The following is a 111413-nucleotide window of genomic DNA, read 5'->3' on the forward strand; positions in this document are numbered from 1 at the left end:
CGGGCCAACGACGTCGTATTGACGCGCGGCGGTGTCGCGCGGCTTGACCGCCGTGACGTCCATCCACGCCTGATACAGCGCCGGGCGAATCAGGTCGTTCATCGCCGCGTCGACGATGGCGAAATCTTTATGCTCGGTGTGCTTGAGGTACTCGACCTGAGTCAGCAGCACGCCGGCGTTGGCGACAATGAAACGGCCCGGCTCGAACACCAGTCCCAGATCACGACCGTCCAGACGTTCGCGCACGGCTTTGATGTAGTCGGCAGCCAATGGCGGCTCTTCGTCGCGATAACGCACGCCCAGGCCACCACCGAGATCGATGTGGCGCAGGTGAATGCCGCAATCGCCAAGACGATCGACCAGATCCAGCAAACGGTCGAGCGCATCAAGGAACGGTGGCAGCGTGGTCAGTTGCGAACCGATGTGGCAGTCGACACCAATCACTTCCAGGTTCGGCAGGTGCGCGGCGCGTACATACACGTCTTCAGCGTCGGCGATGGCGATGCCGAACTTGTTCTCTTTGAGACCGGTGGAAATGTACGGGTGGGTGCCAGCATCGACGTCCGGGTTCACACGCAGCGAAACCGGTGCGCGAACACCCAGTTCAGCGGCGACAACTTGCAGGCGTTCCAGCTCGTCGGTGGATTCGACGTTGAAGCAGTGCACGCCAACTTCCAGCGCACGGCGCATGTCGTCACGGGTCTTGCCGACGCCGGAGAAGACGATCTTGTCGGCGCTGCCGCCAGCGGCCAGTACGCGTTCCAGCTCGCCACGGGAGACGATGTCGAAACCGGCGCCGAGACGGGCCAGGACATTCAGGACGCCGAGGTTGGAGTTGGCTTTGACGGCGTAGCAAACCAGGTGCGGCATGCCGGCCAACGCATCGGCGTAGGCCAGATACTGGGCTTCGATGTGCGCGCGCGAGTAGACATAAGTGGGCGTGCCAAAGCGGTCGGCGATGGCGGACAGCGCCACACCTTCCGCGAACAGCTCCCCGCCACGGTAGTTAAAAGCGTCCATGGCGATCCCTTAGTAAACGTCGTGCTTGTGTGCTTTGGAAGCAGGCTGCTTTTGCGAAGACTGGGCTTGCTCGGCCGGGTCCTGATCGTCATCCGGCAGGTACAGCGGGCCTTTTTGACCACAGGCCGAAACGAGGCAGGCAACCGCGACGAGCGCAGCAAGGGAAGAGATCAGGCGCTTCATGGCGAAATCCTTGAAAATACGTTAATTGCGCCGGAGTATACCGACCACCCGGCAGCTTGCCTATGCGACGGGCCTCCCGTCCGGCGGGGCTCCCGAGAAGCGCATCATTCCCTGTGGGAGCAAGCCTGCTCGCGAAGGGGTCGGCAAGTTCAGCGGGCTCTTTGGCTGACACAGCGCTTTCGCGAGCAGGCTCGCTCCCACAGGTGCTGTGTGAAGGGGCAGTAAGGCACTTGGTCGTTATCCTTTGCAATCGGCCGGAAGCGTCCGTATCTTGCGGCGCTTGAGCCTGATCAGACATTTTTTGAGGTTGCCACAATGAGTTTGTCCGAAGCCCGTTTCCACGATCTGGTCGATGACACCCAGGAAAAACTGGAAGACATCTTTGACGAGAGCGACCTGGATATCGATCTGGAAAGTTCGGCCGGTGTGCTGACCGTCAAGTTCGAAAACGGCTCGCAGCTGATCTTCAGCCGTCAGGAGCCGCTGCGTCAGCTGTGGCTGGCGGCCGTCTCGGGTGGTTTCCACTTCGATTACGACGAAGAAAGCGAGCGCTGGATGTGTGACAAGAGCGAAGAGCAGCTGGGCGAGATGCTTGAACGCATCGTCAAGCAGCAGGCTGGCGCCGAATTCGATTTCGAAGGCCTGTGATTCGTGACTGATACCGCTCCCGTCCGTCCGCCCAAGCCGCTCTACAGCAATATCAGCCCGGCGGTGCCTTCGCCGTGCAGCGGCGTGTGCCGGCTGGATGAGCAAAAAGTCTGCCTCGGCTGTTTCCGGCATGTTGAAGACATTCGTGAGTGGCGCTCGGCGGATGATGAGCGGCGGCGAGTGATCGTCACCCAGGCTGCCCATCGCAGGACTGCGTCCCTGTAGGAGCTGCCGAAGGCTGCGATCTTTTGATCTTGATCTTCAAAAGCACAGATTGCAGCCTGCGGCAGCTCCTACAGGGGACGTGTGTCGCTGGGCATGACTTGTATATTTTTTGAGCTGTGATAGTGTCCGGAAACGCCTCAACCCATCGAGGCCTGGTGAAAACCCCGCCTTTTTTGGCGGGGTTTTTTGCTTTTTTTGCGCAGAAGAAAGGAGTCTGCCCGGATCATGACCGCACCTTCCATCACTCTTACCCGTCTGGACGTTCAACGTCTGGAGCGCCTGATCGACAGCCTGGATGACACGCTGCCGGGCGTGATTGCGTTGCAAACCGAACTGGATCGCGCCGATACGCTGGTCAGCCACGATGAAGTGCCTGCCGATGTCGTGACGATGAATTCCCGCGTGCACTGCCGCGAAGAAGGCAGTGGCAAGGATTACCATCTGACGCTGGTCTATCCCAAGGATGCCAATGCCGATGAAGGCAAGATTTCGATTCTCGCACCTGTCGGCAGCGCGCTGCTGGGCCTGAAGGTCGGACAGCACATCGACTGGCCGGCACCGGGCGGCAAGACCCTGAAACTGACCCTGCTTGAAGTCGAATCGCAACCGGCCAACGGTGGCGCGTTCCCCGAGTAAATTCACTCAGACCTGTTCGAGTGCCTCGTTCAGGGCGCGCTCCAGGTCGGCCTTGTAGCGTAGATACAGATTGCTTGAGCTTTGCCCGTCACCGAGCAGCCCGGACAGGTCCAGGTCGGTGATGTAGCAACGATAGCGTTCGGTCTCACGACGCTGCTCGACGATCTCCCGGGCGACCACGCTGAACAGCTGGTCGCCATGTTCCAGCTCGCTGAACTCCCGTTGATTGCAATACAGCGTGACCTGCACTTGCCCTGGTGCGGCTTTGCCGATGATCGCCTGCACGTCGTAGAACGGTTTGTTGGCTGGCGTCTGCGGCATTGGCCGCGCTTCGACGCGCCGCGCCCGTCCCGGGCCCGAAGGCAATAGCTGGTAATACAAAATGTCGAGGCTGGTCGAGGGAGCGGCCTCCATCGGCAGCAGCGCCTCACGCCGATACTGGATCGATTGCAGGAAACGTTGCAGCGGCGCCAGCAGGCTTTGCTCGTCGTGATACGGCAAGTGCTGCTGCCACAGCGCATTGAACTCGTCCAGAACGCAGACTTCGGCGTGCTGCTCGGTGATCCTGTAGAACACCTGAATGCATTCCGGCTGGCCCATTGGCAGGATCAGCGCAAGGTCGTGATCTTCCAGTGCCATCGGATCAAGGTGCAGCGGGCTGTAGCGCGCCTGCTCCTCACCGAGGTAGTCGAGCAGCGCCGGCAGGGTGGCGAGCGCGATATGGTTGACTTGTCCGGGCACCAGTTCCAGCACGTGATAGTGCTGTTGCACCTGAATCAGGTAGCGGTGATTCAATTCGCTGAGTAGCAAATTCTGCGCGGTGTCGACGATTTCTTCCACGCGTCGGGCGATGAACTGGGCACGGTTATGGCAGAAGCAGCGCACCTTCAGCGATGGCTGCAACGGCCCGCGAGGCAAGTTGTTGAGATAATCGCGCAAGCAGTCGAGCAGGGCGTGAGGTCCGTCGAAACGGTTGACCAGCACTTCGTTCCAGCTGTTGAGCGTGACCTGATCGAGGGTCAGCACGAGGTTCTCGCGCACGCCGGCATAGCTCAGCGAATCGGTGCGCTCGGTGGTCATTAGGATGTTGAGGTCACGGTGATGCTTGAGCGGATCGACGCCGACGTTCACCAGCATCAGTACTTCGCTCGGTACGGCGGCGCGCAGCAGCGGCTCTTCGGCAACAGTGGGCAAGGGCAGGGCGATGCACTGTTGCAGGCTGCCAAGCAGGTTGAACAGTTCGAACTCGCTCAGGTCGCTGTTGCCGGGGTGCAAGGCCAGACGGGTGCTGCTGTCGATCACGCCGTTGCGGTGGCACCAGGTCAACAGTTCCAGCAGTTCGCGGCTGCGTTTGATCGGGGCGAAATGTTCCCACTCAAGCGCCGTGAGGCTGCCGTTGTACAGGCCCCACTGGCTTTGTCCCGCCTCCTTCTTGTTGCGCGATTGCACCAGGGTCAGGGTGTCTTCGGCCAGATCCGGAGCGATGCCGGGATTGATGAACTCGACCTTGTCGGCCTTGCGCTCGAATGCCGCGTACAACCTGCGGCCCAGCACGTTGAGATCGCGCTTGTTGATCAGGCTGACGGTCTGCTCGGTGCGGGCGAACTGGGTCAGGAAGCGATAGCTGTAATTGAGCTCGTTGACCAGCGCGCGGCGCTCTGCGCTGACCTGCCGGACTTTCCACTGGCTGCGGCTATCGAGTAGGGCAAGTTGCCGCTGATCCCAGTGCCATTCGTTGGCCAGTCGTTCCAGCAGTGAACGTTGCCAGCTCTGCGTGCGGCTATTGCCCGTGAGCTTGCGATTGACCTTGAGGTACAGCGCACGTCGCACCAGCTCCAGACGTTCCGGTTCGTTGCGGGCGATGAGGTATTCCTCGATGCGCCGATACACGACCATGTAAGGGTCCAGTTCATCCAGATCGAGCTGATTGGCGAATACGGCTTTTTTGAAGCGAAGGCTCAGGCACTGCACCTGCGGGTGTTCGCTGGCATACACCTCGGTCAGCAGCAGTTTGAGCACCGATTTGTAAGGTGACTCAATGCCCTTGAACAACTGCCACAGCCCCGCACCGATGAACTCTCCCGGTGGAATCGTCGCCAAATGCCCAAGGTCGAGGGTTTCGTCGGCGCGGATGAAGCGCTTGGACAGCAGCGTGTGGGTGTAAAGGTCGTAGGCCGTTTCTTCGTATACCGGCACCAGCCACCAGATCGGCGTGCGTCCGCCCAGCCAGATCGCGGTGCGATAAAACTCGTCGAGCAGCAGGTAGTGCTGGGTGCTGCCACAGTTTTCGGAGCTGAGCTGTGTGTCGCGCTCACCTTTGACGAAACGCACCGGGTCGATCAGAAAGAAATGCGCCTCGGCGCCCTGACTCGCGGCCCAGGATTCGAGGAGCTGGCATTTCTTGCCCAGTTCAGCGAGCTCGTTTTCGTTCAGATCCGGCGCGTGACACACCCACACGTCCATGTCGCTTTGATCGGCCTGGGCCAGGGTGCCGAGACTGCCCATCAGAAACAGGCCATGAATCGGTCGTGGCGGATTGCTGCCGTGGCGCGGCTTGTAAGAGAAGGAGCGCGTCAGGCGCTGGGCTTCGGCGAGGGTATTGGCGTCTGGCTCGTAATTCGACAGGCCGGCCGGCGTACTGCCCGAGACGTAACCCGGCAGCAGCGGATGATTGACGTGAAAGAACAGCGGCAGCAGCGTCAGCACAGCTTGCTGGCGCGTCGACAACCCCTCAAGAGCGCGGCCGAGGCGGCCTTCATTGAGTTTTAGAAAGCGCGCGCGCAGTTGGCTAAGCACCTTGCGGTCGATTCCTTCGTCCAGGTCGGGGCGGATTTCATGGGTGCGCGTCATGTCAGCTCAAACCGGCTCGCAGGCTCGGACGTAGAGGATCTCGGAATGACGGGCAGTTTAGCCTTTGCGCGGCGGGAGTTTTAAGCTGATTTTGTTTTTTGACGTCAGATTTCAATCGCGAGGCGATAGTTGACGTCCGGACGGGCCCGCGGAAATCCCGTGACAGGGGTTCCCGTGGGCGAAGTCAGGAAGAATCAGGCTGTTTCCGGCTCTTTCAGGATCGTCAGTACGGTTTGTACATTCTGCGCGGCATCGCGACCCAGGCTGGTCAGATATCCGCCATCGGGCTGATCGGTCAGTTCTTTATCAAAGAGGCGTTGGGCAGCAGCGATGTGCTTCGGGGCAGCGGTCTGATGAATTTTCAGACCTTCCTGGGAACTGTCCAGGGGAAAGAGTGCAAGGACTTCCAGTTCGGCAACCAACTCAGGGGTAAGCGACATAAGGACTCCAGACTTTCTAGGAATTGGAACGCAGCGCCCCTAAGGTGAACCCGCTTGTGCGGCATGTCCAGTGCTCAGATCAGGGATTTCCTCTTGAGGCGAATTCCAGTGTAGTCGGGGCCGGGGAGATGGCCGGAGGGATGGGTGACAAATTGTGTGGGAGCGAGCCGGCATTGCGAATGCGGCGTGTCAGGCGCGGCATGATGCGAATGCTACGGCCTCGTCGCGAGCAGGCTTGCTCCCACAGGGAAAGCGCGATTACTGCTTTTCTGGTGGCAACTCAGGCAGCGCACGCAGTGCGGCTTCGTACCATGCGGTATCGAATGGGCGATCTTCATCCAGCATCGCGTCAATCTCATAGGCCAGCACATGCGCCATCAGATTGAGGATTTCTTCGCGTTCAACACCGACCAGGGTCAGCTTGTTGAGCGTAGCCTTGGCCGCAGGCGGGTTGTCGCTTTCGATCTGGTTCTCGATCGCTTCGATCAGCGTGCTCTCGGTGAACTCTTCTTCGTCGTTGTCGATGTCTGTCGGCTCGCTCATGGCAGGCTCCTCAAGGAAAGGCGCCAGTTTACCCGCATTCAGCGGCGTGATGCTGCTGGCGGGAATTGTCCGGGCGATCTATAAACAGGCACTGCCCACCCCGCACGGCCTGGAGGCTATGTGATGCTCAAGCTCTACGGATTCTCTGTCAGCAACTACTACAACATGATCAAACTGGCGCTGCTGGAAAAAGGCCTGCCGTTTGAAGAGGTCACGTTCTATCCCGCGCAGACCGCTGAATCATTGGCTATCAGCCCGCGCGGCAAAGTGCCGGTGCTGGGCGTTGATGGCGGTTACATCAACGAAACAGCGATCATCCTTGAATACCTCGAGCTGACCCAGAAAGGCACGCCGCTGCTGCCCAGCGATCCGTTCGAGCGGGCGCAGGTGCTGGCAATCGCCAAGGAAATCGAGCTGTACATCGAGCTGCCGGGACGTGCCTGTTATGGCGAAGCGTTTTTTGGCATGACTTTGCCGGACGCCATCAAGGAAAAGACCCAATCAGAATTGCTGCTGGGCTTTGCGGCGCTCGGCCGGCACGGCAAGTTCGCCCCGTATGTGGCGGGCGACAGTCTGAGCATCGCGGATTTGTATTTCCTCTACAGCGTGCCGCTGGCCTGTGCGGTGGGGCAGAAGCTGTTCGGGATCGATTTGCTGGCAGAAATGCCGCAGGCGAAGGCGCTGCTGGAGCGGCTTGAGCAGAATCCGCATGTGCAGAAGATTGCGGCGGATAAAGATGCGGCGATGCCGGCGTTTTTGGCGATGATCGCTGCCAAGAAGTAGGTTTTGTGCTGTTCTGAAGTCAGCATTCGCGAGCAGGCTCGTTCCCACAGGGATTTGTGTTGGCCACAGACTTTGTGTTCAGCACAGATCCAATGTGGGAGCGAGCCTGCTCGCGAAGCTTTTGACCTTTAGCGGCTGGCGATCAGGGCCTGGCCGCGGGCAACGGCTGCCTTGACCTGCGCTGGCGCAGTGCCGCCGATATGGTCACGGGCATTTACCGAGCCTTCCAGGGTCAGCACAGCAAATACGTCCTGTTCGATCTGATCGCTGAACTGACGCAGTTCTTCCAGGCTCATCTCAGCCAGGTCCTTGCCAGTGTCGACGCCGTACTTCACAGCGTGGCCGACGATTTCGTGGCAATCACGGAACGGCAGGCCACGGCGCACCAGGTAGTCAGCCAGGTCGGTTGCGGTGGAGAAGCCGCGAAGAGCCGCTTCACGCATGATCGCGTGCTTGGGTTTTATCGCCGGAATCATGTCGGCAAACGCGCGCAGCGAATCGCGCAGGGTGTCGGCGGCGTCGAACAGCGGTTCCTTGTCTTCCTGGTTGTCCTTGTTGTAGGCCAGTGGCTGGCCTTTCATCAGGGTCAGCAGGCCCATCAGAGCACCGAACACGCGGCCGGTCTTGCCACGTACCAGCTCCGGCACATCCGGGTTTTTCTTTTGCGGCATGATCGAGCTGCCAGTGCAGAAGCGATCCGGCAGATCGATGAACTGGAACTGCGCGCTGGTCCACAGCACCAGCTCTTCGGAGAAACGCGACAAATGCATCATCGCTATGCTCGCGGCCGAGCAGAATTCGATGGCGAAATCGCGATCGGAAACGTTGTCCAGCGAGTTGCCGCCAACGGCATCGAAACCCAGCAGTTGCGCGGTGTATTCGCGATCAATCGGGTAGGTGGTGCCGGCCAGCGCGGCACTGCCCAATGGCATGCGGTTGGTGCGCTTGCGGCAATCGACCAAACGCTCGTAGTCACGGCTGAGCATTTCGAACCAGGCCAGCATGTGGTGCCCGAAAGTTACGGGTTGCGCGGTCTGCAAGTGAGTGAAGCCGGGCATGATGCTGCCGGACTCGCGCTCGGCTTGTTCCAGCAGGCCTTTTTGCAGTCGGGTGATTTCGGCCAGGATCAGGTCGATCTCGTCGCGCAGCCACAGGCGAATGTCGGTGGCAACCTGGTCGTTGCGGCTACGGCCGGTGTGGAGTTTCTTGCCGGTGACGCCGATGCGGTCGGTCAGACGCGCTTCGATGTTCATGTGCACGTCTTCGAGGTCGATGCGCCAGTCGAACTGGCCGGCCTCGATTTCGCCCTGAATGGTGTTCAGGCCATCGATGATGGTGTCGCGCTCGGCATCGGTCAGCACGCCGACTTTGGCCAGCATGGTGGCGTGGGCGATCGAGCCCATGATGTCGTGGCGATACAGGCGCTGGTCGAAAGTGACGGAGGCGGTGAAGCGGGCGACGAAGGCGTCGACGGGTTCACTGAAGCGGCCGCCCCAGGACTGATTGGTCTTGTCAGTGCTCATGAATTCGCTCGTATCGGCTTGAAGAAAAAAGGCGTGAAACGCTGGCGCGGATAATAACAGGGTTGCCAATCCTGTCGTTGACACCGGTCGATACGTTTTTTTCGCAAAGTGTCATGCATAGTCGGTGTGCTGCGCGGGGAATTTGCACAACGATATTTTTCGATTGAGCAATATCGGCCCGGCGAGCGTCTACAGTAGGACATAAGGGTCGGCGCGACTGCGGATCGCGCAAAGGTCTGGCCGCCGACTATAAGAAGTGGAGGTGGGTGTCTTGTCCTTCGACAAACCCCGCGAGAAACGCAGGAAACAGCGGGCTTTGAGCAGTACGACCCGGACACTGGCAAATATTGCTGGCCGACGTACGGCACTTTTTGGCGCTCGGGCTAGTCTTAGCGTGGATCGCGGTGACGGACGTCACTTCACCTGTCTACGCTATCCTTGTGCGAGACTCACGCAGGAATCCAGCGCAATATGAATGTCCTGATCGTTGATGACGAACCACTGGCTCGCGAGCGCCTCAGCCGTATGGTGAGCGAGCTCGAGGGTTATACAGTCCTGGAGCCCAGCGCCACGAATGGCGAAGAGGCGTTGGCACTGATCGACAGCCACAAGCCGGATATCGTGCTTCTCGATATCCGCATGCCGGGCCTCGATGGCCTGCAGGTTGCTGCCCGTCTGTGCGAGCGAGAAACACCGCCCGCCGTGGTGTTTTTCACCAGTCCCGATGAATTTGCCGTGGAAGCCCTGCAGGCCAGCGCCGTGGGCTATGTGGTGAAACCCGTGCGAACCGAACACCTGCATGACGCCCTGAAACGGGCTGAACGACCCAATCGGGCGCAACTCTCGGCCCTGACGCGTCCCGCTGCCGAAAGTGGCACCGGCCCGCGCAGTCACATCAGCGCCCGTACCCGTAAAGGCATCGAACTGATCCCGCTGGATCAGGTGGTCTATTTCATTGCCGACCACAAATACGTGACCTTGCGCCACGAAGGCGGCGAAGTGCTGCTGGACGAGCCGCTCAAAGCCCTAGAGGACGAATTTGGCGAGCGCTTCGTGCGCATCCACCGCAACGCGCTGGTCGCCCGCGACCGCATCGAGCGTCTGCAACGCACGCCGCTGGGGCATTTTCAGCTATTTCTCAAAGGCCTCAATGGCGACGCGCTGATTGTCAGTCGCCGGCATGTGGCGGGTGTGCGCAAGATGATGCAGGGTCTTTAACCCGGACTTTTCGGGGGCTCATTTCTCGTTAGCGGGCATTGCAGGCCAGGGAGGCCGCGCCGTTTCTGATTCAAGTCAAAGTGGATTTGGCTGAGCTGTTATTATCCGCCGTATCTATTCAGTACGGATTGATCCATGTCCTCTCGCGAAATCCGCATCGCTACCCGTAAAAGTGCGCTGGCCCTCTGGCAGGCCGAATACGTCAAAGCCCGTCTGGAAGCGGCCCATCCCGGTTTGCGGGTGACACTGGTGCCCATGGTCAGTCGCGGCGACAAGCTGCTCGATTCACCGCTGTCGAAAATCGGCGGCAAGGGCCTGTTCGTCAAGGAACTGGAAACCGCACTGCTGGAAAACGAAGCCGACATCGCCGTCCACTCGATGAAAGATGTACCGATGGACTTCCCCGAAGGCCTCGGTCTGTTCTGCATCTGTGAGCGCGAAGACCCGCGTGATGCCTTCGTTTCCAATACCTATCCAAGCCTTGAGGCGCTGCCTGCCGGCAGCATCGTCGGCACGTCGAGCCTGCGCCGTCAGGCACAACTGCTGACCCGCCGTCCTGACCTTGAAATTCGTTTCCTGCGCGGCAACGTCAACACTCGTCTGGCCAAGCTGGATGCGGGTGAGTACGACGCGATCATCCTCGCGGCCGCCGGTTTGATACGCCTCGGTTTCGAGGATCGCATCACCTCGGCAATCAGTGTCGATGACAGCCTGCCCGCCGGTGGCCAGGGCGCGGTCGGTATCGAGTGCCGTAGCGCCGACAGCGAAATCCACGCCTTGCTGGAACCGCTGCATCACGCTGATACCACTTCGCGGGTTACCGCCGAACGTGCCCTCAACAAACATTTGAATGGCGGCTGCCAGGTGCCGATCGCCTGCTACGCCGTGCTTGAAGGCGAGCAGTTGTGGTTGCGTGGCCTGGTGGGCGAGCCGAGTGGCGGCCGCTTGATCAGCGCCGAAGCGCGGGCCCCTCGCGCTGATGCCGAAGCATTGGGTGTGAGAGTCGCTGAAGATCTGCTCGCCCAAGGTGCCGAAGAGATTCTTAAAGCAGTTTACGGCGAGGCAGGTCACGAGTGACTGGCTGGCGCCTGCTGCTGACGCGCCCTGCGGATGATTGTGCGGCGCTTGCAGAGACGTTGGCCGGGCAGGGGATTTTCGGTAGTTGTCTGCCGCTTTTGGAAATTGCCCCGCTGCCGGTCTCTGAGAACATACGTCTGGCGATGGCGCGATTGCCCGATTGCAGCGCAGTAATTGTGGTGAGCAAGCCAGCGGCGCGGATTGCGCTGGAACTGCTCGATGCCCAAGGGGCGCAGTCGTTGGCGATGCCGTGGTTCAGTGTCGGTGCGGCAACGGCGCAGATTCTTCAGGAGCGCGGCCTCGACGTACATTGTCCGGCCGACGGCGATGACAGCGAAGCGTTGCTGCAATTGCCGCGTCTGAGTGAAGCCGTCGCCCAGCCGAATTCGCAGGTGTTGATCCTGCGCGGCGAGGGCGGCCGTGAACTGCTTGCCGAGCGCCTGCGTGAGCTTGGTGCTAGTGTCGAGTATCTGGAATTGTATCGACGCGAGCTGCCGGCCTATGCAGCGCAAGTACTGCCGCAGCGGATCGCAGCGGAACGCTTGAACGGGCTGGTGGTCAGCAGTGGACAGGGTTTCGAGCACCTGCGCCAAATGGCCGGCGATACCTGGCCGTCGATTGCGCGGTTGCCGTTGTTTGTTCCAAGCCCAAGAGTCGCCGAGCTGGCACGTGCCGCCGGGGCTCAAACAGTTGTGGATTGCCGCGGCGCGAGTGCCGCGGCTTTGCTGACGGCGTTGCGGGAGCATCCCGTACCCGTTTTCTAATGCAAAGGATGGATACGTGAGCGAAACAGCCTTGCCAAAAGATGACGTCCAACCTGTGATTGATGCACAAGTTGAAACTCCACCGCCGGCCCCAGAGCCGCGCCGAGGCAATGGCCTGGCCATCGTCGCCCTGTTGCTCGGTGCAGCCGGGGTCGCGATTGGTGGCTGGGGAGTCTGGCAGGTGCGACACCTGCAAACCAACACTCAGCAACAATCGGGTCAGGTGCAGGCGTTGAATGATCAGGCGCAGACCCTGAAGCTCAACGAGCAGCGTCTGACCGAACGTCTCGCGCAGTTGCCGGGGGCCGAAGAGCTCGCCGAACGCCAGCGTCTGGTGGCGCAGCTTCAGGGTGATCAGCAGCGCCTCAATCAACGTCTGGAAACCGTCCTCGGCGCCAGCCGCAAGGACTGGCGTCTGGCCGAGGCCGAGCACTTGCTGCGTCTGGCCAGCTTGCGCCTTTCCGCGTTGCAGGACATCAGCAGCGCCCAGGCACTGGTGCAGGGTGCTGACGAAATCCTCCGCGAACAGAATGATCCCGGCTCCTTTGCCGCCCGCGAGCAAGTGGCCAAAACCCTGGTTGCGCTGCGCAGCACCGAGCAGCCGGATCGCACGGGTTTGTTCCTGCGGTTGGGGGCCCTGCGTGATCAGGTCATCGACCTCACCGAATTGGCGCCGGAATACAAGGATCGTGGCGAGTCGCTGCTCGGCTTGACCGCCGAGGGTGACGGCGCCAGTCGCTGGGCGCAGTGGTGGGATCAGATTTCGCACTACATCCGTATCGATTTCAATGCAGACAAGAATGTGAAGCCACTGTTGGCCGGACAAAGTCTGAGCCAGGTGCGTCTGGCCCTGAGCCTTGCGCTGGAGCAGGCGCAATGGGCAGCCCTCAATGGTCAGGCGGCGGTTTACACCCAGACACTGGCCGAGGCGCGCGACGTGCTCAAGGGCAACTTCAACCCGGACAATCCACAAAGCAAAGTGATGCTGGAACAGGTCGGTGAGCTGAGCAAGGAACCGGTCGCGGTCAAGACACCGGATCTGACCGGCACCCTGAGTGCAGTGCAAGGCTACCTCGAGCGGCGTAACGTCAACGCCGAAGAATCGGTGAAACCGTTTGCCAAACCTGCCGCCGACACCGCGCAGGAGGCCACGCCATGAAGCGCCTCTATGTGATCGTGTTTCTGGTGATCGCAGCGGCTGCGGCGCTGGGCCTGGCGATTGCCGAGCATTCCGGTTACGTGTTGGTCGCTTACAAATCGTTCCGTTACGAGTCGAGCCTGTGGGCGACTTTGGCGCTGATCGCAGTCTTGTGGCTGCTGGTCTGGGGCATCAAGGCTCTGATCGAATTGGTGATGGCGTCCAGCGGCGTGGTCAATCCATGGTCGCGGCGCAACCGCAGCCGTCGGGTGCAAGTAGCGATCGAGCACGGCCAGCTGGATCTGGCCGAAGGTCGTTGGGCCAGTGCCCAGCGTCATTTGTATCGGGCCGCTGAAGCCGAGCGCCAACCGCTGCTGTACTACCTCGGCGCTGCCCGTGCGGCGAACGAGCAGGGCCATTACGAGGAATCCGATCGTCTGCTTGAGCGTGCGCTGGAGCGCCAGCCTCAGGCAGAGCTGGCAATTGCCTTGAGCCACGCACAGTTGCAGACCGACCGTGGCGACACCGACGGCGCATTGGTGACATTGCAGGCGATGCACGAGCGTCATCCTCATAACGTGCAGACGCTGCGTCAGTTGCAGCGCTTGTACCAGCAGCGCGGCGAATGGTCGGCGGTGATTCGCCTGCTGCCGGAGCTGCGCAAGGATAAAGTCCTGCCGCCCGCCGAACTGGCTGAGCTTGAGCGTCGCGCCTGGGGTGAAAACCTGTCGCTGGCCGCGCAGCGCGAAGAGGACGGCTCGGTTGGTTTGCAGTCGCTGACTCGTGCATGGCAACAGCTGACCTCGGCGCAACGCCAGGAGCCGCCACTGGTGCTGGCTTATGCCGAACAGCTGCGTCAGCTGGGCGCTCAGGTCGAGGCGGAAGAAGTGCTGCGCACGGCCCTCAAGCGCAAGTACGACAGTCATCTGGCGCGTCTTTATGGTCTGGTGCGCGGGAGTGATCCGGCGCGTCAGTTGCAAACTGCCGAAGGTTGGCTCAAGGATCACCCGAACGATCCGAGCCTGCTGCTGACCCTGGGCCGTCTGTGCCTGCAATCGAGTCTGTGGGGCAAGGCCCGGGATTATCTGGAAAGCAGCCTGCGTGTGCAGCGCAATCCGGAAGCCTGTGCGGAACTGGCGCGTTTGCTCGCACAGCTTGGCGATACCGAGCGAAGCAATCAGCTGTTCCAGGAAGGCCTCGGTCTGCTGGATGAACGCCTGCTGGCCGCGCCACTGCCGGCCCTGGCTCGCGTCTGAAGTGGCGAGGGAGGTAACTCCCTCGCACACCTTTGCAGAGCGAAAATTTACCTTCAGTCAGCCTTTAGGGCAAAGTCCTACAACGGGCTACGTCGAATCCTCTCGAAGCTGTCGGGTTTTCCCTACACCTCTGGTGAACTGTCGGCAGGGCCTTGCCTTGAAAGGCTGACACGCTTTCCTCTACCGTAACCATCTGTCTCTACTGTTACGGAAAAGCCATGTCGTTGGCCTGCTCACGCTCCTTGTTCTTCATGGCTTTCACTGCGAGTGCCTTTGCTCTGGGAGCTTCCTATTATCTCGAATACGCGGTGGGTCTGACGCCGTGCAGCTTGTGCCTGGTGCAGCGGCTGTTCCTCACGTTGCTGTGTGTTTGCTGTGGTCTGGCGGCGGTGCATGGCCCCAAGCGTGTCGGCCTGTGGCTTTACTGGTTGTCTGCGCTGGGCGCGAGTCTGGGTGGCACCACGGCGGCCTGGCGGCAGGTATTGATCCAAAGTGATCCGGTGCTGCAATCGATCCAGTGTGCGCCGAGTTCCGAGGCGCTGTTCAGCGCCATGTCGTGGATTTGCGCCTTGCAAAAACTGTTTAAAGGCGGCAATGACTGCGCGGAAATCTCCTGGACGTTGTTTGACCTGACGATCCCGGAGTGGAGCCTGTTGTTCTTTGTCGCGGTGTCAATTCTTGCTGTATATCAATTATTGCGATTGGTCTGGAGTGCTCTGCAACGGCCGCTCAGCGACGAAGCGTCGCACCGGGAGCTGCTGCGGGATTAAACACTTGTATGAACATTATCTCCTGCGTACCTTGAAGCCATAGGCGTGCGGGCATAATCTGGCCCGCACGTGTCATTGGATTTATGTTGCTCGATGACACTCTGCCCGACTGTCCCCCATGCTAAAACCTAAAGCGGGACACGGGTGTAGAGCAGCATGACCCACAAGGGAAGAGAGATCGCCATGCTCGAAAGTTGTCAGAATGCTCAGGAACGTTGGGGTGGAGTTCATCTGCTGATCGACCGCTGGCTCCAGGAGCGCAAGGAGCTGATCGATGCCTACGATAATCTCGGCGCGGAGCCTCAGACGCTGTCGGAGAGCCGCAAGCCCTTGCAGGAATTCTGCGGCGTGCTGGTTGATTACGTATCGGCGGGGCACTTCGAAATTTATGAACAGCTGACGGGCGAAGCCAAGGCGTTCAACGACAAGCGCGGTCTGGAACTCGCCGAGACGATCTACCCGCGCATCGATGTCATCACCGAAAAGCTACTCGCGTTCAACGACCTTTGCGATGAAGGCAAGTGCGTTGTCGAGAAATTCAAAGAGCTCGGCGGCCTGCTTCACGAGCGCTTCGAACTGGAAGACTGCCTGATTGAAGTGCTGCATACGGCGCACAAGGAAGAAGATTCAGTTCAGGCCTGATCGGTTTTGCTCAATAAAAAACGGTGCGCCTCAAGCGCACCGTTTTTTTATGCCTGATCAACTCGTGGCGCCGCGCAATTCGACTTCAAATACCAGCGGTGTGAAGGGCGCGATCAAGTCCCCGGCGCCATCGGCGCCGTAAGCCTGATCCGATGGAATCACCAGTCGCCATTTCGCCCCCACCGGCATGTTTTGCAGGGCGGTGCGCCAACCGGCAATCACACTGTCGAGGTTGAACCATTGCGGCTGACTGTTCTGATCGAACACGGTGCCGTCCGGCAAGCGACCGATATACAGCACCTGCACTTTTCCATCGGGTCCGGCCTTGGTGCCCGTGCCAGGTGCAAGCTCGGTAAGCAGGATGCCGTCAGCCAGTTCCTTTACTCCCGGTTTGGCTTTTTCCGCAGTGAGGAACCGTTGTTCGTTTTCCATCGCGGCATCGCTCGAAGGCTGCGCGTTGTGTTCGGCATTTTGCGATTCGTGATCGGCCAGAATCTGTTCGATCCGCGCTTCGCTCAGGGCCAGCGGCTTGCCTTGATAAGCCTGCTGCAAGCCATCAATCAGTGCCTGAATCTGCAGTTGCGGGACTTCCTGACGCAACCGTTCACCGAGGCTTGCACCCAGGCTGTAGGCAAGATCATGAGCGTCGTTCGTGGTGGTTTTTTCGTCGGCGTGGGCGCTGGAAAAAACCATGCAGAGGGATAAAAAAAGGTAGCGCGACATGGGCACTCTCCGTCCTGAGATGCGGTGGATTATGCCAGCGCGAACGTCTGCAACGGTGAACTGCTTTTGACTGCGGGCAGAACATTTTCAACTCGGTGCAACCCAAGGCTATTGATACTGTCAAGATGACCTAGCGGCGGTAGCAGCAGAGGTCTAGTATGAGCCGCACTCACGTCAGCCAGGAGGTAAACCATGTCGGCCACCAAGAAGCCTGTAAATACTCCGTTGCACTTACTCCAACAACTCTCGGGCAGCTTGCTCGAGCATTTGGAAAACGCTTGCTCGCAAGCCTTGGCTGATGCTGAAAAACTGCTCGCCAAACTCGAAAAGCAACGCGGCAAGGCGCAAGAAAAACTGCACAAATCCCGCACCAAATTGCAGGACGCAGCTGCCGCCGGCAAAGCCAAGGCGCAGACCAAAGCCAAAGGCGCAGTCAAAGAACTGGAAGAGCTGCTTGATGCCTTGAAGGATCGCCAGTCCGATACCCGCAGCTACATTCTGCAACTCAAGCGCGATGCCCAGGAAAGCCTGAAACTGGCCCAGGGTGTGGGCCGTGTGCAAGAAGCCGTGGGCAAGGTGTTGACTTCCCGTGCGGCCAAGCCTGCATCGGCACCGGCGAAGAAAGCCGCAGCCAAACCCGCTGTTGCCAAAGCTCCGGCTAAAACGACTGCCGCAAAACCGGCTGCAAAAGCCCCGGTAAAAGCCCCGGTAAAAGCTGCGGCAAAAACCGCTGCAAAACCTGCGGCGAAAAAACCAGCTTCGACGACCGCAGCGAAACCGGCCGCGCGCAGAACTGCTGCTGCCAAACCAGCCGCGACCAAAGCTGCTCCAGCGAAAACCGCAGCGGCAAAACCGGCTGCCCGGACTGCCGTAAAGCCTGCCGCTAGAACTGCCGCAGCAAAACCTGCAGCCAAGTCTGCCGCCAAACCTGTTGCTGCTAAACCAGCAGCAACACCAGCGGCTAAAGTTGCCGCGAAACCGGCAGCCAAGCCAGCTGCTAAACCAGCAGTGAAAGCCGCCGCCAAACCGGCAGCCAAGCCAGCCGCGAAACCAGCTACCGCCACTAAGCCGGCAACTGCCGCTGCTAAAACTGCTGCCAAGCCGGCCGCAAAACCTGCCGCAAAAAAACCAGTGGCCGCCAAGCCAGCCGCCAAACCGGCGATTGCTCCAGCTGCCAAGCCAGCCACACCAGCTACGCCAACTGCACCTGCCGCCGCCACTGCCTCGACCACTTCGACTGCGCCATCGCCAGCCGCTGCGTCGAGCACCAGCAGCAACCCGACCAGCGCTTCCTAAGTGCTGATTGCCGCGACGCGCAGCACTTGCAGCGCGTCGCGGTTCAGGTTGGCCGCCGAGCCAGCCAGCGCCTCCAGCCAGCCGATTGACCCAGCTCCGCTGCGCCCCCACACCTGAGCAATGCCCTCCAGCCGCGACAGCAACGTACGCTCGGCTTCCAGCTCCAGCGCTTTGACTTGTTCGCGCATGCCTTTCAACACTCCATCATCCAAAGCCCGCGCTTTCCATTGCATGCGCAGGGTTCGCAGCGGCTGCACAACCTCGATATCCCAAGGCCCGGTCAGCGCCTGAAGCTGTCCCGCACGCTGTTCATCACAGCTCGCGCCGCGTTGCTCCAGCCAAATACCGCACAGCAACAGGCACACATTGACCCCCTCCGTTTGCAGTTGCAGACAAGCGTCTTCCACGCCCGGACGGGCGTAGGTGGCAAGGGAAAAGCTCCACAGGTCAGAGGACATCGTGCTACTCGCGCTAGTTGTGAGCGAAGCTGGTAGACTCCGCCGCCATTATGATCCGACTTCAGAACCTGACTTTACAGCGTGGCCCGCAACGTCTGCTAGAAGACGCCGAGCTGACCCTGCACGCCGGCCACAAAGCTGGCCTCATCGGTGCCAACGGCGCCGGCAAATCCAGCCTGTTTGCCTTGCTGCGTGGCGAATTGCACCCGGACTCGGGCGATTGCCTGCTGCCGGCCGACTGGCGGATCGCGCACATGCGTCAGGAGGTCGACACGCTCGAGCGCCTGGCAGTCGACTATGTGCTCGATGGCGACCTGCGTCTACGCGAGGTGCAACGTGACCTCGCCGTGGCCGAAGAGGCGCACGACGGCGTTGCCCTGGCGCGTCTGCATGTCGAACTCGACAGCGCCGACGGCTACACCGCCGACGCCCGCGCCCGCAAGTTGCTGGCCGGTCTGGGCTTCACCAACGAACAGATGGATCGACAGGTCGGAGATTTCTCCGGTGGCTGGCGGATGCGTCTGAATCTGGCGCAGGCATTGATGTGCCCGTCGGATCTGTTGCTGCTCGACGAACCGACCAACCACCTGGACCTCGACGCCATCATCTGGCTCGAGGACTGGCTGAAAAGTTACGCCGGCACCTTGCTGCTGATTTCCCACGACCGCGATTTCCTCGACGAAGTCGTCGATCATGTGGCCCATGTGGATCAGCGCAAGATCACCCTGTATCGCGGCGGCTACACCGCGTTCGAACGTGCCCGTGCCGAACGTCTGGCCCAGCAGCAACAGGCCTACGAGAAGCAGCAGGCGCAGCGTGCGCACATGGAAAGCTACATCGCCCGCTTCAAGGCGCAAGCGACCAAGGCCCGTCAGGCACAAAGCCGTATCAAGGCACTGGAACGCATGGAAGAGCTGTCGGCGGCCCACGTTGATTCGCCGTTCGACTTCGTGTTCCGCGAGTCGACCAAGATCTCCAGCACGCTGATCGATCTGTCCGATGCGAACCTGGGCTACGGCGACCGAGCCGTGCTTGAGAAGGTCAAGTTGCAACTGACCCCCGGCGCGCGGATCGGTTTGCTCGGCCCTAACGGCGCGGGTAAATCGACACTGATCAAGAACCTCGCCGGCGAGCTCGAACCGCTGTCCGGGCGCCTGACCCGTGGCGAGAACACCGTGGTCGGTTACTTCGCCCAGCATCAACTCGACTCGCTGGACGCCAAGGCCAGCCCGTTGCTGCACTTGCAGCGTCTGGCGCCCACTGAGCGTGAGCAGGCGTTGCGCGACTTCCTCGGCGGTTTCGACTTCCGTGGTGCGCGGCTCGATGAGCCTGTACTGAATTTCTCCGGTGGCGAGAAGGCGCGTCTGGCCCTGGCGCTGATCGCCTGGGAGCGGCCGAACCTGTTGCTGCTCGATGAACCGACCAACCACCTCGACCTGGAAATGCGCCTGGCGCTGACCATGGCGCTGCAGGAATTCAGCGGCGCGGTGCTGGTGGTGTCTCACGATCGGCACTTGCTCAAGAGCACCACCGACAACTTCTACCTGGTGGCCGATGGCAAGGTTGAAGAGTTCGATGGCGATCTCGAAGACTATGCCCGTTGGCTGGTGGAATACCGTCAGCGCAATGCGCCAGTCAGTAACACCCCGGTGAACCCGGACAAGACTGACAAGAAAGCCCAGCGTCAGGCTGCGGCTGCGTTGCGTCAGCAACTGGCGCCGCACAAGCGCGAGGCCGACAAGCTCGAAGCCGAATTGGGCAAGCTCCACGAGAAACTGGCCAAGGTTGACGCCAGCCTCGGCGACAGCGACATCTACGAGCCGGCGCGCAAGAACGAATTGCGTGATCTGCTGGCCGAGCAAGCGAAATTGAAAGTGCGCGAAGGCGAGCTGGAAGAGGCGTGGATGGAAGCGCTGGAGACGCTGGAAAGCATGCAGGCGGAGCTGGAGGCGCTGTCCTGATGGACGCGTTCAAGCTGCCGCTGCCGGCGATGTGGGTCGAGCCGATCTGGCTCGGCGTGCAGATTCTGCTCATCCTGCTGGCCGGTTACCTGGCCCAGCGCTTCGTGGCCAAATGTCTGACCCGTCTGGGCGAACGCTATCCGTTTCCGCCGCAACTGCTGATGCCACTGCGTGGCGTGTTGCGCTGGCTGATCATGGGCAGTGCAGTGATCTTTGTTCTGCAACGCCTCGGCGTGTCGGCCACCGTGCTGTGGACGGCGTTGTCGGGTTTCGTTGCAGTGGCGGCGGTGGCGTTTTTCGCCATGTGGAGCGTGCTGTCGAACCTGCTCTGCGCGATTCTGATTTTCACCGTTGGCCCGTTTCGGTTGGGCGATGTGGTCGAACTGGTCGACACCACCGACAAGCCTGGGGTCAAAGGCCGGGTGGTGGCGATCAATCTGCTGTACACCACGTTAATCGAGGCTGAGGAGTTGGGCACCGGTAGCGCGATGGTGCAGGTGCCAAACAGCTTGTTCTTCCAGCGTTCGGTGCGACGTTGGCGGGGGACTGATGTGTTTCCTTCGAGCGGATTCGAGAAGTAGCGTTTAAAGCAGGATCCTTTGTTTTGGGTTTTCTGTAGTCTCCTTTTCCTACAAAAAATCGATAGTCAGCGGCGCCAAGTCGCATTAGCTTAGACGTCTGTCACGAGTCAAAGTCGAGGTGTGCGATGGAGCTTGAAACATGGCTGGCATTCTTTGCCGCCTGCTGGTTGATCAGTATTACGCCCGGTGCGGGTGCTATCGCATCAATGTCCAGTGGTCTGCAATACGGTTTCTGGCGTGGTTACTGGAACGCGCTGGGGTTGCAATTGGGGCTGGCCCTGCAAATCGCGATTGTCGGCGCCGGTGTCGGCGCGATCCTCGCGGCTTCCGCTACCGCCTTCTATGCAATCAAATGGTTCGGCGTCGCCTATCTCGTCTACCTGGGGATCAAGCAATGGCGCGCGCTGCCCAGCGACATGAGTGATGACGCGGCCATTCGCCCGATTGGCAAGCCGTTGGTTCTGGTCTTCCGTGGTTTCCTGGTCAACATGAGCAACCCCAAAGCACTGGTGTTCATGCTGGCGGTGCTTCCGCAGTTCATCAATCCCCACGCGCCGCTGCTCATCCAGTATCTGGTGATCGGCGCGACGATGGTGTTTGTCGACCTGATTGTCATGGCCGGCTACACCGGTCTGGCGTCCAAGGTCTTGCGGCTGTTGCGCACGCCCAAGCAGCAAAAGCGCATGAACCGCACGTTTGCCGGCTTGTTCATTGGCGCCGCAGCGTTCATGGCGACGTTGCGCAAAGCGGCGGTCTAAACCGCAAGACACAAAAAAGGCGACCCCAAGAGGTCGCCTTTTTTATTGCTCTGCCTGGCACTGACTTGCGGCGAGGGGTAAATCCTCTCGCCACAGGTCATCCCATGGATCAGCGCAAAATCACCGGCGCCGTATCGCGCGGCAGATTGTTGCGCTGCTGCGCCTCGCGCGGCTGCTCGTAACCACCGCCACCGAGCTGTTGGCTCAGTTGCCCGGCCACGTCTTCACCCAGCGCCTTCGACACCTCGCGCACCACCCGTGGGCGATTCAGCGAGATCTTGATGTCGCGGCCGTTCACCAGTTTGGTGTCCTGCGCTTCACCCATCGCCGTGAAGGCCGAAGTGATTTCGAAGGTCTTGGTGTTGATCAGGCTGAAATCCGCCACCAACGTCAAGCCCAGTACTGCCGAATAGCTGTCGGTGTGCGCCAGCTCGTTCATGTCCTCTGTGAAGTCGATATCGGACACAGTGCCGAACAGCACATAGTCGGCACCCTTGAAGTTGCCGGCCTTGATCCGCTTGATCACGTCGTAAATGTCACCCTTGGACGACGCGGTGTACGGCGTGCCCTGCACCAGCTGGAACATGCCGGTACGCAGGATTTCACCCTTGATGTCGCCGGTGAACTTGCGCAGCTCGGTTTGCTCGATGTAGCTGGTGGTGGCTTCGATCTCGTTATAGCTCGAAGAACCACTGGAACTGTAGTAACCCTCACGATAATTGCTCTGCGCCGAAACGATGTGGATGTATTGCTCCACACGCTCCTGATACGCCAGATCCGTCACCGCGACTTTCGGGGCCGCTTGCGCGCCAAACGCGCAAGCCAGGGCCATCATGCCAATCCATGTGCGCATCGATTAACGCTCCGTGGTTTTGCGGATCTCTTTTTCGTCCATCCACTCGGCCAGACCGCTTTCAACGTCGATCAATTGCAGGCTGAATTTGTAGAAGACGTCTTTGTAATCGCTGCTGCGCTTGACGATGGAGCTGATCGAGCCTTCGATGCGGTACTTGGCAGCCACCATGTTGCCGGTCTTGGCCACGGTGCTCTTCTTGTACAGACCGCTCTGGTTTTGCAGCTTGAGCTGGTCAACCTGGCTCTGCATCGCGTTGTTGTCGCTGGCGAAGCGGGCAACGCCGGTCTTCATCAGCTGGGTCTTGATGCTGGTGGTGATTTCGCGGGTATCGATGTACTCGCTGGTCTTGTTCTTCACGTCGTAGACCTGAACCACCGGACGACCCTGCAGAATGCCGGACTGGGCCAGCGAGCGGGTCATCGACTCGGCGATCATCTGCAGGTCGGTCGAACCGAATTCGTTGGTGACGGTTTCAACAGCCTTGGTGTCGCCGTAGCTGATGTTCTTGCTGCCCAGGGTCGGCGAGGTGTTGGCGCAACCGGAGGCCAGCAGGGCGATAACGGCGATGCAGGAAAAGCGTACAAACATGTCAGTGCTCTCTAAAACAGGAATAGGGTGGCGGGCTTAAGGCGTCTTGATTTCCAGACGGAAGTCCACGGCTTTAGGCGTTGGGGCGATCGCCTGAATGAAGCTGGTCTGGGCGCCGTACATCATTTGGCTTTTCCAGACTTCTTCTTCAGCAACCGGGAAACCTTCCGCGCCGAGCCAGGCGAAGCGGTAGTAGAAAATCTTGTTGCTGTTGAGGGTGTTGCTCAACTGCACGTTGACGGTCATGAAGCCGTTTTCGCGGGCGACGCGCATGGCGCCGACCACGATGTGTTTCTGCGGGCCCATGGCCACGACTTTGCTCGCGGCGCTGCCCGGCTCTGGAGGTGGCGGGGTGGCGCAGCCGCTGGCCAGCAAGGCGAGGGCGGCGACGGCGATGAGTTTGAAGCGCATGCAAAGACTCCGTTCTTAAGGTTGTTTGAGGCTGGCGACGTTGGTCGCACTGGCGCTCGGGATCACGTGGGCGGCGAGACCGCCAGCGAACACCTGATTGCCTACGGCGCGCAGACTGATCACCTGATAACGCTGATCGACGGTGACCTTGACCACCGACCCGCCCAGGGCGCTCGGCAGAGTGACTTGGTGCTCACCTTTCTTCAAGCGCAGACGCACCACTTGGGTGTTGTCCGGCAGGGTGCGCCACGTACGGGTATCGGCACCTTCGAGCACGGCTGAAGAAATACCTACTGCCAGACCGGCCAGTGGGTTGGTTTCGTTGATCTGCTTCTGCGCGACACCTTTGGTGATTGCGCGCACGGTGGTGCGCAGGATGATGCCGGGCATGTCATCACGTAGGGCACGACGGGACATGGCGGTGGTGCTGTTGAGTGCAGTCAGGTTGACTTGCTGGCCATCGACACCGATCTGCGCGAACGGCGCGGTAGAGGTATCTGCTTTGATGATCGGGAACGACAGCGGTGTGATCACCACGTTGTTGGAGATCGGCAATGGCAGTGGCACGCGGATCGAATCGCGTGCCGGCGCCAGACCGCTTTGCACCACGATCAGGATGTCGCTGTCATCGCTCTTGCTCGGCTTGTCGAGATTGACCAGTGCCTGTTCCAGCAGCGGCGTGTTCGGGCGCAGTTCGACAGCCTTGCGGTAGCCCGGCGCAGCCAGGTCTTTTTCACCCAGCGCTTCGTAAACGAAACCGGCCAGATAATGGCTGAACGCACTCTGGTAGCTGTTTTTCAGACTGACCACTTCCGGTGCGTCGAGGCTGGCGACCGGGTAGCCTTGCAGATCCTTGTACTGAGTCTTGATCCCTTCTTTCTCGGCCTCTTCCTCGCTTTTGAGGTATTCCTTGTCGCGCAGGTCGGCGATCACCGCTTCACGTTCGTGGGTCTTCTTGATCGCAGTGCGAGCGCCGTCGAAGTCGTTGACCGCCAGCAGGTTCAGGGCCATCTGTGTGGTCAGCATGACTTTTTCATAGTCGTAGCCTTCGTAGCGGCGGACCTTGTCGTTGACCACGAAGCTGCCGAACTGGGCGAGGTATTTGCCGGTATCGAGCTTGACCGAATCTTCCCACTGGCCGACGACCTTATCAGCGCTGGTCCAGGCATTCTGGCTGCCGGACAGATCGCCCTTGGCGCGCAGCAACTCACCTTTCTCGAAGTAATAGAGCAGGTCTTTGTCGGGGCTGGTGTTGTTCTTTTCCAGCAGGGTCAGCGCGGCGTCGACATTGCCGGAAGCCAGTTGCTGGTTAGTCTGTGCCAGTTCGGAATCGTAGTTGCGAAACGCCGAACAGCCGGACAGCAGAGTGACGGCGCTGAGGGCGATCAGAGTAGGGGCGCGGAATGCCATGGGGTACTTCTTCCATGAGTAACGACAGCCTCGTGTGCGGGTCGGGCTGGTGGGACCGATCGACAGTGGCACTGGCCTCCTGCCAATTCCTCATAACCAGAGGAGCTTTTATGCCGCTTCGCCATAGCGAGGGCGCGGCATTATAGGCGTCCGGTGGTGGCTATGTAATAGCTTTTTAATAGCGCGAGTTAGTTATGTGCCATTACTTGGCTGGCGCATAGCCGTTACCGATAAGGTTGGCTATGTCGCTCAGGGCTCGCATATAGACCAACTGATGATCGCGGTCGATGCGCCAAGTGACCGGTGCTGCCCCCGGGACATTCGGGGCGCTGAACAGATGATCGCCTTTTTTCAGACGGACGCGCGCGACCAGTGTCTTGTCCGGCAGGGTGCGCCAGGTTCGGGTGTCGGCCTCTTCGAAAGGATCGTGCTGGGTGACCACCAGCGAGGCTTTGGCCGGATTGCGTTCGTTTTCCTGAGCCTGGGATATCGCGGCCATGTTCGCGCGAAACATCGCCCGGGAAATGATCGCCGGCATGTCGTCGCGTAACGTACGAAAAGCCATGTCGGTGACACTGTTGACGACGGTCAGCGGTCGTTTACGGCCATCCACTACGATGTGGTCGAATGCGGGTGTGACGGTGTCGGGCACCATGATCGGGAGGGCGATCGGCGCGACAATCACCAGGTTTTCATTGAGCCGTACCGGGATCGGCACACTCACCGAACTGCGGGCCGGTGCCAGACCGCTCTGGACGACGATCAGGACATCACTTTCATCCGCTTTGGCTGGAGACTTGTCGAGATCGCGCAACGCCTGCCGAAGAAAGGCCAGGTCTGGGCGCAATTCGATCGCCTGCCGATAGCCCGGCGCGGCCAGGCCCCGTTCGCCCAGCGCCTCATACGCGAACCCGGCCAGATAGTGGCTGAAAGCGCTCTGGTAACCGTTTTTCAATTCGATCACCGCCGGGGCATCCAGGGTAGTCACCGGATAGCCTTGCAGATCCTTGTATTGCACCTTGATGCCTTGAGCGCCGGCCTGCGCTTCGAGTTCTTCGTACTGGCGCTCCCGCTGACGGGCAATCAGCGCTTCACGTTCGTGGGTTTTCTTGATGTCGGCCCGGGCGCCGTCGAAATCACTCTCGGCCAATTGGTTGAGGGCCATCTGCGTGGTCAGCATGACCTTTTCGTAGTCGTAGCCTTCGTAGCGACTCAGCTTGTCGTTGACCAGCATGGTGCCCATCTCATAGGCGAACCGGTTGAGCAGTTTGCTGGCACCGGAGGGCACGGCCTCTTCGCGCTGAAAGACCCTTTGGTCGGCGCTGCGCCAAGCGGTCTGGCTCTGCGGCAGCACGTTGGCGAAGCTCAGGATCGCGCCTTTTTCGAAGTAATAGAGCAGATCCTTGTCTTCCCACGGGTTGTTCCAGTTCAGCAGATCCAGCGCGCCCTGAAAGTTGCCCCGCATCAACTGGTCATTGGTCTGCTGCATTTCCTGGTCGTAATTGCGGTAAGCGGCGCATCCACTGAGGTGCAGGACGGCGATTAGTAGCGCTGAAGACAGCAGATATCGACGCATGGGCAGCGGTTCTTCCTTGAGCTCAAAGGGCGTAGCGAGTCGGCATTATAGGGATGGGTGTTGCTGTTGAGCAGAGGTCAGGGGCGCGCAAATCTGCGAGAAAGCTTGAGTGAATCGGTTTCGAAGTGAACAATATGTAACTTCGTATTTCCATTTGAGAATCATTCATGACTGCCTCGTCCCGCTTCCTGGCCTGGCTGGTGTTCCCGTTGTTAGCCCTGAGCAGCTTCAACCTGCTTGCCGACACCGTGGAAGGCGCGCCGCAAGCGCTGCACCTGCTTGATTACATCAGCGCTGACTACCCGCCAACGGTAGCAGCGGGCAAAGTCATGGATGACTCCGAATACCGCGAACAGCTGGAATTCACCCAAGCGCTGCAAGGCTTGATCGCCAACCTCCCGGCCAAACCCGAGAAAGCTGCGCTGGAGCAAGGCGTCGATGCATTGCATGCAGCCATCAGTGCCAAGCAGGACGGCGCCGAAGTGGCCCGTCAGGCACGGCAACTGGGGGCGAAACTGGCGGTGGCGTATGAAGTGAGCCAGGCGCCGATCATCACCCCGGACCCAACCCGTGGTGCGCCGCTCTATGCGCAGAATTGCTCGGTGTGCCACGGCGACACAGGTGCCGGTGACGGTCCGGCAGGTGTCGGGCTGACGCCGGCGCCCGCCAATCTGCGGGATGCTGTGCGCATGGATCACCTGAGCCTGTACGCGATCTACAGCACTCTGGGCCAAGGCGTCGAAGGCACCGACATGCCGGCGTTTGCCGATCAGCTCGATGATCGCCAGCGTTGGGATCTGGCCACTTACATCGCCGGGTTCAGTGCCGATGCAGCGGCGGCCAAATCCGAAAAGAGTTACAACATCGCTGATCTGGCGCGCCAGACACCGACCGAAGTGCAGGCCGCCGAAGGCGCGCAAGCCGCCGCGACCTTCCGCGCTCAGCGTGCGCAGCCGCCGCAGGTCAAACGTGGCCCGGCGCAGTTGCTCGGCTACACCGCTGCGACGCTGGACAAGAGCCTCGCGGCCTACCGCGCGGGTGAGCACGATCAGGCCTACGACCTGTCGGTGGCGGCGTATCTGGAAGGTTTCGAACTGGTCGAGAGTTCGCTGGATAACGTCGACGCCAACGTACGCAAGGACACCGAAAAATCCCTGATGGCCTATCGGCAGTCGTTGCAGGATGGCTTGCCGGTCGCGCAGGCCGAGCAGCGTCTGGACGCCGCCAAGGCGAAGCTGAAAGAGTCTGCCGGGTTGCTCGGCAGCGATGGTTTGAGCTGGTCGCTGAGCTACATCTCCGGCCTGCTTATTCTGCTGCGCGAAGGTCTTGAAGCGATTCTGGTGCTGGCAGCGATCCTCGCCTTCCTGCGCAACACCGGTCAGCAGTCGGCCGTGCGCAGCGTCAACGTCGGTTGGGGTTTGGCGTTGCTAGCCGGTCTCGGTACCTGGGCGCTGGCGGCGTACGTGATCGACGTCAGCGGCTCGCAGCGCGAATTGCTCGAAGGCGCCACGGCACTGTTCGCCAGCGTTATGGTGCTGTGGCTCGGCGTGTGGATGCACGACCGCCGGCACGCGGCAGCCTGGCAGGATTACATCAAGAGCAGTCTGGTCGGCGGTGGCGGGCGATTCGGCTTTGCAATCCTGGCGTTCTTCTCGGTGTATCGCGAGCTGTTCGAAGTGATCCTGTTCTACGAAACCCTCTGGCTGCAGGCTGGCCCCGCCGGGCATGACGCGGTGTTGGCGGGCGGTGCGACTGCGCTGGTGCTGCTGGTCGGACTTGCATGGGTGATCTTGCGCGGTTCGGCGAAACTGCCGCTGACGCTGTTCTTCAGCATCAACGCCGCGCTGCTGTGTGCGCTGTCGGTGGTGTTTGCCGGGCATGGTGTCAAGGCGCTGCAGGAGGCCGGGATCTTCGGTACACGGCCAGTGCCGTTTTTCGATTTCGATTGGCTGGGGATTCACGCCGATGCGTATTCGCTGGCGGCGCAGGCGGTGGCGATTCTGGCGATTGTTGTGTTGTATGGGCGTAGTTGGGTGGCGGAGAAGAAGCGGGTTTCTGCTGCTTGATTGTGTGATCCTGAAAAGATCGCAGCCTGCGGCAGCTCCTACAGGGGATTGAGGTGATCACACTATTTGTGACCAACCGAAAACCCTGTAAGAGCTGCGCAGGCTGCGATCTTTTGCTTTGAAGAGGTAAACAAAATGCGTGTATGGATCGATGCCGACGCCTGTCCGCGGGCGGCGAAGGATCTGGTGGTGAAGTTTGCCCTCAAGCGACAGTACGAAGTGGTGCTGGTGGCCGGACAGCCGCAGACCAAGCCGGGGCTGGCTATCGTCAAGTTGATCGTGGTGCCGAGCGGCCCGGATGCGGCGGACGATTATCTGGTCGAACACGCGGTGCCCGGTGAGCTGGTGATATGCAGCGATATCCCGCTGGCCGATCGGTTGGTGAAGAAGGGCGTGGCAGCGCTGGATCCGCGCGGCAAGGAGTTCGACGAGAAGAACATGGGTGACCGGCTGGCGGTGCGCAACCTGTTCACCGATCTGCGCGAACAGGGCCAGATGAGCGGCGGCCCTGCGCCATTCGGCGATCGCGAGAAGCAGGCGTTTGCCAATGCGCTGGACCGCATCCTGACTCGCCTTGCTCGCAAACCCTGACTCTGCACAAATCCAATGTGGGAGCGAGCCTGCTCGCGAAGGCGTTGTATCAGACAACATTGAGTTGATTGACACACCGCGTTCGCGAGCAGGCTCGCTCCCTCATTTGGTTTTTTGTGCTGCTGGGGTATCAGGCGTCGTTCTCGTGGGTCAGTTCGAGCACACGGTCGACCAGTTTGTTGATTCCCGAAGCCGCTTCGCTGATGTTCTGCGCCAGCATGTACGCCGGAGTCGTCACCAGTTTGCGCGCCTTGTCTTCGATGATGTCGGTCACGGCGCAGTCTTCGTGGGTGGCGCCCATCTTGTTCATCGCCGTGGCGGTGTCGGCATCGTTGCCGATGGTGCAGGTTACGCCCGGGCCGTAGATTTTCGCCGCGAGTGCCGGCGAGATGCAGATCAGCCCCACCGGTTTGCCCGCTTCGGCAAATGCTTCAGCCAAGGCCAGCACGTCTGGCTGCACTGTGCAGCCGGCGCCTTCGATAGCGAAATTCGACAGGTTCTTCGCCGCGCCAAAACCGCCGGGCACGATCAGTGCATCGAAGTCTTCGACGTCGGCTTCGCGGATGTCCTTGATGTTGCCGCGAGCAATGCGCGCCGATTCCACCAGCACGTTGCGCGACTCGGGCATTTCTTCGCCAGTGAGGTGATTGATCACATGCAATTGCGAGATGTTCGGGGCGAAACACTGCACCTGCGCGCCGCGTTGATCGAGGCGCAGCAGGGTAATGACGCTTTCATGGATCTCGGCGCCGTCGTAAACGCCACTGCCGGACAGGATCACTGCAACTTTTTTGCTCATGGTTTTCTCTCCAGATTCATAGCGCTAAATGTCCACTAATTTATCGCGGGTTGCCATAGGGTTTATGGGGGGCGACCCCTGGTGTCGGCCTCAAGACTCACGCCGTCCAGGCATCGGACACAGCATGCACAGAGCGCTTTCTACATGGATCGCAACGACGGCGGGGTGTTCATTATTTGGGTCGACTGTTCGGCTCGCGCCAGGAAGAGGGCGACGATGAACTGATGATTTTCGGGGGGAACCACACTGCTGTGCGCAGTGTGGGATGGCGGGCGCCACCCGCCAGCGAGTTACTCGGCTGGCGTCTTGGGGTCGGCGGGATTGTCCAGTTCGACTTGCTGCAACTGCGCGGCTTTTGCGGCTTGCTCGTCGGCGTAGATCTTCCTCGCCAGACGGGCATTCTTGAAGCGGCGACGCAGCCACAGGCCCACGCCCAATACCAGCAGGGCGCCGAGGACCCACAGTTCGTATTTTTTGATGCTGCCGAGCATGCCTTCCAGCACTGCGCCGAAATGGTAAGCCGCAGCCGCCAGCGCGGTGGCCCAGATGGCTGCGCCGATGCCGTTCAGCAGCAGATAACGTCCCGGCGGATAGCCCGACAGGCCGATCGCCACGGGCATCACCGTGCGCAAGCCATACACGAAGCGGAAGCTCAGGACCCAGATGTCAGGATGCTTGCGAATGTGCTCCAGCGCCCGGTCGCCCATCAATTGCCAGCGCGGTTTGCGCGCGAGCAATTTGCGCCCGTGCTTGCGCCCCAGGAAGTACCACAGCTGATCACCGGCATAGCTGCCGCAGAACGCCACGACGACCACAATATTGATGTCCATGTAGCCACGGAACGCGAGGAAGCCCGCGAGCACCAGAATGGTTTCGCCTTCGAAGAACGTCCCGAGAAACAGGGCAAAGTAGCCAAAGTCATGCAGAAATTGTTGGAGCATTGTCTGGGTGCTGGCGAAATGAACGCGCAGCCTAACCCTTCGGACACATTCATGAAAGTGTCCAAATGTGTCTCGACGTGAACTATTCCTGCACTGACAATGGAATGCGGCTACATGTCACGGTGCACGCACAACTGTCATCCGTTCGTCATAATGGCCGTCTATAACTGTCACGCTCGCCCGTTTGCGCGGGCTCAGGAGTCCGCCGTGAGCTTTACCCCCGCCAATCGTCTGTTCCCTGCAACCCGCCTGCGTCGCAACCGTCGTGATGATTTTTCGCGTCGGCTGGTGCGGGAAAATGTGTTGACGGTCGATGACCTGATCCTGCCGGTCTTCGTGCTCGACGGTGAAAACCGCCGCGAAGCCGTGGCGTCGATGCCGGGCGTAGAGCGGCTGACGATTGATCTGCTGCTTGAAGAAGCTGCCAAATGGGTCGAGCTGGGGATCCCGGCGCTGGCCTTGTTCCCGGTGACGCCAGCGGAACTGAAATCTCTCGACGCTGCCGAAGCCTGGAATCCGCAGGGCATTGCCCAGCGTGCAACCCGCGCGCTGCGCGATCGATTCCCCGAGCTGGGCGTGATCACCGACGTCGCCCTCGATCCGTTCACCACCCACGGTCAGGACGGCATCCTCGACGAAGACGGCTATGTGCAGAACGACATCACTGTCGATGCGCTGGTCAGGCAAGCACTGTCCCATGCCGAAGCTGGCGCACAGGTTGTCGCGCCATCGGACATGATGGACGGGCGCATCCAGGCGATTCGTGAAGCGCTGGAAATTGCCGGTCACGTCAACGTGCGCATCATGGCCTACTCGGCCAAGTACGCCAGCGCCTATTACGGCCCGTTCCGCGATGCCGTGGGTTCGGCCGCTAACCTGGGCAAGGCGAACAAGGCCTCCTATCAGATGGACCCGGCCAACAGTGACGAAGCGCTGCACGAAGTCGGTGCGGACTTGTCTGAAGGCGCGGACATGGTCATGGTCAAGCCGGGCATGCCGTACCTGGACATTCTTTTCCGGGTAAAAGATGCCTTCAAGGTGCCGACCTTCGTCTATCAGGTCAGTGGCGAATACGCCATGCACATGGCGGCGATCCAGAATGGCTGGTTGAGCGAAGCGGTGATTCTCGAATCACTGACCGCCTTTAAACGTGCCGGCGCTGATGGCATCCTGACTTACTTTGCCGTCCGCGCCGCTCAATTGTTACGAGAGCAGAAATAGCCCTCCCAGGAACATTCCATGAATACCGAAGGACTCACTGAAGTTGCCGTAAAAGAAGCTCAGCCGGTGGTCGAACAAATCACCGAAACCCCGCCGGAACTGGAGCCAGCGCCACCGGCGCCGGTCACCGAAACCGCTGCGGCGGTGCCGGCGATCGCCATTCCCGGCCTGGATGACAGCAGCCTGTACATCCACCGCGAGCTCTCGCAATTGCAGTTCAACATCCGCGTGCTCGAACAGGCGCTGGACGAGTCCTATCCGTTGCTCGAGCGGCTGAAGTTCCTGCTGATCTTCTCCAGCAACCTCGACGAGTTCTTCGAAATTCGCGTCGCCGGCCTCAAGAAGCAAATAACCTTCGCCCGCGAACAGGCCGGTGCCGATGGCTTGCAGCCGCATCAAGCCTTGGCCCGCATCAGTGAATTGGTGCACGGCCATGTTGATCGCCAATACGCGATCCTCAACGACATTCTTTTGCCGGAGCTTGAAAAGCATCAGGTCCGTTTCATCCGTCGCCGCAACTGGACGACCAAGATCAAGACCTGGGTGCGCCGTTATTTCCGCGACGAGATCGCGCCGATCATCACCCCGATCGGCCTCGACCCGACGCACCCGTTCCCGTTGCTGGTGAACAAGAGCCTGAACTTCATCGTCGAGCTGGAAGGCATCGACGCCTTCGGCCGCGATTCCGGTCTGGCGATCATCCCGGCCCCGCGTTTGCTGCCGCGCATCATCAAAGTGCCGGAAGAAGTCGGCGGCGCTGGCGACAACTATGTGTTCCTCTCGTCGATGATCCACGCTCACGCCGATGACCTGTTCCAAGGCATGAAGGTCAAGGGCTGCTACCAGTTCCGTCTGACTCGAAACGCTGACCTGGCACTCGATTCCGAAGACGTCGAAGACTTGGCCCGTGCGCTGCGTGGTGAGCTGTTCTCGCGTCGTTATGGCGACGCTGTACGTCTGGAAGTGGCCGACACCTGCCCGAAACATCTGTCGGATTACCTGCTCAAGCAGTTCAACCTGAGCGAGACCGAGTTGTATCAGGTCAATGGCCCGGTCAACCTGACGCGTCTGTTCAGCATCACCGGTCTGGACAGCCATCCGGAGCTGCAATACACGCCGTTCACCCCGCAGATTCCGAAACTGCTGCAGAACAGCGAGAACATTTTCAGTGTGGTCAGCAAGCAGGACATCCTGTTGCTGCACCCATTCGAGTCGTTCACCCCGGTGGTCGACCTGCTGCGCCAGGCCGCGAAAGACCCGCACGTTCTGGCTGTGCGCCAGACCCTGTATCGCTCGGGGGCCAACTCGGAAATCGTTGATGCGCTGGTCGATGCCGCGCGTAACGGCAAGGAAGTCACTGCGGTCATCGAGCTGCGTGCGCGGTTCGACGAAGAGTCCAACCTGCAACTGGCCAGCCGTCTGCAAGCGGCCGGTGCGGTGGTGATCTACGGCGTGGTCGGCTTCAAGACCCACGCCAAAATGATGTTGATCCTGCGCCGTGAGCAGGGCGAAATTGTGCGTTACGCGCATTTGGGTACCGGTAACTACCACGCCGGCAACGCCAAGCTCTACACCGACTACAGTCTGCTGACCTCCGACGACGCCTTGTGCGAAGACGTCGGCAAACTGTTCAGCCAGTTGATCGGCATGGGCAAGACGCTGCGCATGAAGAAGCTGCTGCACGCGCCGTTCACCTTGAAGAAGGGCATGCTCGACATGATTGCCCGCGAAACCCAGTTCGCTGTCGAAGGCAAACCGGCGCACATCATTGCCAAGTTCAACTCGCTGACCGACCCGAAGATCATCCGCGCGCTGTACAAGGCCAGCCAGTCCGGTGTGCGCATCGATCTGGTGGTGCGTGGCATGTGCTGCCTGCGTCCGGGTATCGCCGGGGTTTCGCACAACATTCACGTGCGCTCGATCATCGGTCGCTTCCTTGAGCACACCCGAGTGTTCTACTTCCTTAATGGCGGCGAGGAACAGATGTTCCTCTCCAGTGCCGACTGGATGGAGCGCAACCTCGACAAGCGCGTCGAGACTTGCTTCCCGGTGGAAGGCAAGAAGCTGCTGACCCGGGTGAAGAAAGAGCTGGAGCTGTACCTGACCGACAACACCCACAGCTGGAGCCTGCAGTCGGATGGCCGTTACATCCGCAACACGCCAACCGGTAACCAGAACCCGAGAAGCGCGCAGGCGACGTTGCTGGAGCGTTTGGGTAGCCCGATTCTTCCGGTGAGCAGCTGAGAGCTGAAAGTCAAAAGCCCCTCACCCTAGCCCTCTCCCCGGGGGAGAGGGGACTGACCGAGGTGCCTATGGATTTGCACCGACCCGAGATATCGAGTCGAACTCAGGATTGGAAAATCACACAAATTGGCCCCCTCTCCCTCGGGAGAGGGCTGGGGTGAGGGGATGGTTCACCTCTGCCCTCAAGTCGAACCCAATAAAAAAGGCGATCCAGAAGGATCGCCTTTTTTGTGCCCAACCAATACTCAGTGAACCGTTAGAACAATCCCCACCCGCGTCAACCAATCAGCCTCAAGCCCGAAATCCGCCTGGGTCAGCTGATTCTCATCCAGCCAGTTCTGCGGAAATTCCACATCAAGGTTATTGCCATTGGCATGCAGCACCACCTGCGGCATCGCCTGCGTACCACGGATGTGGTGGAACAGGATCGCAAAACGCAGCAGCACGCAGAGGCGGATCAGCTTGTCGCCGTCGGCACCAAAATCGGCAAACTTGTCCTTGGGGATATTGCGGCGATGGCCGCGCACCAAAAGGGCGAGCATCTGCTGGTCTTCACGGGAGAACCCGGCCAGATCAGAGTGCTCGATCAAATAGGCGCCGTGCTTGTGATAGTGGTAGTGGGCGATGTCGAGGCCGACTTCGTGCACTTTCGCAGCCCAGCCCAGCAGTTCACGCCAGATGCCGTCATCCAGCTGCCAGTCCTCGGCAACCTGGTCGAAGGCGTGCAGGGCTTTGCGTTCGACCCGCTCCGCTTGTTCGACATCGACGTGGTAGCGCTCCATCAGTGACGTCAGGGTGCGTTCGCGCACGTCTTCGTGATGATGACGGCCAAGCAGGTCGTAGAGCACGCCTTCACGCAGCGCACCGTCGCAGTGATCCATGCGTTGCAGTTCGAGGGCGTCGAAGATCGCTTCGAGAATCGCCAGGCCTGCCGGGAAAATCGCCCGACGGTCGGGCTTTATGCCATCGAAATCGATTTTGTCGACATCGCCCAGCTTGAACAGTCGGCGTTTGAGCCAGGCCAGGCCTTCGGCATTCACTTCGCCGGTGCCGTGCCCGCCGGCCTTCAGCGCCAGGCCAATGGCACGAATGGTGCCGGAGGAGCCGATGGCTTCATCCCAGGTCAGGCGGTGCAGGGCGTGTTCGATGCTCATGATCTCCAGCCGCGCCGCGGTGTACGCCTGGGCGTAACGGGCCGGGGTGATCTTGCCGTCCTTGAAGTAGCGTTGGGTAAAGCTGACGCAACCCATTTGCAGGCTTTCGCGCAGCAACGGTTCGAAGCGCTGACCGATGATGAATTCGGTACTGCCGCCGCCGATGTCGGCGACCAGACGCTTGCCCGGGGTGTCGGCGAGGGTGTGCGACACACCCAGATAAATCAGGCGCGCTTCTTCGCGGCCGGAGATGACTTCCACCGGATGACCGAGGATTTCTTCGGCGCGATGAATGAATTCGAGGCGGTTGCGCGCTTCACGCAGGGCGTTGGTGCCGACGATCCGCACGGCGCCCAGCGGCATACCGTTGATCAGTTGGGCAAAGCGCTTGAGGCAATCGAGGCCACGTTGCATCGACTCTTCGTTGAGTTGGCGCTGGTCGTCGATGCCGGCGGCCAGTTGCACTTTCTCGCCGAGGCGCTCAAGGATACGGATTTCGCCGTTCTGGGCCTTGGCCACGACCATGTGAAAGCTGTTGGAGCCCAAGTCGATTGCAGCGATCAGGGACAGATTCTTGGCTTTGGATTGCGGCATGGTCAGGGGGTCTCGGTCGATAACCCCGACATCGTGCCACGATCAACGGCTGACGCCAACGCGCACGGTTCAAACCCTTGATCTGACACAGGAATGCGGGTGACCGCTACGCGGTCATTCGCTAGCAGGCTAGCTCCCACATTGGAACGCGCTCACTTGTGGGAGCTAGCCTGCTAGCGCAGAGGACATTACAGATGCCGAGCTTTTTCAGGCCACCGCTTCAACCGAACCAATGAAATTCGCCAGTTCCGCCGTTTGCGGATTGGCAAACAACACTTTCGGATCCCCCACTTCATGCACCTTGCCATGGTGCATGAACACCAGTTTGTCGCCGACCTCACGGGCAAAGCGCATCTCATGGGTGACCATGATCAGCGTCATGCCTTCTTTGGCCAGTTGCCGAACCACGGCGAGCACTTCATTGACCAGCTCCGGGTCCAGCGCCGAAGTGATCTCGTCACACAGCAGCACTTTCGGCGACATCGCCAACGCCCGGGCAATCGCCACGCGTTGCTGCTGCCCGCCGGACAGCCGATCCGGGAACGCGTCAAACTTTTCGCCCAGGCCGACACGCTCCAGCATCGCGCGCGCCAGTTCGGCAGCCTTGGCCTTTGGCACTTTTTGCACCACTTGCGGGGCGAGCATGACGTTTTCGCCAACAGTCAGGTGCGGGAACAGATTGAACTGCTGGAACACCATGCCGACTTTCTGCCGCAAGCTGCGCAGGTCGGCGCGGGCGGCGTCGAGGTATTCACCGTCGACTTCAATCACGCCGTCATTGATCGACTCCAGGCCGTTAAGCGTGCGCAGCAGGGTCGATTTGCCCGAGCCGCTGCGGCCGATGATCGCCACCACCTGGCCTTCCTCGACGCTGAGGTCGATGCCTTTGAGGACGTGGTGATCGCCGTAGTATTTATGCAGGGCGGAAATTCTAAGCAGAGGCATGCAGTCTCCTTTCCAGGTAGCGCGCACTGAGGGACAAGGGGTAGCAGAGAAGGAAATAGCCGAGGGCAACGAGGCCGTAGACCATGAAGGGTTCGAACGTGGCGTTGGCGAGCATGCCGCCGGTCTTGGTCAGTTCGGTGAAGCCGATGATCGAGGTCACGGCAGTGCCTTTGACCACTTGCACCGAGAAACCCACGGTCGGCGCCACGGCAATGCGCAGCGCTTGCGGCAGGATCACGTAGCGCAATTGCTCCAGCGGATTGAGCGCCAGGCTCGATGAGGCTTCCCATTGGCCATTGGGGATCGCCTCGACGCAGCCGCGCCAGATCTCCGCCAGATAGGCGCTGGTGAACAAGGTCAGGGCCACCGCCGCCGCCATCCACGGCGAAATCTCGATCCCGGCCAGCGCCACGCCGAAGAACACTAGAAACAGCTGCATCAACAGTGGCGTGCCCTGGAACAGCTCGATCCAGGTGCGGGCGATATTGCTCGACAGGGTGTTTTTCGAGATGCGCATTATCAGGATCAGCAGCCCGACGATGCCGCCGCCAATAAACGCCACCAGCGACAATGCCAGTGTCCATTGCAGGCCGGTGAGCAGGTTGCGCAGGATGTCCCAGAACGTGAAGTCGCTCATTGGCTGCTCCTGGAAATGTAGCGACGGCCGAGCCAATTGAGCAATTGGCGGATCAGCAGCGCCATGCACAGATAGATCAGCGTGGTCAGCGCGTAGGTTTCAAATGCGCGGAAGTTGCGCGACTGAATGAAGTTGGCGGCAAAGCTCAGCTCCTCGGTGGCGATTTGCGAACACACCGCCGAGCCGAGCATGACGATGATGATCTGACTGCTCAGGGCCGGCCAGACCTTACCCAGCGCCGGCAGCAGCACCACATGGCGGAACGCTTCGAAGCGCGTCATCGCCAGTGCCGCTGCGGCTTCCAGTTGCCCACGCGGGATCGCCTGAATGCCGGCGCGGATGATCTCGGTCGAATACGCCCCGAGGTTGATGACCATCGCCAGCACGGCTGCTTGCCACTCTGAAATCTGCACACCGAGGGAAGGCAGGCCGAAGAAGATGAAAAACAACTGCACCAGAAACGGTGTGTTGCGGATCAACTCGACATAGACGCCAAAAATCGCCGAGAACGGACGGATGTTCCACGCCCGTACCAGCGCCCCGACAATGCCCACGCTCACCCCAAGCAGTGCGCCGATGGCTGTCAGCTCAAGGGTGAACAGCGCGCCGCGTAGCAGCAGGTCGGTGTTTTCCACCACCGGCATGAAATCGAACTGATAAGCCATGAGGTTCTCCCGCGCAGTCGATCAGAGATCGGCCGGCAGCGGCTCTTTCAGCCAGGTCTGCGAGTTCTTTTCCAGCGCACCGTCGGTCTTGGCGGTGTTGAGAATGTCGTTGACCTTGGTCAACAGCGCCGTTTCATTTTTGTTCACGCCAACGTAGACCGGCGAATCCTTGAGCTTCACTTTCAGCGCCGGTACCCGTTTCGGGTTCTTTTCGCTGATTGCGACCATCACCACGTTGCCGCTGGCAATCAGGTCGACCTGGCCCGCGAGATAAGCGGCGATGGTCGAGTTGTTGTCTTCGAAGCGCTTGATGGTCACGCCTTCAGGGGCGACTTTGCTCAGTTCGATGTCTTCGATGGCGCCACGGGTGACGCTGATGGTTTTGCCCTTGAGGTCGTCGAGGCTGGTGATCGCCGCCTCTGGTGGGCCGAACACGGCGAGGTAGAACGGTGCGTAGGCGCGAGAAAAGTCGATGACTTTCTCGCGCTCCGGGTTCTTGCCCAGGCTGGAAATCACCAGATCGACCTTGCCGGTGGTCAGAAAGGGGATGCGGTTGGTGCTGTTGACCGGGGTGAGTTCGAGTTTGACCTTGAGCTGATCGGCCAGCAGTTTCGCCGTGTCGATGTCCAGGCCGCGGGGTTTCATGTCCGGGCCGACCGAGCCGAACGGCGGGAAGTCCTGCGGCACGGCGACTTTCAGCGTGCCGCGTTTGACCACGTCGTCGAGACCGTCGGCGTGAGCGGGCGCCTGGCACAACAACAGGCCGGCAAACAGGGAAGCGAGGAGGGCGCTGTAACGCAGGGTCATGGACAATCTCCGGATCGGCGGGAAGTATTTTCTGCGATCGGACAGAGCATGGGCCGTGCCAATACGCCGCTTTCGTCCCGGCACGCCGCAGTTTCAGCGGGTTTACTCGGTCTTACTGGTCTGAACAGTCAGGTTGTTTTTCGCACTGCGATAGCGCATCGGTCACGTTCGCCGAACCCCGCTGGGGCACGACTTGCCGGACTCGGCGAATAGCTTTACAACTAGCCGCACATTGGCCTGGTACGTCTGAAAATCATGAACTCGATCTCCCGCGCCGTACCCGAAGTGGCGCTGCAAGCGATCCGCAAATTGATCACCGAACAGGGCTTCGGCCCGGGGGACGCCTTGCCGTCGCAACGTGATCTGGCGCTTCAACTGGGCGTCAGCCGGGCGTCGTTGCGTGAGGCGCTGTCATCGTTGAGCGCGCTGGGTCTGGTCAGCATTCAGCCGGGCAAGGGTGTGTTCGTGCAGTCGCCGGTGGAGTTGTCGCGCGGGGAGAGTGCCGGGAGCTGGCCCTTCGCGGCGCAGGCCTCGCCGCTGGATATCTTTCAATTACGCTATGCCCTTGAAGGCTTTGCGGCGGGGCTGGCGGCGGTGACGTTGAGCACATCTGATCTGGATGCGCTGGAAGACAATGTCGCCGCTATGCGCGAGCAATTGCGATGCGCCGACTTCGAAGCGGCGGCGAAGCTGGATTTCGAATTTCACCGACGAATCCTGTTGGCCAGCGGTAATCAGGCGATGCTGAGCATCCTTACCGCCAGCGCCGAGATCTTTCTGGAGAGTCAGAAACTACCGTTCATCCGCGCCGAACGCGCCATGGAAACCTGGCAGGAGCACCGCAAGATCCTTCGCGCGCTGGCCCGGCGTGCCTCGGGTGCAGCGCAAAAAGCCATGCAGGAACACGTGCGCAACGCCGCACTGCGCACCGGAATCGCCTTCATTGCTCCCGCCAGCGCTTGACTTGAGCTATACCCAAACTCATGAGGCACCATAGCAAGACTCAATCATCTGCGGCTTCCTGAACCGGAGCGGGGCGGATATGATGGGCCACGTTTTTTTGCTTACAACCTGGAGAATTCCATGAGCAGCGATCTTATCAAACACGTTAGCGACGCTAGCTTCGAAGCCGACGTACTCAAGGCCGAAGGCGCTGTACTGGTCGACTACTGGGCTGAATGGTGCGGCCCTTGCAAAATGATCGCTCCGGTTCTGGACGAAATTGCCGAGACTTACAAAGGCAAGCTGACCGTTGCCAAACTGAACATCGACGAGAACCAGGAAACCCCGGCCAAGCACGGCGTACGTGGTATCCCGACGCTCATGCTGTTCAAGAACGGCAACGTTGAAGCGACCAAAGTCGGCGCCCTGTCGAAGTCGCAACTGGCTGCTTTCCTCGACGCCAACATCTAAGCGTCGCAGCAAAGTGCCTGAAAAAAAGCCCCGCAATTAGCGGGGCTTTTTGCGTATTCAGGGCTAGACGCTCCGAAACTCAGGTGGTACATTCGGCCCCGCACTGGTTTCTCCAATGCCCCCTGCTAGCCGTCGCCGACGCACTCCTTTTCGAATAAGTACGCGATCCTGTCGCCTTCTCTGCGGCGCGGCCTCATTAAGCCAAAAGCTTAATTTCCCCCCTCCATAAATGATTACGTCATTCCTATATGAATCTGACTGAACTCAAGCAAAAGCCGATTACCGAACTGCTCGAATTGGCCGAACAGATGGGCATAGAAAATATGGCCCGTTCGCGCAAGCAGGACGTGATTTTCTCCCTGCTGAAAAAGCACGCTAAAAGCGGCGAGGAAATCTCCGGTGATGGCGTGCTGGAGATTCTCCAGGACGGCTTCGGCTTCCTGCGCTCCGCTGACGCTTCCTACCTCGCCGGCCCAGACGATATCTACGTCTCGCCGAGCCAGATCCGCCGCTTCAACTTGCGCACCGGTGACACCATCGTTGGCAAGATTCGCCCTCCGAAGGAAGGCGAGCGGTATTTCGCTCTGCTCAAGGTCGACACGATCAACTTCGATCGCCCAGAGAACGCGAAAAACAAGATTCTCTTCGAGAACCTGACCCCGCTGTTCCCGACCGTGCGCATGAAGATGGAAGCCGGCAACGGTTCCACCGAAGACTTGACCGGTCGTGTGATCGACCTGTGCGCTCCGATCGGCAAAGGCCAGCGCGGTCTGATCGTTGCACCGCCGAAAGCCGGTAAAACGATCATGCTGCAGAACATCGCAGCGAACATCGCCCGTAACAACCCTGAAGTTCACCTGATCGTATTGCTGATCGACGAACGTCCGGAAGAAGTAACCGAAATGCAGCGCACCGTGCGCGGCGAAGTGGTTGCCTCGACCTTCGACGAGCCGCCGACCCGTCACGTCCAGGTTGCCGAAATGGTGATCGAGAAGGCCAAGCGCCTGGTCGAGCACAAGAAAGACGTGGTGATCCTGCTTGACTCCATCACCCGTCTGGCCCGTGCCTACAACACCGTGATCCCGAGCTCCGGCAAGGTATTGACCGGTGGTGTCGATGCTCACGCCCTGGAGAAACCAAAGCGTTTCTTCGGTGCTGCGCGAAACATCGAAGAAGGCGGCTCGCTGACCATTATCGCCACCGCGCTGGTTGAAACCGGCTCGAAGATGGACGAAGTGATCTACGAAGAGTTCAAGGGTACCGGCAACATGGAACTGCCTCTGGATCGCAAGATCGCCGAGAAGCGTGTGTTCCCTGCGATCAACATCAACCGTTCCGGCACCCGCCGCGAAGAGTTGCTGACCGCCGACGACGAACTGCAGCGTATGTGGATTCTGCGTAAGTTGCTGCACCCGATGGACGAAGTCGCGGCCATCGAGTTCTTGATCGACAAGCTGAAAACGACCAAGACCAACGACGAGTTCTTCTTGTCGATGAAGCGCAAGTAATACCAGCGCTGTTCAAAAGGACGCCCCGAAAGGGGCGTTTTTTTTTGCACTTGAGCACAGACAAGGCGATGACCAAGTCCTGTCTGGTGGGCGGTGATCCGGAGAGTGGGGCGACAAAATTGTTCTGGGGTGACAGCCACTCCGCCGCATTGTTGCCGGCCATCGATGTCGATGGCCGCTCGCAGTACAAGGACGCGGATCATCTTTCGGACGTAGGCAGCGCCAGACTGAGCCCGCTGTTTGCGCCGCTGCTGCTGGGTAGGAACCAAAATTGAGCAATGCCAGGCGCTGACGGGCTGCTGTTTGCCCGTCAGAGCAGGTAGGATGTACGCCTATTTTGAGGGTGCCATCGTCAATGAAATTCAAGGATCTTCGGGATTTCGTGCAGCAGCTTGAGCAGCGCGGAGAGTTGAAACGCATCCAGATTCCTGTCTCGCCGGTGCTGGAGATGACTGAGGTGTGCGACCGCACGCTGCGGGCCAAAGGCCCGGCGCTGCTGTTCGAGAAGCCGACGGGCTACGACATCCCCGTGCTCGGCAACCTGTTCGGCACCCCCGAGCGGGTGGCCATGGGCATGGGCGCCGAGTCGGTCAGCGAACTGCGCGAAATCGGCAAGCTGCTGGCTTTCCTCAAGGAGCCGGAACCGCCGAAGGGCTTGAAAGACGCGTGGTCGAAACTGCCGATCTTCCGCAAGATCATTGCCATGGCACCGAAAGTCGTCAAAGACGCGGTGTGCCAGGAAGTGGTTATCGAAGGCGATGACGTCGATCTGGCGATGCTGCCGGTGCAAACCTGCTGGCCTGGCGACGTCGGCCCGCTGATCACCTGGGGCCTGACCGTCACCAAAGGCCCGAACAAGGACCGTCAGAACCTGGGCATCTACCGTCAGCAGGTGATCGGCCGCAACAAAGTCATCATGCGCTGGCTCAGCCACCGTGGTGGCGCTCTGGATTATCGCGAGTGGTGCGAGAAGCATCCAGGCCAGCCGTTCCCTGTGTCGGTGGCCCTCGGTGCTGACCCGGCGACCATCCTCGGCGCCGTGACGCCAGTGCCGGACAGCCTCTCCGAGTACGCGTTCGCCGGCCTCTTGCGCGGCAACCGCACCGAACTGGTCAAGTGCCGTGGCAACGACCTGCAAGTGCCGGCCACTGCCGAAATCATCCTTGAAGGCGTGATTCATCCGGGCGAAATGGCAGATGAAGGCCCGTACGGCGACCACACCGGTTACTACAACGAAGTCGACAGCTTCCCGGTGTTCACCGTCGAGCGCATCACCCACCGGATCAAACCGATCTACCACAGCACTTACACCGGCCGTCCGCCGGATGAGCCGGCGATCCTCGGCGTGGCACTGAACGAAGTGTTCGTGCCGATCCTGCAGAAGCAGTTTCCGGAAATCACCGACTTCTACCTGCCGCCGGAAGGCTGCTCGTACCGCATGGCCATCGTGACCATGAAGAAGTCGTATCCGGGCCACGCCAAGCGCGTGATGCTGGGTGTCTGGTCGTTTTTGCGACAGTTCATGTACACCAAATTCGTTATCGTCACTGACGACGATATCAACGCCCGCGACTGGAACGACGTGATCTGGGCCATCACCACGCGCATGGATCCCAAGCGCGACACGGTGATGATCGATAACACGCCGATCGACTACCTCGACTTCGCCTCGCCGATCTCAGGCCTGGGTTCGAAAATGGGGCTCGATGCCACCCACAAGTGGCCGGGCGAAACCACTCGCGAGTGGGGCCGTGTGATTGTCAAGGACGACGCTGTCACCCAGCGGATCGATGCCATCTGGAATCAGTTAGGAATAGATTGATGCGTGTAACCCTGCAGCCTTCCGGAGCGGTACTTGAGATACAGCCCGGTGAGCGGATTCTCGATGGTGCGCGGCGCCTGGGCTACGATTGCCCGCAAAGCTGCCGCAACGGCAACTGCCACGTGTGTGCGGCGCTGCTGGTGGAAGGCCGGGTCGAACAGGCCGGCACGGTGCGCGATCACGGTGAGTTCTACACTTGCATAGCCGAGCCGCTGGAAGACTGCATCGTGCTGTGGGATGGCGTGCTTGCGCTGGGAGAACTGCCGGTGCGTAGCCTGTCGTGTCAGGTCATCGAATGCCGCGACGTTGGCGGCGACACCTGGCGTGTGCGTCTGCGTGCGCCGGCCGGCAAGCCACCGCGCTATCACGCCGGACAATATTTGATGATCGAGCGCGAGAGCGGCGAGAAGTCAGCGTTTTCCATGGCCTCGGCACCGCACGGTGGGCGCGACCTGGAAATCCACGTACTGGCGCGCGAAGCCAGTGCGTTGAGCCTGATCGAACAGCTGCAACGCAACGCAATGGTGCGCGTCGAACTGCCATTCGGTGACACTCACCTCGCCGAGCTGCCGGACGGGCCGCTGGTGTTGGTTGCCGCTGGCACAGGAATGGGCCAGATCCACAGCCTGATCGAACATTGCCGCGCCAACGGCTTCAAGCACCCGGTGCATCTGTATTGGGGCGTGCGTCGGCCGGAAGATTTCTATGAGATCGAACATTGGGACGAATGGGTGAAGCTGCCCAATCTGTTCCTGCACAAAGTCGTCAGCGACCAATGTGGCTGGGAAGGCCGCTGCGGAATGCTGCACGAGGCGGTCTGTGAAGACTTTACCGATCTCAAGTCCCTTCACGTCTACGCCAGCGGCTCGCCGGCCATGGTCTACGGGACGCTGGACGCGCTGGTCGAAGCGGGGATGGATGCTCATCAAATGCGCGCCGATGTGTTCGCGTATGCCCCGCGCTCTTGAGCCGTGCGGGTAAATCGTTATAACTCACTATATAGCCGATCGGTATTTATCTAATTGGGTAAATACCGCTAGGTTATATATCAATCAGGCAATCTATTAAGAAGTGTGCCATGGCACCTAAATTGCCTTAAAACATATGTGCCTTATTGTTACAGCGGTGCGTTCTATTAAGTAATTCTTCACCCGCGGGGAGCTGAACGCTATTCGCCATGAGTGCCATTGAAAACGCTTTTCTGAACCTGGCTTACCCTCCGCGGCTCGATCTTGGGCCGCAGCTGACGCACGAACAACTTCTCGCTTCCATGCAATCGACCATGGCGCGCCACAAGGGCGGGCCGGTGTGGCTGTTCGCCTACGGTTCGCTGATCTGGCGGCCGGAATGCAATTCGGCGCAGCGCATGCGCGGTCGCGTGTATGGCTATCATCGTGGGTTGTACCTATGGTCGCACGAACATCGCGGCACCCCGGAAATGCCGGGGCTGGTGTTCGGTCTGGATCGTGGCGGTTCGTGCAGTGGGTTTGCTTATCGCTTGCCCGAAGACGATCTGGACAGTGCGCTGTATGCACTGTGGAAGCGCGAGATGCCGTTCCCGTCCTATCGGCCACACTGGCTCAACTGCCGGCTCGAAGATGGCAGTCAGGTTCAGGCATTAGGATTTGTTTTGGAGCGACACCTGCCCAGCTATGCCGGCAACTTGCCGGATCACGTGCTGAGCCAAGTGTTCGCAAGCGCTTGCGGGCGTTACGGAACCACTCGCGATTATGTCGAGCAGACCGCCCACGCCCTGCGCAGCCACGCCATGCCAGACCGAAATCTGGAGGCGCGGCTCAAACGTTGTAAATCACAGGTCGATCAAGCGACCGCTTCGCGGCTCTGACTGGCGACTTGCTTGTGCCATAGCGTCGGGGCCAGGAAGGCCATCGCCAGCAGGCACGCGCTCACCAGCAGGACAAAACCGCCGTCCCAGCCGAAGTGGTCGACGGTGTAGCCCATCGCCGCACTGGCCGCGACCGAACCACCCAGATAACCGAACAGACCGGTGAAACCCGCAGCAGTACCCGCGGCTTTTTTCGGAGCCAGTTCCAGCGCCTGCAGGCCGATCAGCATCACCGGACCGTAGATCAGGAAGCCGATGGAGACCAGCGCGATCATGTCCACAGTCGGGTTGCCGGCCGGGTTGAGCCAGTAAACCAGCGTTGCCACGGTCACCAATGCCATGAACACCATGCCGGTCAGGCCACGGTTGCCACGGAAGATCTTGTCCGACATCCAGCCGCACAGCAGCGTGCCCGGGATCCCTGCCCATTCGTAGAAGAAGTAGGCCCACGAGGTTTTATCCACGGTGAAGCCCTTGGCTTCCTTGAGGTACGTCGGCGCCCAATCCAGTACGCCGTAGCGCAGCAGGTAGACGAAGACGTTGGCCATGGCGATGTACCAGAGCATTTTGTTGCGCAGCACGTATTTGACGAAGATTTCCTTGGTGCTGAATTCGTCTTCGTGGCTGGCGTCGTAGCCTTCCGGGTAGTCGTTCTTGTACTGCTCGATTGGCGGCAGGCCAACCGATTGCGGGGTGTCACGCATGGTCATGAAGGCGAAAACCGCCACGGCCAGAGCCACAGCTGCCGGCACGTAGAACGCCGCGTGCCAGTCGTTGAACAGGCCCATGCCGAGCAGGAACAGCGGGCCGATCAGACCACCACCGACGTTGTGCGCCACGTTCCACACCGAGACCACGCCGCCGCGTTCTTTCTGCGACCACCAGTGCACCATGGTTCGCCCGCTCGGCGGCCAACCCATGCCCTGTGCCCAGCCGTTGATGAACAACAGAATGAACATCATGGTCACGCTGGACGTCGCCCACGGCGCGAAACCGAACACGAACATTACCCCAGCCGATACCAGCAGGCCGAAAGGCAAGAAGAAACGCGGGTTGGAGCGGTCGGATACCAGGCCCATGAGGAACTTGGACAGACCATAGGAAATGGCGATGGCCGACATCGCCAGACCCAGATCGCCACGGCTGTAGCCCTCGTCGATCAGGTACGGCATGGCCAGGGAGAAGTTTTTGCGCAGCAGGTAATAACCCGCGTAGCCAATGAAAATGCCAGCGAAGATCTGCCAGCGCAGGCGTCGGTAGGTGCTGTCTATTTTTTCTTCAGGCAATGGAGCCTGATGTGCGGCAGGACGAAAGAAAGCAAACATTCAAGAGCTCCAGATTTCTTGTTTTGACTGCGGATGCGAATGTTACAGTTTCGTTACCGAAAATAGCACTGATTCGCATCCACCAAAAAGGGGAAATGTTGGAAATCGCACATTCCTTTACGAACCTGTCGCTCAGCTGTAAGAACGGGGCGTTTTTGTCGCGATTGAAGGGTTGTGTCTTAGACTCGGCTCAGTAGTCCCGCCTGATTCAGCAGAGATAAACGATGGCTCCGAAGGTCCGCAGGTTATTGCCGAGGTTGTTTATGGTGGCCGTCGTTGCGGCTTCAGTACTGGCGTTGAGTGTTGTCCAGAGCTCTGCGGCCCCGGGCTTGCGCAATGTCACGGTGTTGATCGTTCGTCATGCGGAAAAACCCGACGTGGGCAGGGAGCTCAATGCCCGAGGCGAACAGCGCGCCGCGGCGTACGCCGACTATTTCACCCCGCTGAAACTGGATGGTCAGCCCCTAACACCGCAGCGGCTGATTGCGACCGCAGACAGCGCCGAAAGTATCCGGCCTCGGCAAACACTGATCCCGCTGTCCCTACGCCTGCAACTGCCAATCGAACAACCCTGTGCCAATAGCAAGGTCGATAAATTGGTGAGTCTGCTACGCGAGAAAAATCAGGCGAAAACATTGCTCATCGCCTGGCACCACGGGCACATCAATAAGCTGATAGCGGCGTTCGGCGGCGATGGCCCCGCCCTGATCGGTATGCCGAAATGGCCTGTGGATGTTTACGATTGGCTCATCGTTCTACGCTTTGATGACAACGGCAAACTCATCGAGTCACGTAGTCAGAAGATTCAGGAACAGCTGTTGCCGGGCGATTTTGCGGGATCGCCCGGCAGTTAAAAGTTCTTCCTGATTTCAGCGCACCTGCACCACAACCTTGCCCACAGCCTTGCGCTGGCCAAGATCATTGATCGCTTGCGCCGCATTGCTCAGCGGGTATACCTGCGACACCAGCGGTTTCAACTTGCCCTCGGCAAACCAGCCGAACAGTTGCTGGAAGTTCGCCGCGTTGTCCTGCGGTTGGCGCTGAGCGAAGGAGCCCCAGAACACGCCGAGTACCGCGGCACCCTTGAGCAGGGCGAGGTTGACGGGCAACTCGGGAATGCGTCCGCTGGCAAAACCGACCACCAGCAGGCGTCCGTTCCAGGCGATGGCGCGGATGGCCTGGTCGAAGAGATCGCCGCCGACCGGGTCGTAGATCACGTCGGCACCCTGACCGTCGGTGAGGCGTTTGATTTCTTCCTTTAAGTTGGTTTCGCTGTAGTTGATCAGTTCATCGGCGCCGGCAGCCTTGGCCACGGCGAGTTTTTCCGTGCTGCTGGCCGCGGCGATGACCCGCGCGCCCATGGCTTTACCGATTTCTACGGCCGCCAGTCCGACACCGCCGGAAGCACCCAGCACCAGCAGGGTTTCGCCCGGCTGAAGGTTGGCGCGTTGCTTGAGGGCGTGCATCGAGGTGCCGTAGGTCATGCTGAATGCAGCGGCGATGTTGAAGTCCATCGACGGCGGAATCGGCAGCACGTTATAGCCCGGCACCGCGACCTGCTCGGCGAAGCTACCCCAGCCGGTAAGGGCCATGACCCGGTCGCCTACTTTCAGATGACTGACCTTTTCGCCGACGGCGCTAACCACGCCGGCCGCTTCACCACCTGGCGAAAACGGGAAGGGCGGCTTGAATTGGTATTTGCCCTCGATGATCAGCGTGTCCGGGAAGTTGACCCCGGCGGCGTGCACGTCCAGCAGGATTTCGTTCTTCTTGGCGACAGGACTGGCGATGTCTTCCAGCACCAGCGATTCGGCAGGGCCGAAGGCTTTGCACAGCACGGCTTTCATCAGGGCTATTCCTTTGGGAGTGATGGCCGATAAGTGTAGGTGTGTCAGTCAACGGGTCAACGAGCATACCCGGCCCTGATAGCCAGCCATAAGCTTGTGCTTACGCGGCGGGTCGTTATGCTAGGCCGCAAACCGGATAAGGAGCGAATTGTGAAAGCGTGGATCATGTTGTTGCTGGCCCTGTCTCTGCCTGTGGCAGCGCTGGCCGAAGAAGCCAAAGAAGGCGAGGCGCCGAAGGTCAACTACATCACCCTGAGCCCGCCGTTCGTGGGTAACTACGGGCTCGATGGCACGCCGAAACTGAAGGTGTTCAAAGCCGATGTGGCGCTGCGTGTGACCGGTGAAGAGTCGACCAAGCTGGTCAAGGCCAACGAACCGTTGATTCGCAATCAGCTGGTGGCGCTGTTCTCCCAACAGACCACAGAAGCGATGGGCAGCATCGAGGGCAAGGAAAAGTTGCGTCAGGAAGCGTTGAAACAAACGCAGCAAGTGATGAATGACGAAACTGGCAAGCCGGTGGTTGAGGATCTGTTGTTCAACAACCTGATCATTCAGTAAGTGCGTTGGCTGCTGTTCAGGACGCCAGGCTTTTGCGAAAGCGCGCCAGGGCAATGACGAAGAACAGCAGGCCGATGGCCGTCAGCGCCAGCAAGTCCGGCCAGACCACGCTCAGCCCGGCGTCGCGAAACAGAATCGCGGCGCTGAGGCTGACAAAATGCGTGGATGGTGAGCCTTGCATGACCCACTGCAGCCATTGCGGCATGCTGTCCAGCGGCGTACTGCCGCCGGACAGCAGCAACATCGGGATGATCACCGGAATGGCCAGCAGGCCGAACTGCGGCGTCGAGCGCGCCAGGGTCGCCAGAAAGATCCCCAGTGCGGTACTGGCAAACAGATAAACCGCCGTCACCAGTAAAAACAGGCTCATCGAGCCGGACAACGGCACGCCGAGCGCGCCTTTGACCACCACCTCCAGTGACAGCCAGGTGCACAGCACCACCACCAGCAGGTTGCTCCAGATTTTCGCCAGCATGATTTCCATCGCCGTCAGCGGCAGCACCAGCAAATGGTCGAGCGTGCCGTGTTCGCGTTCACGCAGCAGCGCCGTGCCGGTCAGGATGATCGCCAGAATGGTGACGTTGTTGACGATCTGAATCACCGCCAGAAACCAGCCCCCCTCCAGATTAGTGTTGAACAGGGCGCGGGTAGTCAGTTGCACTGGCGCCTTGCTCGCGGCATCGCTCTGGCCGCCATAGGCCTGCAGTTCGCGCTGGAAGATCCGGCCGATGTAGCCGGCGCCCATGAACGCCTGGCTCATCGCGGTGGCATCGACGTTGACTTGAATGGCCGGTTGTCGCGCCGCGAGCAGATCGGTCTGAAAACGCGCCGGTATATTGATCACGAAGGTGTATTGGCCGCTGTCCATGACCTGGTCCAGTTGCGCGTAAGGCAACAGCACCGGTGTCTGGAACTCTGGAGGTTGCAGGGCCTGGGCCAACTGGCGCGAGAGGGCGCTTTGGTCTTCGTCGACGATCGCCACGCTGGCGTTGTGCACGCCGATCACCGAACCGGCGGCGGGCATGTAGATCGCCACGGTAAAGGCGTAGAACAGGAACAGCAGCAACACGCTGTCGTGGCGCAGGCTGGTCAGCTCCTTGAGTCCCAGGCGCAGGATGTGCGCGAACTTGTGCATCAGGCCTCCTGCTTTTTCAGCATGACCAGGCTCAGCCCGGTGAACCCGACAAAGAACCCGAACAGCGCGAGGCACTGCGGCCACAGCTGCCGCAAGTCCAGCGCTTTGGTGAAGGTACCGACGGCGATGTCGAGGAAATGCCCCGCCGGAAACAGCATGCCCATCACCGCTGCGGCCCCTTCCAAAGAGGAGCGCGGCACAATCAGCCCGGAGAACTGGATGGTGGGCAGGCTGGTAATGATCATGGTGCCGAGGATCGCAGCGATTTGCGTACGGGTGAACGCCGAGATCAGCAGGCCCATGCTGGTGGTCGCCAGCACGTAGAGCAGGCCGCCGAATGCCAGCGTCAGCAGGCTGCCCTTGAACGGTACGCCGAACAGCCAGCGGTTCATCGCCACCAGCAGCGCAAGGTTGATCAGACTGACCAGCAGGTACGGCGCTTGTTTACCCAGCAGAAACTCCAGACGAGTCAGGGGCGTGGCGTAGAAGTTGGTGATCGAACCCAGTTCCTTTTCGCGCACGATGCCGAGCGCGGTCAGCATCGCCGGAATGAACGCCAGAATCAGCGCCATCACCCCGGGGCCAATCGCGTTGACGCTGACCACATCCTGGTTGTAGCGAAAGCGCGTTTGCAGGCTGGCGCCCGCCTGATGGTTGATGGCGGGGCTGCTCTGCTCGGCCAACTGTTGAAGATTGGCCAAATGGACGGCTTCGACGTAATTGCGGCTGGTTTCGGCGCGAAACGGCATGCCGCCATCGAGCCAGGCCGCCACGGCGGGTTGGCGCCCGGCGTACAGATCGCGGCCGAACCCGGGGGGAATCTCCAGCGCCAGTTTGATTTCCGAACGTTGCAGGCGTCGATGCAGTTCTTGAGCGTCATGGATGGCCGGTTGTTCGTCGAAATAACGGGAGCCGCGAAAGGCTTCCAGATAAGTTCGGCTCTGCGGTGTCTGATCCTGGTCGTAAACGGCGAACGCGAGGTTTTCCACGTCCAGGGAAATCCCGTAGCCGAAAATCACCATCATGAAAATCGCCCCAGCCAGCGCAAAGGCCATGCGCACTTTGTCGCGCAGCAGCTCCTTGCCTTCGCGACGGGCCACTGCCAGCAGGCGACCGAGGCTGACACCGCGCTGCTTGAGCGGTGGCGGGTTAGCCGCTGGCGCTGTCGGCGATTCACTCGTGGGCGGCGATTGGGCAGTGCCCTGGGCCTGTTCCAGGCACGTCACGAAAGCGGCTTCCAGCGTTTCTCCACCGAACTGACGTTGCAGCGCCGCCGGGGTGTCGCACGCCAGGACTTTGCCAGCGTGCATCAGCGAGATGCGGTCGCAGCGCTGGGCTTCGTTCATGAAGTGGGTGGAGAGGAAAATCGTCACGCCTTGCTCGCGGGAGAGTTCGATCAACAGCCGCCAGAAATCATCGCGGGCTGCCGGGTCGACGCCGGAAGTCGGCTCGTCGAGGATCAGCACTTCCGGGCGGTGCAACACCGCCACCGCCAGCGACAGACGCTGGCGCAGTCCGAGAGGCAAGGCCCCGGACGGCTGATCGGCGACGCTGAGCAGATTGAAGCGCTGAATCAATGCATCGATGCGTTGCGCGCTCTCGGCTTTGGGCAAGTCGAACAGCCGGGCGTGCAGCTCAAGGTTCTGCCGCACGCTGAGCTCGCCATACAGCGAAAAACTCTGGGACATGAAGCCGACCCGCTTGCGCGTGGCCAGATCCTTGGCGTCTACCGGGTTGCCGAGCAGCGTCGCACTGCCCTCGCTGGCGGGCATCAGCCCGGTGAGGACTTTCATGGTGGTGGTCTTGCCGCAACCGTTGGAGCCGAGAAAACCGAAAATCTCGCCGCGCCCGATGGCGAAGCTGACGTGATCCACGGCGGTGAAGTCGCCGAAACGCAGCGTCAGGTCGTGGGCCTCGATGGCGATGTCGCTGCTGCCACCGCTACGTGGCGGAATCACCAGCGGCTGGGCGTCATGCTGGCTGTCACCCTGGAAATGCGTGAAGGCCTCATCGAGTTTGCCGCTGGGGGTGACAGCCGCCAGTTCACGGCTCAAGCCGGTGGCGATCAACTTGCCGTTGTCGAGCATCAGGCAATGCTCGAACTGTTCGGCTTCCTCCATATAAGCGGTGGCGACCAGCAGGGTCAGTTGCTGGCGCTGGCGCCGTACGTCGTCGATCAACTCCCAGAAACGCCGGCGTGACAGCGGGTCGACGCCGGTGGTTGGCTCGTCGAGGATCAGCAGGTCCGGCTCATGGATCAGCGCGCAGCACAGCCCCAGTTTCTGTTTCATGCCGCCGGACAACTTGCCGGCGGGGCGCTCAGCGAACTTCAACAGATCAGTGGCGAGCAGCAGGTTGTGCATGCGTTGTTCGCTGTCGGCTTTCGATAGACCGAACAGCGTGGCAAAAAACTGGATGTTTTCGCGGATCGACAGCTCGGGATACAGATTGCCGCCCAATCCCTGAGGCATGAAGGCGATGCGTGCATACAACGTGTCGCGGTGGCGGCGCTGCTCAATGGGCCCACCGAGGACGTCCAACTGCCCTTGTTGCAGGGCCTTCACCCCGGCGATAAGCCCCAGCAGGCTGGACTTGCCGGCGCCATCGGGGCCGATCAGCCCACAGCGGGTGCCGGCGGGCAGGCTGAACGTGATCTCGCTCAGGGCTTGCTGTTTGCCGTAGCGGTGCGCGATGCCGTTCGCCTGAACCGCGAGATTGCTCATTGCAGATTGGCCGGCCAGGCGATCGGCGCGGTGCGCACATACCCGGCACCGGGCATGCCGGGCTTGGCTTGCGGCACGGCGCTGGGTTGGGTCAGGCGCAGCTTGACGCGGAACACCAGTTTTTGCCGCTCGTCGCGGGTTTCGACTTCCTTGGGGGTGAACTGGGATTTGCCGGCGACGAAACTGATTTTTGCCGGCAAGGGTTTCTCGGGCAGGGCATCGAGCAGCACCCGCGCCTCATCGCCCACCGCCAGCCGCCCGGCCACGGAGGCGGACAGGTAGAGGTTCATGTACTGATCATTGGGATCGATCAGCAGCAGGACGCGGCCGCCGGCACCCAGTACTTCGCCGGGTTCGGCCATGCGTAACTGGATCACGCCATCAATCGGCGCGCGCAGGCTGCTGTCGTCGATTTCGCTGGTCAGTTGCGCGACCTGCGCCTGCGCTGCGCCGATCGCTGCACTGACCGCCGACACTTGGGCGCGGGCCGCCGTCACCGCAGCGTTGCCGGTGCCCATGCGCGACTGCAATTGGTCGATGGCCTGGGCGCTGACGAAGCCGTGCTTGAACAGCGACTGCGATCGGCCGAGCTCCTGCTGGGCCAGCAATAGCTCACTCTGACGCAACTGCACGTTGGCCTGAGCGGCGTTGAGGTTTTCCCGGGCGCGCAAGACTTCGGCTTCGGCCTGGTTGCGTTGGGCTTCAAGGGTGCGGGTGTCCATGCGCGCGAGCAATTGCCCTTTAGTGACCTTGTCACCTTCATCGACCAGCACTTCGGCCAGGCGACCGGGTGTCTTGCTGGCGATCTGCACTTCGGTGGCCTCGAGTCGTCCGTTGCCGGCCGACAGGCCCTCGGGCAGACGGCTACTGAGCGACTTCCAGTAACCGAAGCCGCCAGCGGCCAGCATTAGTGCAATAAGCGATCCGGCAAATAGAAGTGAGGAACGGCTGTGCGTCGACATGGGGGCATCCTGCGGCTGTGGCGTCCAGTCTGACGGTTCAAGCGCTGGGGGCGCTTGATGTCAATCAAATGAGCGGCAAGCCTAGACCCTTTTGTCTGGGCCCACTGCGTGACCGAGCGGTTCTCAGCGCAAGCCGTGCACAGCGGCCCACTGCTCGGCGGTGACGGGCATCACTGACAGGCGACTGCCTTTTTGTACCAGTGGCATCTCGGCCAGCGCCGGCTGCTGCTTCAGATAATCGAGTTTCAACACCCGCGTAAAGGTTTCGACGTGCGCCACGTCGATTGCACTCCATGCATTTTTCTCAGGTGTGGCTTTCGGGTCGAAGTAATGGCTTTCCGGTTCCAGCGCGGTGGGATCCGGATACGCCGCTTCGATTATTTTTCCGATCCCGGCAATTCCCGGCTCCGGGCAGCTGGAATGGTAGAAAAAGAACTCATCCCCCACCGCCATCGCGCGCAGGAAGTTGCGTGCCTGATAGTTGCGAACCCCGTCCCAGCGCGCTTTGCCGAGTTTCTCCAGGTCTTTGATCGAGAGTTCGTCAGGTTCGGATTTCATCAGCCAATAGGCCATGGTTTTTGCTCCTGGAGCGTTCTATGGGCAAGTTGTCGGGCAATTTTATGACAAACCGACAGTCGGTTGACGTCAGCGTTTGCGCACAGGTTCTCGTTGTCGCAAAATGCCGGCCTTTAAAGCTTGACGCTGCTGCACGGCCTACGAATGGAAACCGCTGCTGTCATCGTGATGATGTGCCTTGAGGGGGGCAATCGATGAAACGCAAACCGGATTTGCTTTGGGTTTTGGTTATTTTGTTTGGTTTGGGCGTTGTGACCACGGGTTACGCGCAAAGCCTGTGGGCCAACAAGGCCGACGCACCGATTGAAATCGCGCAACAGGTTCAACAGTCAACAGCCTTCAAGCGCTGAAACTGCCTCCTCGACGCCGCTGATCTGCGGCGTTCAGTCTACGAAATACCACGCCTTGTCAGTGACCGTGCCTTGCAACGGTACATCCCAACTCGCCTGCGCCAGCCGTTCGACCTTCTGACATTCATGGGCCAGACCCAATAATGTCGGCTTGCGCCAGTTCTTGCGCCGCGCCAGATACGCCAGGCTGCGATCATAGAAGCCGCCGCCCATCCCCAGACGTCCGCCGACGTCGTCAAATCCCACCAGTGGCAACAACACCAGATCCAGTGTCCAGATCTTGCGCTGGCGAGCCAGGTTGGCGCGCGGCTCAAGAATGCGGAAACGGTTGGGTTTGAGTTTTTCGCCGGGACGGATGCGCTGGAACACCATTTTGGTTCGCGGCCAGGCGCTGAGCACCGGCAGGTACGTGGTCTTGCTCCGGCGCTGTGCTTCACGCAGCAGCAGACGCGGATCGATTTCACCGTCGGTGGGCAGGTACAGGGAGATGTGTTTTGCCCGGCGAAAGTGCGGGTCTTGCGCCAATTGTCGGAACAATCCTTTGGCGGCCTGGCGTTGTTCAGCAGCAGTCAGTGCGCGGCGCGCCTTGCGCAGCAGGCGGCGGAGTTGCGGGCGGGGCAGCAGCGCGAGTTCGGTCATGGTTCGGCTTCGGCAGGTTGGACGAAAACGTACGCATAAAAAATCCGATGTCGGCATTCACCGACATCGGATTCGAATCAGGCTCCCCGGATGAACCGCTGTCAACTTAGCCCTTGAACCCGAAAGTTCAAGGTGGAAGATGCAGTAGACTTTAAGGCTTTCCGTCTGGCGGACATGCACACCAGCCCAACGTGCAACTTCCAGGGTAGTGCGAATCGGCTCAGGGACATCGTCAACTGGCAAGCACCCCAGGGAGTGCCGCGAGTATACCTCAAGCGGACGGGCGAATCAGCCCTTGCTGATGTCCGGATCGTCGGCCAGGACCAGATCGACACGATCGAGCAAGTCACGCACCTGCTCACGGGTCGAGCCGCTGGCTTGAATGTCCGGGCGCTCTTCTTTGTGCAAGAGATCGTGAGTGATGTTCAGTGCGGCCATTACAGCAATGCGGTCGGCACCGATGACTTTGCCGCTGCTGCGGATCTCGCGCATCTTGCCGTCCAGGTAGCGTGCGGCGCTCACCAGATTGCTGCGTTCTTCCTGCGGGCAAATGATCGAATATTCTTTATCGAGGATCTGCACGGTAACGCTATTGCTTGAACTCATGAGTCTTGCTCCAGGGCCTTGAGGCGCGAAATCATCGATTCGACCTTACGCCGGGCGATTTCGTTTTTTTCAATGAGGTGCGCGCGTTCCTCGCGCCAGGTCTTTTCCTGAGCTAGTAAGAGTGCGTTTTGACTCTTTAGTTGCTCGACTCGGCCAATCAGCAGTTCGAGTCTGGCCATCAGCGCTTGCAGGTCGTTGTCTTCCATTGGATTCACTGTCTGATGGGTTAGCTGGCGGACAGCCTTTAATAGTCTTGGCGAGTCTGTCGATGTAGGATACAAGGCCTCCATTCTAGACATAGCGCCGTCTGGCGCCTAGCTGCCCATGACCATTGCGAATTCCCCGTACCAAGCCTTTGCCACCCTGCTGACCTCCAGCGGCCATAACGTCTCGCCTGCCGAACTGCACGGCTTGCTGCTCGGGCGCAGTTGCGCCGGTGCCGGCTTCAATGCCGACGAGTGGCTGATCGATGCCGCCGAGCTGCTCGAAAGTGAGCCCCAGGACAACATCCGCAACGCCCTGATCGGTCTGCAAGAGATGGTCAAGGGTGAGCTGACCGGCGACGACGTCACTGTCGTCCTGCTGCTGCCGACCGATGACGCGCCACTGGCTGAGCGTGCCGCCGCACTGGGCGAATGGTGCCAGGGCTTCCTCAGCGGTTTCGGCCTGAACTGCCGCGACAGCAGCATGCTCAGCACTGAAGCCACCGAAGTGTTGCAGGATCTGGCCGCCATTTCCCAGGTGCAAGATGCTCTGGAAGAATCCGAAGACGGCGAGACCGACTACATGGAAGTCATGGAGTACCTGCGCGTCGCGCCGCTGCTGCTGTTCACGGAAACCAAAAAAGCCGACGTGCCGCCAGCCGCCAAGCCGTCGCTGCATTAATCGCGAGCCAGGGAAAGCCATCTGCCCATGACCCATATCCCGAAAGCGGAATACAGCCGTCGCCGCAAGGTCCTGATGGCGCAGATGGAACCCAACAGCATCGCAATTCTGCCCGCTGCCGCGGTGGCCATCCGCAACCGCGACGTCGAGCACGTCTACCGTCAGGACAGCGATTTCCAGTACCTCAGCGGTTTCCCCGAGCCGCAAGCCGTCATCGTCCTGATGCCCGGCCGCGAGCATGGCGAATATGTTTTGTTTTGCCGTGAACGCAACGCTGAACGGGAAATGTGGGACGGCTTGCGCGCCGGCCAGGAAGGCGCGATACGCGACTTCGGTGCCGACGACGCCTTCCCCATTACCGACATCGACGACATTCTCCCGGGCCTGATCGAAGGTCGCGACCGGGTGTATTCGGCGATGGGCAGTAACCCCGAATTTGACCGGCACCTGATGGACTGGATCAACGTGATCCGCTCTAAAGCGCACCTCGGCGCCCAGCCCCCGAACGAATTCGTTGCCTTGGATCATCTGCTGCACGACATGCGCCTGTATAAATCGGCGGCAGAAGTGAAGGTGATGCGCGAAGCCGCACGGATCTCGGCCCAGGCCCATATCCGCGCGATGCAGGCCAGCCGCGCCGGGCTCTACGAGTACAGCCTCGAAGCCGAGCTCGATTACGAATTCCGCAAGGGCGGGGCGAAGATGCCGGCCTACGGTTCGATCGTTGCCGCCGGGCGCAATAGCTGCATCCTGCATTACCAGCAAAATGACGCGCTGCTCAGGGACGGAGATCTGGTGCTGATCGACGCCGGTTGCGAAATCGACTGCTACGCCAGCGACATCACCCGCACCTGGCCGGTCAACGGCAAGTTTTCGCCTGAGCAGAAAGCGATCTACGAATTGGTACTCGCCTCGCAGGAAGCCGCGTTCGCTGAAATTGCCCCGAACAAGCACTGGAATCAGGCGCACGAAGCCACGGTTCGAGTCATCACCGCAGGTTTGGTGAAGCTGGGCCTGTTGCAGGGCGATGTCGACGAATTGATCGCGACTGAGGCTTATAAAGCGTTTTACATGCACCGCGCCGGCCACTGGCTGGGGATGGATGTACACGACGTCGGCGAGTACAAGGTCGGCGGCGAATGGCGCGTGCTGGAAGTCGGCATGGCGCTCACCGTGGAGCCGGGTATCTACATCGCCCCGGACAATCAGAACGTAGCGAAAAAATGGCGCGGCATTGGCGTGCGCATCGAGGATGACGTGGTAGTGACCAAGACCGGCTGTGAAATCCTCACCAACGGCGTACCGAAAACCGTCGCCGACATCGAAGCGCTGATGGCGCAAGCACGGACACACGCGGCATGAGTCGAGTCAATCTGGCAATCATCGGTGGCGGCCTGGTCGGCGCCAGTCTGGCATTGGCGCTGCAGGCCGGGGCCAAGGCGCGCGGCTGGAAAATCGTGCTGATCGAACCGTTCGCGCCTGGCGACAGTTGGCAGCCGAGCTACGATGCACGTTCCTCGGCGCTGTCCTTCGGCGCACGACAAATCTATCAACGGTTGGGCGTGTGGCAGGAAATCTCCCGTCGCGCCGAGCCGATCAAACAGATCCATGTGTCCGATCGTGGCCGCTTCTCCACCGCACGGTTGTCGGCGATGGAAGAGGGTGTGCCGGCGCTAGGTTACGTGGTGGAAAACGCCTGGCTCGGCCAATGCCTCTGGCGGCACGTCGACAGGGATGTGATCAGCTGGCGTTGCCCGGCGGAAGTCACGCGCATGGAGCCGTTGTCCGACGGCTATCGCCTGACCCTTAATGATGAAACCACCATTGAATGCGACCTCGCGGTGCTGGCCGATGGCGGGCGCTCCGGATTGCGCGAGCAGTTGGGCATCAACGTGCGCAAGCGTCCGTATAACCAGAGTGCGCTGATCGCCAACATCACCCCGAGCGAAGCGCACAACGGCATGGCGTTCGAGCGTTTCACCGACGAGGGCCCGATGGCCTTGCTGCCGCTGCCGGATAACCGTTGCGCATTGGTCTGGACTCGTCTGGGCATGGATGCGCAACGCTTGGCCGATTTGAGCGAGCGCGATTTCCTCAGCGAATTGCAGGGCGTGTTCGGTTACCGCCTCGGCACGTTGAAACAGGTGGGGGCGCGGCATTTGTATCCGCTGTCGCTGGTCGAAGCCGAAGAGCAGGTGCGCTCGCATCTGGCCGTACTTGGCAACGCCGCGCACAGTTTGCATCCGATTGCGGGGCAGGGTTTCAACCTGTCCCTGCGTGATGCCGATGCTCTCGCCGCGGCGTTGCTCGCCAGCGACAAACCGTTGGGCGACTTCGCCACGTTGCAGGCTTATCGCGAACGTCAGCGTCTCGATCAGGACCTCACGGTGGGGTTCTCCGATCAGGTTACGCGGCTGTTTGGCAGCACCCAGCCGTTGGTATCGCTGGGGCGCAACATCGGTTTGCTCGGTCTCGACCTGTTACCCCCCGCCAAGCGCTGGTTCGCCCGCCAGGCCATGGGTTTGGGAACTCGTCCGGATGCTTAAGTGGTTGAGCGACAAGTTCGGCAAGGCGCGGTTGATGCGTTGGGTGATGACCTTTTACCCGCCGTATCTCGGCGCCGGTGTTCGGGTACGGCACATTAGCGACGACTTTCGCGACATTCAGGTGTCGATGGGGTTGGGCTGGTACAACCGCAACTACGTCGGCACGCAGTTTGGCGGCAGTCTGTATTCGATGGTCGATCCTTTTTTCATGTTGATGCTGATGGAAAACCTCGGGTCGCGGTACATCGTCTGGGACAAGGCCGCCGACATCGATTTCATTGCGCCGGGCAAAGGCCCGGTGTTCGCCCGGTTTACCATCGACGACACCTTGCTGGATGAGGTGCGTCGGCAGACCGCCACTGGCGAAAAGTACCTGCCGCAGTTGCAGGTCGATATTCATGACGGCGCCGGCAACCTTGTCGCGCGGGTCGGTAAAACCCTTTACGTGCGGCTCAAGCCGCAAGCGAGACAGGCTTAAAGCATGGAAATGCGCGCAGATCTGCTGATTGTCGGAGCCGGAATGGTCGGCAGCGCCCTGGCGCTGGCGTTGCAGGACAGTGGCCTGGAAGTTTTGCTGCTCGACGGCAGCCCGCTGAGCGTCAAACCGTTCGATGCCCAGGCGCCATTCGAACCGCGGGTGAGTGCGTTGTCGGCGGCCAGCCAGCGGATTCTCGAACGCCTTGGTGTGTGGGAAGGCATCGCCAGTCGACGCAGCAGTCCGTACACCGACATGCATGTCTGGGACGGCAGCGGCACCGGGCAGATTCACTTCTCGGCGAGCAGCGTGCACGCCGACGTACTCGGCCATATCGTCGAAAATCGTGTGGTGCAGGATGCTTTGCTCGATCGTTTGCACGATTGCGATCTGGGCATGCTGGCCAACGCACGGCTGGAACAGATGCGCCGCTCCGGCGATGACTGGTTGCTGACCCTGGCCGATGGTCGGCAGTTGCGCGCTCCGCTGGTGATCGCGGCGGATGGCGCCAACTCAGCGGTGCGCCGCCTGACCGGTGTCGCGACCCGCGAGTGGGATTACCTGCATCACGCCATCGTCACCAGCGTGCGCAGCAGCAAGCCGCACCAGATGACGGCGTGGCAACGCTTCACCGATCACGGGCCGCTGGCGTTTCTGCCGCTGGAACGCGAGGGCCAGCAGGACTGGTGCTCGATCGTCTGGTCGACTACGCCGAGCGAAGCCGAGCGTTTGATGGCGCTGGATGAAGCGGCATTCTGCCGAGAGCTGGAGCGGGCGTTTGAAGGTCGCCTGGGCGACGTCGTCAGTGCCGATCCACGGCTGTGCGTGCCACTGCGTCAGCGCCACGCCAAGCGCTATGTGGCTGAAGGCCTGGCGCTGATCGGCGATGCCGCGCACACCATTCACCCGCTGGCGGGGCAGGGCGTGAACCTGGGTTTCCTCGATGCGGCGGTGCTGGCTGAAGTGCTGTTGCAGGCTAACGAGCGTGGTGAACGGCTGGCGGATGTGAAAGTGCTGAGCCGCTACGAGCGCCGGCGCATGCCGCATAACCTGGCGTTGATGGCGGCGATGGAAGGGTTCGAGCGCTTGTTCCAGGCCAATCCGCTGCCTGTGCGCTGGTTGCGTAATGCCGGGTTGAAGCTGGTTGAGCAGATGCCTGAGGCCAAGGCGCTGTTTGTGCGTGAAGCCCTCGGTTTGACGGGTGACCTTCCGGCACTCGCAAAACCCTGAGGCCTGCATTGAGGCTGACGGCCTCATCGCGAGCAGGCTCACTCTTAAATTTGGTATGCGTCCCTATGTAGGAGCTGCCGAAGGCTGCGATCTTTTGACCTTGATCTTAAAAAACAAAGTCAAAAGATCGCAGCCTTCGGCAGCTCCTACAGGGATTCGTTTAGCGCCGTGCAACATCTGGTAACTCCTTGCCCAAGTGTTCGATTGAGAACGTAAATGTGAGTCCTTATCATTTGGCCCACATTTCCCGACCGAAGAGACCACTCCCATGTTGGCACCCAAGCGTCTTCTGACCGCACTGGCCTTGACCCTGATCGGCAGCACCACTGCCCAGGCCGCCGACGAGGTGGTGGTTTACTCCTCGCGCATCGATGAACTGATCAAACCGGTGTTTGATGCCTACACCGCCAAAACCGGGGTGAAGATCAAGTTCATCACCGACAAGGAAGCGCCGCTGATGCAGCGCATCAAGGCTGAAGGCGAAAACGCCACCGCCGACCTGCTGCTGACCGTTGATGCCGGCAACCTCTGGCAGGCCGAGCAGATGGGCATCCTGCAACCGTTCACCTCGAAAACCATCGACGCCAATATCCCGCAGCAATACCGTGCCTCTAGCCACGCCTGGACGGGGTTGAGCCTGCGCGCACGGACCATCGCCTATTCCACCCAGCGAGTGAAGCCGGGCGAACTGACCACCTACGAAGCACTGGCCGACAAGAACTGGGAAGGTCGTCTGTGCCTGCGCACGGCGAAGAAGGTTTACAACCAGTCTCTCACCGCAACCATGATCGAAGTGCATGGTGCCGAGAAGACCGAGAAGATCCTCAAAGGCTGGGTCAACAACCTGTCCACCGATGTGTTCTCCGATGACGTTGCAGTGCTCGAAGCGATCAATGCCGGGCAGTGCGATGTAGGCATCGTCAATACCTACTACTACGGTCGCCTGCACAAGCAGAAGCCGGAACTGCCGGTGAAACTGTTCTGGCCGAATCAGGCGGATCGCGGTGTGCACGTCAACCTGTCGGGTATCGGCTTGACCAAACATGCACCACACCCGGAAGCCGCCAAGGCACTGGTCGAGTGGATGACCACGCCTGAGGCGCAGAAAATCTTCGCCGACGTGAACCAGGAATTCCCGGCCAACCCTGCCGTTGCACCGTCGGAAGAAGTGGCCGCATGGGGCAAGTTCATTGCCGACACCTTGCCGGTGGAAGTGGCGGGCAAGCGCCAGGCCGAAGCGATTCGCATGATGGATCGGGCGGGCTGGAACTGAGTCTGCTGATTTAGAGAGCAAAAGATCGCAGCCTTCGGCAGCTCCTACAGGGTGAGCACAATCCCACTGTAGGAGTTGCCGAAGGCTGCGATCTTTTTGCTTTTCTCCTTACACTCTACGTTTTTCCTCCACGAGAGTTCGCAAGTGGCCCACCCCGCCCAACGCCGCTGGTATCCCATCGTCTTCGCCATTGCCGCGCTGGTGCTGTTGCCCCTGAGCGTTCTGCTGCTGTCATGGCAGACCATCGATCAACAGATCTGGTCGCACCTGTGGGAAACCCAGATGCCGCGCCTGCTGGGCAACACCCTGACGCTGGTGCTCGGCGTTGGTTTCGGTGTGACGCTGCTGGGTGTGAGCCTCGCCTGGCTCACCAGCCTCTGCGAATTCCCCGGCCGCCGCTGGCTCGATTGGGCACTGATGCTGCCCTTCGCCATCCCGGCCTATGTGCTCGCTTTCGTCTTCGTCGGCTTGCTCGACTTCGCCGGGCCCGTTCAAACCCTGCTGCGTGAATGGTTCGGTTCCGGCCTGCGGCTGCCGCGTGTTCGCTCCACCGGTGGGGTGATTCTGGTGTTGGTGCTGGTCTTCTACCCCTACGTCTACCTGCTGGCACGCACGGCGTTTCTCGCTCAGGGCAAAGGCCTGATGGAAGCCGCGCGCGTGCTCGGCCAATCACCCTGGCAAGCCTTTTGGCGCGTAGCGTTGCCGATGGCGCGTCCGGCAATCGGCGCGGGCGTGGCACTGGCGCTGATGGAGACTCTGGCGGATTTCGGCGCGGTCTCGGTGTTCAACTTCGACACCTTCACCACGGCGATCTACAAGACCTGGTACGGCTTCTTCAGCCTGTCCAGTGCGGCACAATTGGCCAGCCTGTTGTTGCTGGTGGTAATGCTGGTGCTGTACGGCGAACGTCGTGCACGCGGCGCGAACCGGGCGAGCAACGAGCGACCGCGGATCAAGGCGCTGTATCACCTGCGCGGGGTCAAAGCTGTAGCGGCGATGAGTTGGTGCGCATTGGTCTTCGCCTGCGCGTTTGTGATTCCGGTTTTGCAATTGGTCGTGTGGTTCTGGCAGCGCGGGCGTTTCGATCTCGATGAGCGCTACGCCGGGTTGATTCTTCACACCCTCTATCTGGGTGGCATGGCGGCGTTGATCACCGTCAGCGTTGCATTGCTGCTGGCGTTCGCCCGACGGTTGGCGCCGACCCGGGCGATCCGCTCCGGGGTCAGCCTGGCCAACCTCGGTTACGCCCTGCCGGGCTCGGTGTTGGCGGTGTCGATCATGCTCGCCTTCAGTTATCTGGATCGCGAACTGGTGATTCCGCTTTCGGGCTGGCTCGGTGGTGCAGGCAAACCCTTGTTGCTCGGCAGTCTGGCGGCGTTGCTGATGGCATATCTGGTGCGGTTCATTGCCGTCGCGTATGGCCCGCTGGAAAACAGTCTGGCGCGTATACGGCCATCTTTGCCGGAAGCGGCACGTAGCCTGGGTGTCAGTGGGCCGCGACTGTTTTTCAAAGTGTATCTGCCGTTGTTGTTGCCCGGCACGTTGAGCGCGGCGCTGCTGGTGTTCGTCGATGTGCTCAAGGAAATGCCGGCAACCCTGCTGATGCGCCCGTTTGGCTGGGACACGCTGGCCGTACGCATCTTTGAAATGACCAGCGAAGGCGAATGGGCGAGGGCGTCGTTGCCGGCGCTGACCCTGGTTCTGGTCGGACTATTGCCGGTCATTGGTCTGATCCGTCGCTCGGCGCACCGAAACACTTAGTCGTCAGTCCTGAATCATGCGGCTACAATGCGCGGCATTCGGTGCGGTTCGTCTGACAGACCCGTTCGCTGGAAACAGCTCAAAGCCTTATATTTCGAGGCTTTCAGCCGTGCAGCGGCAGTCCGCACCCTCGCCACGCCCGGAAGGAGAAACCCATGGGACAGCGTACGCCTCTGTATGACCTGCATCTCGCCCTCGGCGCGAAGATGGTCGATTTTGGCGGTTGGGACATGCCACTGCATTACGGCTCGCAGGTCGAGGAGCACCACGAAGTGCGCCGCGATTGCGGGGTGTTCGATGTGTCCCACATGACCGTAATCGATGTTAACGGCGCCCAGGCCAAGGCCTGGCTCCAGCATTTGCTGGCCAATGACGTCGAACGCCTGCACCGCCCCGGCCGTGCGTTGTACAGCACCATGCTCAACGAGCGTGGCGGCATCGTCGATGACATGATCGTCTACCGCCTCGAAGACGGTTATCGTCTGGTGTTCAACGCCTCGACCCGTGATCAGGACCTGGCCTGGATGCAGGCGCAACTCGGCAGTTTCACCGTGCAACTGCACGAGCGCTCGGAGCTGGCGATGCTGGCCATTCAAGGCCCGCATGCCCGGCACAAGATTGCCGAACTGGTCACCCAGTCGCGTGCCACGCTGATCCAGCACCTCAAACCCTTCGAAGGCGAGACCGACGGCGACTGGTTCATTGCCCGCACCGGCTACACCGGTGAAGACGGTCTGGAAATCGTATTGCCGGCCAATCAGGCCCCGGCATTCTTCAACGATCTGGTGGGTGCCGGCATTTCCCCGATCGGCCTCGGTGCCCGCGACACGTTGCGCGTGGAAGCCGGCATGAACCTCTACGGTCAGGACATTCATCAAGACGTTTCGCCGCTGGCTTCCAACATGGCCTGGAGCATCGCGTGGGAACCGGCCTCGCGTCAGTTCATCGGCCGTGCTGCGCTGGAGGCGGAAAAAGCCGCTGGCGTTGCACACAAACTGGTCGGTCTGGTGCTTGAGGAACGCGGTGTTTTGCGTGCCCACCAGGTCGTTCGTATCGCCGATGTTGGCGAAGGGGAGATCACCAGTGGTAGTTTCTCTCCTACGCTAAGCAAATCGATTGCCCTGGCGCGTGTTCCGATGGCGACTGCCGACCGCGCCGAAGTGGAAATCCGTGGCAAGTGGTACCCGGTACGAGTGGTCAAACCGACCTTCGTACGCCATGGCAAAACTTTGATCTAACCTTTTCCGGCGGGCACCACCGCTGACAATTTCTTGAGGACACTGAAGATGAGCGATATTCCTGCCGACCTGCGTTTTGCCGAAAGTCACGAATGGGCACGTCTGGAAGCCGACGGCACCGTCACTGTGGGCATCAGCGATCACGCGCAGGAAGCGCTGGGTGATGTGGTGTTCGTCGAGCTGACCGAAGTCGGCAAAGTATTTGCGGCTGGCGATCAGTCCGGTGTGGTCGAATCGGTGAAAGCCGCTTCCGACATCTACGCCCCGGTCAGCGGCGAAGTGATCGCGATCAACGAAGAGCTGAGCGGTTCGCCTGAGTTGCTGAACTCCGACCCGTACGGTGCGTGGATCTTCAAGCTCAAGCCAAGCGACAAGGCTGAGCTGGACAAGCTGCACGACGCGGCTGCCTACAAGGCTGCCATCGGCGAGTAAGCTGAGCGCTGCACCCCAAAGCCCCGACTTGTCGGGGCTTTTTCATGGGCGATGATTTTTCCCTGTGGGAGCGAGCCTGCTCGCGAAAGCGGTCTGTCAGACACATTTGAATTGAATGACACACCGCATTCGCGAGCAGGCTCGCTCCCACAAGGGGAAAGGGGTTGCTCTGAAAATTGGCGGCGACATGGACTGCTATGCTGGTTTGACCGTATTTGCCTTGACGCCGAGCGCCAGCCAAGAGAGAGCCCGTCATGTCCCAGTTGCCGTCCCTGAGCCAGTTACGCGATCCCGAGGCCTTCCTGCGCCGCCATCTCGGTCCCGACGCCGCCGAGCAGCAGGCCATGCTCGACAGCCTCGGCCTCGGCAGCCGAGGTGAACTGATCGAGCAGACCGTGCCCCCGGGCATTCGCTTTAATCGCGCACTGGATTTGCCGCCAGCGCTGGATGAGCAAGCGGCGCTGGCCAGGCTGCGTGGCTACGCCGAGCAGAATCAGGTCTGGACCAGCCTGATCGGCATGGGCTACCACGGCACGCTCACGCCGACCGTCATCTTGCGCAACGTGCTGGAAAATCCCGGTTGGTACACCGCTTACACGCCGTATCAACCGGAGATTGCCCAGGGTCGGCTCGAAGCGCTGCTGAATTTTCAGCAACTGACCATCGACCTCACCGGCCTGGAACTGGCCAACGCCTCATTGCTCGATGAGGCTACTGCGGCGGCGGAAGCCATGGCACTGGCCAAACGTGTCGCCAAGTCGAAGAGCAATCTGTTTTTTGTCGACGAGAACTGTCATCCACAAACCATTTCCGTCGTGCAGACCCGGGCCGAAGGTTTCGGTTTCGAGTTGATCATCGGCGCTGTGGATAACTTGAAGCAGCACCAGGTATTTGGAGCACTGCTGCAATACCCCGACACCCACGGCGAGATCCGCGATCTGCGACCGCTCATCGATCACTTGCATGCCCAGCAGGCGCTGGCCTGTGTCGCCACTGATTTGCTCAGTTTGTTGCTGCTGACGCCGCCGGGTGAGTTGGGCGCCGATGTGGTGTTCGGTTCGTCTCAACGCTTTGGCGTGCCGATGGGCTATGGCGGGCCACACGCCGCTTTTTTCGCCAGTCGCGAGGAATACAAACGGGCGATTCCCGGGCGGATCATCGGTGTGTCGAAGGACGCCCGCGGCAACGTCGCGTTGCGCATGGCCCTGCAAACCCGCGAGCAACATATCCGCCGTGAGAAAGCCAATTCGAACATCTGCACGGCGCAGGTGCTGTTGGCCAACATCGCCAGTTTCTACGCGGTCTATCACGGGCCGGAAGGCTTGAAGCGGATCGCGCAGCGGGTGCATCGGCTGACCTGCATTCTGGCGGCAGGTCTTGAGCGCCACGGTATCAACCGGGTCAACGCACAGTTTTTCGACACGCTGACACTGGACGTCGGCGGCGCGCAAACCGCGATTATCGAAAGTGCCAAGGCTGCGCAAATCAACCTGAGGATTCTCGGCCGTGGCCGGGTCGCTCTGAGCCTCGACGAAACGTGTGACGAGCACACCGTGGCAAAGCTGTTCGATGTGCTGCTTGGCGCCGATCATGGGCTGATCGTCGACGATCTTGACGCTGAGGCGCTTGATTCCGGCATTCCAGACAGTCTTCAGCGCAGCACACCTTACCTGCGTCATCCGGTGTTCAACGCCCATCACAGCGAAACCGAGATGCTGCGTTATCTCAAGCAACTGGAGAACAAGGATCTGGCGCTCAACCAGTCGATGATCCCGTTGGGCTCCTGCACCATGAAACTCAACGCCACCAGCGAAATGATCCCGATCACCTGGCCGCAGTTCGCCAATCTGCATCCCTTCGTGCCCAGGGAGCAGGCGGTCGGCTACACCTTGATGATCGAAGAGCTTGAGCGCTGGTTGTGCGCGATTACCGGGTTCGATGCGATTTGCATGCAGCCCAACTCCGGCGCTCAGGGCGAGTACGCCGGGCTGCTGGCGATCCGCAAATATCACGAGAGCCGCCAGCAAGGGGCACGGGATATCTGCCTGATTCCGTCGTCGGCCCACGGCACCAATCCAGCCTCGGCACAAATGGCCGGGATGCGCGTGGTAATCGTCGAGTGCGACGAGGCGGGTAACGTTGATCTGGAGGATTTGAAGGCAAAAGCCGCCGAGGCTGGGGATAAGTTGTCATGCCTGATGGCGACCTATCCATCGACCCACGGTGTGTACGAGGAGGGCATCAGCGAGATTTGCGAGGTTATCCACAAGCATGGCGGTCAGGTGTACATGGACGGCGCCAACCTCAATGCGCAGGTCGGGCTGGCGCGCCCGGCGGACATCGGCGCCGACGTGTCGCACATGAATCTGCACAAAACCTTTTGCATTCCCCATGGCGGTGGCGGGCCGGGCATGGGCCCGATCGGCATTCGCGCACATCTGGCGCCGTTCGTCGCCAACCATCCGGTGGTGCCGATCGACGGGCCGCTGGCGCAGAACGGAGCAGTCAGCGCGGCGCCGTGGGGCAGTGCGAGTATTCTGCCGATCAGCTGGATGTACATCGCCATGATGGGGCCGCAACTGGCAGACGCCAGCGAGGTGGCGATCCTCGCGGCGAACTACCTGGCGCAGCATTTATCCGGTGCGTTTCCCGTGCTCTACACCGGTCGCAATGGTCGCGTGGCCCATGAATGCATTCTCGATTTGCGACCGCTTAAAGCGCAGACCGGGATCAGCGAGGAGGATGTCGCCAAGCGCCTGATGGATTACGGCTTCCATGCGCCAACCATGTCGTTCCCTGTGCCGGGCACCTTGATGGTCGAGCCGACCGAGAGCGAATCCAAGGCTGAGCTGGACCGGTTCATCGGCGCGATGTTGAGTATTCGCGCGGAAATCACCGAGGTGCAGAACGGTAACTGGCCGGCGGAAGACAACCCGCTCAAGCGTGCGCCGCATACCTTGGCGGATGTGACCGGCGTGTGGGAGCGGCCGTACAGCATCGAGCAAGGCATCACCCCGGATGCGCACACGAAGGCACACAAGTACTGGCCGGGGGTAAATCGGGTCGACAATGTCTATGGGGACCGCAATCTGTATTGCGCTTGCGTGCCGGTCGACGATTACCGCTGATTGCCCTGTAAGCATGCCATCCCCTGTGGGAGCGAGCCTGCTCGCGAAAGCGGCGTGTCAGTCACCGCAAATGCTGGCTGAACGATTGCTTTCGCGAGCAGGCTCGCTCCCACAGGGTTACAGGGTGGGGCTGAAATCCGGGCAAAAAAATGCCGCTCAAATGAGCGGCATTTTTGTCTGCGAACGACTTACTCGGAAGCCACGGCGTTCTTTGCCAGAATCGCGTTCGCCAGTTCCATGTCCGTCGCCTGCAGGCCCGGATTGTCGTTACGGACTTTCTGCATCGCAGCTTCCAGGTACGGGCCACGGATGCCGCCGTCGCTGGCAACGAAACTGCCGGCGTCGTCCTGCGCGGCGACGATCAGCTTGTGATCCTTGAAGGTCAGGTAGGTCGAGCCGGTGGTGGCGCCGGAGGAAATGACGTTACGCCAGAAGCTGTCGGCCATTGCCGAACCAACAGGCAGAGACAGCAGGGCAACGGTAGCGACAGCAAGTTTGAGACGCATGAGGGGGTGACTCCACTGGTGTTGAATGACTGGTTGGATCGTCATTTTCCCTATCCGGTTCCCTGAGCGCCTATTTCAGCTCACTTTGCGGCGTCACCCTCAGCACTTCCTCCACCGTCGTCAGCCCCGCCGCAACTTTCTGCGCGCCGGAGAGGCGCAAGCTGCGCATGCCTTCCTTGAATGCCTGGCGACGGATCGCCGTGAGGTCGGTGTCCGGGGTGATGAAGGCTTTGAGGCTGTCGCTAAGTTGCATGATTTCGTAAACCCCCGCGCGTCCGTGATAACCCGTGTCGCGACACTCCACGCAGCCGATGGCCCTTTGCGCGTTGCCCGGCAGTGGCGCCTGCCAGGGGCGAGTCAAGGTTTGCCAATCCTCCTCGTCCAGAGTCAGCGGTGCCTTGCAGTGTGGGCACAGGGTCCGCACCAGCCGTTGGGCCATGACCCCGAGCACCGTGGCCTTGATCAAGTAATGCGGCACGCCCAGTTCAAGCAACCGGCTGATCGCACTCGGCGCATCGTTGGTGTGCAAGGTCGAGAGCACCAGATGCCCGGTGAGTGCCGCCTGAATCGCCATCTCGGCGGTTTCGAGGTCGCGGATCTCGCCGATCATGATGATGTCCGGGTCCTGTCGCATCAGCGCGCGGACCCCGGCGGCGAAGCTCAGGTCAATGTTGTGTTGCACCTGCATCTGGTTGAACGCCGGCTCGACCATTTCGATCGGGTCCTCGATGGTGCAGAGGTTGACCTCCGGCGTCGCCAGTTTTTTCAGGGTGGTGTAGAGGGTGGTGGTCTTGCCCGAACCGGTGGGCCCGGTGACCAGAATGATGCCGTTGGGCTGGCGGGTCATGTCCTGCCAGCGGCGCAGATCGTCGGCGGAAAACCCAAGCTGATCGAAGTCCTTGAGCAGCACATCCGGGTCGAAAATCCGCATGACCATTTTTTCGCCGAACGCGGTGGGCAGGGTCGACAGGCGCAACTCCACTTCGCCGCCGTCAGGGGTTTTGGTCTTGACCCGGCCGTCCTGGGGTTTGCGCTTTTCGGCGACATTCATGCGCCCGAGGCTTTTCAGGCGACTGACAATCGCCATGGTTACCTGCGGTGGAAATTGATAGACGTTGTGCAACACACCGTCGATGCGAAACCGCACCGTGCCTTGCTCGCGACGCGGTTCGATATGGATATCACTGGCGCGCTGCTGAAAGGCGTATTGAAACAGCCAGTCGACAATGTTGACGATGTGCGCGTCGTTGGCGTCCGGCTCCTGATCGCTGGCGCCGAGGTTGAGCAGTTGTTCGAAGTTGCCAAGGTTGCCGTTCTGTTGATCGGCGTTACTGGCGCCGCTGACCGATTTGGCCAGGCGAAAGAACTCGACGCTGAAACGCTGGATGTCCACCGAGTTGGCCACCACCCGTTTGATCGGCAGCTTCAGGACGTGAGTCAGATCGGCTTCCCAGCCGGTCACATAAGGCTGGGCGCTGGCCACCGTCACCGAGTCGCGATCGACCGCCACCGCGAGAATCTTGTGGCGCTGGGCAAAGGCGTAGGACATCAACGGGGTGATGGCGGCAACGTTGATCTTCAGCGGATCAATGCGCAGATAGGGCTGGCCGGCCTGTTGCGCCAGCCACAGGGTCAGGCTTTCGAGGTCCAGATGCTTGCCCGGACGGCTGAGGTCGTCCAGTTGCTGGCTGGCGATAAACTCCAGCGGATGCTTCTGACCATGCGCGGCGTGGCGACGGCGGGCATTGAGCGCCTGCTCCGCCGAATCCTGGCTGATGAAGCCTTGGGCGACCAGTTCACGCAATACATCATTGAGGTCCAGCCAGCGGTCCTGAGTGGCAAGTTGAACGGACATGCGGGCTTTCCTTTTAAGCGACAGTGCGCAAAAGGATAGTCGCGGCCCCGCAGACCGTTGGGCCACTACCCGACGAAGCCGTTGCCGGATTTGTCAGCCGGCCGCTTGCGCCGGTTCAGCCCACGCCGTGTCGGTGTTCTGCAGATTCACCGAACAGACGCTGATCAGGTTACGAAGTTTTTCCGCAATCACTTGCGCGCGATGCCAGCTCAGGCCGCCCATGACGAGGTCGATCGACAACAGATCATCCATTCGCTGCACGTTCACTTGCTCAGGCGTAAGAAACTGCAACGCGAACAGGTTGAGCACGCGCACCAGCAGATCCGGTTCGGCCTCGGCGAGAATCTGATACTGCGCCAGGCAGTGGACGTTATTGACGTTCCAGACATCGGCGCGGGTCAGGGGTGTGTTGACGGCTTCAAGGTGCGGCATGGCGGGGCTCCAAAATCACTGGAGGAATTTTTACATTCGCTGCCGGGTATTTCTTATCTAAGATGAGCGTTATTGGCGTTTGATCAACTAGATCAATTCGCAGAATGTTCTGTTTGAGGTTTTTCTATGCACAGCGAGCTGGACAGCTACGACCGCAAGATTCTGGCTTTGCTGCAAGAGGACGCATCGCTCTCGAGCGCGCAGATCGCCGAGCAGGTGGGCTTGTCGCAATCGCCATGCTGGCGGCGGATTCAGCGGATGAAGGAGGAGGGGATCATTCGCGGCCAGGTGACCTTGCTCGATCGCAAGAAAATCGGCCTCAACACGCAGATCTTTGCCGAGATCAAACTCAACGCCCACGGGCGTTCGAACTTCACCGAATTCACCGAAGCGATTCGCGGTTTTCCGGAGGTGCTGGAGTGTTATGTGCTGATGGGCGCGGTGGATTTTCTGTTGCGAATTGTCGCGGCGGACATCGAGGCGTATGAGCGGTTCTTCTTCGAGAAGCTGTCGCTGGTGCCGGGGATACAGGAAGTGAACTCGATTGTGGCGTTGTCGGAGATCAAGTCCACAACAAGTTTGCCGGTTTGAGGTGAGGCTGCTGGCCTCATCGCTGGCAAGCCAGCTCCCACAGGTTTTGTGTTGAAACACAAATTACATTTCAACATCAAACCCTGTGGGAGCTGGCTTGCCAGCGATGGCGGTATTACATACGCAGCAGCATTTTCCACGCGCGGTTCTGGTAAACCGCAATCGCCTGCTGCTTGCGTGCATCGAGCAGTTCGTCAGTGATTGTCGGCTCGTTGGCCAACTGCGCCAGCTTGTTCAGCTCGCCGTACAGGCGATCCATTTCCGGGATCTCCAGTACATTGCGGGCGTGGTGCAGCCAGACCTGAATGCGCTCGATACGCGGCAGCTGTTCAGCCAGATCTTCCGGCTGCTGCTGATAGCGCTGCAATTGCAGGGCCGTGGCTTCTTCGCCGAGCAGACGCGGCAACCAGCTGTGCAACTGCGCGCCACCCTGACGGTTGCCACGCACGTTACGATCAGCCGTCCAGGTGCGAGCCAGCAACCAGCGCGAAGCCGTCAGCGAGAACAGGCCCCAGCGTGGGTCTTCCAGCTCTTCGAGGAACTGCTCCGGCGCGGCTTTGCGCACATCTTCGTCTTCGATACCCACCTGAACCAGCGGACGCCAGTCTTCCAGCAGTGCGTCGAGAGCCACGCGCAGGTCGTGGGTCGAAGGACGCGGTGCGGCCTGGCCGAGGCTGCTGAGCAGAGCGCGCATTTCGGCAAGGTTCTCGACCCAGTCCTGCAACAAACGCCAGTGACCGTTGAAACGATACTGTTCGGCCAGACGCTGGCTGCTGCCGAGCAAATGCCAGCACAGGGCGGCGAAAGCGTCGTCCAGCTGGGTTTCGACCGTCAGTTGTGGCGCCGGAAGGCTCAGCGAGTAGCTGTTGGCGTCGTACAGACGATAGCCGCGCTCTGCCTTGCTGATGTCGCACGGCATCAGGGCCAGGGTTTGCGCCAGTTCAGCGGCCAGTTCCAGCAACGCTTCAGGCTCGCCTTCGCGCAGTTCCAGTTCCAGCTCACAGATTTCTTCTTTCTGTTTGCCAACCACGACATGACCCAGATCCAGCGCCGCTTCAATGACCACTTTGCTCTTGCCGCGGCCCCAGGCGATTTCGGCGCGCTCGCGGACGAAATCGGTGGTGAAGATCGGCTTCAGGGTTTTCTTGTCCAGCTCGGCCAGCGACTCTGGCCAGCATTCGCCGTCGAGTTTCTTCACGTCGAGCTTGGCTTTGGGCAGTTTCCAGTCGTACTCGTTACGCTCGGACAGACCGGCGACACTCTGGCCACGGGTCTTGAGGGTCTGAATCACCTCATCGCCGTCCTTGCGCAGGCGCAGGGCGACTTTGGCCTGGGCCAGATCGCGCTCCGGGGTGTCGAAGTACTGGTTCATCAACTCACGGCGTTCCCAGCCACTTTTGTTGCGTTTTTTCAGAAGAGGGTGCTCGCGCAGGGCAGCGAGGGTTTCGCGGCTGACGCGGAGTTTGATTTCGGTTTCTTTCTGCATGGCCGGAAAATCCAGGATCGGGAGCGCAGCCGGGGAATATGTGGCTGCCAAGGCCGTGCAGTGTACAGGACTGATTCGTCCTACGCCCTGCGGCGGTTTATTCCTGACGCCGGATGGTTCTATGATGGACTTCAAATCGGGAGTTGGAGTCAGCGATGCCTTTGCCATCCATGCAAGACCAGTTCGCTGCGCTGATTGCCGCGCCATCGGTCAGCTGCACCCAGCCGAGCCTCGATCAGTCCAACCGGGCGGTGATCGATTTGCTCGCGGGATGGCTGGGTGATCTGGGGTTCAGCTGTGATATCCAGCAGGTCAGCCCCGGCAAATTCAATCTGCTCGCCAGTTTCGGCAGCGGCCCCGGCGGTCTGGTGCTGGCCGGGCACAGCGACACGGTGCCGTACGACGACGCCTTATGGCACACCGATCCGCTGAAACTCACAGAAGTCGACGGCCGTTGGGTCGGTTTGGGCAGTTGCGACATGAAGGGCTTCTTCGCCCTGATCATCGAAGCCGTGCTGCCGCTGCTCGATCAGCCGTTCAAGCAACCGCTGCTGATCCTCGCCACCTGTGACGAAGAAAGCTCGATGTCCGGCGCCCGCGCGCTGGCCGAGGCTGGACGACCGCTGGGCCGCGCGGCAGTGATCGGCGAGCCGACCGGGCTCAAGCCGATTCGCATGCACAAAGGCATCATGATGGAGCGCATCGACATCCTTGGGCAGAGCGGGCACTCGTCGGACCCGCGCCTGGGGCACAGCGCCCTTGAGGCCATGCATGATGCCATCGGCGAACTGCGCGGCCTGCGCCTGCTGTGGCAGCGCGAATACAACAATCCGCAATTCAGCGTGCCGCAACCGACCATGAATTTCGGCTGCATCCATGGTGGCGACAACCCCAACCGTATCTGCGGCCAGTGTTCGCTGGAGTTCGACCTGCGGCCGTTGCCGGGTATGGACCCGAAAGTCCTGCGGGCGGAAATTCTGCGCAAGCTCAACCCGGTTGCCGAGCGGCATCAGGTGAAGATCGACTACAAGCCATTGTTCCCGGAAGTGCCGTCATTTGAGCAGGACGCGGACGCCGAATTGGTGCGTATTGCCGAAAAGCTCACCGGCCACACTGCCGAAGCAGTAGCGTTCGGCACCGAAGCGCCTTATCTTCAGCGTCTTGGCTGCGAAACCATCGTACTTGGCCCCGGTGATATTGCCTGTGCGCATCAACCGGGCGAATACCTTGAAATGTCACGTTTGCAGCCTACCGTGCATCTATTGCGACAGTTGATTGAACATTACTGCCTGACCCCGGACAAACCATGATGTACCCCTGTGGGAGCGAGCCTGCTCGCAAAGCAGTCGTGTCAATCAACATTGATGTATCTGACACACCGCGTTCGCGAGCAGGCTCGCTCCCACAAGGGATCCATGTTTTACCTGACCGAACGCTGTAAATTGCCTGCAACCCAACCCGTATTCATGAGGAGAGCGCGCGTGTCGCCAAGCCTGTTCCGACGATAACCATCAGCCCGCTGTGCGTTTTCCGTTTCGCCCTTTTTTCCGGCTGCTATTTATTACAGGCCCAGGTTCATGCCCGAATACGTTAATTGGCTTCGTCACGCTTCTCCCTACATCAATGCCCACCGCGATTGCACCTTCGTCGTCATGCTGCCCGGCGACGGCGTGGATCATCCGAATTTCGGCAACATCGTCCACGACCTGGTGCTGCTGCACAGCCTCGGCGTGCGGTTGGTGCTGGTGCATGGTTCGCGCCCACAAATTGAAACCCGCCTCGCCGCCCGCGGCCTGACTCCGCATTACCACCACGGCATGCGCATCACCGATGCCGCGACCCTTGAGTGTGTGATCGATGCGGTCGGCCAGTTGCGCATCGCCATCGAAGCGCGGTTGTCGATGGACATGGCTTCGTCGCCGATGCAGGGCTCGCGCCTGCGCGTGGCCAGCGGCAACCTCGTTACCGCGCGACCAATCGGTGTACTGGAAGGTATCGACTATCACCACACCGGTGAAGTGCGCCGGGTCGACCGCAAGGGTATCAATCGTTTGCTCGATGAGCGTTCGATCGTGCTGCTGTCGCCGCTGGGCTATTCGCCGACCGGGGAAATCTTCAACCTCGCCTGCGAAGACGTCGCCACCCGCGCCGCCATCGATCTGGGTGCAGACAAATTGCTGCTGTTCGGCGCTGACCTCGGCCTGATCGACGAGAACGGCAAACTGGTGCGTGAGCTGCGTCCACAACAAGTGCCGGCGCACTTGCAGCGTCTGGGCAGCAGCAATTATCAAGCGGAACTGCTGGATGCCGCCGCCGAAGCCTGCCGAGGCGGTGTGGCGCGCAGCCACATCGTCAGTTACGTCGAGGATGGCGCACTGCTGACCGAGCTGTTCACCCGTGACGGTGGCGGCACGCTGGTTGCCCAGGAGCAATTCGAACTGGTGCGCGAGGCGGCGATTGAAGACGTCGGCGGTTTGCTTGACCTGATCAGCCCGCTGGAAGAGCAGGGGATTCTGGTACGTCGTTCGCGTGAAGTGCTGGAGCGTGAGATCGAGCAGTTCAGCGTGGTCGAGCGCGAAGGCATGATCATCGCTTGTGCGGCGCTGTATCAGATTGCTGATTCGGATGCGGGTGAACTGGCGTGTCTGGCAGTGAACCCGGAGTATCGCCATGGCCGGCGCGGCGACGAATTGCTGGAGCGCATCGAGACCCGTGCCCGTGCGCAGGGCTTGAAGACGCTGTTCGTGCTTACCACACGGACCGCGCACTGGTTCCGCGAGCGTGGTTTCGAACCGAGCAGTGTTGAGCGTCTGCCAGCGGCTCGGGCGTCGCTGTACAACTATCAACGTAATTCGAAGATCTTCGAAAAGACCCTTTGATTCATCAGGGCGTGGCGAGTGGGGGCAGGCTGCAAGGTCCCCACATCGCGACACCTGCGCATTTCAATCTGAACCTCTCCTTCTGATTCCCCTCGCTGAAAACCATGACTGGAATGACTTGTTGCATTCCGGCAAGAACGGCGGCTGCGCCGTGCCTGCAAAAAACCTACCGACACACAAACTGTAACAATTGATCTGGATAGTGCCCCGGGCTGGCTGCTGGGGTGATGGAACTGTTACAGGATTGCTTCAGGGCAAATGGGCTTAAACAGGGCAGCTTAATACCTTTCAGGAATTGACCGGCGCGTTGTTATGGGCGGCACCAGAGCGTGCAAATACGGGGTTAAATTCCTAAAGGGTATTAGAAAAGAAGGTATTCATTCTTTTCAGATTCATGACGAACTCATGAACCTGCATGGACCAAAAAACCGGAGCTTAGACCATGGTCGTAGACACACAAAGTTACGATTGACTTGTGGGTCACGCTCTGGCGCTAATCGCTGACCTTTGGAACCCGGGCATCGATCCGGGCCAGGCAAACAATAATTAGAAACGAGAGGAGCTTGACAATGAATAAGTCCACCTTGGCCGTGGCTGTGGCCTTTGGGGTATTGGCGCAGCAGGCAGGTGCCGCGGGTTTCATCGAAGACAGCAAGGCTTCCCTGAGTTCCCGCACCATGTATTTCAACAACGACAACCGTGATGGCGGCGCAGATCAGAGAGAAGCCGCGCAGGGCTTCAAGTTTGATTACCTGTCCGGTTTCACTCAAGGTATGGTCGGTTTTGGTCTTGATGTGCAGGCGCTCAGCGGTATTCACCTTGATGGTGGCCGTGGGCACCACCCAGACAATAACTCGTTCAGCCCAAGTGATTCCGACGGTTCGGCAACGCAGTCCTGGAGCCGCGTAGCGGGTAACGTCAAGGCACGTCTGTCCAAGACCGAAGCTCACCTGGGGGGCGCGCTGCAACCTAGCTTGCCGATTCTGGTTGCGAACGATAGCCGTCTGCTGCCTCAAACCTTCGAGGGTGGCACGATCACCTCCAAGGAAATCGACAACGTCACCTTTAATGCTGGTCAACTCGAGCATGCAGTGGGTCGTGCCTCCACAAACAGCACCGGCCTCGCAGTGGCCGGTGGTACGCAGGACAGCAATCAGTTCCGCTATGCCGGTGCTGACTGGAAGGTCACCAAAGATCTGACCCTGCAGTACTACCACTCGAACCTGCAGGATTATTACAAGCAGAACTTCTTCGGCCTGGTGCACGTCCTTCCGATCAGCACCAACCAGTCGTTCAAGACCGACATCCGCTATTTCGACAGCAGCTCTGATGGCAAGAACGGCGACGCAGGCTACCGCTTCAATAACAACGGTGGTTATGCCAAGACTCCGGGCGAGGTCGATAACAAGACCTGGAGTGCCATGTTCACTTACACCTTGGGTGGCAACGCCTTCTTGCTCGGCCATCAACGCGTCAACGATGACGGTGGCTTCGTCTACCTGAACCAGGGCAACGTGGTCGATGGCAACGGTCGCCCAGAGGGTGCCGGTGGCGCAAGCTTCTACCTGTTCACCGACTCCATGATTAACGGTTTCGTCCGTGCCGGTGAAAACACGACCTTCGGCCAGTACTCCTATGACTTCGCAGGGCTGGGTGTACCGGGCCTCAAAGCTTCGGTCGCTTACCTGCATGGCGATAACATCAAGGCAACGAACGGTTCCGGTAGCGACATGTCCGAGTGGGAGCGAGACATGCGTATCGATTACACCGTTCAACAGGGTGCTCTCAAAGGTTTTGGTGTAACACTGCGCAATGGTGTTTATCGCGGCAGCGAAATCAATATTGCCGATCAGGATCAGACCCGCCTGATCTTCAACTACACCTACAGCTTCCTGTAACAAATCCAGAGAAAAGCCTTGCCGCTCGGCAAGGTTTTTTTTCGTGCTTTTTTATATATTCCATATTGCTAGGTTGTAGAAAGTTTTTATTCCTTTTGTTTTTTTGGCGAAAAGCTAAATTAGGCCCCTTCCAGCGCTCAAAAGTCACTGCGGTGTTTTGGCATTTTCGTCCCTCGACAATCTCAAGGGTTCAGGAATCGGGGCTGAAGCCGATACCTCCAATCTGCAGTGCCTTTATATATCTCGGTGCTCTGAAAAAAGAGTGAAACAATTCTTTTTGGGACTATGCCGGGGTATGCTTTCGCGGCTTTGACTGGGGTAAAGGTCCACTGCGATCAAGCGACCAAGCGATCAGGATTTCGGGCAATCGATCCGAAGCCGACAGAAAAAAAGCAGAAGAATTAGAAACGAGAGGAGCTTTACATGAACAAGTCCACCTTGGCCCTGGCTGTGGCCGTAGGGGTTATGGCGCAGCAGGCAGGCGCCGCCGGTTTCATCGAAGACAGCAAGGCAACTTTGGGGCTGCGTAACTTCTACATCAACACTGATAACCGTGATGGCGATACCAAAGCTGCCAAGGCTCAGAACAAGCAAGAAGAATGGGGCCAAGGCTTCGATTTGCGCTTCACTTCCGGTTACACCCAAGGCACCGTCGGCTTCGGTATCGATGCTATCGGCCTGCTGGGCGTGCGTCTGGATTCGGGCGGTGGCACCAACGGCGCCACTTCTACCTCTTACGGCGGCACTGTTTTCCCGAGCAAGTCCAACGGCGAAGCCGTTGATAACTACTCCAGCCTGGGCCTGACTGCCAAAGCCAAGATCTCTCAGACCGAACTGAAGTTGGGCACCCTGCAGCCGAAACTGCCGGTAATTGTGACCAACGACGGTCGTATGCTGCCGCAAACCTTCCAAGGTGGCCAGATCACATCTGGCGAGATCAAAGACCTGACGCTGGTTGCTGGTCAGATTGAGCACGCCAAAGGCCGTAACTCCAGCAACAACGAAGAGTTGTCGATTGCAGGCTCCAACGCTCACACCGCTGCCGGTCGTGACAGCAACAAGTTCATCTACGGTGGCGGTGACTACAAAATCACTAAAGACCTGACTGCCCAGTACTACTACGGCAACCTGCAGGACTACTACAAGCAGCACTTCCTGGGTCTGGTTCACAACTGGGCAATTGGCCCGGGTGTCCTGAAATCTGATTTCCGTTACTTCAACAGCCGTAACGATGGCGCCAACGGTAATGACCCGGCCTACTACACCACCGGTGACTACGGCACTGGCATCACTAAAGGAAAAGTAGACAACAACCTGTACAGCGGCTTGTTCCTGTACACCGTTGAAGGTCACACTTTCGGTGGCGGCTATCAGGTCAGCAACGGCAACAGCGATTTCCCTTGGCTGAACCAAGGTGACGGCTCGTCGGCTTACATCACTACCGACATGCAGATTGCCAAATTCGCCCGCGCTGGCGAGCGTACCTGGCAAGCACGTTACTCGTACGATTTCGCCAAAGTTGGCGTACCTGGCCTTACCGCCGGTGTGGTTTACCTGCGTGGCGATAACATCGACACCACCGGTAAAGTTGGCGACCGTCAAGTCAGCACCAATGCGACTGGCCGTTCCGAGTGGGAACGCGACCTGACCATCGGTTATGTCGTGCCAGAAGGCCCGCTGAAAAACGTTGGCGTAATGTGGAAAAACGCTATGTGGCGCAACGACATCCCAGGTCAGCGTGACCAGGATGAAAACCGCCTGATCGTCAGCTACTCGATCCCGCTGATGTAATAGCGCTTCGAATCGCGGATGTAAAAAAGCCCCGTCCGGCATCGCGCCGGACGGGGCTTTTGCGTTTCCGAGTCAGGCCCACCCCCGTAAGCCTTCCCCGACACTTCCCTCTTTACAGCAACTCAAGGCCTTCTCGAACCTTGCCAACGATGTTCGTCGCGATGCGGCCGGGCGTCCAGTGAACAGAAGTTTAATATTCCTAAAAAGCATACATATCTAGTTATATATTCTTTTTCATGAGCATAAAAGCCAAGCTACAGTTGAGGTCTCCACCCTCTCATCAGGAGCAGCACCATGAGCCTCAGACTCGGCGACATCGCCCCCGATTTCGAGCAAGACTCCAGCGTCGGCAAGATTCGTTTTCACGAATGGCTAGGCGATAGTTGGGGCGTGCTGTTTTCCCATCCGGCGGACTTCACCCCGGTGTGCACCACCGAGCTGGGCTTAACCGCCAAGCTCAAGGATGAATTCAGCCAGCGCGGCGTCAAGGCCATCGCGCTGTCGGTAGACCCGGTGGACTCGCACCACAAGTGGATCGAAGACATCAACGAAACCCAGAACACTGTCGTCAACTTTCCGATCCTGGCCGATGCGGATCGCAAAGTCTCGGATCTGTATGACCTGATCCACCCGAACGCCAATGACACCCTGACCGTGCGTTCGCTGTTCGTGATTGATCCGAACAAGAAGATTCGCCTGACCATCACCTATCCGGCGAGCACCGGGCGCAATTTCCACGAGATTCTGCGGGTGATCGATTCGCTGCAACTCACCGACAACTACAAAGTGGCCACCCCGGCCAACTGGCAGGACGGTGACGAAGTGGTGATCGTGCCGTCGCTCAAGGATGAAGAAGAGATCAAACAGCGCTTCCCGAAAGGCTATCGCGCCGTGAAGCCGTACCTGCGTCTGACGCCACAGCCTAATCGTTAAGATAAAAAGATCGCAGCCTGCAGGGAGAAACGCAGTCCAATGCAGGAGCTGCCGAAGGCTGCGATCGTTTTGAGGCATCCACAAAGCAGGGGATTTCGGGCCGTTTCGACGGCCTTTTTTTTCGTCCCGAGAAAGGTAAAACGTATATCTCCAAAATGCATAACCAAATGAATAAATATGATTTATGGATATATAAATCAACTGGTAAGGTCTCTCACATTGAAGCGAGATCGCAACCTGCGAATCGCCTGTAACGCTTAAGGAATCATCTCAATGCTGGTTGTCTCACTCGGTGGCAGTCCCAGCCTGCGCTCCCGTTCTGGAGTTCTGCTGGATCGCTCGCAGCGCTGGTTGCAGCAGCAAGGGGTGGAAGTGGTGAGTTATCAGGTACGGGATTTCCCGGCCGAAGATCTGCTCCACGCTCGTTTTGATAGCCCCAAGGTGCTCGATCTTTTACAACAGATTGAAAATGCCGACGGCTTGCTGATCGCTACACCGGTTTACAAGGCCTCGTTTTCTGGCGCTCTGAAGACTGTGCTCGATCTGCTGCCCGAACGTGCCTTGAACCACAAGATTGTTTTACCGATGGCCACCGGCGGCAGCATCGCCCACATGCTGGTGGTCGATTACGCCCTCAAGCCAGTGCTGTCGGCATTAAAAGCCCAGGAAATGCTTCAGGGGATTTTCGCCGAGGACAGCCAGATCGCTTATGGCGAAGGCAGTGCCCAGGCGCAGTTGGCACCGGCGCTGGAACAGCGACTGCATGAAGCGCTGGATCAGTTTGTCAGTGCCATGGCCCGCCGGCCGAAACCGCTGGAGCCGGGCTTGTTGAACGAACGTTTGTTGAGTGCTCGCTGGAGCATTTAAGCCTCATAAGAATTTGAAGTACTCGCCTTACTCGCCCGTCAACGGGCAAGCAGGTGCAGCCAAAACCCAACTGCAAAAAGGAGAGCGCTATGCGCACTGTATTTTTGCGTCGTGGTCTGGTCGCTCTGTTTGCTGCGGCTGTGTCCTTCGGCGCCATCACTCAAGCTCAGGCCGATACGTTAAGAATCGGTTATCAGAAGTACGGCACCCTGGTGCTGCTCAAAGCCAAAGGTACTCTTGAAAAACGTCTCGCCGCCCAAGGCGTCGACGTGCAATGGACGGAATTTCCCGGTGGCCCGCAACTGCTCGAAGGCCTGAACGTCGGCTCGATCGACTTCGGCGTGACGGGTGAAACGCCACCGGTATTCGCTCAAGCCGCAGGTGCCGATCTGCTCTATGTCGCTTACGAGCCGCCAGCGCCGAACAGCGAAGCGATCCTCGTGCCGAAAGACTCGCCGATCAAATCGGTGGCCGATCTCAAAGGCAAGAAAGTCGTGCTGAACAAAGGCTCCAACGTCCACTACCTGCTGGTTCGCGCACTGGAAGACGCCGGACTCAAATACACCGATATCCAAACAGTATTCCTGCCGCCGGCCGATGCTCGTGCCGCGTTCGAGCGTGGCAGCGTTGATGCCTGGGTCATCTGGGATCCGTATCAGGCGGCCGCCGAGAAACAGCTGCAAGCGCACACCCTGCGCGACGGCAAAGGCATCGTCGACAACCACCAGTTCTATCTCGCAACCAAACCTTACGCACAGAAAAATCCCGAGGTGATCAAGACTCTCGTCGAAGAAGTGCGCGCGGTCGGCGAGTGGTCCAAAGCCAATCCTGAAGACGTGACCCAACAGGTCGCGCCGCTGCTCGGCCTGCCGGCGGACATCACCCTGACCTCGGTCAAACGTCAGGGCTACGGTGCGCTGTTCCTGACTCCGGAAGTGATCGCCGCGCAACAGAAAATCGCTGACACGTTCTTCCAGCTCAAACTGATTCCCAAGCCTTTGAGCATCAAGGATGTGATCTGGACACCACCGTCCGCTGTGGCCAAAGCACAGTAATTCGAATTCCCAAGGAGACGACTCCATGAGCCTCAATATCTTCTGGTTCCTGCCGACCCACGGCGACGGCCATTACCTTGGCACCTCCGAAGGCGCCCGTGCTGTCGATCACGGGTATCTGCAACAGGTCGCGCAAGCAGCGGATCGTCTGGGTTTTGGCGGTGTGCTGATTCCTACCGGCCGCTCTTGCGAAGACTCCTGGCTGGTGGCGGCGTCGCTGATCCCGGTGACCCAGCGTCTGAAGTTTTTGGTCGCCCTGCGCCCGGGGATTATCTCCCCGACGGTGGCGGCGCGTCAGGCCGCAACGCTGGATCGCCTGTCTGGCGGGCGGGCGCTGTTCAATCTGGTGACCGGTGGTGATCCGGAAGAATTGGCCGGTGACGGTCTGTTCCTCAGTCACGAGGAGCGCTATCAAGCCTCGGTGGAATTCACCCGCATCTGGCGCCGTGTGCTGGAAGGCGAAACCGTTGATTACGATGGTCAGCACATCAGCGTCAAAGGTGCGAAGTTGCTCTATCCGCCAATCCAGCAGCCGCGTCCGCCGCTGTACTTTGGTGGCTCCTCGGAAGCGGCGCAGGATTTGGCTGCCGAACAGGTCGAAATGGTTTTGACCTGGGGCGAGCCGCCCGCAGCGGTGGCGGAGAAAATCGAACAGGTGCGCGCCAAAGCCGCCAAGCTCGGACGCACCGTGCGCTTCGGCATTCGTCTGCATGTGATCGTCCGTGAAACCAATGCTGAAGCCTGGCAGGCGGCGGATCGTCTGATCTCGCATCTTGACGATGACACCATCGCCCGTGCTCAAGCTTCGCTGGCGCGTTTCGATTCGGTCGGCCAGCAACGCATGGCCGCATTGCACGGCGGCAGTCGCGACAACCTGGAAGTCAGTCCCAACCTGTGGGCTGGCGTCGGGCTGGTGCGCGGTGGTGCCGGGACGGCGTTGGTTGGCGACGGTCCGACCGTGGCCGCTCGGGTGAAGGAATACGCGGACCTGGGCATCGATACCTTCATCTTCTCCGGTTATCCACACCTCGAAGAGTCGTACCGCGTCGCCGAATTGCTGTTCCCACACCTCGACATCGAGCGCCCGGAACTGCCGAAAAGCGCCGGTTATGTCAGCCCGTTCGGCGAGATGGTCGCCAACGACATTCTTCCCAAAGCCGCGTCGCAGAGCTGAGGCGCGCCATGAAGAAAATCATCCACAGCCTCGCGCCTTGGGCGTTGCCGGTGTTGCTGCTGGCGGTGTGGCAGTTGTCGGTGTCGGCGGGCTGGTTGTCGACACGGATTCTGCCGGCACCGGTGGCGGTGATCGAGGCCGGCGTGAGTCTTGTGCGCAGTGGTGAAATCTGGACGCACCTGGCAATCAGCGGCTGGCGCGCCGCGCTGGGTTTCACCATCGGCGGCAGCATCGGTCTGGTGTTAGGCTTCATCACCGGTCTGTCGAAGTGGGGCGAACGCTTGCTCGACAGTTCGGTGCAGATGATCCGCAACGTGCCGCATCTGGCACTGATTCCGCTGGTGATTCTGTGGTTCGGCATTGATGAGTCGGCGAAGATTTTTCTGGTGGCGTTGGGCACGCTGTTCCCGATCTACCTCAACACCTATCACGGCATCCGCAACGTCGACCCCGCGCTGGTCGAGATGGCGCGCAGTTATGGATTGAGCCGCTTCAGCCTGTTCTGGCAGGTGATTCTGCCGGGAGCGTTGCCTTCGATTCTGGTCGGTGTGCGCTTCGCCCTGGGCTTTATGTGGCTGACGCTGATCGTCGCCGAAACCATTTCTGCCAGCTCCGGCATCGGCTATCTGGCGATGAATGCCCGGGAGTTTTTGCAGACCGACGTGGTGGTGCTGGCCATCCTGCTTTACGCGGTGCTCGGCAAACTCGCCGACCTTGCGGCGCGTGGACTTGAACGTGTGTGGCTGCGCTGGCATCCGGCCTATCAGGTTGCCAAAGGAGGTGCAGCATGACCGCTCAACAACCTCCACGCCTGCTGCGCGGGATTCCGCTGGCAGTGCGCAACCTGCAAAAAACCTTCGGCGCACGGCAAGTATTGCGCGATATCGATCTGCACATTCCGGCAGGGCAGTTTGTCGCTGTGGTCGGGCGCAGCGGTTGCGGCAAAAGTACCTTGCTGCGCTTGCTTGCCGGCCTCGATCAGCCAACTGGCGGTGACTTGCTCGCAGGTGCCGCGCCGCTTAGCGATGCGCGGGAAGACACGCGTTTGATGTTTCAGGAATCCCGTTTGTTGCCGTGGAAAAAGATCATCGACAACGTCGGTCTCGGGCTCAAAGGCAACTGGCGTCCGCAAGCATTGGCTGCACTGGAAGCGGTCGGCCTGGCGGACCGTGCCAATGAATGGCCGGCGGCTTTGTCCGGTGGTCAGAAGCAGCGTGTTGCTCTGGCCCGAGCATTGATTCACAAGCCGCGTCTGCTGTTGCTCGACGAACCGCTCGGCGCGCTGGACGCGCTGACCCGCATCGAGATGCAGCAACTGATCGAACGCCTTTGGCAGCAGCACGGTTTCACGGTGTTGCTGGTCACCCACGACGTCAGCGAAGCGGTCGCGATTGCCGACCGGGTGATTCTGATCGAGGACGGTGAAGTCGGCCTAGACCTGCATGTCGAGTTGCCGCGGCCGCGAGTGCGTGGTTCGCATCGACTGGCGGCGCTGGAAACCGAAGTGCTCAACCGTGTTATGTCCCTGCCCGGCGAACCGCCGGCGCCGGAACCCGTTTCACCCTTGCCTACGCAGTTGCGTTGGGCGCAATGAAGTAGCTGCGAGCCTCAAGCTACAAGCTACAGGTAGAAGCGCTGCGCTTTTGCTTGCCGCTTGAAGCTTGCCACTTGCCGCTTATTTCGACCTCAGGAGAAATATCATGACTATCAAAGCCATCAACGTACGCAACCAGTTCAAAGGCTCGATCAAGGAAATCGTCCTCGGCGACGTGCTGTCGGAAATCGACGTGCAGACCGCTTCCGGCATCGTCACTTCGGTCATCACCACGCGCTCGGTAAAAGAGCTGGAACTGGTGGTCGGCAGCGAAGTGATCGCCTTTGTGAAATCCACCGAGGTCTCGATCGCCAAGTTGTAAACCGGTGATAAAAAACAACCCCGGAGGGTGTGAGCCCTTCGGGGTTTGTTGTGCCTGGCTTGAAATCGGCGGCGCGGCCATCGCTGGCAAGCCAGCTCCCACAAAAATCGTCGGTGGATGCAGATTGTTGGACCGCCAAATACCCTGTGGGAGCTGGCTTGCCAGCGATGCGGCCAGTCAGATCAGCAGAGATCTCTTGGGCAGATAGGGCGGCAAATACAACCCGATATAAGCATCAAACACGCGCATCCCTTCCTCTGCCATGCGCGGCGTGATCTGCCCGTGCTGCTGCACTGAACGCGCGTAAACGCGGTCGCCCAATTCCATCGCCAGGGCAAACACATCCACATCCTCCGGCAGCCTTGGCAGTTCGAAGTGATGATCGAACAGCTTGTGCATCAGGTCGCCCAGTTCGATGTCGTGCTGACGGTCGGCCTGGGTGACTTCGGTGAGGCCATGCTGGGCGAGGATCAACTGGCGGGCGGCGGCGTCTTCGTCGTAAATCTCCAGCATCCGCTGTTCGACCAGCCGCGACAGGTCGCGCCAGTCGCGCAAGGCTTGATGATCGATCGGCGCTTGCAGGCAGGCGCGGAATGCCGCGTGCACATCCGCTGTCAGGGCTTCGAGCAGCGCCGGGACGCTGGCGAAGAAGTGGTAAACCGAAGAGGGCGGAATCTGCGCGCGCTCGGCCACGCTGTAGATCGACAGGCTGGCCACACCCTCGGCGGCCAGCAGCGTGCGCGCGGCGTCGAGTATCGAGTCGATCCGCGCCTGACTGCGGGCGCGGGGTTTACGGACGGGGGCGGGACGCGTCATGAAAGTCTCCTGCGGGGCAGCGGGCATTGTACGAGCCGGCTGTTGTGTTTGTCTGCCCGGACGCCATCGCTGGCAAGCCGGCTCCCACAGGGATTGAGGCCGAACGCAAGTTTTGTATTTGCAGATTACCTTGTGGGAGCTGGCTTGCCAGCGATCCGCCGCAGGCGGCCATTGATCCCAAGCGGGGCTTTCGTGTGAGCCATAAAAAAACGCCGCTGGCTGAATCAGCCAACGGCGTTTTTATGCAGCTACAACCGCTTAAACGGTATGCAGATACCAGTTGTACTCGAGGTCGGAGATGGAGTGTTCGAACTCCTCCAGCTCGCTCTCTTTACAGGCGACGAAGATATCGATGTATTTCGGATCGATGTACTTGGCCATCACCTCGCTGTCGTCCAGCTCACGCAGGGCATCGCGCAAGTTGTTCGGCAGGCTTTGTTCGTTCTGCTCGTAGCTGTTGCCTTCGACGGGCGCGCCCGGCTCGATCTTGTTGGTCAGGCCGTGATGCACGCCAGCCAGCACCGAAGCCATCAGCAGGTACGGGTTGGCGTCGGCACCGGCAACGCGGTGTTCGATCCGCACGGCATCGGCCGCACCGGTCGGTACGCGAATCGCCACGGTGCGATTGTCCAGGCCCCAGCACGGCGAGTTCGGCACGTAGAACTGTGCGCCGAAACGACGGTACGAGTTGACGTTAGGGCAGAGGAAAGCCATCTGCGCGGGCAGGGTCTCGAGCACACCGCCGATCGCGTGACGCAGCGCGGCGTTCTGCTCGGGATCCTCGCTGGCAAAAATGTTTTTGCCTTCTTTATCCAGAATCGAAATGTGCACGTGCAGACCATTGCCCGCCTGGCCAGGGTAAGGCTTGGCCATGAAAGTGGTGTCCATTTCATGGTCGTAGGCGATGTTCTTGATCAGCCGCTTGAGCAGTACCGCGTAGTCGCACGCCTTGATCGGGTCGGCAACGTGGTGCAGGTTCACTTCGAACTGCGCCGGGGCACTTTCCTTGACGATGGCGTCGGCTGGAATGCCTTGCTCTTTGGCGCCTTCCAGAATGTCCTGGAGGCAATCGACGTATTCGTCGAGGTCGTCGATCAGGTAAACCTGAGTCGAGTGCGGACGTTTGCCGGAAACCGGCGAGCGTGGTGGTTGCGGACGACCGTTCACGTTCTCCTGGTCGATCAGGTAGAACTCGAGCTCGAACGCGGCGCAGATGGTCAGGCCCAGTTCGTCGAACTTGCGCACCACATTAGCCAGCACTTCACGCGGGTCAGCGAAGAACGGCTGGCCTTCGAGTTCGTGCATGGTCATCAACAGTTGCGCGGTAGGGCGCTTCTGCCATGGCTCGTTGCACAGGGTATCGGGGATCGGATAGCAGATACGATCGGCGTCGCCGATGTCCAGGCCCAGACCGGTGCTTTCCACCGTTGAACCATTGATATCCAGAGCAAATAGAGAGGCCGGCAGGTTGATGCCTTTCTCGTAAACCTTGTGGAGGCTGGTGCGTTCAATGCGCTTGCCGCGCACCACACCATTCATATCCGCAATCAGAAGGTCAACGTACAGAACCTCAGGATGTTCCTTAAGGAACGCGTTCGCTTCGTTGAGCTGAACGGCACGCGGGGGTACCGACATGATGCAACACCTTTGTTGTTAAAAATATCAATCATTGATCTTTTCTGGTTTCAGTCAACCCGAACGGCCTGCCGAAGTCAAGCAAGGCCTTTTTTGCCCTAAAAAAGCGCTGCGAGGGCGTTTATGGGGCATTTTCGGGCGGTTTTTTGCCCTTGGAACGCTTGGCACCCGCAGGCTTGAGCAGGCCGTGTTGTATTTTTTACGGGGGTGTTGTGTAAAAAAATGAACAAGGCTAAGCTCCGATCAAACCCATAACAGCAATAATACCGGGGTGCTTCATGTCTCGCCTGTCGATAAACGGCGTCACCGACTGCTCGCAACAGTCCGGTCTGCATGCTTATCACATCAGTGGCGAATCGTCCGTGCAGAGCGCAGTCAATCAGGCTCGCAGCCTGCCGACGATGGTCTCGCGCGCAGCAGCCGTCAAAACGGCAACGTCCGATATTCTGGACGCACGGGAAGCCATCCTCTTTATGGCGTCTCCTTCCAATATAGATCTCTTTCTCCCACAAAGCCTGTGCCGCTCTTCAAGCCGTGCTCATGATTCTGCACGTGCCGGTTGTGCACAGGAAATGCAACGCCAGCGTAAAGGGCAGGTAAGCTTCTCTTTCATTGTCTATGCGCGGTGCCAGGCGTAAGCCGGCACTGCGCGCAAGCAACCCCCCTTTAACGCGACGCACAAGCGTCAAACCTTGCCTGACATAGCGTCAGGAGACTCAGCCCAGAGGCATTTATGAGTAACAACCTCGACCAGCTCACCGATTGGTTGAAAGACCACAAGATCACAGAAGTCGAATGCATGATCGCCGACTTGACCGGTATCACCCGGGGCAAGATCTCGCCGACCAACAAGTTCATCGCCGAAAAAGGCATGCGCCTGCCAGAAAGCGTTCTGTTGCAGACCGTAACCGGCGACTACGTCGAAGACGACATCTATTACGAACTGCTCGACCCGGCCGACATCGACATGATCTGCCGCCCCGACCAGAACGCCGTGTACATGGTGCCGTGGGCCATCGAGCCAACCGCCCAGGTGATTCACGACACCTACGACAAGCAAGGCAACCCGATCGAACTGTCGCCGCGCAACGTCCTCAAGAAAGTACTCAAACTCTACGCCGACAAGGGCTGGCAGCCGATCGTGGCGCCAGAGATGGAGTTTTACCTGACCAAGCGCAGTGACGACCCTGACTATCCGTTGCAGCCGCCGATCGGCCGCTCCGGGCGTCCGGAAATCGGTCGTCAGTCGTTCTCTATTGAGGCAGCGAACGAATTCGACCCGCTGTTCGAAGACGTCTACGACTGGTGCGAGTTGCAGGAACTGGATCTCGACACGCTGATCCATGAAGACGGCACCGCGCAGATGGAAATCAACTTCCGTCACGGTGACGCCCTGTCGCTGGCCGACCAGATTCTGGTGTTCAAACGCACCATGCGCGAAGCCGCGCTCAAGCACGACGTAGCCGCCACTTTCATGGCCAAGCCGATGACCGGTGAGCCGGGCAGCGCGATGCACTTGCACCAGAGCATCATCGACATCGAAACCGGCAAAAACGTCTTCTCTAATGAAGACGGGACCATGAGCCAGCTGTTCCTGCACCACATCGGTGGCCTGCAGAAGCTGATCCCGGAATTGCTGCCGCTCTTCGCCCCCAACGTCAACTCGTTCCGCCGCTTCCTGCCGGATACCTCGGCGCCGGTGAACGTCGAGTGGGGCGAAGAAAACCGCACCGTGGGCTTGCGCGTTCCGGATGCCGGCCCGCAAAACCGCCGCGTGGAAAACCGTCTGCCGGGCGCCGACGCCAACCCGTACCTGGCGATTGCCGCGAGCCTGCTCTGCGGTTACATCGGCATGGTCGAGGGCCTCAACCCGAGCGCGCCGGTCGTCGGTCGTGGCTATGAACGCCGCAACCTGCGCCTGCCGCTGACCATCGAGGACGCGCTGGAGCGCATGGAAAACAGCTCGACCGTCGAGAAATACCTGGGCAAAACTTTCATCACGGGCTACGTCGCGGTCAAGCGGGCCGAGCATGAAAACTTCAAGCGAGTGATCAGTTCGTGGGAGCGTGAGTACCTGCTCTTCGCCGTCTGATACGCCGGGGCGCGGTGGTCAGCCGCCGCGCCTTCACCGATAACAAGGAGAATTGGCATGACCAGCAACAACCCGCAAACCCGTGAGTGGCAAGCGCTGAGCAGCGATCACCACCTGGCCCCGTTCAGCGATTTCAAGCAGCTGAAAGAGAAGGGCCCGCGGATCATCACCAACGCCAAGGGCGTTTACCTGTGGGACAGCGAAGGCAACAAGATCCTCGACGGCATGGCCGGTCTGTGGTGCGTGGCCATCGGTTACGGTCGCGATGAACTGGCCGATGCCGCCAGCAAACAGATGCGCGAACTGCCGTACTACAACCTGTTTTTCCAGACTGCTCACCCGCCGGCACTGGAACTGGCCAAGGCCATCTCCGAAATCGCGCCGGAAGGCATGAACCACGTGTTCTTCACCGGTTCCGGCTCTGAAGGCAACGACACCATGTTGCGCATGGTTCGCCACTACTGGGCGATCAAGGGCCAGCCGAACAAGAAAGTCATCATCAGCCGCAAGAACGGTTATCACGGTTCCACCGTGGCCGGCGCGAGCCTGGGCGGCATGACCTATATGCATGAGCAGGGCGACTTGCCGATCCCGGGCATCGTCCACATCGCCCAGCCGTACTGGTTCGCCGAAGGCGGCGACATGTCCCCGCAAGAGTTCGGGATCTGGGCGGCCAATCAGCTGGAAGAGAAAATTCTCGAAGTCGGCGTCGACAACGTCGGTGCCTTTATTGCCGAGCCGATCCAGGGCGCCGGCGGCGTGATCATTCCGCCCGACAGCTACTGGCCGCGCGTGAAGGAAATCCTCGCCAAGTACGACATCCTCTTCGTCGCGGATGAGGTGATCTGTGGTTTCGGCCGTACCGGTGAGTGGTTCGGTAGCGATTTCTACGACCTCAAGCCCGACATGATGACCATCGCCAAGGGCCTGACCTCCGGCTACATCCCGATGGGTGGCCTGATCGTGCGTGACGAAGTGGTCGCGGTGCTCAACGAAGGCGGCGATTTCAACCACGGTTTCACCTACTCCGGTCACCCGGTGGCGGCGGCAGTGGGCCTGGAAAACATCCGCATTCTGCGCGACGAAAAGATTATCGAGAACGTGCACAACGAAACGGCACCGTATTTGCAGAAACGTCTGCGGGAACTGAACGATCACCCGTTAGTGGGTGAAGTTCGCGGGGTCGGTCTGCTGGGGGCGATCGAGCTGGTGCAGGACAAGGCCACTCGCAAACGTTACGAGGGCAAGGGCGTGGGCATGATCTGCCGCCAGTTCTGCTTCGACAACGGGCTGATCATGCGCGCCGTGGGCGACACCATGATCATCGCGCCGCCGCTGGTGATCAGCAAAGCGGAAATCGACGAGCTGGTTACAAAGGCACGCAAGTGTCTGGACCTGACCCTCAGTGCGTTGCAGGGCTAAGTGCTAGGCTTTGTGCGGGAAAGCCTCGGCGCTCTCGCGCAAAGCTGTCAGAAAGGCTGGTCTTTCCTTGAAAGACCGCCTCGGATCTTGCCAGACTAGCCGCGGTTCCAGTTGTCCGGGTTCGGCCGCTGAACAAAGTGGTTCAAAAAAGAAAAATTTGGAGCATTACGCATGAAGGCATTAGGCAAAAAGCTTGCTGGCAAGACACTTCTCGCTCTGTCCATCGCGGGCATGATGGCGGGTGCGGTTCAGGCGGACGACAAGGTGTTGCACGTCTACAACTGGTCCGACTACATCGCACCGGACACCGTTGCCAAGTTTGAAAAAGAGTCCGGCATCAAAGTCGTCTACGACGTGTTCGACAGCAACGAAACCCTGGAAGCCAAACTGCTGGCCGGTAAATCCGGTTACGACATCGTGGTGCCTTCCAACAACTTCCTCGCCAAGCAGATCAAGGCGGGCGTGTATCAGGAGCTGGACAAGTCCAAGCTGCCGAACTGGAAGAACCTCGACGAAGACCTGCTCAAAGCCGTTGGCGATGCCAGCGACCAGGGCAACAAACACGCGTTCCCGTACATGTGGGGCTCGATCGGCATCGGCTACAACCCGGAGAAGGTCAAGGCTGCACTGGGTATCGACAAGATCGATTCCTGGGACATCGTGTTCAAGCCTGAGAACATCGAGAAGCTGAAAAGCTGCGGCGTGAGCTTCCTCGACGCACCGACCGAAATGATTCCGGCGGCGCTGCACTATCTGGGCAAACCGACCAACAGCAAAGACAAGGCTGACCTGAAAGCCGCCGAAGACCTGTTCCTCAAGATTCGTCCTTCGGTCGCCTACTTCCATTCCTCCAAGTACATCTCCGACCTGGCCAACGGCAACATTTGCGTGGCCGTGGGTTACTCGGGTGACCTGGAGCAGTCGAAGTCGCGCGCCAAGGAAGCCGGTGACAAGGTCAAACTGGCCTACACCATTCCGAAAGAAGGCGCCGGCACTTTCTACGACATGGTTGCCATTCCAAAGGATGCCACCAACGTCGACGCCGCCTACAAGTTCATGAACTACCTGCTGCAGCCGGAAGTGATGGCCGAGATCACCAACGCCGTACGTTTCCCGAACGGCAACAAGGCGGCCACACCGCTGGTGGACAAAGACATTACCAGCGATGCGAGCATCTATCCTTCGGCTGAAGTGAAGAAGCAGCTCTATGCGATCAGTGATCTGGATGCCGCCACACTGCGTCTGATCACCCGCAGCTGGACCAAAATCAAATCCGGTAAATAAACCGGTTTGAAGCCGCAACCGTTGGCCGTCGTCTGCGCGACGGCGGCCAGCGGAATAATTAAATGACAGAAAGTTTTGCTGGAACGGTTTTTCGAGGGTAAGTTGCGCGCCGGTTTTGTTGCCGGGCAGCCATGGCTGTCATGCAGCGCTGGGCAACTTGGGCCCAACTAATTTTAGAGGACCTTCACGTGCCTATTTTTTCTTCTTTGCGCAATGCGCTGCTGGCCGCTGCCGGCCTGACGATCGCCGTCGGTGCCCAAGCCGCCGGCACGGTGCATATTTATAACTGGTCGGATTACATCGGCGAATCGACGCTGGCCGACTTTCAGAAAGAGACCGGGATCAAACCGGTCTACGACGTGTTCGACTCCAACGAAACCCTGGAAGGCAAGTTGCTCGCCGGGCGTACCGGTTACGACGTGGTCGTGCCGTCGAACCACTTCCTCGGCAAGCAGATCAAGGCGGGTGCGTTCCAGAAACTCGACCGGGCGCAGCTGTCAAATTACTCGAATCTCGACCCGGCGCTACTCAAGCGTCTGGAGCAGAACGATCCTGGCAACCTGTACGCCGTACCGTACCTGTGGGGCACCAACGGCATCGGCTACAACGTCGATAAAGTGAAGGCTGTGCTGGGCGTCGACAAGATTGACTCCTGGGGCGTGCTGTTCGAGCCGGAAAACATCAAGAAGCTGCAAAGCTGCGGCGTGGCCTTCCTCGATTCGGCCGATGAAATGATGCCGACCGTGCTCAACTACATGGGTCTGGATGCCAACAGCACCAATCCCAAGGATTACAAGAAAGCCACCGACAAATTGCTCGCCGTGCGCCCCTACGTAACCTACTTCCATTCTTCGAAATACATCGGCGACCTGGCCAACGGCGACATCTGCGTGGCCATCGGTTTCTCCGGCGATATCTTCCAGGCGAAGAACCGCGCGGCAGAAGCCAAGAAGGGCGTGAATATCGCCTACACGGTGCCGAAAGAGGGCGGCGCGTTGTGGTTCGACATGTTGGCGATTCCCAAGGATTCGTCGAACGTGAAGCAGGCCCACGCCTTCATCAACTATCTGTTGAAACCTGAGGTGATCGCCCAGGTCAGTGATTCTGTCGGTTACGCCAACCCCAACCCGGGCTCGGACAAGCTGATGGATCAATCCATCCGTACCGATGAATCGGTTTATCCGCCACAGGCCGTGATTGACAAGGCCTACGTGTCGACCGAGTTGCCACCGAACATTCAGCGCCTGATGACCCGCAGCTGGACCAAGGTCAAGTCGGGGATGTAAGGCACAAACTATCCTGGGTTCGTCCGCATTGGGCGAACTGCACTCTTTTTTTCTGGGAGTTTCGTAAATGGCAGTTGCCTCCGGCGCCTATAAGAAAGCCCTCGAGGGCGACCAGACACCCAAACAGGTGTTGGTCAAAATCGACCGGGTCACGAAGAAGTTCGACGAGACGATTGCCGTGGACGATGTGTCCCTGGAAATCAAAAAGGGTGAGATCTTCGCCCTGCTCGGCGGTTCGGGATCGGGCAAATCCACTCTGCTGCGGATGCTGGCAGGGTTCGAACGGCCCACGGAGGGGCGCATTTTTCTCGACGGCGTCGACATTACCGACATGCCGCCGTACGAACGTCCGATCAACATGATGTTCCAGTCCTACGCCTTGTTTCCGCACATGACCGTGGCGCAGAACATCGCGTTCGGTTTGCAGCAGGACAAGATTCCCAAGGCTGAAGTCGAAGCCCGCGTGGCCGAGATGCTCAAACTGGTGCAGATGAGCCAATACGCCAAGCGCAAGCCACATCAACTGTCTGGCGGTCAGCGTCAGCGTGTGGCCCTGGCGCGCTCGCTGGCCAAGCGGCCGAAGCTGTTGCTGCTCGACGAACCCATGGGCGCACTGGATAAAAAACTGCGTTCGCAGATGCAACTCGAACTGGTGGAAATCATCGAGCGCGTCGGCGTGACCTGCGTGATGGTGACCCACGACCAGGAAGAGGCCATGACCATGGCCGAGCGCATCGCGATCATGCACCTGGGCTGGATCGCCCAGATCGGCAGCCCGATCGACATCTACGAAACCCCGACCAGCCGTCTGGTCTGCGAATTCATCGGCAACGTCAACATCTTCGAAGGTGAAGTGATCGACGACGCCGAGGGTCACGCGACCATCACTTGCAAGGACCTCGACCGGCAGATCTATGTGGGTCACGGCATCAGCACTTCGGTGCAGGACAAGTCGGTCACCTACGCGATTCGTCCGGAGAAACTGCTGGTCACCGCCGAACAACCGACCTGCGAATACAACTGGTCGAGCGGCAAGGTGCACGACATTGCCTATCTTGGCGGGCACTCGGTGTTTTACGTCGAACTGCCGAGCGGCAAACTGGTGCAGTCCTTCGTCGCTAACGCCGAACGCCGTGGCGCCCGTCCGACCTGGGGCGATCAGGTTTTCGTGTGGTGGGAAGACGACAGCGGTGTGGTACTTCGCTCATGAACATGCGCAAATTCAAACGGCGCATCAACCGAATAATTCCCAATGGCCGCCAGCTGGTCATCGGGGTTCCGTTCATCTGGCTGTTTCTGTTCTTCATGTTGCCGTTCTTCATCGTCCTGAAGATCAGCTTCGCCGAAGCCGACGTGGCCATTCCGCCTTACACCGAGATCTACACGTTTGCCGAGCAGAAGCTGCAACTGCTGCTGAACCTGGGCAACTACGCGATGCTTGGCGACGACGAGTTGTATATCGCCGCGTACCTCGGCTCGCTGAAGATGGCGTTGATCAGCACCGTTCTGTGCCTGGCGATCGGCTACCCGATGGCCTACGCGATCGCCACGGCCCGTAAAGAAATGCAAACGGTGCTGGTGCTGCTGATCATGATGCCGACCTGGACGGCAATCCTGATCCGCGTTTACGCGTGGATGGGCATCCTCAGCAACAATGGCCTGCTCAACGGATTCCTGATGAGCATCGGCCTGATCGATGAGCCGCTGCAGATCCTCAACACCAACCTCGCGGTGTATATCGGCATCGTCTACTCGTACCTGCCGTTCATGATCCTGCCGCTGTACGCCAACCTGGTGAAGCACGACAACAGTCTGCTGGAAGCGGCTTCTGACCTCGGTTCGAGCACCTTCAACAGCTTCTGGAAAATCACTATTCCACTGTCCAAGAACGGGATCATTGCCGGCTGCATGCTGGTGTTCATTCCGGTCGTGGGCGAGTTCGTCATCCCGGAACTGCTCGGCGGCCCGGAAACCCTGATGATCGGTAAGGTGCTCTGGCAAGAGTTCTTCAACAACCGTGACTGGCCGGTAGCGTCCGCGCTGGCGGTGGTGATGCTGGCGATCCTGATTGTGCCGATCATCCTGTTCAACCGCAGTCAGGCCAAGGAAATGGAGGGTAAAGAATGAAGCGCATCCGTTTCTCCAGCCTGATGCTGGTCGTGGGTTTGTTGTTCATCTACTTGCCGATGCTGATCCTGGTGATCTACTCGTTCAACGCCTCGAAACTGGTAACGGTGTGGGGCGGCTGGTCGATCAAGTGGTACGTCGGCCTGCTCGACAACTCGCAACTGATGGGCTCGGTACTGCGCTCGCTGGAAATCGCCTGCTACACGGCGGTGGCTGCGGTAGCGCTGGGTACTTTGGCCGCATTCGTGTTGACGCGTATCACCCACTTCAAGGGCCGTACGTTGTTCGGCGGCCTGGTGACGGCGCCGTTGGTAATGCCCGAAGTGATCACAGGTCTGTCGCTGTTGCTGCTGTTCGTGGCCATGGCGCAGATGATCGGCTGGCCACAGGAACGTGGCATTGTCACCATCTGGATCGCTCACACGACGTTCTGTGCGGCTTATGTGGCGGTGGTGGTGTCGGCGCGCCTGCGTGAGCTGGATCTGTCGATTGAAGAAGCGGCGATGGACCTGGGTGCGCGGCCGTGGAAGGTGTTCTTCCTGATCACCATCCCGATGATTGCGCCATCATTGGCAGCAGGCGGCATGATGTCGTTCGCGCTGTCGCTGGACGACCTGGTGCTAGCGAGCTTCGTGTCGGGCCCGGGTTCGACGACGCTGCCGATGGAAGTGTTCTCGGCGGTACGTCTGGGCGTCAAGCCTGAGATCAACGCCGTGGCCAGCCTGATTCTGCTGGCGGTGTCGATCGTGACTTTCATGGTCTGGTTCTTCAGCCGCCGCGCCGAAGAAGCCCGCAAGAAAGCCATCCAGCAAGCCATCGAAGAAAGCGCTGCCGATTCGTGGAAGCAACCGGACGCACGTCGCGCACCGGCGCCGGGAGTGGTGTAAGCCGATTGGGTTGATCACAAGTCTGTGATCAACCCAAATCTCTGTGGGAGCGAGCTTGCTCGCGATAGCCGTCTTCCATTCAACATTGATGTTGGCTGTGACGACGTCATCGCTGGCAAGCCAGCTCCCACAGGTTTTTCTGGTGTCCACAAAATCCGTGATCGACGCAAAACCCTGTGGGAGCGAGCTTGCTCGCGATAGCCGTCTTCCATTCAGCATTGATGTTGGCTGTGACGACGTCATCGCTGGCAAGCCAGCTCCCACAGGTTTTTCTGGTGTTCACAAAATCCGTGATCGACGCAAAAGCCTGTGGGAGCTAGCTTGCCAGCGATAGGGCCATTCCATTCACCCGAGAACTACCGAGCCGGCAGCAGCTTCAACGTGCTCCGCGTATTCGCCGTCACCTCTTCGTCGCTGAAATACGCCTGCACGTAAATCCCGTCGACGTACGCTTCAGCCTGATCGTCATAGTGACGATCAAACGGCACGCCGCTCTGCCCGACCGGGTTGATCGTCAAGCTGTGAGCAGGATCAGCGAAGTCAACCAGACGCCGCGTAGAAGGCCCGTAAGTCACCGGCCACGGCGCCGGGGCGATCTTCGCCGAGAGGTTGTTCGGCACTTCATGGCTGCCCGGTGCGGCGAACGGCCCGACGTTGAAGATGCGATCCAGCGGCTTCTGCTGCCCCAGCGGATGCCCGTGGGTCAGCGTGTGCGCCGTGCCCCATTTCCATCCGGACGCATCGTCACCGAGGGTCAGCTTCAGGTGCTTCATGCTCGCCTGCCATGCCGCGCGCACGGTATCGGCGCGAGTCTCTTTGGTTGGCGTGTTGCGGTTATCCCACCAGACTGAATCAGCGTTCGCCGCCAAGCGTGGCAATGCTGAATCAATCACCCGCGTCGACAACAGCGTGTCGAAAAAGTCATTGCCCAACTCATCACGCATCGCTGCATCGGCGAGGTCAAAGAGGAACTGGTTGAACACCGTCGCGCTTACCGAATCCAGTGGATAGTCGCCTGGCCACTGCGCCAGTTGCGAGACCAGTTTCAACTGCGCCGGATCGCTCACCACCTCGCGCAGCACGGGCAGCAGAGGCGCCAGCAAACGCGGGCCGTAACCGGTGGCGGTGCCCAGTTGCAGTTTCTGGTTGGCTTCGTTGGTCCACTTCACGCTCTTGTCGCTGAGCTGGCGATTGAGCTGCTGGCCACGGTCGGCGAGGTTGTAGTAACCGGGAATCTCCATGCCGCTTGGCGACACGGGCTGGAAGTTGGCCGAGACGATATAGCCGCGTGCCGGGTTTTCTTCCTGCGGGTTGGCGCTGAACGGGTAGAAACCGTCCTTGTTCGCCTGATCAGTGCTGCCATCAAGGATGAAGCCCGGCTTGACCCCGGCGGGGCGCTTGGGCAACAACGCCGAAGCCCACCAGGCGATGTCGCCCTTGGCATTGGCGTAAACGAGGTTGAGCCCCGGCGCCTGCACCTTGGCCGCAGCGGCGCGGGCCTTGGCCAGGGTGTCGGCGCGGTTGAGCTGGTAGAAACCCTCGAGGATCGGGTTCGGTGTTTCGAGGAAGGCCCACCACATCGCGATCGGCGTCTTGCCGGCGGCGGACCCCAGCGCGTCGTTGACGATCGGGCCGTGGGGCGACTGGCGCAAGGTGATGGTCACTGGCGCCTGGCCCTTCACGGCGATCTGCTGCTCGCTGCTGACCATGTCGGTCCACTGGCCGCGATACCAGACCTGATTCGGGTTGTCCGGGTTGACCTTCTCGGCGATCAGGTCCAGATCATCGTTCTGGAACATGGTCAGGCTCCAGCCGAAATCCAGGTTGTGCCCCAGGAACGCGAAAGGCACCAGCGCCTGATGATGGCCATAGAGTTCAAACCCCGGAGCCGACAACTGCGCTTCGTACCACACCGATGGCACCGAGAAACGAATGTGCGGATCGCCTGCCAACAATGGCTTGCCACTCTGGCTGCGGCTGCCGGCGATGACCCAGGCGTTGCTGCCCTCGAACTGCGGCAGACCGTTGTCGATCAGTGCCTGCTCACTGAGGCGGGCGAGGGCGGTGAGGTCTTTCCAGTCATTGGCGGCGAGTGCCGGCGCCGACGTACTGTGGCCCTTGGCGAGTACGCCTTTGGGCTGCCAGTCGAGATCGAACACATTGAGGTAATCGGCACCGAGTTGATCGCGTACGTAGGTCAGCAACGGTTCGGTGCGAAACGCGGCGGCAAAGCTGTAGGCCATGTAACCGGCGACGCTGATGCTGTCTTCGGCGGTGAACGGCCGCTTGGGGATGCCCAGCACGTCGAACTCGACAGGCGCGGCGTGCGTGTCCTGATATTGGTTGATGCCATCCAGATACGCTTGCAGGCCCTTCCACGCCGGCGACTGCTTGTCGAGGCTGGCCACATAACTGGCCGCGCGCTCACGAATGCGCAAACTGCGGAACAGTTTGTCGGTGTCGAGCAGTTTCGGCCCGAGCACTTCGGCCAGTTCGCCCCGGGCGAGACGGCGCATGGCTTCCATCTGGAACAGACGATCCTGGGCATGCACATAGCCGAGGGCACGGTAGAGGTCGGTTTCGTTCTCGGCGCGGATGTGCGGCACGCCACGCTCGTCGTAGCGCACGGTCACCGAGCCTTGCAGGTTGCGCAGTTCAATCTGGCCCTGGCGTGTCGGCTGTTTGCTGTAGATGTACCCGCCTGCGCCAGCGAGCAGGACAACGATGAGCAAGGCAAGAACGGTGAACACGCGTTTCATGGTGACTCCTTGTGCATGCGGAATTGCCGCCCGCCGGGCTGCAAACAATTAGCACAGACCTTCTGTGCCGTGCATCGCTGTCCTTGAAAAGTCCGGAATGCCTTATTGCGCCTGCACCGGCCACGGGCAATAGCAGCCGACCGCCAGCGTGTGCGTGGCATTCACCGGGCGATCATCCGTCAACGCGTTAAGGATCGGCTCAATAAAGCTGTTGCTGGAGTTGCAGGTCAGGCCTTCGCTGTAGGGGCCGAAGTACGCGAGTTTGCCGCTGCGGTCCCAGATCGCCACGGCGGGGCTGGCGGGAATCTGCTCGGCGCCGGGCAATACCGCGATGGTTTTCAGGCTGCTCAAAGTGGCGGGCAACTGGCCGTGGCTGCCGGGTCGCTGCACCGCGAAAAAATCGACGCCTCTGGCGCTGAAATGCTCGACCATCTCGGTCAGGTGCTGCTGATTGCCGACGTTGCAGGGGCAGGCCGGGTCCCAGAAATGCACCAGGCGAATCTTGCCAGGTCCGGCGAGATCATCCGGCAGGCGCAGCGGGTCGCCGGAAAAGACCGCCGTGTGCTCGCTGAACGCGCGCAAATATCGGCCCTGAAACCAGTCGTACGCCGTCCACAACACGCCGGAACACACAAGCGCGAGCAGGCTGGCAAACAGTGCGGTGCGGTAGGACGAACGCATGTATTTCGATCCTTGAGGGGCGACTAGCTTGCCATACTTGCCGCGACAGATGAATATCGCAAGCCGATAAAGTCTGTTCACCGCTCTGGAATTTGCCTCATGCCCGCTACTTTCGACCCCGATCAATTACGCGCCAGCCTCAAGCCTTTGGCTGAGTGGCAGCCGTTGTCGGACGAAGCCAAGGCCTATCAATGCTTCTACAAAACCGATTTTCCCGAGCGTGATGTCTGGCGCGGCATGGGCCGTTTCGCCGTTGATGGCTACGAACTGGTGAGCCATTGCTGGTGGCCGGAGAAGGTCAAGGGCACGCTGTTTCTATTGCACGGTTTCTACGACCACACCGGGCTGTATCGGCATGTGATCGAGTGGGCGCTGGATCAGGATTTTGCCGTCATTGCCTGCGACTTGCCCGGGCATGGTCTGTCGAGCGGCACGCGGGCGAGCATCCGCGACTTCTCTGAATATCAGGACGCGCTGCAAGCCTTGTTCGTCGAAGCCAGTTCGATTGCCCTGCCGCAACCATGGCATCTGTGCGGACAAAGCACTGGCGGCGCCATCGTCGTCGACCATGTGCTCAACCATGGCGAGAACAGTCCGGCGCAGGGGCAGGTGATTTTGCTGTCGCCACTGGTACGACCGCGGGCGTGGGGCTGGTCGCAGCTGAGTTATTACCTGCTGCGGCCTTTCGTACGGGGCATCGCGCGGCGCTTCAGCGAGAATTCCAACGACCCGGACTTCCTGCCGTTTCTGCTGGCCGATCCGTTGCAGCCCAAGCGCTTGCCGACGGCATGGGTTGGGGCTTTGTCACGCTGGATCAAGCGGGTGGAATTCGCCAAAAAAAGTCCGCGACGGCCGCTGATCATTCAGGGGCAGGCGGACATGACCGTGGACTGGCAGCACAATCTGCAGGTGTTGAAGTTGAAGTTCGATCGACCGCAGATCTTGCTGTTACCCGAAGCGCGGCATCATCTGGCGAATGAGACGGCTGATATGCGTGAGGAGTATTTCGAGTTTCTGAGCAAGCGGATCAGGGGCCGGAATCTCTAGCGGATTTGCTGGCCTCATCGCTGGCAAGCCAGCTCCCACAGGGTTTTGAGTCGACCACGGATTTGTGAACGCCCGAAAAACCTGTGGGAGCTGGCTTGCCAGCGATGGCGGCCGGTCAGGCGACGAGGATCATTGCCCCACCGCCAACCCCGCTCGAATCGCCGCCAGCGCGGCCTGGTAATACGCCTTGCCCTCGGTCGATTCGGCGAACGTCGCAAACTCTTCCAGTTCGTTATCCGACAGGTCGCGATAAACGTAGAGCAGCGTGTTGTTCATGTCCGCGCCGATCTGATCCATCAAGCGCTGACGTTGACCGTTCAACATGCCTTGCGCCTGTCCGCCACCGAGCAGGCCCGGAATCATCGAACTCAAACTGTCCGCTGCGACCCCGGCAATCGCCAGGCTCACCTCGGCGCCAGCCTCCCGCGCAGGTAGTGCCTGGGCGAGGTGGCCGATGATCAGCAGGCGGCTGTCGCTGGCCGGCATTTTCGGCAGGCCCTTGGCGTTCTTGGCCAGTTGATCCCGGCGGGTCGCGAGCAATTCAGCGGCAACGATTTTCTTGCCCAGCGGCGACTGGAAAAAAGACAGCGCAGGTTTCGGATCGGCGAGGTTCTGCCGTAGCTGTGCCTCGGCGCGTTGATCCATGGCCTGCGGGGCGAAGCGCTGGTTGCTGTTGTTCACCAGCGCTTGAAACACGGCGGGCGGCAGGCTGTTTTGATAGCGCTGTTGCGCGGCACTCAGGGCGTCATTGAAATGCGCACGTTGTTCTGGCCAACCGGCGACCTTGTACAGCTGATCGTGGCCGTCCGCCCAAGCGGGCAAAACACAGAACATCAACAGTGAAAAAAGCAAACGGCGCATAGGGACTCCTGTCAGCAGCGGACTATTCTCCGTGCGGTGCCGTGACTTGTCGAGAATTCGTAACAAGCCGCCGCGTGGCTCTGTCGGATTTCTTGCCGCCGACATACTATGCGCGCCATGCAAATATCCTCTGAACACCCGCTGCTGTTGCGCATTGTCGACGACCTGGCCGAACACGGCTGGTCGCAGCAGAACATTTTCCTGCCCGCTGGTTTGACCGGCGAGCTGGCGGCCGAATGCCGTAAACGTGAAGCCGAGGGTGAGCTGGCGCCGGCGGCGGTCGGTCGTGGGCCGTTTTCAGAGATTCGCGAGGGTATTCGCGGCGACCATATCCAATGGATCGATCCGGGGCAGGCTGAGGCCAGTGACCGTTATTTGAACCTGATGGACAGCCTGCGCGAGGCGCTCAACCGTGGCTTGTTCCTCGGGCTTGAAGATTTCGAATGCCATTTCGCCCTGTATCCGCCGGGCGCGTTTTATCGCAGGCACGTCGACCGTTTTCGCGACGATGACCGGCGCATGGTCTCGGTGGTGGTCTACCTCAATGATGCCTGGCTGCCGGAGGATGGCGGTCAGCTGCGCATGTATCTGAGCGATGATCGCGTTCATGATGTGCAACCTACCGGTGGTTGTCTGGTGGTTTTCCTCTCCGGCGAAGTACCGCATGAGGTGCTGCCGGCCCATCGCGAGCGCCTGTCGCTGACGGGCTGGTTCCGTCGTCGTGGCAACGAGCCTTTCTGACATGCAAAAGATTCTGGTCAGCCGCTGCCTGTTAGGCCACCGCGTGCGTTACGACGGCGGGGCCAGCGGGCCGTTTGATGTGTTGGAACAGTGGATAGCCGAAGGACGGGTGGTGCCGTTGTGCCCTGAAGTGGCCGGTGGCTTGCCGACGCCGCGGGCGGCGGCGGAGATTCCGGGCGGGCAAGGGGGGGAGGTGCTCGATGGAGTTGCTGCGGTGATGACCACTGAAGGCGAGGATGTCAGTGCGCAGTTCCTGGAGGGTGCGCGGCAGGCGCTGGAACTGGTGCAAAAGCACGGTATACGGGTGGCGGTGCTCAAGGCCAACAGTCCGTCGTGCGGGAATCTGCTGACGTATGACGGGACGTTCAGTGGGGTGAAGGTCAGTGGTGAGGGGGTTACTGCTGCTCTACTGAAACGCCATGGCGTTCAGGTTTTCAGCGAGCTTGAATTGCCGCGAGCAGCGCTGGCTCTGACCCTGCTCGATTAAAATTCCAGCGCAAACCCCCACAGGTTTTGTGTTCACTTGGCTTCGGTGAACCACTTCTCGGACAACGCCGCCAATCGCCCATCCGCCTTGATCCGCTGCAACGCACTCTCAAGGCTGGCGCGAAATGCCGGATTACCCTTCTGAAACGGTATCGCCAACTCCACCGGCGCACTCACTGCCGGCTTCGTTTCGGTCAGCGCCTGCACCAGCACCATGGGGCGTGGCTGCTCATCCTTCTTCGCCAGTAATTGTGAATCGACCTGGCTGTACGGCTCGCTGAAGTCGAAACGATCCTTAAGTTCGGGTGTCAGTGCTATGTGGTTGAGCGCGACGTCGTACTTGCCGCTTTCAACGCCCTGGAGCAGATCGCCGGCGTCGGTGACGATGAAGTCGGCGCGCACATCCAGCTCACTGGCCAGCAATTGCCCAAGCTCGACCTCGAACCCCGTGAGCGTGTCGCCTTCCTTGAAATTGAAGGGCGGTGTATTAGCCTCCAGGGCTATGCGCAACTCGCCACGGTCGTTGACGTCATCAATCAGTTCGGCATGAGCCAGCGGGCTCAGAAGGGGTATCAGGCAGATCAGGCCAGGCAAAAGGCGCATGGTCACTCCTTTGAAATCATTATCGCGATGCTCTGATTCAGGCTCGCTTTGCTATGGTTGTCGAGTGCCTTCGACAACGAATGGTCATGAAGTTGTCATGACCGTGCGGATTTTACGGAAAAACTGGAGAAGAAAATGAAAAGCTTTATGTCACGTGCTGCGTTGGCGGGTTTGCTGATGGGTGTTTCGGTATTGGCCAGTGCCGCGACGCCGGCGCCGAAAGATGCTGAAGTGTTCATCGTTTCTCCCGAGGACGGTGCGACGGTTTCCCAGGAATTCAAGGTCAAGTTCGGCGTCAAGAACATCGCGCTGGCGCCCGCGGGTGACGTCACCAAGAACACCGGCCACCATCATCTGCTGATTGACGTCGACGACCTGCCGGCTGAAGGCGCACCTATCCCGACTGACGCCCACCACATGCATTTCGGCAAGGCGCAGACCGAAGCCACCATCAAACTGGCCCCCGGCAAGCACACCTTGCAGCTGATTCTTGGCGACAGCGGCCATATGCCGTTTGACCCGACGATCGTTTCCGAAAAAATCACCGTCAACGTCAAATAAAAAAGGGAGCCTTTCGGGGCTCCCTTTTTTATTCAGCTTCGAGTTGCTAGCTACAAGCTGCAAGTAAAGGCAAAAGCGCTTTTCACCTGCCGCTTGAAGCTAGTTGCTTGCCGCTGCTTCTTTAGAAGAGAACCCGGCTACGGATGGTGCCGGTGACGTGTTGCAGCTTCTCTTGCGCCAGCTCCGAGTACTCGGCGTCGACGTCGATCACCACGTAGCCGACCTTTTCGTTGGTCTGCAGGAACTGACCGGAGATGTTGATGCCGTTTTCGGCGAAGACCTTGTTGATCTCCATCATCACACCCGGAATGTTCTCGTGGATGTGCAGCAGGCGGTGCTTGCCAGGGTGAGCCGGCAGGGCCACTTCCGGGAAGTTGACCGACGAAACGGATGTACCGTTGTCGCTGTACTTGACCAGTTTTTCCGCCACTTCCAGACCGATGTTGGCTTGCGCTTCGGCGGTCGAGCCACCGATGTGCGGGGTCAGAATCACGTTGTCGAGGCCGCGCAGCGGGCTTTCGAACTCTTCATCGTTGGAGCGTGGCTCCACCGGGAATACGTCGATGGCGGCGCCGATCAGGTGCTTGTCCTTGATTGCTGCGGCCAGGTGATCAAGCTCGACCACGGTACCGCGTGCAGCGTTGATCAGGATGCCGCCCTTCTTGATGGCGCGGATTTCCTTCTCGCCGATCATCCACTGGGTCGCAGCGGTTTCCGGAACGTGCAGGGTGACGATGTCGGACATGCCCAGCAGTTCGTGCAGGTTGTTGACCTGCGTCGCGTTGCCCAGCGGCAGCTTGGTCACGGTGTCATAGAAGTACACCTGCATGCCCAGGCCTTCAGCCAGAACCGACAGTTGAGTACCGATCGAGCCGTAGCCGACGATGCCCAGCTTCTTGCCGCGGATTTCGAAGGAGTTGGCTGCGCTCTTGATCCAGCCGCCACGGTGGCAGGAAGCATTTTTCTCAGGGATGCCGCGCAGCAGCAGGATGGCCTCGGCCAGTACCAGTTCGGCAACGGAACGCGTGTTTGAGTACGGCGCGTTGAACACGGCGATACCGCGCTCGCGGGCAGCACTCAGGTCAACCTGATTGGTGCCGATGCAGAAACAGCCGACGGCTACCAGCTTCTTCGCGTGATCGAAGATCTCTTCGGTCAGTTGGGTGCGAGAACGAATGCCGATGAAGTGAGCGTCAGCGATCTTTTCCTTGAGCTGGGCTTCCGGCAAGGAACCTGTCAGGTATTCGATGCTGGTGTAGCCCGCCGCCTTGAGGACGTCGACAGCCGATTGGTGGACGCCTTCGAGAAGAAGGAACTTGATCTTGCTCTTATCGAGAGAAGTCTTGCTCATCTGCGTAAACCTGTATCCCGGAGAAAAATGGCAGGAAATGGTCAACAGAGGCTGACCGCGACGGCAGGAAAGCCGTCACCGCAGAAAGGCCGTTGGGCACTGGCCTGCGGGGTCGGTATGCTAGCATAGCCGCCCCGCTAAACACTCATTCCTGCGACGTGAAGCGTTCTCAGGATGACCATGAATTGTTCGAGAGTTCTGTCGATGACCAATCCTGCCCTGATTGATGAACTGAAGACCCTGGTCGAGCCTGGCAAGGTCCTGACCGATGCCGACTCCCTGAACACGTATGGCAAGGATTGGACCAAGCACTTCGCCCCGGCGCCCAGTGCCATCGTGTTTCCCAAGACCATCGAGCAAGTACAGGCCGTTGTCCGTTGGGCCAACGAACACAAGGTCGCGCTGGTGCCTTCGGGTGGGCGAACCGGGCTGTCCGCCGCTGCAGTGGCGGCCAACGGCGAAGTGGTCGTGTCGTTCGATTACATGAACCAGATTCTCGACGTGAACCTCACTGACCGTACCGCCGTTTGTCAGCCGGGCGTGGTCACCGAGCATTTGCAGAACGTCGCCGAAGAGAAAGGCCTGTACTACCCGGTGGACTTCGCTTCGGCCGGTTCCAGCCAGATTGGCGGCAACATCGGCACCAATGCCGGCGGGATCAAGGTCATTCGTTACGGCATGACGCGCAATTGGGTCGCGGGCATGAAAGTCGTTACCGGCAAGGGCGACGTGCTGGAACTGAACAAGGACCTGATCAAGAACGCCACCGGTTATGACTTGCGTCAGCTGTTTATCGGCGCGGAAGGCACGCTTGGTTTTGTCGTTGAAGCGACCATGCGCCTGGATCGCGCGCCGAAAAATCTCACGGCGATGGTGCTGGGTACCGCGGATTTCGACTCGATCATGCCGGTGCTGCACGCCTTTCAGGGCAAGCTCGACCTCACCGCTTTCGAGTTCTTCTCCGACAAGGCCCTGGCCAAAGTCATGGGCCGTGGCGACGTACCGGCGCCGTTCGAAACCGATTGCCCGTTCTACGCCCTGCTGGAATTTGAAGCGACTACTGAAGAAGTGGCCAACAGCGCGCTGGAAACCTTCGAGCATTGCGTTGAACAGGGCTGGGTCCTCGATGGCGTGATGAGCCAGAGCGAAACCCAGTTGCAGAACCTGTGGAAACTGCGCGAGTACATCTCCGAGACCATCTCGCACTGGACGCCGTACAAGAACGACATCTCGGTCACCGTCTCGAAAGTCCCGGCATTTCTCAAGGAAATCGACGCGATCGTCGGCAAACACTATCCCGATTTCGAAATCGTCTGGTTCGGCCACATCGGCGATGGCAACCTGCACCTGAACATCCTCAAGCCGGACAACCTGAGCAAGGACGAGTTTTTCGCCAAGTGCGCCACCGTCAACAAATGGGTGTTCGAAACCGTCGAGAAGTACAACGGTTCGATTTCCGCGGAGCATGGTGTGGGCATGACCAAGCGCGACTACTTGACCTACAGCCGATCGCCGGTCGAGATCGAGTACATGAAAGCGGTCAAAGCGGTGTTCGACCCGAACGGCATCATGAACCCGGGCAAGATCTTCGCGGTTTGATCTGTAATTCTTGATGAATCAATGAAGGCAGGAGTCGGTAAATGAGCTATCAGCACCAGTACGTCGACGGCACGCGCATTCACTTCCCGATCGGGAAAGTCGTGTGCATTGGCCGTAATTACGCCGAACACGCCAAGGAACTGGACAACCCGGTGCCTACCGAGCCGCTGCTGTTCATCAAGCCCGGCAGTTGCGTGGTGCCGCTGGACGGTGGTTTCAGCATTCCGACCGAGCGCGGCTCGGTGCACTACGAAGCGGAAATCGCCGTGTTGATCGGCAAGCCGCTGTCGACCAAACCCAGCCGTGAAGAAGTGCTGGATGCGATCTCCGGTTTCGCCCCGGCGCTGGACCTGACCCTGCGCGACAAGCAGGCCGAGCTGAAAGCCAAGGGCCTGCCGTGGGAAATCGCCAAGTCGTTCGACGGCGCGGCCGTGCTTGCGCCGTTCGTGGTTGGCAGCACCTTCGCGGACCTGACCGACATCGGTATCCGCCTGACCATCAACGGTGAGGTGCGTCAGGACGGCAACAGCAGCGCGATGCTCAACCCGATCGTGCCGATGATCCAGTACATGGCCGGCTGCTTCTCGCTACAGGCCGGTGACGTGATCCTGACTGGCACACCGGCTGGCGTCGGCCCGCTGAATGTCGGCGATGAGATCGTCCTCGAACTGGTTGGCGCCAACAGCTTCAACAGCAGCGTGCGCTAAGCGCCACACCCTGTGGGAGCGAGCCTGCTCCCACAGGGTTTTTGCTGCCCTGAAGATTGGTGGCAGCAAACGTCAATCCCGCCATTTGCCGTTTTTTTCACATCCTGTCTGGATAATTCCCGCAATTCTGGCGTCCTAGCCGGCCTCTTTATGCTATTACCCATAGCCTGAATTTTCGGAAAGCGTCCCTTGATGTCATCTCAAACTCAGCTCAAACCCCCACGCCGGTCGCGTTTCGCCATGCGCTGGTATTCCTGGTTGCTGCTGGCGATTGCCGCCGCGTACGGCTTGGCGTTTGCCATGCATTGGGATGACCGGGGTTTGCTATGGGTGCTGGAACGCTTTGAAAGCAAGGCCGAACAAAAGGAAAGCATCTGGCTGCCGGACTATCGGGTGGTGATTGATGCCAAGTCATTGCCGGGCATGGAGAAGGACGAAGCATCGGACCTCGCCTACAACCCGCAGACCAAAACCCTGTTTTCGGTGATGGGCAAGAATCCGTTCCTCGTCGAACTGAGCCTGCAAGGCGAGGTGCTGCGCAAGATGCCGCTGGTGGGCTGGAGCAATCCGGAAGGCCTGAGCGCCATGGAAAACGGCCTGATGGCGATCGTCGATGAGCGCCAGCACATGCTGTCGATCGTCAAGGTCGATGCCGACACCCGCGAACTGAACATCGCCAATTTTCCCAAGTACGACCTCGGCCCGTCGAAAGACCAGAACAAAGCCTTCGAAGCGATCACCTGGGACCCGCGCAACCAACAATTGCTGCTAGGTGAAGAACGGCCAGCGGCGCTGTTCACCTGGAAAAGCGATGGCGGTCAGACCCTGAAAGGCGACAAGCAGAAGCTGTCCAGCGATGAGCTGGATATCCGCAATCTCTCCGCGTTGGCAACCGATCCGCGCACTGGCCACCTGCTGGTGCTGTCCGCCGATTCTCACCTGTTGCTGGAACTGGACGAGAAGGGCGAGCAAGTCAGCTTCATGACCCTGCTCGGCGGTTTCAACGGCTTGAAGAACACCATTCCCCGCGCCGAAGGCGTGACCATGGATGAGGCGGGCACGCTGTACATGGTCAGCGAGCCGAACCTGTTTTATCGCTTCGAAAAGCACAAATAACTCGCTCCCTGTAGGAGCTGCCGAAGACTGCGATCTTTTGATCTTGTTGTTAAAGATCAAGATCAAAGGATCGCAGCCTTCGGCAGCTCCTCCACAGGTTGTCTTGTGGTTCAAGGCAAGTGGCCATTAAGCTTCAGTTCAGTCAGGCGTGATATTTCATCCGCCTGCCTTGATTCCGAGCCCGCCCGAATGCGTCGACTTGCCCGCCCCAAACCGCTGTTGCTCATCTTTTCGGTGATTGCCCTGATCGCGCTGCTCGCGATCGGCCAATACATGCGCCTGTTCGAACGCGCCTGGTTCAACCTGCACACCTTATGGCAGCCGCTGAGCAGCGAGGCCATTGGCCTGGATCAGTATCGCGTGGACATCGAAGCGCGCGTCATCGACGGGCTGGACGACGATGTGTCGGCGCTGACCTACGATCCGGTGCGCGACAGCCTGTTCACCGTGACCAACAAGAATTCCGAACTGGTTGAACTGTCGCTGGAGGGCAAGATCCTGCGGCGCATCCCGCTGATTGGCTTCGGTGACGCGGAGGCAGTCGAGTTCATCAGCGCCGATACCTACGTGATCACCGATGAGCGTCAGCAGCGACTGATCAAGATACATCTGGAAGAAGACACCACTTTTCTCGACGCGGCGGACGCCGAGCAGATGACCCTCGGTGTGCACATGGCCGGCAACAAGGGGTTT

107 protein-coding genes, 1 other RNA gene and 2 pseudogenes (2 of these 110 running past the window's edge) are annotated in these 111413 nt (G+C 59.8%); 69 read left to right on the plus strand and 41 right to left on the minus strand.

The window, feature by feature from the left end:
• Both lysA and AB4P92_RS16870 read right to left on the minus strand, forming a co-directional pair.
• On the minus strand, positions 1-1020 hold the 5' portion of the coding sequence (gene lysA / locus AB4P92_RS16865) for a diaminopimelate decarboxylase (protein WP_042561716.1). It extends 228 nt beyond the left edge of the window; 1020 of the gene's 1248 nt are visible here — the first part of the coding sequence; its start codon is at positions 1018-1020; the stop codon falls past the left edge of the window.
• 9 nt (positions 1021-1029) lie between these two features.
• Positions 1030-1203 carry a lipoprotein gene (locus AB4P92_RS16870; protein ID WP_042561715.1) on the minus strand — a complete coding sequence of 58 codons (174 nt, stop codon included), beginning with the start codon at positions 1201-1203 and terminating at the stop codon, positions 1030-1032.
• A 315-nt stretch (positions 1204-1518) separates the two neighbouring features.
• Between AB4P92_RS16870 and cyaY the strand changes: the two genes are divergently transcribed.
• The 3 genes from cyaY (at position 1519) to rnk (ending at position 2712) form a co-directional block, all read left to right on the plus strand.
• Complete coding sequence (gene cyaY / locus AB4P92_RS16875; protein ID WP_042561714.1) at positions 1519-1851, plus strand: iron donor protein CyaY; 333 nt, start codon at positions 1519-1521, stop codon at positions 1849-1851.
• Between the two features lie 3 nt (positions 1852-1854).
• A complete protein-coding gene (locus AB4P92_RS16880) occupies positions 1855-2076 on the plus strand; it encodes a DUF1289 domain-containing protein (protein ID WP_080896076.1) in 222 nt (73 codons plus the stop codon).
• A 225-nt stretch (positions 2077-2301) separates the two neighbouring features.
• Positions 2302-2712, plus strand: a complete 411-nt coding sequence (gene rnk, locus AB4P92_RS16885; protein ID WP_042561713.1) for a nucleoside diphosphate kinase regulator — start codon at positions 2302-2304, stop codon at positions 2710-2712.
• A gap of 6 nt (positions 2713-2718) precedes the next feature.
• On the opposite strand, the gene AB4P92_RS16890 is transcribed toward rnk, so the two are convergent.
• The 3 genes from AB4P92_RS16890 to AB4P92_RS16900 form a co-directional block, all read right to left on the minus strand.
• Positions 2719-5562 carry a class I adenylate cyclase gene (locus AB4P92_RS16890; RefSeq protein WP_395597904.1) on the minus strand — a complete coding sequence of 948 codons (2844 nt, stop codon included), beginning with the start codon at positions 5560-5562 and terminating at the stop codon, positions 2719-2721.
• Positions 5563-5756: 194 nt separating this feature from the next.
• Positions 5757-6002, minus strand: a complete 246-nt coding sequence (locus AB4P92_RS16895; protein WP_042561711.1) for a TIGR02647 family protein — start codon at positions 6000-6002, stop codon at positions 5757-5759.
• Between the two features lie 258 nt (positions 6003-6260).
• The gene (locus AB4P92_RS16900; protein WP_042561710.1) at positions 6261-6545 is read right to left on the minus strand and encodes a hypothetical protein; all 285 of its coding nucleotides are present in this window, start codon (positions 6543-6545) and stop codon (positions 6261-6263) included.
• A gap of 123 nt (positions 6546-6668) precedes the next feature.
• Here AB4P92_RS16900 and AB4P92_RS16905 point away from each other — a divergent pair, with 123 nt between their 5' ends.
• The gene (locus tag AB4P92_RS16905; RefSeq protein WP_047304116.1) at positions 6669-7328 is read left to right on the plus strand and encodes a glutathione S-transferase; all 660 of its coding nucleotides are present in this window, start codon (positions 6669-6671) and stop codon (positions 7326-7328) included.
• Positions 7329-7456: 128 nt separating this feature from the next.
• Here AB4P92_RS16905 and argH read toward each other — a convergent pair whose 3' ends face one another.
• Positions 7457-8851, minus strand: a complete 1395-nt coding sequence (argH, locus tag AB4P92_RS16910) for an argininosuccinate lyase (protein WP_042561708.1) — start codon at positions 8849-8851, stop codon at positions 7457-7459.
• 334 nt (positions 8852-9185) lie between these two features.
• On the opposite strand from argH, the pseudogene AB4P92_RS16915 reads away from it, so the two are divergent.
• The 8 genes and pseudogenes from AB4P92_RS16915 to AB4P92_RS16950 form a co-directional block, all read left to right on the plus strand.
• Positions 9186-9326 (plus strand): annotated as a pseudogene (locus AB4P92_RS16915) (sensor histidine kinase); the annotation flags it as partial.
• Entirely contained in the window at positions 9323-10069 is a 747-nt protein-coding gene (locus AB4P92_RS16920) for a LytTR family DNA-binding domain-containing protein (protein WP_042561707.1), read from the plus strand. The pseudogene AB4P92_RS16915 and the gene AB4P92_RS16920, both read left to right, overlap by 4 nt.
• Positions 10070-10204: 135 nt before the next feature.
• A complete protein-coding gene (gene hemC, locus AB4P92_RS16925; RefSeq protein ID WP_042561706.1) occupies positions 10205-11146 on the plus strand; it encodes a hydroxymethylbilane synthase in 942 nt (313 codons plus the stop codon).
• Positions 11143-11910 carry a uroporphyrinogen-III synthase gene (locus AB4P92_RS16930; RefSeq protein ID WP_047304113.1) on the plus strand — a complete coding sequence of 256 codons (768 nt, stop codon included), beginning with the start codon at positions 11143-11145 and terminating at the stop codon, positions 11908-11910. Before hemC ends, AB4P92_RS16930 begins: the two co-directional genes overlap by 4 nt.
• 16 nt (positions 11911-11926) lie before the next feature.
• The gene (locus AB4P92_RS16935) at positions 11927-13069 is read left to right on the plus strand and encodes a uroporphyrinogen-III C-methyltransferase (RefSeq protein WP_395597905.1); all 1143 of its coding nucleotides are present in this window, start codon (positions 11927-11929) and stop codon (positions 13067-13069) included.
• Positions 13066-14304, plus strand: coding sequence for a heme biosynthesis protein HemY (locus AB4P92_RS16940; protein ID WP_042561703.1), 1239 nt, complete (start codon positions 13066-13068; stop codon positions 14302-14304). Before AB4P92_RS16935 ends, AB4P92_RS16940 begins: the two co-directional genes overlap by 4 nt.
• 218 nt (positions 14305-14522) lie before the next feature.
• Positions 14523-15074 carry a disulfide bond formation protein B gene (locus tag AB4P92_RS16945; protein ID WP_042561702.1) on the plus strand — a complete coding sequence of 184 codons (552 nt, stop codon included), beginning with the start codon at positions 14523-14525 and terminating at the stop codon, positions 15072-15074.
• Positions 15075-15257: 183 nt separating this feature from the next.
• The gene (locus tag AB4P92_RS16950) at positions 15258-15716 is read left to right on the plus strand and encodes an Rsd/AlgQ family anti-sigma factor (protein ID WP_042561701.1); all 459 of its coding nucleotides are present in this window, start codon (positions 15258-15260) and stop codon (positions 15714-15716) included.
• A gap of 57 nt (positions 15717-15773) precedes the next feature.
• Here AB4P92_RS16950 and AB4P92_RS16955 read toward each other — a convergent pair whose 3' ends face one another.
• The gene (locus AB4P92_RS16955) at positions 15774-16439 is read right to left on the minus strand and encodes an FKBP-type peptidyl-prolyl cis-trans isomerase (RefSeq protein WP_115146613.1); all 666 of its coding nucleotides are present in this window, start codon (positions 16437-16439) and stop codon (positions 15774-15776) included.
• Positions 16440-16631: 192 nt separating this feature from the next.
• On the opposite strand from AB4P92_RS16955, the gene AB4P92_RS16960 reads away from it, so the two are divergent.
• Positions 16632-17735: an AlgP family protein gene (locus AB4P92_RS16960; protein WP_395597906.1), complete on the plus strand. Its 1104-nt coding sequence runs from the start codon at positions 16632-16634 to the stop codon at positions 17733-17735.
• Here AB4P92_RS16960 and AB4P92_RS16965 read toward each other — a convergent pair.
• On the minus strand, positions 17732-18193 hold the full coding sequence (locus tag AB4P92_RS16965) for a TIGR02444 family protein (protein WP_395597907.1): 462 nt from the start codon (positions 18191-18193) through the stop codon (positions 17732-17734). The genes AB4P92_RS16960 and AB4P92_RS16965 overlap by 4 nt on opposite strands.
• A gap of 50 nt (positions 18194-18243) precedes the next feature.
• Here AB4P92_RS16965 and AB4P92_RS16970 point away from each other — a divergent pair, with 50 nt between their 5' ends.
• From AB4P92_RS16970 to AB4P92_RS16980, 3 genes are all read left to right on the plus strand, one after another.
• The gene (locus tag AB4P92_RS16970) at positions 18244-20154 is read left to right on the plus strand and encodes an ATP-binding cassette domain-containing protein (protein WP_042561696.1); all 1911 of its coding nucleotides are present in this window, start codon (positions 18244-18246) and stop codon (positions 20152-20154) included.
• Positions 20154-20735 carry a mechanosensitive ion channel family protein gene (locus AB4P92_RS16975; RefSeq protein ID WP_042561695.1) on the plus strand — a complete coding sequence of 194 codons (582 nt, stop codon included), beginning with the start codon at positions 20154-20156 and terminating at the stop codon, positions 20733-20735. Before AB4P92_RS16970 ends, AB4P92_RS16975 begins: the two co-directional genes overlap by 1 nt.
• A gap of 125 nt (positions 20736-20860) precedes the next feature.
• On the plus strand, positions 20861-21493 hold the full coding sequence (locus tag AB4P92_RS16980) for a LysE family transporter (RefSeq protein ID WP_042561694.1): 633 nt from the start codon (positions 20861-20863) through the stop codon (positions 21491-21493).
• A 109-nt stretch (positions 21494-21602) separates the two neighbouring features.
• Here the strand turns inward: AB4P92_RS16980 and AB4P92_RS16985 are convergent, their stop codons facing one another.
• The 5 genes from AB4P92_RS16985 to AB4P92_RS17005 all read right to left on the minus strand — a co-directional run bounded on the left by AB4P92_RS16985 (position 21603) and on the right by AB4P92_RS17005 (position 26334).
• Entirely contained in the window at positions 21603-22346 is a 744-nt protein-coding gene (locus AB4P92_RS16985; RefSeq protein ID WP_200612576.1) for a penicillin-binding protein activator LpoB, read from the minus strand.
• Between the two features lie 3 nt (positions 22347-22349).
• Positions 22350-22937, minus strand: a complete 588-nt coding sequence (lpoB, locus tag AB4P92_RS16990) for a penicillin-binding protein activator LpoB (RefSeq protein ID WP_007911129.1) — start codon at positions 22935-22937, stop codon at positions 22350-22352.
• Between the two features lie 36 nt (positions 22938-22973).
• Positions 22974-23348: a YcfL family protein gene (locus tag AB4P92_RS16995; RefSeq protein ID WP_042561692.1), complete on the minus strand. Its 375-nt coding sequence runs from the start codon at positions 23346-23348 to the stop codon at positions 22974-22976.
• Between the two features lie 15 nt (positions 23349-23363).
• On the minus strand, positions 23364-24758 hold the full coding sequence (locus AB4P92_RS17000) for a COG3014 family protein (RefSeq protein ID WP_395597908.1): 1395 nt from the start codon (positions 24756-24758) through the stop codon (positions 23364-23366).
• Positions 24759-24960: 202 nt separating this feature from the next.
• Complete coding sequence (locus tag AB4P92_RS17005; RefSeq protein ID WP_395597909.1) at positions 24961-26334, minus strand: COG3014 family protein; 1374 nt, start codon at positions 26332-26334, stop codon at positions 24961-24963.
• 167 nt (positions 26335-26501) lie between these two features.
• On the opposite strand from AB4P92_RS17005, the gene AB4P92_RS17010 reads away from it, so the two are divergent.
• Positions 26502-28400, plus strand: coding sequence for an FTR1 family protein (locus AB4P92_RS17010; RefSeq protein ID WP_395597910.1), 1899 nt, complete (start codon positions 26502-26504; stop codon positions 28398-28400).
• 135 nt (positions 28401-28535) lie between these two features.
• Positions 28536-28991, plus strand: a complete 456-nt coding sequence (locus AB4P92_RS17015) for a YaiI/YqxD family protein (RefSeq protein ID WP_042561689.1) — start codon at positions 28536-28538, stop codon at positions 28989-28991.
• A gap of 130 nt (positions 28992-29121) precedes the next feature.
• Here the strand turns inward: AB4P92_RS17015 and elbB are convergent, their stop codons facing one another.
• Complete coding sequence (elbB, locus tag AB4P92_RS17020; protein WP_042561688.1) at positions 29122-29790, minus strand: isoprenoid biosynthesis glyoxalase ElbB; 669 nt, start codon at positions 29788-29790, stop codon at positions 29122-29124.
• Between the two features lie 96 nt (positions 29791-29886).
• Here elbB and AB4P92_RS17025 point away from each other — a divergent pair.
• Positions 29887-30026, plus strand: a pseudogene (locus AB4P92_RS17025) (sterol desaturase family protein); the annotation flags it as partial.
• 54 nt (positions 30027-30080) lie between these two features.
• On the opposite strand, the gene AB4P92_RS17030 reads toward AB4P92_RS17025, so the two are convergent.
• The gene (locus tag AB4P92_RS17030) at positions 30081-30731 is read right to left on the minus strand and encodes a DedA family protein (RefSeq protein WP_042561687.1); all 651 of its coding nucleotides are present in this window, start codon (positions 30729-30731) and stop codon (positions 30081-30083) included.
• A 207-nt stretch (positions 30732-30938) separates the two neighbouring features.
• Here AB4P92_RS17030 and hemB point away from each other — a divergent pair, with 207 nt between their 5' ends.
• Positions 30939-31952 (plus strand): porphobilinogen synthase, encoded by a 1014-nt coding sequence (hemB, locus tag AB4P92_RS17035; protein ID WP_042561686.1) that lies wholly within the window; start codon positions 30939-30941, stop codon positions 31950-31952.
• An 18-nt stretch (positions 31953-31970) separates the two neighbouring features.
• On the plus strand, positions 31971-34196 hold the full coding sequence (gene ppk1 / locus AB4P92_RS17040) for a polyphosphate kinase 1 (protein WP_115146609.1): 2226 nt from the start codon (positions 31971-31973) through the stop codon (positions 34194-34196).
• Between the two features lie 245 nt (positions 34197-34441).
• Here the strand turns inward: ppk1 and ppx are convergent, their stop codons facing one another.
• The 5 genes from ppx to AB4P92_RS17065 form a co-directional block, all read right to left on the minus strand.
• Positions 34442-35944, minus strand: coding sequence for an exopolyphosphatase (gene ppx, locus AB4P92_RS17045; RefSeq protein WP_042561684.1), 1503 nt, complete (start codon positions 35942-35944; stop codon positions 34442-34444).
• 207 nt (positions 35945-36151) lie between these two features.
• The gene (locus AB4P92_RS17050; protein WP_395597911.1) at positions 36152-36889 is read right to left on the minus strand and encodes an amino acid ABC transporter ATP-binding protein; all 738 of its coding nucleotides are present in this window, start codon (positions 36887-36889) and stop codon (positions 36152-36154) included.
• The gene (locus AB4P92_RS17055; protein WP_042561682.1) at positions 36876-37526 is read right to left on the minus strand and encodes an amino acid ABC transporter permease; all 651 of its coding nucleotides are present in this window, start codon (positions 37524-37526) and stop codon (positions 36876-36878) included. Before AB4P92_RS17055 ends, AB4P92_RS17050 begins: the two co-directional genes overlap by 14 nt.
• Positions 37523-38191: an amino acid ABC transporter permease gene (locus tag AB4P92_RS17060; RefSeq protein ID WP_047304094.1), complete on the minus strand. Its 669-nt coding sequence runs from the start codon at positions 38189-38191 to the stop codon at positions 37523-37525. Before AB4P92_RS17060 ends, AB4P92_RS17055 begins: the two co-directional genes overlap by 4 nt.
• Before the next feature lie 21 nt (positions 38192-38212).
• Entirely contained in the window at positions 38213-38998 is a 786-nt protein-coding gene (locus AB4P92_RS17065) for a transporter substrate-binding domain-containing protein (RefSeq protein WP_042561680.1), read from the minus strand.
• A 255-nt stretch (positions 38999-39253) separates the two neighbouring features.
• Here AB4P92_RS17065 and AB4P92_RS17070 point away from each other — a divergent pair, with 255 nt between their 5' ends.
• The 7 genes from AB4P92_RS17070 to AB4P92_RS17100 all read left to right on the plus strand — a co-directional run bounded on the left by AB4P92_RS17070 (position 39254) and on the right by AB4P92_RS17100 (position 45587).
• Complete coding sequence (locus tag AB4P92_RS17070; RefSeq protein WP_042561679.1) at positions 39254-39961, plus strand: FadR/GntR family transcriptional regulator; 708 nt, start codon at positions 39254-39256, stop codon at positions 39959-39961.
• Positions 39962-40081: 120 nt separating this feature from the next.
• On the plus strand, positions 40082-40411 hold the full coding sequence (trxA, locus tag AB4P92_RS17075) for a thioredoxin TrxA (protein ID WP_003206727.1): 330 nt from the start codon (positions 40082-40084) through the stop codon (positions 40409-40411).
• Between the two features lie 248 nt (positions 40412-40659).
• Positions 40660-41919, plus strand: coding sequence for a transcription termination factor Rho (gene rho, locus AB4P92_RS17080; RefSeq protein WP_042561678.1), 1260 nt, complete (start codon positions 40660-40662; stop codon positions 41917-41919).
• A 68-nt stretch (positions 41920-41987) separates the two neighbouring features.
• Complete coding sequence (locus AB4P92_RS17085) at positions 41988-42194, plus strand: hypothetical protein (RefSeq protein WP_395599721.1); 207 nt, start codon at positions 41988-41990, stop codon at positions 42192-42194.
• An 80-nt stretch (positions 42195-42274) separates the two neighbouring features.
• A complete protein-coding gene (ubiD, locus tag AB4P92_RS17090) occupies positions 42275-43741 on the plus strand; it encodes a 4-hydroxy-3-polyprenylbenzoate decarboxylase (RefSeq protein ID WP_047304091.1) in 1467 nt (488 codons plus the stop codon).
• Positions 43741-44709, plus strand: coding sequence for a CDP-6-deoxy-delta-3,4-glucoseen reductase (locus AB4P92_RS17095; protein ID WP_042561675.1), 969 nt, complete (start codon positions 43741-43743; stop codon positions 44707-44709). The genes ubiD and AB4P92_RS17095 overlap by 1 nt, the downstream gene beginning before the upstream one ends.
• A 209-nt stretch (positions 44710-44918) precedes the next feature.
• On the plus strand, positions 44919-45587 hold the full coding sequence (locus tag AB4P92_RS17100; protein ID WP_395597912.1) for a gamma-glutamylcyclotransferase: 669 nt from the start codon (positions 44919-44921) through the stop codon (positions 45585-45587).
• Here the strand turns inward: AB4P92_RS17100 and glpT are convergent.
• Positions 45563-46912, minus strand: a complete 1350-nt coding sequence (gene glpT / locus AB4P92_RS17105) for a glycerol-3-phosphate transporter (RefSeq protein WP_395597913.1) — start codon at positions 46910-46912, stop codon at positions 45563-45565. The two genes, AB4P92_RS17100 and glpT, sit on opposite strands and share 25 nt — an antisense overlap.
• 224 nt (positions 46913-47136) lie before the next feature.
• Between glpT and AB4P92_RS17110 the strand changes: the two genes are divergently transcribed.
• Entirely contained in the window at positions 47137-47766 is a 630-nt protein-coding gene (locus AB4P92_RS17110) for a flagellar basal body-associated protein FliL (protein WP_261735556.1), read from the plus strand.
• Between the two features lie 15 nt (positions 47767-47781).
• Here the strand turns inward: AB4P92_RS17110 and AB4P92_RS17115 are convergent, their stop codons facing one another.
• Entirely contained in the window at positions 47782-48759 is a 978-nt protein-coding gene (locus AB4P92_RS17115) for an NADPH:quinone oxidoreductase family protein (RefSeq protein WP_200612565.1), read from the minus strand.
• 150 nt (positions 48760-48909) lie between these two features.
• Here AB4P92_RS17115 and AB4P92_RS17120 point away from each other — a divergent pair, with 150 nt between their 5' ends.
• Entirely contained in the window at positions 48910-49317 is a 408-nt protein-coding gene (locus tag AB4P92_RS17120) for a flagellar basal body-associated protein FliL (RefSeq protein ID WP_042561670.1), read from the plus strand.
• A gap of 16 nt (positions 49318-49333) precedes the next feature.
• Here the strand turns inward: AB4P92_RS17120 and AB4P92_RS17125 are convergent, their stop codons facing one another.
• The 4 genes from AB4P92_RS17125 to AB4P92_RS17140 form a co-directional block, all read right to left on the minus strand.
• Positions 49334-50452 (minus strand): ABC transporter permease, encoded by a 1119-nt coding sequence (locus AB4P92_RS17125; protein ID WP_042561669.1) that lies wholly within the window; start codon positions 50450-50452, stop codon positions 49334-49336.
• A complete protein-coding gene (gene rbbA / locus AB4P92_RS17130; RefSeq protein WP_261735558.1) occupies positions 50452-53175 on the minus strand; it encodes a ribosome-associated ATPase/putative transporter RbbA in 2724 nt (907 codons plus the stop codon). Before rbbA ends, AB4P92_RS17125 begins: the two co-directional genes overlap by 1 nt.
• Positions 53172-54137, minus strand: a complete 966-nt coding sequence (locus tag AB4P92_RS17135; RefSeq protein WP_047304083.1) for an HlyD family secretion protein — start codon at positions 54135-54137, stop codon at positions 53172-53174. Before AB4P92_RS17135 ends, rbbA begins: the two co-directional genes overlap by 4 nt.
• Before the next feature lie 123 nt (positions 54138-54260).
• Positions 54261-54710 (minus strand): EVE domain-containing protein, encoded by a 450-nt coding sequence (locus tag AB4P92_RS17140; RefSeq protein ID WP_261735560.1) that lies wholly within the window; start codon positions 54708-54710, stop codon positions 54261-54263.
• 197 nt (positions 54711-54907) lie between these two features.
• Between AB4P92_RS17140 and AB4P92_RS17145 the strand changes: the two genes are divergently transcribed.
• Positions 54908-55063 (plus strand): hypothetical protein, encoded by a 156-nt coding sequence (locus tag AB4P92_RS17145; RefSeq protein WP_164488117.1) that lies wholly within the window; start codon positions 54908-54910, stop codon positions 55061-55063.
• A 33-nt stretch (positions 55064-55096) separates the two neighbouring features.
• Here AB4P92_RS17145 and AB4P92_RS17150 read toward each other — a convergent pair whose 3' ends face one another.
• The 4 genes from AB4P92_RS17150 to AB4P92_RS17165 all read right to left on the minus strand — a co-directional run bounded on the left by AB4P92_RS17150 (position 55097) and on the right by AB4P92_RS17165 (position 56514).
• A complete protein-coding gene (locus AB4P92_RS17150) occupies positions 55097-55702 on the minus strand; it encodes a 5-formyltetrahydrofolate cyclo-ligase (protein ID WP_395597914.1) in 606 nt (201 codons plus the stop codon).
• Between the two features lie 79 nt (positions 55703-55781).
• Positions 55782-55960: non-coding RNA, 6S RNA (ssrS, locus tag AB4P92_RS17155), on the minus strand.
• A 30-nt stretch (positions 55961-55990) separates the two neighbouring features.
• Positions 55991-56308, minus strand: coding sequence for a cell division protein ZapA (locus AB4P92_RS17160; RefSeq protein WP_007967943.1), 318 nt, complete (start codon positions 56306-56308; stop codon positions 55991-55993).
• A complete protein-coding gene (locus AB4P92_RS17165) occupies positions 56305-56514 on the minus strand; it encodes a TIGR02449 family protein (protein WP_016985919.1) in 210 nt (69 codons plus the stop codon). Before AB4P92_RS17165 ends, AB4P92_RS17160 begins: the two co-directional genes overlap by 4 nt.
• A gap of 118 nt (positions 56515-56632) precedes the next feature.
• Between AB4P92_RS17165 and AB4P92_RS17170 the strand changes: the two genes are divergently transcribed.
• The 10 genes from AB4P92_RS17170 (at position 56633) to gcvP (ending at position 69276) form a co-directional block, all read left to right on the plus strand.
• Positions 56633-57193 (plus strand): YecA family protein, encoded by a 561-nt coding sequence (locus tag AB4P92_RS17170; protein ID WP_042561664.1) that lies wholly within the window; start codon positions 56633-56635, stop codon positions 57191-57193.
• 27 nt (positions 57194-57220) lie between these two features.
• The gene (pepP, locus tag AB4P92_RS17175) at positions 57221-58555 is read left to right on the plus strand and encodes a Xaa-Pro aminopeptidase (protein WP_395597915.1); all 1335 of its coding nucleotides are present in this window, start codon (positions 57221-57223) and stop codon (positions 58553-58555) included.
• Complete coding sequence (ubiH, locus tag AB4P92_RS17180) at positions 58552-59739, plus strand: 2-octaprenyl-6-methoxyphenyl hydroxylase (protein WP_395597916.1); 1188 nt, start codon at positions 58552-58554, stop codon at positions 59737-59739. The genes pepP and ubiH overlap by 4 nt, the downstream gene beginning before the upstream one ends.
• Positions 59732-60217, plus strand: coding sequence for a DUF4442 domain-containing protein (locus tag AB4P92_RS17185; RefSeq protein ID WP_210623145.1), 486 nt, complete (start codon positions 59732-59734; stop codon positions 60215-60217). The genes ubiH and AB4P92_RS17185 overlap by 8 nt, the downstream gene beginning before the upstream one ends.
• A 9-nt stretch (positions 60218-60226) precedes the next feature.
• Entirely contained in the window at positions 60227-61444 is a 1218-nt protein-coding gene (locus AB4P92_RS17190) for a 2-octaprenyl-3-methyl-6-methoxy-1,4-benzoquinol hydroxylase (protein ID WP_181818472.1), read from the plus strand.
• Positions 61445-61712: 268 nt separating this feature from the next.
• Entirely contained in the window at positions 61713-62717 is a 1005-nt protein-coding gene (locus AB4P92_RS17195) for an extracellular solute-binding protein (protein WP_042561659.1), read from the plus strand.
• A 144-nt stretch (positions 62718-62861) separates the two neighbouring features.
• Positions 62862-64478 carry an iron ABC transporter permease gene (locus tag AB4P92_RS17200; protein ID WP_047304070.1) on the plus strand — a complete coding sequence of 539 codons (1617 nt, stop codon included), beginning with the start codon at positions 62862-62864 and terminating at the stop codon, positions 64476-64478.
• Positions 64479-64633: 155 nt separating this feature from the next.
• Positions 64634-65716, plus strand: a complete 1083-nt coding sequence (gcvT, locus tag AB4P92_RS17205) for a glycine cleavage system aminomethyltransferase GcvT (RefSeq protein ID WP_042561657.1) — start codon at positions 64634-64636, stop codon at positions 65714-65716.
• A gap of 48 nt (positions 65717-65764) precedes the next feature.
• Positions 65765-66148 carry a glycine cleavage system protein GcvH gene (gene gcvH / locus AB4P92_RS17210; protein WP_047304068.1) on the plus strand — a complete coding sequence of 128 codons (384 nt, stop codon included), beginning with the start codon at positions 65765-65767 and terminating at the stop codon, positions 66146-66148.
• 254 nt (positions 66149-66402) lie between these two features.
• A complete protein-coding gene (gcvP, locus tag AB4P92_RS17215) occupies positions 66403-69276 on the plus strand; it encodes an aminomethyl-transferring glycine dehydrogenase (RefSeq protein ID WP_261735562.1) in 2874 nt (957 codons plus the stop codon).
• A gap of 188 nt (positions 69277-69464) precedes the next feature.
• Here the strand turns inward: gcvP and AB4P92_RS17220 are convergent, their stop codons facing one another.
• The 3 genes from AB4P92_RS17220 to AB4P92_RS17230 all read right to left on the minus strand — a co-directional run bounded on the left by AB4P92_RS17220 (position 69465) and on the right by AB4P92_RS17230 (position 72069).
• Positions 69465-69782, minus strand: coding sequence for a DUF2388 domain-containing protein (locus AB4P92_RS17220; protein WP_210623142.1), 318 nt, complete (start codon positions 69780-69782; stop codon positions 69465-69467).
• 70 nt (positions 69783-69852) lie between these two features.
• Positions 69853-71637: a GspE/PulE family protein gene (locus tag AB4P92_RS17225; protein ID WP_150616805.1), complete on the minus strand. Its 1785-nt coding sequence runs from the start codon at positions 71635-71637 to the stop codon at positions 69853-69855.
• Between the two features lie 93 nt (positions 71638-71730).
• The gene (locus tag AB4P92_RS17230; protein ID WP_395597917.1) at positions 71731-72069 is read right to left on the minus strand and encodes a hypothetical protein; all 339 of its coding nucleotides are present in this window, start codon (positions 72067-72069) and stop codon (positions 71731-71733) included.
• A 126-nt stretch (positions 72070-72195) separates the two neighbouring features.
• Between AB4P92_RS17230 and AB4P92_RS17235 the strand changes: the two genes are divergently transcribed.
• Positions 72196-72660, plus strand: a complete 465-nt coding sequence (locus AB4P92_RS17235; protein ID WP_016983809.1) for an Lrp/AsnC family transcriptional regulator — start codon at positions 72196-72198, stop codon at positions 72658-72660.
• Between the two features lie 115 nt (positions 72661-72775).
• Here AB4P92_RS17235 and AB4P92_RS17240 read toward each other — a convergent pair whose 3' ends face one another.
• Entirely contained in the window at positions 72776-74146 is a 1371-nt protein-coding gene (locus tag AB4P92_RS17240; protein WP_042561651.1) for an inorganic triphosphatase, read from the minus strand.
• A 155-nt stretch (positions 74147-74301) separates the two neighbouring features.
• Here AB4P92_RS17240 and argE point away from each other — a divergent pair, with 155 nt between their 5' ends.
• From argE to AB4P92_RS17295, 11 genes are all read left to right on the plus strand, one after another.
• The gene (gene argE, locus AB4P92_RS17245) at positions 74302-75456 is read left to right on the plus strand and encodes an acetylornithine deacetylase (protein WP_047304056.1); all 1155 of its coding nucleotides are present in this window, start codon (positions 74302-74304) and stop codon (positions 75454-75456) included.
• Between the two features lie 267 nt (positions 75457-75723).
• Positions 75724-77025, plus strand: coding sequence for an amino-acid N-acetyltransferase (argA, locus tag AB4P92_RS17250; protein WP_042561649.1), 1302 nt, complete (start codon positions 75724-75726; stop codon positions 77023-77025).
• Between the two features lie 569 nt (positions 77026-77594).
• Positions 77595-78923, plus strand: coding sequence for an OprD family porin (locus tag AB4P92_RS17255; protein WP_150597877.1), 1329 nt, complete (start codon positions 77595-77597; stop codon positions 78921-78923).
• A gap of 423 nt (positions 78924-79346) precedes the next feature.
• Positions 79347-80714, plus strand: a complete 1368-nt coding sequence (locus tag AB4P92_RS17260) for an OprD family porin (RefSeq protein WP_261735565.1) — start codon at positions 79347-79349, stop codon at positions 80712-80714.
• A 294-nt stretch (positions 80715-81008) separates the two neighbouring features.
• Positions 81009-81647 carry a peroxiredoxin gene (locus tag AB4P92_RS17265; protein ID WP_395597918.1) on the plus strand — a complete coding sequence of 213 codons (639 nt, stop codon included), beginning with the start codon at positions 81009-81011 and terminating at the stop codon, positions 81645-81647.
• A gap of 273 nt (positions 81648-81920) precedes the next feature.
• Complete coding sequence (gene ssuE / locus AB4P92_RS17270) at positions 81921-82514, plus strand: NADPH-dependent FMN reductase (RefSeq protein WP_042561645.1); 594 nt, start codon at positions 81921-81923, stop codon at positions 82512-82514.
• Positions 82515-82603: 89 nt separating this feature from the next.
• Positions 82604-83569 (plus strand): sulfonate ABC transporter substrate-binding protein, encoded by a 966-nt coding sequence (locus AB4P92_RS17275; protein WP_395597919.1) that lies wholly within the window; start codon positions 82604-82606, stop codon positions 83567-83569.
• 25 nt (positions 83570-83594) lie between these two features.
• A complete protein-coding gene (gene ssuD / locus AB4P92_RS17280; RefSeq protein ID WP_042561643.1) occupies positions 83595-84743 on the plus strand; it encodes an FMNH2-dependent alkanesulfonate monooxygenase in 1149 nt (382 codons plus the stop codon).
• An 8-nt stretch (positions 84744-84751) separates the two neighbouring features.
• Positions 84752-85534, plus strand: a complete 783-nt coding sequence (gene ssuC, locus AB4P92_RS17285; protein WP_395597920.1) for an aliphatic sulfonate ABC transporter permease SsuC — start codon at positions 84752-84754, stop codon at positions 85532-85534.
• On the plus strand, positions 85531-86337 hold the full coding sequence (ssuB, locus tag AB4P92_RS17290) for an aliphatic sulfonates ABC transporter ATP-binding protein (protein ID WP_261735568.1): 807 nt from the start codon (positions 85531-85533) through the stop codon (positions 86335-86337). Before ssuC ends, ssuB begins: the two co-directional genes overlap by 4 nt.
• Positions 86338-86443: 106 nt before the next feature.
• The gene (locus tag AB4P92_RS17295) at positions 86444-86659 is read left to right on the plus strand and encodes a molybdopterin-binding protein (RefSeq protein ID WP_003229256.1); all 216 of its coding nucleotides are present in this window, start codon (positions 86444-86446) and stop codon (positions 86657-86659) included.
• A 177-nt stretch (positions 86660-86836) separates the two neighbouring features.
• Here the strand turns inward: AB4P92_RS17295 and AB4P92_RS17300 are convergent, their stop codons facing one another.
• Together AB4P92_RS17300 and AB4P92_RS17305 are read right to left on the minus strand one after the other, a co-directional pair.
• The gene (locus AB4P92_RS17300) at positions 86837-87475 is read right to left on the minus strand and encodes a TetR/AcrR family transcriptional regulator (protein ID WP_042561641.1); all 639 of its coding nucleotides are present in this window, start codon (positions 87473-87475) and stop codon (positions 86837-86839) included.
• Positions 87476-87733: 258 nt separating this feature from the next.
• The gene (locus tag AB4P92_RS17305) at positions 87734-89110 is read right to left on the minus strand and encodes a glutamine synthetase family protein (protein WP_042561640.1); all 1377 of its coding nucleotides are present in this window, start codon (positions 89108-89110) and stop codon (positions 87734-87736) included.
• A gap of 278 nt (positions 89111-89388) precedes the next feature.
• Between AB4P92_RS17305 and AB4P92_RS17310 the strand changes: the two genes are divergently transcribed.
• The 8 genes from AB4P92_RS17310 (at position 89389) to AB4P92_RS17345 (ending at position 98208) form a co-directional block, all read left to right on the plus strand.
• Positions 89389-89748 carry a glutamine amidotransferase gene (locus AB4P92_RS17310; protein WP_261735570.1) on the plus strand — a complete coding sequence of 120 codons (360 nt, stop codon included), beginning with the start codon at positions 89389-89391 and terminating at the stop codon, positions 89746-89748.
• 95 nt (positions 89749-89843) lie between these two features.
• Positions 89844-91202, plus strand: coding sequence for a glutamine synthetase family protein (locus AB4P92_RS17315; protein ID WP_042561639.1), 1359 nt, complete (start codon positions 89844-89846; stop codon positions 91200-91202).
• Between the two features lie 57 nt (positions 91203-91259).
• Positions 91260-92624, plus strand: a complete 1365-nt coding sequence (locus AB4P92_RS17320; protein WP_047304040.1) for an aspartate aminotransferase family protein — start codon at positions 91260-91262, stop codon at positions 92622-92624.
• A 171-nt stretch (positions 92625-92795) separates the two neighbouring features.
• Positions 92796-93908, plus strand: coding sequence for a polyamine ABC transporter substrate-binding protein (locus tag AB4P92_RS17325; RefSeq protein WP_042561637.1), 1113 nt, complete (start codon positions 92796-92798; stop codon positions 93906-93908).
• Positions 93909-94096: 188 nt separating this feature from the next.
• A complete protein-coding gene (locus tag AB4P92_RS17330) occupies positions 94097-95194 on the plus strand; it encodes a polyamine ABC transporter substrate-binding protein (RefSeq protein WP_042561636.1) in 1098 nt (365 codons plus the stop codon).
• 67 nt (positions 95195-95261) lie between these two features.
• The gene (locus tag AB4P92_RS17335; RefSeq protein WP_115146591.1) at positions 95262-96404 is read left to right on the plus strand and encodes an ABC transporter ATP-binding protein; all 1143 of its coding nucleotides are present in this window, start codon (positions 95262-95264) and stop codon (positions 96402-96404) included.
• A gap of 35 nt (positions 96405-96439) precedes the next feature.
• A complete protein-coding gene (locus AB4P92_RS17340; protein WP_181818471.1) occupies positions 96440-97321 on the plus strand; it encodes an ABC transporter permease subunit in 882 nt (293 codons plus the stop codon).
• On the plus strand, positions 97318-98208 hold the full coding sequence (locus AB4P92_RS17345) for an ABC transporter permease subunit (protein ID WP_395597921.1): 891 nt from the start codon (positions 97318-97320) through the stop codon (positions 98206-98208). The genes AB4P92_RS17340 and AB4P92_RS17345 overlap by 4 nt, the downstream gene beginning before the upstream one ends.
• Before the next feature lie 356 nt (positions 98209-98564).
• Here AB4P92_RS17345 and AB4P92_RS17350 read toward each other — a convergent pair whose 3' ends face one another.
• Together AB4P92_RS17350 and AB4P92_RS17355 are read right to left on the minus strand one after the other, a co-directional pair.
• Positions 98565-100967, minus strand: coding sequence for a penicillin acylase family protein (locus tag AB4P92_RS17350; protein WP_395597922.1), 2403 nt, complete (start codon positions 100965-100967; stop codon positions 98565-98567).
• Between the two features lie 102 nt (positions 100968-101069).
• On the minus strand, positions 101070-101648 hold the full coding sequence (locus tag AB4P92_RS17355) for a DUF6436 domain-containing protein (RefSeq protein ID WP_395597923.1): 579 nt from the start codon (positions 101646-101648) through the stop codon (positions 101070-101072).
• A 99-nt stretch (positions 101649-101747) separates the two neighbouring features.
• Here AB4P92_RS17355 and AB4P92_RS17360 point away from each other — a divergent pair, with 99 nt between their 5' ends.
• Entirely contained in the window at positions 101748-102695 is a 948-nt protein-coding gene (locus AB4P92_RS17360; protein ID WP_042561630.1) for an alpha/beta hydrolase, read from the plus strand.
• A 129-nt stretch (positions 102696-102824) separates the two neighbouring features.
• Here AB4P92_RS17360 and AB4P92_RS17365 read toward each other — a convergent pair whose 3' ends face one another.
• The gene (locus tag AB4P92_RS17365) at positions 102825-103556 is read right to left on the minus strand and encodes a DUF2059 domain-containing protein (RefSeq protein WP_042561629.1); all 732 of its coding nucleotides are present in this window, start codon (positions 103554-103556) and stop codon (positions 102825-102827) included.
• A gap of 108 nt (positions 103557-103664) precedes the next feature.
• Here AB4P92_RS17365 and AB4P92_RS17370 point away from each other — a divergent pair, with 108 nt between their 5' ends.
• A complete protein-coding gene (locus tag AB4P92_RS17370) occupies positions 103665-104297 on the plus strand; it encodes a 2OG-Fe(II) oxygenase (RefSeq protein WP_042561628.1) in 633 nt (210 codons plus the stop codon).
• Between the two features lies 1 nt (position 104298).
• Positions 104299-104784 (plus strand): DUF523 domain-containing protein, encoded by a 486-nt coding sequence (locus tag AB4P92_RS17375; RefSeq protein WP_042561627.1) that lies wholly within the window; start codon positions 104299-104301, stop codon positions 104782-104784.
• Between the two features lie 32 nt (positions 104785-104816).
• Here the strand turns inward: AB4P92_RS17375 and AB4P92_RS17380 are convergent, their stop codons facing one another.
• Positions 104817-105386 (minus strand): transporter substrate-binding domain-containing protein, encoded by a 570-nt coding sequence (locus AB4P92_RS17380; protein WP_210623123.1) that lies wholly within the window; start codon positions 105384-105386, stop codon positions 104817-104819.
• Positions 105387-105521: 135 nt separating this feature from the next.
• Here AB4P92_RS17380 and AB4P92_RS17385 point away from each other — a divergent pair, with 135 nt between their 5' ends.
• Complete coding sequence (locus AB4P92_RS17385; protein WP_047304028.1) at positions 105522-105947, plus strand: DUF4399 domain-containing protein; 426 nt, start codon at positions 105522-105524, stop codon at positions 105945-105947.
• 121 nt (positions 105948-106068) lie between these two features.
• On the opposite strand, the gene serA is transcribed toward AB4P92_RS17385, so the two are convergent.
• Positions 106069-107298, minus strand: a complete 1230-nt coding sequence (serA, locus tag AB4P92_RS17390; RefSeq protein WP_042561624.1) for a phosphoglycerate dehydrogenase — start codon at positions 107296-107298, stop codon at positions 106069-106071.
• Between the two features lie 204 nt (positions 107299-107502).
• Here serA and AB4P92_RS17395 point away from each other — a divergent pair, with 204 nt between their 5' ends.
• From AB4P92_RS17395 to AB4P92_RS17410, 4 genes are all read left to right on the plus strand, one after another.
• Positions 107503-108897: an FAD-binding oxidoreductase gene (locus AB4P92_RS17395; protein ID WP_042561623.1), complete on the plus strand. Its 1395-nt coding sequence runs from the start codon at positions 107503-107505 to the stop codon at positions 108895-108897.
• Positions 108898-108938: 41 nt separating this feature from the next.
• Positions 108939-109604 carry a fumarylacetoacetate hydrolase family protein gene (locus AB4P92_RS17400; RefSeq protein ID WP_042561622.1) on the plus strand — a complete coding sequence of 222 codons (666 nt, stop codon included), beginning with the start codon at positions 108939-108941 and terminating at the stop codon, positions 109602-109604.
• Between the two features lie 192 nt (positions 109605-109796).
• Positions 109797-110720: an SdiA-regulated domain-containing protein gene (locus AB4P92_RS17405; protein ID WP_042561621.1), complete on the plus strand. Its 924-nt coding sequence runs from the start codon at positions 109797-109799 to the stop codon at positions 110718-110720.
• 189 nt (positions 110721-110909) lie between these two features.
• Positions 110910-111413 carry the 5' portion of an SdiA-regulated domain-containing protein gene (locus AB4P92_RS17410; RefSeq protein WP_047304021.1) on the plus strand. The gene runs 414 nt beyond the window's last position, so 504 of the gene's 918 nt are visible here — the first part of the coding sequence; it begins with the start codon at positions 110910-110912; its stop codon lies beyond the right edge, outside the window.

This window comes from Pseudomonas sp. A0308, from assembly GCF_044218815.1.
GTDB classification, from domain to species: domain Bacteria; phylum Pseudomonadota; class Gammaproteobacteria; order Pseudomonadales; family Pseudomonadaceae; genus Aquipseudomonas; species Aquipseudomonas iridis.

What these genes read in the sequence shown, in the direction of transcription:
- AB4P92_RS16870 (WP_042561715.1), bottom strand. Translation starts at nt 1,203, where the DNA reads ATGAAGCGCCTGATCTCTTCCCTTGCTGCGCTCGTCGCGGTTGCCTGC.
- cyaY (WP_042561714.1), top strand. Translation starts at nt 1,519, where the DNA reads ATGAGTTTGTCCGAAGCCCGTTTCCACGATCTGGTCGATGACACCCAG.
- rnk (WP_042561713.1), top strand. Translation starts at nt 2,302, where the DNA reads ATGACCGCACCTTCCATCACTCTTACCCGTCTGGACGTTCAACGTCTG.
- AB4P92_RS16890 (WP_395597904.1), bottom strand. Translation starts at nt 5,562, where the DNA reads ATGACGCGCACCCATGAAATCCGCCCCGACCTGGACGAAGGAATCGAC.
- AB4P92_RS16895 (WP_042561711.1), bottom strand. Translation starts at nt 6,002, where the DNA reads ATGTCGCTTACCCCTGAGTTGGTTGCCGAACTGGAAGTCCTTGCACTC.
- AB4P92_RS16900 (WP_042561710.1), bottom strand. Translation starts at nt 6,545, where the DNA reads ATGAGCGAGCCGACAGACATCGACAACGACGAAGAAGAGTTCACCGAG.
- AB4P92_RS16905 (WP_047304116.1), top strand. Translation starts at nt 6,669, where the DNA reads ATGCTCAAGCTCTACGGATTCTCTGTCAGCAACTACTACAACATGATC.
- argH (WP_042561708.1), bottom strand. Translation starts at nt 8,851, where the DNA reads ATGAGCACTGACAAGACCAATCAGTCCTGGGGCGGCCGCTTCAGTGAA.
- AB4P92_RS16920 (WP_042561707.1), top strand. Translation starts at nt 9,323, where the DNA reads ATGAATGTCCTGATCGTTGATGACGAACCACTGGCTCGCGAGCGCCTC.
- hemC (WP_042561706.1), top strand. Translation starts at nt 10,205, where the DNA reads ATGTCCTCTCGCGAAATCCGCATCGCTACCCGTAAAAGTGCGCTGGCC.
- AB4P92_RS16940 (WP_042561703.1), top strand. Translation starts at nt 13,066, where the DNA reads ATGAAGCGCCTCTATGTGATCGTGTTTCTGGTGATCGCAGCGGCTGCG.
- AB4P92_RS16945 (WP_042561702.1), top strand. Translation starts at nt 14,523, where the DNA reads ATGTCGTTGGCCTGCTCACGCTCCTTGTTCTTCATGGCTTTCACTGCG.
- AB4P92_RS16950 (WP_042561701.1), top strand. Translation starts at nt 15,258, where the DNA reads ATGCTCGAAAGTTGTCAGAATGCTCAGGAACGTTGGGGTGGAGTTCAT.
- AB4P92_RS16955 (WP_115146613.1), bottom strand. Translation starts at nt 16,439, where the DNA reads ATGTCGCGCTACCTTTTTTTATCCCTCTGCATGGTTTTTTCCAGCGCC.
- AB4P92_RS16960 (WP_395597906.1), top strand. Translation starts at nt 16,632, where the DNA reads ATGTCGGCCACCAAGAAGCCTGTAAATACTCCGTTGCACTTACTCCAA.
- AB4P92_RS16965 (WP_395597907.1), bottom strand. Translation starts at nt 18,193, where the DNA reads ATGTCCTCTGACCTGTGGAGCTTTTCCCTTGCCACCTACGCCCGTCCG.
- AB4P92_RS16970 (WP_042561696.1), top strand. Translation starts at nt 18,244, where the DNA reads ATGATCCGACTTCAGAACCTGACTTTACAGCGTGGCCCGCAACGTCTG.
- AB4P92_RS16975 (WP_042561695.1), top strand. Translation starts at nt 20,154, where the DNA reads ATGGACGCGTTCAAGCTGCCGCTGCCGGCGATGTGGGTCGAGCCGATC.
- AB4P92_RS16980 (WP_042561694.1), top strand. Translation starts at nt 20,861, where the DNA reads ATGGAGCTTGAAACATGGCTGGCATTCTTTGCCGCCTGCTGGTTGATC.
- AB4P92_RS16985 (WP_200612576.1), bottom strand. Translation starts at nt 22,346, where the DNA reads ATGCGCACATGGATTGGCATGATGGCCCTGGCTTGCGCGTTTGGCGCG.
- lpoB (WP_007911129.1), bottom strand. Translation starts at nt 22,937, where the DNA reads ATGTTTGTACGCTTTTCCTGCATCGCCGTTATCGCCCTGCTGGCCTCC.
- AB4P92_RS16995 (WP_042561692.1), bottom strand. Translation starts at nt 23,348, where the DNA reads ATGCGCTTCAAACTCATCGCCGTCGCCGCCCTCGCCTTGCTGGCCAGC.
- AB4P92_RS17000 (WP_395597908.1), bottom strand. Translation starts at nt 24,758, where the DNA reads ATGGCATTCCGCGCCCCTACTCTGATCGCCCTCAGCGCCGTCACTCTG.
- AB4P92_RS17005 (WP_395597909.1), bottom strand. Translation starts at nt 26,334, where the DNA reads ATGCGTCGATATCTGCTGTCTTCAGCGCTACTAATCGCCGTCCTGCAC.
- AB4P92_RS17010 (WP_395597910.1), top strand. Translation starts at nt 26,502, where the DNA reads ATGACTGCCTCGTCCCGCTTCCTGGCCTGGCTGGTGTTCCCGTTGTTA.
- AB4P92_RS17015 (WP_042561689.1), top strand. Translation starts at nt 28,536, where the DNA reads ATGCGTGTATGGATCGATGCCGACGCCTGTCCGCGGGCGGCGAAGGAT.
- elbB (WP_042561688.1), bottom strand. Translation starts at nt 29,790, where the DNA reads ATGAGCAAAAAAGTTGCAGTGATCCTGTCCGGCAGTGGCGTTTACGAC.
- AB4P92_RS17030 (WP_042561687.1), bottom strand. Translation starts at nt 30,731, where the DNA reads ATGCTCCAACAATTTCTGCATGACTTTGGCTACTTTGCCCTGTTTCTC.
- ppk1 (WP_115146609.1), top strand. Translation starts at nt 31,971, where the DNA reads ATGAATACCGAAGGACTCACTGAAGTTGCCGTAAAAGAAGCTCAGCCG.
- ppx (WP_042561684.1), bottom strand. Translation starts at nt 35,944, where the DNA reads ATGCCGCAATCCAAAGCCAAGAATCTGTCCCTGATCGCTGCAATCGAC.
- AB4P92_RS17050 (WP_395597911.1), bottom strand. Translation starts at nt 36,889, where the DNA reads ATGCCTCTGCTTAGAATTTCCGCCCTGCATAAATACTACGGCGATCAC.
- AB4P92_RS17055 (WP_042561682.1), bottom strand. Translation starts at nt 37,526, where the DNA reads ATGAGCGACTTCACGTTCTGGGACATCCTGCGCAACCTGCTCACCGGC.
- AB4P92_RS17060 (WP_047304094.1), bottom strand. Translation starts at nt 38,191, where the DNA reads ATGGCTTATCAGTTCGATTTCATGCCGGTGGTGGAAAACACCGACCTG.
- AB4P92_RS17065 (WP_042561680.1), bottom strand. Translation starts at nt 38,998, where the DNA reads ATGACCCTGCGTTACAGCGCCCTCCTCGCTTCCCTGTTTGCCGGCCTG.
- AB4P92_RS17070 (WP_042561679.1), top strand. Translation starts at nt 39,254, where the DNA reads ATGAACTCGATCTCCCGCGCCGTACCCGAAGTGGCGCTGCAAGCGATC.
- trxA (WP_003206727.1), top strand. Translation starts at nt 40,082, where the DNA reads ATGAGCAGCGATCTTATCAAACACGTTAGCGACGCTAGCTTCGAAGCC.
- rho (WP_042561678.1), top strand. Translation starts at nt 40,660, where the DNA reads ATGAATCTGACTGAACTCAAGCAAAAGCCGATTACCGAACTGCTCGAA.
- AB4P92_RS17085 (WP_395599721.1), top strand. Translation starts at nt 41,988, where the DNA reads ATGACCAAGTCCTGTCTGGTGGGCGGTGATCCGGAGAGTGGGGCGACA.
- ubiD (WP_047304091.1), top strand. Translation starts at nt 42,275, where the DNA reads ATGAAATTCAAGGATCTTCGGGATTTCGTGCAGCAGCTTGAGCAGCGC.
- AB4P92_RS17095 (WP_042561675.1), top strand. Translation starts at nt 43,741, where the DNA reads ATGCGTGTAACCCTGCAGCCTTCCGGAGCGGTACTTGAGATACAGCCC.
- AB4P92_RS17100 (WP_395597912.1), top strand. Translation starts at nt 44,919, where the DNA reads ATGAGTGCCATTGAAAACGCTTTTCTGAACCTGGCTTACCCTCCGCGG.
- glpT (WP_395597913.1), bottom strand. Translation starts at nt 46,912, where the DNA reads ATGTTTGCTTTCTTTCGTCCTGCCGCACATCAGGCTCCATTGCCTGAA.
- AB4P92_RS17110 (WP_261735556.1), top strand. Translation starts at nt 47,137, where the DNA reads ATGGCTCCGAAGGTCCGCAGGTTATTGCCGAGGTTGTTTATGGTGGCC.
- AB4P92_RS17115 (WP_200612565.1), bottom strand. Translation starts at nt 48,759, where the DNA reads ATGAAAGCCGTGCTGTGCAAAGCCTTCGGCCCTGCCGAATCGCTGGTG.
- AB4P92_RS17125 (WP_042561669.1), bottom strand. Translation starts at nt 50,452, where the DNA reads ATGCACAAGTTCGCGCACATCCTGCGCCTGGGACTCAAGGAGCTGACC.
- rbbA (WP_261735558.1), bottom strand. Translation starts at nt 53,175, where the DNA reads ATGAGCAATCTCGCGGTTCAGGCGAACGGCATCGCGCACCGCTACGGC.
- AB4P92_RS17135 (WP_047304083.1), bottom strand. Translation starts at nt 54,137, where the DNA reads ATGTCGACGCACAGCCGTTCCTCACTTCTATTTGCCGGATCGCTTATT.
- AB4P92_RS17140 (WP_261735560.1), bottom strand. Translation starts at nt 54,710, where the DNA reads ATGGCCTATTGGCTGATGAAATCCGAACCTGACGAACTCTCGATCAAA.
- AB4P92_RS17145 (WP_164488117.1), top strand. Translation starts at nt 54,908, where the DNA reads ATGAAACGCAAACCGGATTTGCTTTGGGTTTTGGTTATTTTGTTTGGT.
- AB4P92_RS17150 (WP_395597914.1), bottom strand. Translation starts at nt 55,702, where the DNA reads ATGACCGAACTCGCGCTGCTGCCCCGCCCGCAACTCCGCCGCCTGCTG.
- AB4P92_RS17160 (WP_007967943.1), bottom strand. Translation starts at nt 56,308, where the DNA reads ATGAGTTCAAGCAATAGCGTTACCGTGCAGATCCTCGATAAAGAATAT.
- AB4P92_RS17165 (WP_016985919.1), bottom strand. Translation starts at nt 56,514, where the DNA reads ATGGAAGACAACGACCTGCAAGCGCTGATGGCCAGACTCGAACTGCTG.
- AB4P92_RS17170 (WP_042561664.1), top strand. Translation starts at nt 56,633, where the DNA reads ATGACCATTGCGAATTCCCCGTACCAAGCCTTTGCCACCCTGCTGACC.
- pepP (WP_395597915.1), top strand. Translation starts at nt 57,221, where the DNA reads ATGACCCATATCCCGAAAGCGGAATACAGCCGTCGCCGCAAGGTCCTG.
- ubiH (WP_395597916.1), top strand. Translation starts at nt 58,552, where the DNA reads ATGAGTCGAGTCAATCTGGCAATCATCGGTGGCGGCCTGGTCGGCGCC.
- AB4P92_RS17185 (WP_210623145.1), top strand. Translation starts at nt 59,732, where the DNA reads ATGCTTAAGTGGTTGAGCGACAAGTTCGGCAAGGCGCGGTTGATGCGT.
- AB4P92_RS17190 (WP_181818472.1), top strand. Translation starts at nt 60,227, where the DNA reads ATGCGCGCAGATCTGCTGATTGTCGGAGCCGGAATGGTCGGCAGCGCC.
- AB4P92_RS17195 (WP_042561659.1), top strand. Translation starts at nt 61,713, where the DNA reads ATGTTGGCACCCAAGCGTCTTCTGACCGCACTGGCCTTGACCCTGATC.
- gcvT (WP_042561657.1), top strand. Translation starts at nt 64,634, where the DNA reads ATGGGACAGCGTACGCCTCTGTATGACCTGCATCTCGCCCTCGGCGCG.
- gcvH (WP_047304068.1), top strand. Translation starts at nt 65,765, where the DNA reads ATGAGCGATATTCCTGCCGACCTGCGTTTTGCCGAAAGTCACGAATGG.
- gcvP (WP_261735562.1), top strand. Translation starts at nt 66,403, where the DNA reads ATGTCCCAGTTGCCGTCCCTGAGCCAGTTACGCGATCCCGAGGCCTTC.
- AB4P92_RS17220 (WP_210623142.1), bottom strand. Translation starts at nt 69,782, where the DNA reads ATGCGTCTCAAACTTGCTGTCGCTACCGTTGCCCTGCTGTCTCTGCCT.
- AB4P92_RS17225 (WP_150616805.1), bottom strand. Translation starts at nt 71,637, where the DNA reads ATGTCCGTTCAACTTGCCACTCAGGACCGCTGGCTGGACCTCAATGAT.
- AB4P92_RS17230 (WP_395597917.1), bottom strand. Translation starts at nt 72,069, where the DNA reads ATGCCGCACCTTGAAGCCGTCAACACACCCCTGACCCGCGCCGATGTC.
- AB4P92_RS17235 (WP_016983809.1), top strand. Translation starts at nt 72,196, where the DNA reads ATGCACAGCGAGCTGGACAGCTACGACCGCAAGATTCTGGCTTTGCTG.
- AB4P92_RS17240 (WP_042561651.1), bottom strand. Translation starts at nt 74,146, where the DNA reads ATGCAGAAAGAAACCGAAATCAAACTCCGCGTCAGCCGCGAAACCCTC.
- argE (WP_047304056.1), top strand. Translation starts at nt 74,302, where the DNA reads ATGCCTTTGCCATCCATGCAAGACCAGTTCGCTGCGCTGATTGCCGCG.
- argA (WP_042561649.1), top strand. Translation starts at nt 75,724, where the DNA reads ATGCCCGAATACGTTAATTGGCTTCGTCACGCTTCTCCCTACATCAAT.
- AB4P92_RS17255 (WP_150597877.1), top strand. Translation starts at nt 77,595, where the DNA reads ATGAATAAGTCCACCTTGGCCGTGGCTGTGGCCTTTGGGGTATTGGCG.
- AB4P92_RS17260 (WP_261735565.1), top strand. Translation starts at nt 79,347, where the DNA reads ATGAACAAGTCCACCTTGGCCCTGGCTGTGGCCGTAGGGGTTATGGCG.
- AB4P92_RS17265 (WP_395597918.1), top strand. Translation starts at nt 81,009, where the DNA reads ATGAGCCTCAGACTCGGCGACATCGCCCCCGATTTCGAGCAAGACTCC.
- ssuE (WP_042561645.1), top strand. Translation starts at nt 81,921, where the DNA reads ATGCTGGTTGTCTCACTCGGTGGCAGTCCCAGCCTGCGCTCCCGTTCT.
- AB4P92_RS17275 (WP_395597919.1), top strand. Translation starts at nt 82,604, where the DNA reads ATGCGCACTGTATTTTTGCGTCGTGGTCTGGTCGCTCTGTTTGCTGCG.
- ssuD (WP_042561643.1), top strand. Translation starts at nt 83,595, where the DNA reads ATGAGCCTCAATATCTTCTGGTTCCTGCCGACCCACGGCGACGGCCAT.
- ssuC (WP_395597920.1), top strand. Translation starts at nt 84,752, where the DNA reads ATGAAGAAAATCATCCACAGCCTCGCGCCTTGGGCGTTGCCGGTGTTG.
- ssuB (WP_261735568.1), top strand. Translation starts at nt 85,531, where the DNA reads ATGACCGCTCAACAACCTCCACGCCTGCTGCGCGGGATTCCGCTGGCA.
- AB4P92_RS17295 (WP_003229256.1), top strand. Translation starts at nt 86,444, where the DNA reads ATGACTATCAAAGCCATCAACGTACGCAACCAGTTCAAAGGCTCGATC.
- AB4P92_RS17300 (WP_042561641.1), bottom strand. Translation starts at nt 87,475, where the DNA reads ATGACGCGTCCCGCCCCCGTCCGTAAACCCCGCGCCCGCAGTCAGGCG.
- AB4P92_RS17305 (WP_042561640.1), bottom strand. Translation starts at nt 89,110, where the DNA reads ATGTCGGTACCCCCGCGTGCCGTTCAGCTCAACGAAGCGAACGCGTTC.
- AB4P92_RS17310 (WP_261735570.1), top strand. Translation starts at nt 89,389, where the DNA reads ATGTCTCGCCTGTCGATAAACGGCGTCACCGACTGCTCGCAACAGTCC.
- AB4P92_RS17315 (WP_042561639.1), top strand. Translation starts at nt 89,844, where the DNA reads ATGAGTAACAACCTCGACCAGCTCACCGATTGGTTGAAAGACCACAAG.
- AB4P92_RS17320 (WP_047304040.1), top strand. Translation starts at nt 91,260, where the DNA reads ATGACCAGCAACAACCCGCAAACCCGTGAGTGGCAAGCGCTGAGCAGC.
- AB4P92_RS17325 (WP_042561637.1), top strand. Translation starts at nt 92,796, where the DNA reads ATGAAGGCATTAGGCAAAAAGCTTGCTGGCAAGACACTTCTCGCTCTG.
- AB4P92_RS17335 (WP_115146591.1), top strand. Translation starts at nt 95,262, where the DNA reads ATGGCAGTTGCCTCCGGCGCCTATAAGAAAGCCCTCGAGGGCGACCAG.
- AB4P92_RS17345 (WP_395597921.1), top strand. Translation starts at nt 97,318, where the DNA reads ATGAAGCGCATCCGTTTCTCCAGCCTGATGCTGGTCGTGGGTTTGTTG.
- AB4P92_RS17350 (WP_395597922.1), bottom strand. Translation starts at nt 100,967, where the DNA reads ATGAAACGCGTGTTCACCGTTCTTGCCTTGCTCATCGTTGTCCTGCTC.
- AB4P92_RS17355 (WP_395597923.1), bottom strand. Translation starts at nt 101,648, where the DNA reads ATGCGTTCGTCCTACCGCACCGCACTGTTTGCCAGCCTGCTCGCGCTT.
- AB4P92_RS17360 (WP_042561630.1), top strand. Translation starts at nt 101,748, where the DNA reads ATGCCCGCTACTTTCGACCCCGATCAATTACGCGCCAGCCTCAAGCCT.
- AB4P92_RS17365 (WP_042561629.1), bottom strand. Translation starts at nt 103,556, where the DNA reads ATGCGCCGTTTGCTTTTTTCACTGTTGATGTTCTGTGTTTTGCCCGCT.
- AB4P92_RS17370 (WP_042561628.1), top strand. Translation starts at nt 103,665, where the DNA reads ATGCGCGCCATGCAAATATCCTCTGAACACCCGCTGCTGTTGCGCATT.
- AB4P92_RS17375 (WP_042561627.1), top strand. Translation starts at nt 104,299, where the DNA reads ATGCAAAAGATTCTGGTCAGCCGCTGCCTGTTAGGCCACCGCGTGCGT.
- AB4P92_RS17380 (WP_210623123.1), bottom strand. Translation starts at nt 105,386, where the DNA reads ATGCGCCTTTTGCCTGGCCTGATCTGCCTGATACCCCTTCTGAGCCCG.
- AB4P92_RS17385 (WP_047304028.1), top strand. Translation starts at nt 105,522, where the DNA reads ATGAAAAGCTTTATGTCACGTGCTGCGTTGGCGGGTTTGCTGATGGGT.
- serA (WP_042561624.1), bottom strand. Translation starts at nt 107,298, where the DNA reads ATGAGCAAGACTTCTCTCGATAAGAGCAAGATCAAGTTCCTTCTTCTC.
- AB4P92_RS17395 (WP_042561623.1), top strand. Translation starts at nt 107,503, where the DNA reads ATGACCAATCCTGCCCTGATTGATGAACTGAAGACCCTGGTCGAGCCT.
- AB4P92_RS17400 (WP_042561622.1), top strand. Translation starts at nt 108,939, where the DNA reads ATGAGCTATCAGCACCAGTACGTCGACGGCACGCGCATTCACTTCCCG.
- AB4P92_RS17405 (WP_042561621.1), top strand. Translation starts at nt 109,797, where the DNA reads ATGTCATCTCAAACTCAGCTCAAACCCCCACGCCGGTCGCGTTTCGCC.